Here is a 115343-nt window from a genome sequence, read left to right on the forward strand (position 1 = left end):
AGAGGTGGTCCCACATGTTTGAACAACTAAAAGCTTATTTATAAGTGATACTCTGCTCTAGTTAAGCTACCTTATTTTGTTGTGGTAGCTGGTCATAGTAAAACTCATCTGGAGTCATTTTGTCCAGACTCGAATGAGGTCGTTTCAAATTATAAAATTCAAAATATGCGTTTAATTGCTTCTTCGCATCCAAAACATTGCTGTAGGCTTTGAGATACACCTCTTCATATTTAACGCTCCGCCATAATCGTTCAACCATCACATTATCAACCCATCGACCTTTACCATCCATGCTGATTTGGATGTCATTTGATTTCAATACATCAATAAATGCATCACTGGTAAACTGACTGCCTTGGTCTGTATTAAATATTTCAGGTCGACCATATTTTTCAATAGCTTCATTTAATGTTTCTATGCAAAATGTAACCTCCATACTAATCGATACTCTATGCGCAAGTACCTTGCGGCTATGCCAATCAATCACAGCACATAAATAAACAAAGCCTTTTGCCATAGGGATATACGTTATATCCGTAGACCACACTTGATTACTGCGCTGAATAGCCAATCCTTTGAGCAGATATGGATATTTGCGGTGAGCTTGATTAGCCTGGCTTAAATTTGGTTTGCAATATAACGCATTAATGCCCATTTTCTTCATTAAAGTACGTGTATGACGTCGTCCTATATGATGTCCTTGACGATTCAACAAATCACGCATCATACGGCTACCTGCAAAAGGGTATTGCATATGTAACTCATCCATACACCGCATCAGCTTCAGATCTGATGCACTCACAGGTTTTGGGCGATAGTAATAACAACCACGGGAGACTTTCAGCAGCTGAGCTTGCTTAGATACTGAAATCTGAAGTGAGTCATCGATTAACTTTTGTGGTTGAAGCGGCCCAGTTTCTTCAACACACCTTCTAAAAAATCAATTTCTAATGCCTGCTCACCGATTTTTGCATGTAGTTTTTTTAGATCGATGGGTGGTTCTGTTGGAGCTTTTGATTGATCGAAAGCTTGCGAGGAAGCTGAAATCAGTTGATTTTTCCAGTCGATAATTTGGTTTTGATGAACATCAAATTCAGCACTCAATTCAGCAAGTGTTTTTTCTGCTTTAATCGCAGCAAGTGCTACCTTAGCTTTAAAATCATTTGAATGATTTCTTCTTGGTCTACGTGCCATAAAATACTCCATATATTGATGTTTATAACATCATTTGGGGAGCAAAATATCACTTATAAGTGTTGTTCAAATTTCCTGATCCACCTCTAATACATAATAGATAGGTTGATAACAATCTATCTATTATTATATGCAGTCCGTTAGTCTCATTATTCAAATTTTTCTTGTATTAGCATTTGGTTATTTTCTAGGTCCTAAACTCTCACTAAATATTCGGCATTTTATTTTTAAAATCCTGCCTTATTTTTCTTATATTTTACTAACCAGTGTAGCTTTAGAACTAACACTCGCCCTTGACCAAATTGATAATCCTTCTACTATACTTCCACCTGCTCTATTAATTGCATTAACCACTTCTCTTGGTTCTTTTTTTACTTGCTTATTCGCCTATACAATTTTTGATAAAGAAAGTGTTAAAGGGAAAATTTCACTTCAACTGTTTATGAATGCATTAAAAAATATTGCCAAGGCATTTCTAGCTTTAACAATAGGCGTGATTTTAGGAATTCTTCTTACCCAATTACATACACATATTCCCTTTAATAGTTGGTATTTACTATTACTTTTTATTTTTTTAATCGGAATCGAACTTGCTTTTACTCATTTTAATCGCACATGGTTAAGCTGGAAAATTCTTATTGTACCTTTGGCCGCCTTTATAGGCTCGTGCTTAGCTGGGTTTCTCAACTATTCCTTACTTGGTCATGAGTTTACACTTAATGAAATATTAGCTTTGGGCCAAGGCTATGGTTGGTATTCAATGTCAGGTATTTTATTTACACAGCTACATTCAGCTGAGTTAGGTGGGATTGCCTTGCTCACAGATCTATTTAGAGAGATAGTTGCAATTTTACTCATGTATACCATGGGTTGGCGGTTTCCACGTCCAGCAATTTCAAGTGCTGGCGCTACCTCAATGGATGTAACATTAGCAATGGTAAAACAGTCATGTGGTACACATTATGTACCACATGCCATGATGAGCGGCTTACTCTTAAGTCTACTCGCTCCACTTTTAATTACTGTGTTTTTAAACTTTTAAGCAATTGAAGCAAGAATTGACTTCAACATTTCAGTTGGATTTTCTGCTTTAGTAATCGGACGACCAATAACTAAATGTGTAGACCCATCAAGCATTGCCTGTTTCGGAGTTACAATACGTTTTTGGTCATCTGCATTACTACCCTCAGGACGTATTCCCGGAGTAACTAAAGAGAAATCTTGTCCGATTAACTCACGAAGAATTTTAGCTTCTTGAGCAGAACAAACTACACCATCTAAACCACTTTCTTTAGTAAGTTTCGCCAATCTTTTAACTTGTTCTACAGGTTCAATATCTAACCCGATATCTTTTAAATCTTCACGGCCCATTGAAGTTAAAACTGTTACCGCAATTAATTGTGTTTGATAATTACCTGCTTTTAAACGCTCCACACAGGTTTCCATCATTTTACGGCCACCTGATGCATGTACGTTAACCATCCATACACCTAAGTCTGCGGCAGCACATACAGCTTGAGCCGTCGTATTTGGAATATCATGGAATTTTAAATCTAGGAAAACTTCGAAACTTTCTTCTTGAAGTTTTTTTACAACAGATGGGCCTTCATGAGTAAAAAGCTCTTTACCTACTTTTACGCGACATAAAGTAGGATCAAGTTGTTCAACAATTTTTAAAGCGTCATATTGGCTTTTAGCGTCCAACGCAACAATGATACTCAAGAGACTTTCTTCCATCACATAAAATCAGCGCTATTATAATAGACAAGTCAGCCAGTAATAAAGAAATCTATTGAACCAAGTTCTTAATGAGGAAATAGTGATTTTAAACTAGAAGGATAATGAGGAATATAGAAGGGAAAATACTACTCTTTATGACGAGATAAAGAGTAGTAGCAAAAATTATAAAGGAGTAGAGTTTTTATCTTGTGGATAAATATCTACAACAGTTTTTTCATGTCTTACATTTGCAGCTGCTTCTGCTGCCGCCAATTGAGCACTTTGAATTTGTTCTTTTCTCAAATGATCAATATCTTTGCGGAGACGTTTGATTTCCCAGCTTTTTTGGAAAACTCGGAAAACTTGTACACCTAATAAAAGCCCAACCACAATTCCAAGCGCTAAGGTAAGCAACAATAATAAACCTAAACGCATTGCAGGAACTTGAGTAAATAATAAATCAACAGGAAGTTCTGTTGGGTTCTGCAAAACAAGTGCTAAAGAATAGCCAAATACAATAATGAGTAATGCAATTAGAATATAACGCATAGGCACCCCACTTATGAGTTTTATTTATTTTCCAGATTCATTCACTGCATCACGGAGTGCTTTACCTGGTTTAAAATGTGGAACAGCCTTCGCTGCAACATCTACTGACTTACCTGTTTTAGGGTTACGACCAACTCTAGGTTCACGGTGGTGTAATGCAAAGCTACCAAAACCACGGATTTCAATACGATTGTCAGACGAAAGAGCTTCGATCATTTGGTCAATCATAATCTTAACCGCTTCTTCCACCAATGGTTCAGCCAAGTGTGGATTTTTTAGCGCAATGCGTTCAATCAAATCAGACTTATTAAGAGCTTCAGTAGTCATCTACGACCTCGTTATTTATTACTACTCTAAGTCGTTTGATAATAACCTGTTTAAATACAAAACGGTAGCGCAGTATGTTGAATACTACGCTACCGTTTACAGTAATTTGTATAAAAAGTACAATTTCGTTACATGAAACTGTACTTTGTTAACTTATTACTTCATTTGTGCTTTGATCAAGTCACCAATAGTCTTAGGACCATTGTCTTGAGAAGCTGATGCTGTACGCAAGTTAGCAACTGCTTCTTTCTCTTCAGCTTCGTCTTTCGCTTTGATAGACAAGTTGATAGAGCGAGATTTACGGTCAACGTTGATGATTTTCGCTTCAACTTCTTGACCAACTTCTAAGAATTTAGTTGCGTCTTCAACGCGGTCACGGTTGATTTCAGAAGCTTTAAGAGTAGCTTCTACTTCGTCAGCTAACTTAACAGTTGCGCCACGAGCATCAACTGCAGTTACAGTACCTTTAACTAAAGCACCACGTTCGTTAGCAGCTAAGAAATCATTGAACGGATCGCTGTTCAATTGCTTGATACCAAGGCTGATACGGTTACCTTCAGCGTCTACAGACAAGATAACTGCTTCAACAGTGTCACCTTTCTTGTAACGACGGATAGCTTCTTCGCCTTGTTCGTTCCAAGAAATATCAGACAAGTGAACTAGACCGTCGATACCGCCATTTAAACCAATGAAGATACCAAAGTCAGTGATAGACTTGATTGTACCTGAAACTTTTTCGCCTTTCTCATGAGACTTAGCAAACTCTTCCCATGGGTTAGCACGAGTTTGTTTGATACCAAGGCTGATACGACGACGTTCTTCGTCAACTTCAAGAACCATAACATCAACTTCGTCACCGATCTGAACAACTTTAGATGGGTGGATGTTTTTGTTAGTGTGGTCCATTTCAGAAACGTGTACTAAACCTTCAACGCCTTCAGCGATTTCAGCGAAACAACCGTAGTCAGTTAAGTTAGTAACACGTGCTTTAACGATAGAACCTTTAGGGTAACGGCTCATGATCGCTAACCATGGATCTTCGCCTAATTGTTTAAGGCCTAAAGATACGCGGTTACGTTCACGGTCAAACTTAAGTACTTTAACAGTAACTTCTTGACCAACTTCAACAACTTCTGAAGGGTGCTTGATACGCTTCCAAGCCATATCTGTGATATGAAGAAGACCATCAATACCGCCAAGATCAACGAATGCACCGTAATCAGTAAGGTTTTTGATAGTACCTGTAACTGTTTGACCTTCTTCAAGTTGAGCAAGTAATGCTTCACGGTCAGCAGAAGATTCAGCTTCCATAACAGCACGACGAGATACAACAACGTTGTTACGTTTAGCATCAAGCTTGATTACTTTAAACTCTAACTCTTTACCTTCAAGGTGAGTTGTGTCACGGATAGGACGAGTGTCAACTAATGAGCCTGGTAAGAACGCACGAACAGGACCGATGTCAACAGTGAAACCGCCTTTAACTTTACCAGAGATAACACCAGTAACGATTTCGCCATCTTCAAAGATTTTTTCAAGTTTAGTCCAAGTTTCAGCACGTTTAGCTTTTTCACGTGATAAAACTGTTTGACCCATACCGTTGTCAAGAGCTTCAACAACTACGTCAACAGTATCGCCAACCTGAACTTCAAGTTCACGTTGTTCATTTAAAAATTCAGCACGGTCAACAATGCCTTCAGATTTAAGGCCAGTGTCAACAGTAACCCAGTCACTATCGATGTTTACAACAACACCTTGGATGACTGCACCCTTTTCAACGTTGAGGTTTAATTCACTTTCTTCAAAGAGGGCTGCAAAAGATTCGGTCATGATATACCTGATAAAGTCAGCGGTCTTGGATCAGACAAGGCCGGTTTAGTTAAGTATCAACATAGTCTTTATAGACTGATCAAGCTATGCGTCAACTGATAATCTTAGTTGCTAACAGTACGGCTATTGACGTAATCAACCATCAACTTAAATACTTGATCGATCGTTAATTCCGAACTATCAATAATATAAGCGTCTGCGGCTGGCTTGAGAGGAGCTACTTCTCGCTCCATGTCTCTTTTGTCACGCGCTTGTATATTAGCTAAAATGTCGTTTATTTTAGCATCTAGCCCCATACCCTGCAACTGTTTTACTCTTCGCTCAGCACGCGACTCAGCTGAAGCAGTCAAATAAATTTTAGCATTAGCTTCCGGAAAAATTGATGTTGCCATATCTCGGCCATCTGCAACTAATCCCGGAGTTTGTGCAAATGCTCTTTGGCGCTCAAAGAGTGCTTGTCTGAGCTCTGGTATTGCTGCAACTTTAGATGCATATTCTCCAACTCGCTCTGTACGGATAGTTTGGGTTACATCTTCCCCATCGAGGAAAACTAATGTTCCCTCTGCCGAGGTTTCAAACTTAATATTAAGCTGACGAGCATAGTTAACACACTCATCTAAATGGCTATCTAATTTTTCCAATAAATCATGTTTATGTAATGACAACCCTAACAAACGATATAAGGCACCCGAATCAAGTAAATGAAATTGATAATACGCAGCAAGTTTCGCCGCTAATGTTCCTTTACCCGAACCACTCGGACCATCAATAGTAATAATTTGAACTGTCATTGAACTCTCACGAAGAAGCAAATGCTTTAGCTAATCTCGAAAAGCCTAGTGTAATCGCTAGTTTTAGCTGTGCAAGAATTAATTTACTTACAACAGGAGCTTTTGCGGTTAATTCGATACGATACGTAACTAAAGTAATATAAGGAGTAATTTCTGAGAACTCGATTCGACCTAAATGGTGTTTCACTAGAGGATTATCAATCAGTTTATATTCAATACGTTTGTTTTCTTCGAGATGCGTGATTTCTTCTTTAAGTGGTTTAATCACGCCAAACCCCATACGACGAACAGAACCCATTCCATCAGGTCTTTCAGGATCTGCCGAATCTTTAACACGCACAACTTGTAGTGGAGCAAATGCAGTGTTGTAAGCTGCATGTTTAGAAAGCAGGTTAAAGACATCACTAAGAGGAGCATTAAATTCTTTTTGTATAGTAATTACATTACGCATGAAAGTTCCTTATTTAAATAAATCATGTCAATGAAACGGCGTTAGTGTGCCATAACCTCATGACATTTTTTAATCATTTAAGGACGTTTTTGTTGTTTCTCTTGTTTCTTTTGTTCACGTCTTTGCTTAAAAAAAAGACTTAACTGTTGAGCACATTTTTCATGTAAACATCCATGCTCAAAAGTAAATTTATGGTTGTAATAACCATGTTCTAATAATTGACGTGCACTCACGAGTGAGCCAGCTTTAGGTTCTGTTGTTCCAAATACGACATGTTTAATTCTTGCATGTACTAATGCTCCCACACACATTGTGCACGGCTCAAGCGTAACGTACAAAGTCGCATCTTCAGGTAAACGATAATTTTTCAATGACTCACAAGCCGCACGAATAGCTTGAATTTCTGCATGAGCCGTAGGATCAGATAAACCAATTGGAGCATTAAAACCAGCTCCAATTAACTTGTTTTGACTCACGATTACAGCTCCTACAGGAATTTCCCCCTGCTTGGCTGCTAATTCAGCTTGCTCGTAAGCAAGCTGCATCCAATACTCATCACTAAATTTAGACATTATTGATTATGACACTACGCCATATTGTCTAAGTAATGCATTCCAGCTATCAATCGTCGTGATCGGTGGATCATCGGCCAAAATACCTCGTAATGTAAGGTCTTCACATGCTTTCCATTCTGGCGATAAATCTTTATCGACTAAACGAGCACGTACGCCTTCCACAAAGTCAGGATGGCGAATTTTCCATTCAGAGATTTGCGCTTCTAAATCAAAAACTTCATCCCAAGAATGAACTTGTTTACCCCATTGCCATAACAACCAAGTAATTGCTGCCGTACTAGGCGAGCCCTTTTGTAAGTTTTCACTCGCTTGACGCAACCAGTCACTGCTTGCATCTCGCAAGCTGACGATCGCTTGATAGTCTTGTTCAAAGCTTGAACCACGGCAAACACTATGTATAACGTCTAACGAATTTTGTAATGGCCCTGCTGCAACCGGTCGATGTAAACTATTTAAAGTATCATCGATTGCACGGAAATCACCTGCCGGATAGTGAGCCCAATTAATATTGAGTACTTTCTGTAGAACATTATCACGTTGTGCTTCACAAATATGCGTCGCCCAACCAATGCTATATGCCCCAGCAGCCGTCATAATAGAACCTGTCAAACCAGTAAATAAACCAATTTGCCCACGGTCAGCAAGGAAACGGCTTGCTCCAACATCAGGGTATAAACCAATATTAATTTCAGGCATAGCCAAACGTGAATATGGTGTAACCAAACGGAAAGGTGCAGCCATAAACAAGCCTAAACCACCACCCATTACATAGCCTTCACCCCAAACAACAACCGGTTTAGCATAGTTATGTAACAATAAATCCAAAGCATATTCTTGCTGGAAAAATTTATTTGCGGTTTCTACTTCCTGATTAATTACCAGCTGACGTAATTTGCGTACATCTCCACCCGCACAAAATGCTTTTGGTGTAGTCGAGTCCAACCAAATTGCTTTTACTTGCTCATCATCACGGAAGTCTTCAAATACTCGTAATAGAGCCGTTACGATTGATTCATCTAAAGCGTGTAATGATTTAGGTCGATTCAAACGTACAATACGCCAACCATTTTTCGCTTCTTCAACTACCAAATCCGGATGATAGCTATTTACATTGGGAGAGTTCATCATGCGTCCAATTGCCAGTCTATGGGCTCAATGCCATGTTGTTTCAAATATTGATTTGTTTTGGAAAACACTTTACAACCAAAGAAACCACCACGATTAGCCGCAAGTGGCGATGGATGTGCAGCAGTTAAAACCAAGTGTTTTTCTCTATTTATACGTTGTCCTTTACGTTGTGCATAAGCACCCCATAAAATAAAAACAATGTGTTCACGTTGTTCATTTAAAACATCAATTACTGCGTCAGTAAACTCTTCCCAACCTTGTTTTTGATGTGATGTGGGTTGCCCTGCTTCTACAGTAAGTACACTGTTTAATAAAAGTACGCCTTGCTCAGCCCATTTGGTTAAATCACCATGACGAGAAACTGGCACACCCAAATCTGTATGTAGTTCATGAAAAATATTACGTAAAGATGGTGGTAATGCAACCCCTCTTTGAACCGAGAAACTTAAGCCATTTGCCTGATTTGGTCCATGATATGGATCTTGTCCTAATATAACGACTTTCACATGGTCTAACGGCGTAATATTTAAAGCATTAAATATTTGTTTACTTGGTGGATATATTGTTTTTTGAGCCTGTTTTTGTTGAAACAAAAAGTCTCTTAAACTATCCATATAAGGACTCAGTAAAAATGGAGTTAATGATCTTTTCCAGCTTTCTTCTAATTGAACTTTACTGAGTTTGTCTTGCTGTTGCTCAGTTAATTGCATTAATGTCATCCTAGATCAATTTTCATTTCTACAAACAAAAGGAAGTTAACTTACACTTCTACTTGTAAGTTAACATGCGGATTATGAAACTTAATCCCTTGTTTTAAATTTTCATACATATTTGGATCAGCCCATTCAGATTGGACTTGTTCTGAAAAAATAATTCCCTCAAGGTTTAACAGCCCCATTTGTTCATTTTGAATATCTTCAAGAAAACTTTGGGCATAACCTGTATCGGTTTCATGAACAATCACTGAATAGACTTCAACATCACCTTCCCCATTTTGGGTAACAGTAGATTGTAATACTTGCTGAGCTAAATAGAAAAAGATTCGAGAAAATTGCTCAGCAGATGGCGAAACTGGTAAAGAGATCCAACGCGCGCTAAAAGTCTTACAAGCATCAATATATTGCGGATCATCTTTTTCCCAGAAACAAATCGCATGATCAAAGCTATCAAAAAGGTCTTTAATTACGCCTTTTAACAGCCCAAAATCATATACCATTTGTCCATGATCTAATTTCGAAGCTTTAAGTAATAACTCGACTTTATAACTATGCCCATGAATGGATCGCTTACAACGATCCGATGTACAGTTACGTACAACGTGTGCATTTTCAAACTTAAATAACTTACGAATTAACATGTGCCAAATCGATCATTCCTTCTAAGAACATTATTATAAAGCAAAAGATAAAAACTTCGCACCACTTTTCAAATAGAAACAATTAGCAAAAAGTATGATAAGAGATGTGAAGAAATTTTGAAGATATTGATTTTTACTTTAAATACTGCCTATACAGAAGTATGAACTCATCCCTTTTATTAATAAGTTTCAAGTATTACAGACTCAGAAAAAATATCAATAAATTTATTTAGTTAAATGGAGCCATGCTTCTTGAATAAACATATGCTTGCTTATCTTTTCTCATTAAAGCACTAGTAAACTGTCGCTTCCTATTATTTAGAACAACTTCAATCTGAGCTTGAAAGAAGCTGGATTTAACATCAATAAGACTATTTACTTGATTTTTCCTTTGACTATCAACCGCTGAAAAAGCATTCAATTGCCACAATTCATCTACATTTTGGAAGAACTTTAAATTTTGTTGGCGTGTTTGCAATTCTTTTTCAATAGCTCCTATATCTAATTTTTCATCCATACTTGCTAAAACCAATGGCGAAGCAGTATTAATATTTAACTTCGAATTTTCTGGTAAAGCAGAAATATATGGAGCAATTAGATCAAATTTTTTTCCATCAAAGCCTCTCACTAGCTTTAACTCTTCAATACGGTGGAATTTAGTATTCGCAGCCATGTAACCTGGATCCAAACCTTCATAATAACTACTTTCTGCCCCCATTGGCCCAGTTGGCTCATCATTTGGATCTTGCCAATCAATCACAGCTTGGCTTAATTCGGCTGGTAATCCCACACGTACCAATAAACGTTCAAACCAACTTTTAGCATCTTCATTTACAATGCCTTCCCCGTTAGTTAGATTATTTAAATTAAATTTACCAGACTCATCAAGCAAACGACCAGATACTGAACCCTCTTCAATAGGAAACGGAGGCATAGGTTGTGCCCATGTCTCTTTTAAATGATCTACTCCACCTGCATTATTTGTATCTTGAATTAATAATTCTGAAAAAAAGGCTTCTGCACTTTTTGCATAAAGCAAAGATTGATTTTGGCGCATTAAGTAGGCTGTATTTTCCATAGTATTATTTTGATGCTTGGCAATAGAAGCTGCTAAAATTGTAGCCAAGGCAACCATAATAAGTATTGTCAGTAAAGCGACACCCTGTTGGTGTTTGTAACTAACGGCCATTATGAATTACCTTCCTGTGAAAGCAATAAGTCACCCTGATTTAAGCTATAAATCCATTCATAATTTACACCAGCGACTGTAAGTTGGATTTTTATCCCTTTCGGTAATTTTTTTAACTCATTAGGTTTCGTTGGATCAATATTAACCTCGGGCCATTTTGTGACTTCTTGCGGAGTCAAAACCATAATCTGATATTGGTCGACTTGACTTAACAAAGTACTCGATAAAGGTTGCTCTCTGTTCGAAGTATTTAAATTTGTATATTTAAGACGATATAGTTTTTTTTGATCTGCATCATAACGATATTCAATTCGTTCAAATGGTGATAAGCCTTGTTTTAAAGGATCTGTTACCCCAGCTTTACTAAAACGTAGAATTTGATTATCGATTTCTAAAGCTGGATGAAGTTGCCCACCTTGGTTTGCGGATAAAGGGATAATCTGCAAAGTATCACGAAGAATTTGTTGATAAGCATCTTGTAATTCAAATAAATGCACTTCATGTTCGGCATTACGATCACGAACTTTGAGCAAGTAATCGAAAATTTTCCACCCCAATAAAGATAAAACCGCAAAGATAGCGATCGCGACTAACAATTCAACCAAAGTAAATCCTGAGGCGCGAGTTAATCGAGCACTGCTCGATCGTGCTGCAAGGCGAGAAGAAAAGCTTCGGATGTGAATATATTTATTTTTTATCATTATTTTGCTTTCACTGGATAATTAAAAAAGACCATATGAGTAATGCCATTTTGTACTTTTCCCTTATCCGGATCATACAAACTCACTTGTAAATCAATTTTTTGAACATTCGGGCTAATAGTAGATTGAGCTGACTTATCAATTTGCCAAGTTTCACCTTGGGAAGTTACTTGCTTACTTTGAGTTCCTTGCAACCATTCTTGATTAATCTCCATCATAGCAACTTCATTCATTGCTACAAACTGAGCTTTAGTTCGCAAAATTGCATTTGAAGTGGACTGAGTGTACTGCATTGCCACTTTAGTTAAAGCAACAGCTGCGACAGCAAAGATTGCCAAAGCAACCATAACTTCTAAGAGGGTAAAGCCTTTAGATTTCATTTATTTTACCCAAGTGATCTATTTGTATTTCCGAACCAATCGGTTTTTGTTCTAAATAAAATTGTATTTTAACGGTTTTAGCTTCTCCATTGCCAAACCAGATGAGTTGAGGCGTTTGTCCTCCAATCAAATCTGTATTTTTAGCTTTAGAATAATTCTGGTCATCCAAGGGTTGTACTGAAAAAGAAACATGGGCAGGAAGTTGCCGTGTTTTAAACTCAGTATATTTCTGCCAACGGTTTTTTATATCTTGTACTTGTAAAGTGCTTTGATCGTGATATTCATAAAGTTCATAAGAAAATGGTGAGACATCTGTCTCACCATGAGTTTCTAAAGCCAATACACGTGATTGATCGAGCGATTCTTTATTAATTTTCTGCAAATCGAGTAAAAATAACTCTCTCGCCTGCATTGCTTTTTTTTGGTCGACACCACCTATATTTAATACAACCAGAGAAGTCATAATTGTCATAATCACAATGACTACCATCACTTCTATGAGGGTAAAGCCTTTTTGTGATTGAAATGGTAGATTCGATTTCATATCGACCTATTAAGCGTACTGCTCAACTGCTTGTTTGGGTAAGGCTAATGCCTGATCAATATAGGCTACTCGTAAAGTATCTCTTGAACCCAAATAACGTTGATAAAAGCTTGAATTCAGAATTGCAGCAGCTCCATGAGTGAGTGACCAAATTGAAGCTAAGTAATCTCGTGTTGTCATATGACTCTGGATTGACTCTAAATAATGATCAGTCATACGAATAATAATACGTAAGCGCTGCTTTCTCACTTGGTAAAGTTCATTAAAAAGATGGTGCACACCTTGGGCAGTAATTGAAAGCTTTTCTTCAATTTGGTGAAACAGCACTGTTCTTTCTGGATGGTGCAAATGATGCAACATAAAGAAAGCTAAATGTTCTGGAAAAGCCTTTTCAGTATCTTGAACCATTTCCAGTAACATGCGCTCATTACGAATAATTAACAGCATGTACAATTCATCTTTACTTTGAAAGTGCTTGTACAAAGTACCTTTTGCCAAATCAAGCTCAGCAGCCAGCACATCAAGTGTCATTCCGGCTTCGCCATTTTCTAACAACAACTGTTCCGCAACTTGAAATATTAATGCTTCTCTTGCTCGGAACTGAGCTTGACGGTCCATCTTCACGCAATTACTCTCTTTATATAGTTTCTATAAGTTAAATCGCTTTAAGTAAATTTTCAAAATTCTGCGAGGTGATTCTTGCAATTTCCTCAACTGGCTTATCATATACCTCACTTAGTGCTTTCGCTACATAAGGTACATATTTTGGTTCATTCGTTTTACCACGATATGGTACGGGAGCCAAATAAGGGCTATCTGTCTCAATTAAAAGCCGATCTAAAGGAACTTGCTTGGCTACATCTCGTAGATCTTGAGCATTTTTAAATGAAACAATTCCTGAAAAGGAAATATAGTAACCACAGTCCAATACAGCTTTTGCTGTTTCCCAGTCCTCAGTAAAACAGTGCAAAATACCATGTGTAGATTGTTCAGCTCGAATAATATCCACCGTATCATGTTTTGCTGAACGTGTATGAACAACTACTGGTTTTTTAACATTTTTAGAGGCTTGAATATGACGAGCAAAACAATCTTTTTGCTCGTTAATAAAGTCAGTGCTGTGGTAATAGTCTAAACCTGTTTCACCTAAAGCCCACACCTTTTCTGATTGAGCCAATTCAGTCAAATACTCAGTCGTTGCTCGAGCCATAGTATCAACATCCTCACACGGATGTACGCCTACCGTATACCCCACATCTTCATGACGCTTTGCGATTTCAGCTAAAGCAATATGATCATCAAGGTCAACTGAAATTGCCATAAACTTAGAAACACCTTCTGCTCGCGCAGCAGCAAGTGCTAGATCTAAATCACCGTTATAAGGCGTTAAATCTAACATTGTTAAATGGCAATGGGTATCAACAAACACTGTTCTTTCCTATCTGCTTACATGGTATAACTTGGGCGATCTAAAGACATACTACCAGCTAAAATCCGCTCAGCTTCAGCTTTATAGTAAATTCCTTTATCACCACTCAATTGAATTGCGAAACCTTGCGGTTTAAATCCACTTTGCTTATGTGAAATCCAAACTACTTTACCAGTTAAAGGAATTTTTTGTGATTGTTCTGGTAACGTAGCTAAAATAAAAATTTCCTGGCCCATCTTCACTTTTTGCTTTGATGGTACAAACAAGCCCCCACCTTGTACATATCCCATATAACTTGCTTGCAATGTTGCTCTATCTGGAATATTGACCTGAATAATTCCACCCATTTGTGGTTGCATTAGTGTTCCCCTTAAACGTTCATTAATTTTATAAAAAGTTGATCTATGATGAGTTGTGTTTGTACATTCTGTTCAACTAATCTTTTAGATTGCTGTAATTCCTCATAAAGACTGAATAAGCTTTCTAAATTATAGTTTTGCGCTAATTGATCGAACTGTAAATCAATATTTTTCTGTGGTTGATTGAGCTTGACACAAATTAAATCCCCTAACAAGTATTCAAGAAGCATCATAAAATCACTAAAGTTGAGTTCTTTTTGCCATTTAGCCGAATAAAATAAAGGCATATTTTTTTGATTTACAACTTTAGTCCAATCTTCTAAAAAAGACTGTCTTTTAGCAAACCAATCACTAGTCGCAATTTCAACTGCTTGCAAAGGCATATCATTAGAAAGGCCTAGCAATAATTCAGGTGGTACAGATGCTGTTTCCGCTAAATGTTCATTTAGATAAGATGTGGCTTCTGTATATGAAATACGGTCTAAAGCAAAATGCTGTAAGCGACTTCGAATGGTTGCCGGTAATTTCAAATAATGATCGGCCAACAAGATTAAAACGACGCGTTCACCTGGCTCTTCTAAGGTTTTTAGCAGCGCATTTGATGACGCAAGATTTAAAGCTTCAGCTGGCTCAATAACAACAACACGCCATCCCTCACCAGTTTGTTGTACAAATGGCAATAAATCTCGAATTTTTTCTATTTTAATTTTTGCATTCTGTTTTTTATTTTCTTCATCTGTCGTGATATGAACATAGTTTGGATGCGTATCTGATTTTAACCATTGACAGCTACTACATTCACCACAAGCACCTTGAGGTTGTTTATTTAAACAAAGTACCCACGCTAAGAAATGCTTAGCAAAAGCATGTTTACCACAACCTTGTTTACCATAAAATAATAAGCCATGCCCAATATTAGGAAAACGTGTTGTTAACGTTTCCCACATTGTCTGTTGCCACGGATAAACCTTAGAAGTCACATTCTGATTCATTAAATTAACGCTTACTCAAAAGACTCAACAGGCATATTATTTAAACGATCAAGATCTGCTTGAGTGTCAACACCTGGTGGTAAATTCACTTCTGCTACAGCAATAGCAATACGGTGTCCATTTTCTAAAACACGCAATTGCTCAAGACTCTCGAGCTTTTCAAGTTTACCCATTTCCCATGTAACATATTCTTGTAATAAGCTCACACGATAAGCATATAAACCTAAATGACGAAATGCTTGAGTATGTAAAGTTGGTTCGTCTCGCTTAGCGCCATCTCGATCATAAGGGATCGTTGCACGGCTAAAATATAATGCTTCATTTTGTTTAGACATGACTACTTTTACGATACTATCACGCTGAAATTCATCCAACGAATGAATAGGCTCACATAATGTAGACATTGAACAGTTTGGCTTATCAACCAAAAGCTTTGCAACTTGCTGAACAAGCTGGGCTGGCAGTAATGGCTCATCGCCTTGTACGTTTACAATAATGTCATCAGCATCCCATCCTTTAATACGAGCAACTTCACTTAAACGATCTGTTCCCGATGGATGGTCTGCACTTGTTAAAACAACATCAACGCCCTCTGCACGACATATTTCAGCGATACGTTCATCGTCCGTTGCTACACATAGGTCATCGAAACCTTCAACTTTTTTTGCTTGATCTACTACTCGTAAAATCATAGGACGATCATGAATAAGTAACAATGGCTTACCTGGCAAACGCGAACTTGAGAAGCGTGCTGGAATGACGATATGTTTCATTTTTTCTTCCTAAGATATTTGAATATCAAGCTTTTGCAATTGTTGATTTAAAATCTGATAGCACTCTGTAGACAAAACAGCTTTAACAGGTACGATCCAGATAGAACGTTTAAAGTCTAGATGTTTTTCAAGTAATGGTAAAAATTTAACAGCATCTTTTTCTGTTGTAATGATCGGCAAATCATCATTAAAAATGAGATCATCAATACTGTAATCATGATGATCACGAAAAGCATGCTCTTGAAATTGTTTCACCCCTAAACCTTTAAGTGTTTGGTAAAAGCGCTGAGGAAAACCAATGCCGACTACTGCATGGTAATTATTTTGAATATTGAATGATAATTCAGTTGCCGAAGAAGGATTCAACAAGTAAGGCTGGCCTGCATCAAGATGCATATGCAATGTAGTTGTTGGTGTGAAAGTATGCTCGATTACCGTACTAGTTTTTAAACGTTCCGCAGGTTCACGTAAATATCCCTCTGGTAATAACTTTCTATTTCCAAGGCCACGATTTTGATCAAGTACGATCCATTCTATTTGGCGACCTAATGCCCAATGTTGCAACCCATCATCACTAATAATTAAATCTAGTTTAGTCGATGCTAATAATAACTCGATTGCAGCTTGTCTATTGGGTCCTACTGCCATAGGTACGCCAGTTGACTGTACAATCAAAGCAGGTTCATCTCCTGCTTCAGCTGCTTGACTGGCCGATGTTACCAACATAGGAAAAGGGCCAGATCCACCATAGCCTCTACTAATTACCCCTACCTTTACATTATGCTGCTTTAGATAATTGACCAGCTCTATTAATAATGGCGTTTTTCCACTTCCCCCCACCGTAATATTGCCAATTACCAGGACTGGCACAGGTGCGGTATAAACTTTTTTAAAGCCTGAACTATAAAGATAACGATTTAGTAAAAACCCAGCACGATACAAGCAAGACAAAGGACGTAAAACAATCAACCAACTTGATTGCTTATTCCATGCATTTTGGATCAGCTGGGCTAAAGACATACTTAATGGTCCTCAAAATTACGCTGATGTAATTGATAATAAGCACCGTGCTTAGCAAGTAATTCTTGATGAGTACCTTGTTCAACAATTTGTCCGCGGTCCATCACAACAATACGATCCGCATTTTCAATGGTTGATAGACGGTGAGCAATCACAATCGTTGTACGATCTTGCATAGCCTCATCAAATGCTTGTTGAATAAAGTGTTCAGATTCATTATCAAGCGCACTTGTAGCTTCATCTAAAACGAGAATAGGCGCATTTTTCAAAATTGCACGAGCAATTGCGATACGTTGACGTTGACCACCGGATAAGTTTAGACCTTGGGCACCTAAAACAGTATCGTAGCCATCTGGTAAGTTCATAATAAAGTCATGGGCATAAGCAGCCTTTGCCGCTGCGATAACTTCTTCATCGCTCGCATCATGTAGCTGACCATAAGCGATATTTTCACGTACAGTTCGGTTAAACAAAACAACTTGCTGATTTACCATCGCAATTTGTGTACGCAAACTTGAAAGCTCAATATCACGTATTGGTAAATCATCTAAATAAATTTGACCACTTGAGACTTCTTGGAAACGTACCAACATGTTCACTAAAGAAGTTTTACCAGCACCAGAGCGCCCTACCAATGCAACAGTTTCACCTGGGCGAATATCTAAAGAAAAGTCTTTAATTGCCTGAGTGCCATCAGCATATTTAAGTACAACATGGTCAAAACGAATTGCACCTTGCAACTGAGGTTTAAGCTGACCACTATTTTCTTCTTCAGGTAAATCTAATAATTCAAAAACTGAATGTGCTGCAGCCAAACCACGTTGTAACTTTTCATTCACATCTGTCAAGTTTTTAACAGGCTTTGAAAGTAATCCTGCTGCCGTAATATATGCAACAAACTCACCAGCAGTTGTATTCCCTAAAATTTGTGGTCTTAATGCTAACCATACGATTAGAGCCATTGCGCAAGCCATCACCACTTGAACAACAGGACTATTTAGGTTTTGCACAATCACCATTTTTAAACCACGTTTTAAGTTTTCTTCCGATGACTTATAAAAACGCTCTTGTTCTGACTCTTCACCAGCGAAACTTTTAACAACTGCATTACCATTAATACTTTCTTGCACTACATGGTTAACATCACCCATAGTGTCCTGAACTTGCATCGAAAGCTTGCGCATTCTTTTTGAAGCTTTACGCACCAAAATCCCAATCACAGGTAAGAACACCATAATACAAATTGTTAAACGCCAATTGGTATAGAACAAATAACCTAATAACCCCAAAGTAATCATGCCATCCCGAACAATGGTCTTTAATGATTCAGATGAAGCAGCTGTAAGTTGCTCGACGTTATACATAATTTTAGCAGTAATATGTCCCGAAGAGTTATCGAGATAATATTGAGCCGGTAGTCTTAGAAGTTTTGCATAAACTTCTTGGCGAATACTAAAAACCAAACTACGCGAGATCACAGCCGTATAGTACCCCCCCATAAATAGGCCAAGGCCACGGAAGAATACCAATAAAATGATTAATAAAGGGAACCAATCCAGATCCGCTCTACTCGCATTTTGAATTGCATCAATAATAAATTTAATGAGCTTAGCAACAGAAACCTCCGTCGCTGAGTTCATACCGAACCCGATAAGAACTAATAAGGCCACGCCCCAATAAGGTTTTAAATAGGATATGAGACGTAAATAAACCTTAAAATCTTGATTCACTCAGAAAAACCTCTAGAAGGAACTTTGGTACTAATATTGATGTTAACAAAACCGAGTTGTCCTGCTACATCCATAACACGAATAACATCCTGATGGGATGCTTTTGCATCAGCAGCAATGATAAACATAAAGTCACGTCGCTCTTGAGCAATTTGCTTAATTGCAGTGCTCAAATCAGCCACATCTTTGGTAGATAGCGCCTGACCATTCACGGCGTAATGTCCGCTAGAGTCTACCACGACTTCAATTCTATGATCGTACTGTTTTGGTGGAACACCTTGTGCATCTGGTAAAGTTAAATTGATGCGACTTGGCTGATTAAAAGTGGTAGATAACAATAAAAACACTAGAATGAACAATAAACAATCAATCATAGGTGTTAGATTGATATGAATGTCTTCAACCTGAGAACGTTTAAACTTCATATTGCGATCTACCCATCAACCAACGCGGCGATGTTCTTGCATGACTGAAGAACGTTTGTAAAACAATGAGGCATGAAATAGCGTCGATTGTTGCTCTAACTCAGCAATATAATCTTGCACTACTCTTTGAAAATATCGATAGGAAATAAGTGCAGGAATTGCAATGAGCATACCAACTGCTGTTGTGATCAAAGCCTTGGAAATACCGGGAATCATTAAACTAGGACTACCTGCCGAACCAAAATCAATAACCAAAAAAGACTCAATAATTCCCACAACTGTTCCAAGCAGCCCTAGTAGCGGCGCTATAGCACTTAAGGTCCCTAAGAAGTTAATATTTTTTTCTAAATAAGAAATTTCTTGAGAAGCCATAGCTTCCATTTGTGCTCGAGCAAATTGTTCGCCATGTTCCTGATGCTCAAAACCAGCTTTTAGAATATTGCCCAATGCCGTGCTTTGCGCATTAGTATCCTGTTCCAAATTTGTTATGACAACAGAAATATCTGCACTGCCATCATTCATTAGTACTTTAGGTAAAACTTGTGAACGTCTTAAACGTACAAAACGCTCAATACTAATTGCGACGGTTAAAATTGAACACAAAATTAAAGGCAGCATTAACCAGCCGCCCGCTTTCACAAGTTCCCACATATTTTCTTCCCCAAGAATATAAATTAGAAATATATGACCTAACTTAGAATTAATCTGGTAAACAAATATTCAAAATACCATCTAACTCATCGAGTGAATGATAGTGAATAACAAGCTTACCTTTACCTTTCTGGTTATGATCAATTTTAACATTGGCACCAAAACGTTCTGATAATTTCTGAGTTAGTTGCTCAATGTCTGGTGCAACAGGAGCTTTTTCCTTTTCCTGTTTAGGCTCGTTCCAATCGCGTACTAACTGCTCAGTCTGACGAACAGATAATCCTTTTTCAATTACAATTTTTGCAACTTCAAGTTGTTCTTTGCCCTTTAAAGTTAAGATGGCACGAGCATGCCCCATATCAAGCTGGCCTTGCTGCATAAACTCCTTAATATCATCAGCCAAGCTCAACAGACGTAATAAATTACTTACCGTTGTTCTTGCTTTACCGACTGTATCAGCAATTTCTTGATGGCTTAAACCGAATTCATCATGGAATCGTTGTAGCGCCAACGCTTGATCAATCGGGTTTAAATCTTGACGTTGAATATTTTCAATAAGTGCTAAAGCAATAGCAACCTGATCATTTAAATCACGAACAATTGCAGGGATTTCCGTTAAACCAGCAATTTGAGCTGCGCGCCAACGACGCTCACCTGCAATAATTTCGTAAGGATGAGCTTCATCATCTACAGGACGAATAACAATTGGCTGCATTACCCCATGTTTTTCAATAGAGGATGCCAACTCTTGCAAATCATGCTCATGGATAAAACGACGTGGTTGATATTCACCTCGTTTCAACAACTTCACATCAATTTGCTTTAACTGACCATGATCAAGCGCTTGAGCTTCTAGTTGTAATTTTTCTTTTTGAATTGAACCAAGTAATGCATCTAAACCACGACCTTTCGCCAATCCGCGTTTTTTGATGCTCATACTTTACTTCCTTTCTTCACTTTACTTTTCTTTAACATCTCAGCCGCAAGATTTAAGTATGCAACTGCACCTTTCGAACTTTTTTCAAAATAAATTACTGGCAAACCATGTGCAGGCGCTTCAGCCAAACGAACATTACGTGGAATCACAGTGTCGTAGAGTTTCTTACCAAAATATTGTTCCAACTCAGCAGATACATCGCGAGTTAAGGCATTACGCGCATCATACATGGTACGTAAAACACCAATAATTTCCAAATCTGGATTTAACGCTTTTTGAATACGATCGATTGTTTGAGTTAAATCTGCCAAACCTTCTAATGCATAGTATTCGCATTGCATTGGAATAATTACACCATCTACTGCAGCTAAAGCATTCACGGTAATTAAACTTAAGCTAGGCGCACAATCAACAATAATGTAATCGAATGAGTCCCGGATTTCATTCAAAGCATTCTTTAAAATGAACTCACGACCTTCTTGCTCGGCTATGGCAAGCTCGACACCAGAAAGTTCACGGTTTGAACCCAAAACTTTATATCCAACCTCAGCTTTTTGAATTGCCGTTTCGATTGGCACTTCACCCAATAACACATCCGTAATTGAGTAAAGTAGATCATTCTTTTGAATACCAGACCCCATCGTAGCATTACCTTGCGAATCTATATCGACAAGTAGCACACGTTTTTTCAATACAGCTAGTGACGCTGCAAGATTTACTGCAGTCGTTGTTTTACCAACACCACCCTTTTGGTTTGCAATCGCAATAATTTGAGCCATGGTAACCCTAATACTTTTTATTTAAATTCGTTGAAGTAAAAGTAAATGACGTTGTTCATCAAGTCTCGGTACATGCAGTTCAATCACTTTACATGAAAATTCCTGCTTAAGCTCTTCCATTTCTTCAACTGGAATCAGTCCTTTCATCGCGGCAATTATACTCTGCTCATGTAAATATGGACGTGCAGCCTCAACAAAATCTGTTAATGATGCAAATGCACGACTTGTTATTACATCAAATTGGCCAAGTTCATCAATTGTATCTTGATTTTCAACACGCGTTTGCACAGCTATTACGTTTTTAAGCTTAAGGTCAGCAATAAACTGTTTCAAAAAACGAATTTTCTTACCATTTGAATCAAGCAATACACAAGAGCGTTCTGGCTGACATAAAGCAATGATCATGCCCGGCATGCCACCACCTGTACCTACATCGAGCAAACGACCTGCTGGCAAATCTTTCAAAATACTTAGGCTATCCAACAAATGCTTTACTAACATTTCTTTAGGATCACGAATCGCTGTTAGATTATAAGCTTTGTTCCAAAGTACCAAAGCATCTTGATACTTCAACAATAATGTCAAAGCTTCATCGCTAAGCGATAAACCTAATTTTTGACTACCCTGTTGTAACTCTTGAAAAAACGGATGCATAAACAGATAACATCTAAGTAAAATTTAAAACAAAGTATACCCATTTATGCATCGTGGAACACTAGTTAACGATTAGCGATTACGCAGTTAATCGTAGAAGCCTTCACGAATTTGCAAATCTAGCTCCATTAAACGCTCAGGCGTTCCCACATCTACCCATGCACCTTTAAGCTTTTCACCAGATATTTTTTGTTTGTGAATCGCTTGCTTCAACAATGGGGCTAACGGACGTTTACCAGCTTCCAATCCATCAAAAAGCTTAGGATGGATAACAGATACACCACTAAAAGTGAGGTTCTCGCCCTTCACATCTTGATCAAATGTAAAAGCGCGTCCATTTAATAATGTAAAGTCGCCATCAGGATGCTGTTTAGGATTATCAACTAATACAAGATGTGCCAAATCATCATTTAACTTAATATGGCGTAGAGCTTCAAAATCCATTGTAGTCCATACATCTCCATTCACCAGAATGAAAGGATCGGTTCCAAGCAGTGGCAAAGCATTAATAATTCCACCAGCGGTTTCCAGCCCTTCTTCTTCTCGTGTCCAACGGATATCCACACCAAATTGAGAGCCATCTCCCAAGCTACTGATGAGTTTGTCGGCTAACCACGCAGAATTGATGACTATGTCGGTCACACCAATTTTCTTAAGTTTTTCAATATGCCACACAATAAGTGGCTTACCACCTACCTCAAGCAGAGGCTTTGGTGTATATAGCGTGAGTGGACGCATACGATTGCCCAAGCCAGCAGCTAAAATCATTGCTTTCATTATGCTGCAACCTCATAAGGGCCATATTTTTCAATAAATTTAGGCATTACTGAACTGTGAATAAACGCCATGAAGTCATCAAGCTCATGATAGCCATGGCTCTCTTCAAGTAAATACCACATGACTCGTGGTAAATCCTTCAAATAACCAGACTTACCATCTCGCTCAAACAAACGGACAAAAATACCTAAAATTTTGATATGGCGTTGAATTGCCATTAAATCAGCATCACGTTTAAATTGGTCAAAGCTTCGGTTTTGTTTAGCAGATGCTGGTAAAAGCTCATAGAACACTTTAAACCATTGATAAACACGCTCAGCATTCCACTGCACGTATGCATCACGTGTAATCGAGATTAAATCATATGTATCAGCACCAATAACTGCATCTTGGAAGTCAATTACTCCCAATTCTTCTTCATTAGCAATTTTCATTAAATTACGGCTATGAAAATCACGATGTACAATAACTTGCGGTTGAGCTAATGCTGCCTGAGCCAAGAAATCAAATGCATCATCAATAGTTTTCTTTTGCTCAGCTGTTGGATGGATATCGAGTGACGGTAACATCCAATCTGTTAACAACTGCATTTCCGATAAAAGCTTTTCATAAGAATAAGCCGGGAAATGTTCAGCGCCATTAATCGATTGCAAATGAATAAGCTGTTTAAAGCTCTGTTCATAATATTGATCAACTGTTTCATCGTTTAACAATGTAGACAGCAGCACGTCACCAAAGTCTTCTAACAATAAAAAACCTTGATTTAAATCTTTTGCAACAATCTGAGGTACCCGAACCCCATGCCCTGCAAAAAACTCGTCAATGGTCACAAACGGAACACAGTCTTCTTTTTCAGGAGGCGCATCCATAAGCATATACGTTTTATTTTGTAACTGGATGCGAGCATAACGTCGAAAGCTTGCATCCCCTGCTAAATAAGCGATCTGAAATTGATCATTTTCAAGAACAGATGTAAGCCATGTATGTATCAATTGTTCACGTTGTGTATTCATTTGCAATAAAATCTAAAACAAGCTGAGATTTTTGAAGGGTTAAGTGTAGCCACTTATAAACTTTTTCTCTATGATGCGACAATAATTAATTGTGAATTAGCATACTTGGTTAATGAGACAATGAAGCATCAGTTTAAATTTAATCCTTTAGCGACCGCTATTTTTACGCTCTTATGTAGTGGCTCCATACAATCAAGTTATGCTGAGTCAGCTGGTGTTGTCTCCAACATAGACAATAATCAACTTAAGGCGAGTATTAAGGAAGCCTATCCAGGGCAGGAATTCTTTCAACAATATTATGTTGATAAATCTGCTCCTGAGGCGCAATTGCGCAATAATAAATATTTGAGTTCAGCATTCTGCCAAGGAACTTGGATTACGCCAATTAATCCTGAAACTAAAGCGTTAGATGCAGATAAGGCTACTTCAGTTGTAACGGCTGATTATGGGCACTACAACCCTGCCGGCGACTCTGTGTTGGAAGGAAACGTGGTGATAGATCAGGAAGGCCGTACAGTTCGTGCCGATAAAGTCACCATCGATAAAACTCAAACATTTGCACATGCACAAGGCAGAGTACAGTTAGCTCAAGGCGGCTTACTTTCTCAAAGTGATGAAATTAATTACAATTTAAAGACTCAAACCGGTGATTTAAATAATAGTTTTTATATTTCTGAACAACAACATGCCCATGGTCATGCTGGGAAGATCGAGAGAACCTCTCCGAATGTAATGGTTCTCAATGATGCGACTTACACAACCTGTCCGCCAGGCCAGAAACCAGGTTGGAAAATTCAAGCCAACAAAATTGAGTTGAACCAAGAAACTGGGCGCGGTGTTACGCGCGGAACAAAACTATATGTAAAAGATGTTCCAGTTCTAGCAGTTCCCTACTTTAACTTCCCGATTGATGACCGCCGTACTACAGGTATCCTCAACCCACAATTTGGTTTCTCAAACGATGGTGGTATTGAACTTTCGGTTCCTGTTTATTTAAACCTTGCGCCTAATTACGATGCAACAATTACGCCACGTTACTTAGCAGATCGTGGGGCAATGTTACAAGGTGAATTCCGATATTTGACGGATGGGTTTGGTGCCGGACAGATTTGGGGCGGCATTTTGCCATCTGATAAAGAATATGATGATAAAGACCGTAAAGATTTCCATTTTTTACATAATTGGGATATCAACGACCAATGGTCTACCAACCTTGAATATAACTACGCATCAGATAAAGACTATTTCTCTGATTTAGATAGTAGCCCTAACTCTAAAACAGATCTTAACTTGCGTAGAGCTTGGGAACTTAACTATCAGCATGGTATTCCGGGTTTAAAAGCACAGCTTAAAGTCGAAGATTTCCAGACCCTTGATCCTCAAGTTAAAGATGCAGACAAGCCATATGCACGTTTGCCGCAATTCTTGTTGAATTATGTCACAGGTAACCCATTAGGCTTACAATACGAATTCAATAACGATACTGCATACTTTAAGAAATCAATTAACGATAATTCTGCACAAGAAAGTAGCGGTACGCGTATTTATAACCAGTTTGCAACACGTTATAACTATCGAACACCAGCAGCCTTTGTAATTCCTGAGGTTTCTGTACGTTCTATTCAAACCTTCTATGATAAAGATACTCAGTTAAATAACCCTGGCGGCTCTGAAAACAAATCAGTCGTTGTGCCACAATTTACATTGGACACTGGTTTGAATTTTGAACGTGAAGGTAAATATTTACAAACACTTACACCACGTGCTTTCTATGCCTATGCGCCATACAAAAATCAAGATGGCTACCCTAACTTTGACTCAACCACTGCGTCAATTAGTTACGATCAGTTATTTAACCCTTACCGCTTCTATGGTCATGACCGCCTTGAAGACAATAACTTTTTATCGTTAGGTGTAAGTTATAGTCTTTTTGACACAGTAGGTTTAGAGCGTTTACGTGCAAGTGTGGGACAAAGCTATTATTTTGAAGATCGCCGCGTCACTTTAAAACAAGGCCAAGATGAATTTGACACCGAGCGTAAAACTGGCCCTGTTATAAGCTTATCAAGCCAACTTAATCAAAACTTTACCATTGCTGCCAACTCGGCCTGGATGTCAAATGGCGATAATGCTCAACGTGACTTCCAAGTTTACTATACAGGTGATAAAGGAAATCTATATAACTTAGGCTATTTCTATCGTAAAGATATTCCTGGTCGCCAAGATACATACGACCAAGTTGTTGCATCGTTTATACAACCAATCAAAGACAATTGGCGTATTATGGGCCACGTACAATATGACATGGACAATGATGTTGCCCGTGAACTCTTGCTAGGAGTTAATTATGAGTCATGTTGCTGGGGTATTTCTGTCTATGGCCGTTCATACTATAACGATCTAGATGATCCGAAAACTTCAGATGTTAGTGAAAAGCGCGCGATCATGGCCGAAATTACACTTAAAGGTTTAGGTGGTTTAAACAATAAACTCGCGTCTTTACTTGAAAATCGCGTTTTAGGTTTTAACAAAATTAATCAATCTTGGACACAACGTTAATGAAGACAAAACATCTTAAACAGTTTTTTAAAGCGACGACCCTTGCTGTATTAATATCTTCATCAATGCATAGTTTTGCCCAACCTACTGATGAAGTTGTGGCAATTGTGGACAATAGCGTAATTTTAAAAAGTGACCTTGAACAAGGAATGGCTGAAGCAGCTCACGAATTGCAAGCACAAAAAAAAGAAGTTCCACCTCAACAATACTTACAATTTCAAGTATTAGACCAGCTCATCTTACGTCAAGCACAACTTGAACAAGTTAAAAAATATGGCATCAAACCTGATGAGAAAAGTCTAAATGAGGCTGTACTTAAAGTTGCAAGTCAATCGGGTAGCAAAAGCCTAGAAGCCTTTCAACAAAAATTAGATGCGATTGCACCTGGAACTTATGAAAACTTACGTAGCCGTATTGCTGAAGATTTAGCAATTAATCGTCTGCGTCAACAGCAAGTTATGTCTCGCATTAAAATCAGTGATCAAGATGTAGACAACTTCTTAAAGTCACCACAAGGGCAAGCTGCTTTAGGTAATCAAGCTCATGTGATTCATATGCGAATTTCCGGAGACAACCCTCAAGAAGTTCAAAATGTAGCAAAAGAAGTTCGTTCACAACTTGCTCAAAGCAATGATTTAAACGCTCTTAAAAAGCTTTCAACCGCGACTGTAAAAGTTGAAGGTGCAGATATGGGATTCCGCCCTCTTTCTGATATACCGGCTGAACTTGCTGCTCGTATTACTCCACTGCAAGATGGTCAAACAACTGACTTAATCTCTGTACGCGATGGCGTACATGTTCTAAAACTTTTAGAACGTAAGCAAAATGAACAGAAAGCATTAGTACCGCAATATCAAACACGCCATATTCTTATTCAACCTTCCGAAGTGGTAAGCCCTGAAAATGCGAAACAAATTATTGATAGCATTTACAAGCGATTAAAAGCGGGTGAAGATTTCGCTACTCTTGCTGCAACTTATTCAAATGATACAGGTTCAGCACGTGATGGCGGCAGCCTAGGTTGGGTTACGCCTGGCATGATGGTTCCTGAGTTTGATAAAAAAATGCAGGAAATTCCTGTAGGTGAAATTAGTGAACCTTTCCAAACTCAATTCGGCTGGCACATCTTACAAGTGACAGACAAACGCGAAAAAGATATGACGCATGAATATCAAGAGCGTATGGCACGTCAAATTTTAGGTGAGCGTCAATTTAACACTGAAATTGATAGCTGGTTACGTGAAGTCCGTGCAAATGCTTATGTAGAAATTAAAGATCCAAGCCTCGACAAAAAGAACTTACAAAAATAAGTTAATCTTTTGTCGTTAAAACCTGTGTTGATCACAGGTTTTTTTGTAAACAAAACCCAGCCATTAAAAAACCGGTTATATGAATAACCGGTTTCTATAAATCAGACCCTAACGGGAATTATTTATAACGATCAACCATTTTCTCTAAAGAAATTGGACGAATCTTGTCAGCATTGCCAGCTGTACCGAAAGCTTCATAACGATCGATACAAATTTGTTTCATTGAATCGACAGTTTTAGCGAAATACTTACGTGGGTCAAATTCAGCTGGGTTTTCCGCCATGAAACGACGAATTGCACCTGTTGAAGCTAAACGCAAGTCAGTATCGATATTGATTTTACGTACACCATGTTTAATCGCTTCTACAAGCTGCTCAACTGGTACACCATAAGTCTCACCAATATTACCACCAAACTCGTTAATTACTTTTAACCATTCTTGTGGTACAGAGCTTGAACCGTGCATTACAAGGTGAGTATTTGGCAATGCCGCATGAATTTCTTTAATACGGTCAATTGCTAAAATATCCCCTGTAGGTGGACGTGTAAATTTATAAGCACCGTGTGAAGTACCTACAGCAATTGCTAAAGCATCAACATTTGTATCAGCAACGAATTGTTTTGCTTCTTCAACAGAGGTTAAAAGCTGAGAATGGTCAAGTACACCTTCTGCACCCACACCGTCTTCTTCTCCAGCCATACCTGTTTCAAGGCTACCTAAGCAACCGATCTCACCTTCAACAGATACACCACAAGCATGAGCCATTGCTACCACTTGACGAGTTACATCTACGTTGTAATCGTAAGTTGTAGGAGTTTTACCATCAGCGCCTAATGAACCGTCCATCATCACTGAGCTAAAACCAAGTTGAATAGAACGTTGGCATACATCAGGGCTTGTACCATGGTCTTGGTGCATTACCACTGGAATGTGTGGCCATTCTTCAATTGCAGCCAAAATAAGATGGCGTAAGAATGGAGCGCCTGCATATTTGCGAGCTCCAGCAGATGCCTGAACAATTACAGGTGAATTGGTAGCATCTGCGGCAAGCATAATTGCACGCATTTGTTCTAAGTTATTTACGTTAAATGCTGGTACGCCGTAGTTATGTTCCGCAGCGTGATCCAAGAGCTGGCGCATTGAAATGAGTGCCATAATATCCTCCCAGGTAGTGCGGCTTATTCTACCTTGTCATTTATTTCAATTCAGCAACAAATCACAGTATTTCAAAAAAAATCCCTGCATTTGCAGGGAATTTTTAACAAAAAACAACAAATTAATGCGTTTCTGAAGCAGCCGACTCGCTAGCCGTACTACCTTCAACCACATCTGTATTCTTTTCATCTAAAACTGGCTTATCAAGCGCATCGATTGCAGCTTGTTGTTCAGGAGTTACTTTGTCAGCAACAGCTGTAGATGCCGCATCTTGGCCTGCTTGAGTCGCCTCTTCTTTTTTCGCACAAGCAGTCAACATCATTGGGACAATTAACAAAGCAGCAAAGGTAAGTTTTAAATTCATCACTATTTTCCACAATTGGTGATTTAGTACTCATTATATTATTTCAGGAATATGACAATTTAATGACTTATCAATGAAAAAGGGATTGATAACTCAATCCCTTCTTATTTCAATATAACAGTTTTTAAGCACGTTCAAGTAAAACGGCAACTGCTGGCAATGTTTTTCCTTCAACAAATTCAAGGAATGCACCACCACCTGTTGAAATATAACCAATTTGATCAGCTACATTATATTTATCGATCGCAGCTAAAGTATCACCACCACCAGCAATTGAGAATGCATCAGATTGTGCAACTGCAAGAGAAAGTGCTTTAGTACCCTCACCAAATTGATCAACTTCAAATACACCAACAGGACCATTCCAAAGAATCGTTTTTGAAGTTGTTAAAATATTTGCAAATGCTTTAGCTGTTTCAGGACCAACATCCAAAATCATATCATTTGCTGTTACATCTTCAACTTTCTTAATTACTGCTTGCGCTGCTGCCAAAGAACCTAAGAAATCTTCGAAGTTAATTTGTGAAGCATCAGCTACAACTACATCTGTAGGAAGTGGAACACTTACTTTAGCAGCAATTTGTTTTGCAGTTTCAACCAAGTCAGCTTCATATAAAGATTTACCAACATTATAACCAGCAGCCGCCAAGAAAGTATTTGCAATACCACCGCCCACAATCAGTTGGTCACAAATACCAGATAATGAATTTAATACATCAAGTTTTGTTGAAACTTTAGAACCAGCGACAATTGCCACCATTGGTTTTTCAGGTGTTTGCATTGCACGGCCAAGTGCATCTAATTCAGCAGCCAATAATGGGCCTGCCGCTGCAACAGGTGCAAAACGTGCTACACCTTCTGTAGAAGCTTCTGCACGGTGAGCAGTACCAAAAGCATCCATTACAAACACATCACATAGAGCTGCATATTTTTGTGCAAGTTCAGGATTATTTTTCTTTTCACCCGGATTAAAACGAACATTTTCAAGCAAAACAACTTGTCCTGCTTCAACTTCAACACCATCTAAATAATCAGTAAATAATTTAACTTCTTGACCTAGTGCTTCAGTTAAATATGCAGCTACTGGTGCAAGTGATTGTTCAGGCTTTGGCTCACCTTCCACAGGACGACCTAAATGTGAAAATACCATTACAGCAGCGCCTTTTTCTAAAGCAGCTTTTATTGTTGGAAGTGCGGCACGTAAACGAGCATCGCTGGTAATCACACCATTTTTAACAGGAACGTTTAAATCTTCACGAATAAGGACACGTTTACCTGCTAAATTAAGGTCAGTCATGCGCTGAAAATTCATGTAAAGCTCTCTTTATGATTTTAAAAACGCGCCAATTTTAAATGATTACATCAAAAAAGGTTAGTTTTTTTGCATAAAAGCTGTAGAAAGCCAAAGTTTTGATTATGATAGAGGTAGTAATCTAATATTTCATCCATTATGTCTATTCATCCAGATCCACAAATCAATCGTTTAAATGTTTTAGGTGAACCCTTAGCAAGCTGTTGTTTTGACCCTATTACTGGCTACTTCCGAAATGGTTTTTGCCATACAGCCGTAACAGATCTTGGTCAACATACGGTGTGCGCCCAAATGACTTCTGAGTTTTTAAATTTTTCACAAAAAGTCGGAAACGATCTGATCACTCCTCTACCTGAAGCAGGCTTCCCTGGCCTACAACCGGGAGACTTCTGGTGCATTTGTGTAACTCGTTGGGTAGAAGCTTATCAAGCTGGTCAAGCACCTCCTGTTAAACTTCATGCTTGTCATCAAGCTGTATTGAGCTATGTTCCATTAGATGTATTAATGGAATTTGCAGTGTAATGAAACAACCCAAAATTATTTTGGCATCAAGCAGTCAGACACGTAAAGATTTAATGAATCGTTTAGGAATCGAATATATCTGCATTAGTCCAGATATTGACGAGAGTCCTTGTGGTGAAATGCATGCCGATGATTTAGCAAAAAGACTGGCATTTACTAAAGCACAAGTAATTGCACAAAAAAATCGTGAAGCAATTGTAATTGGATCAGATCAGGTTGCATGGCGAGAGCATGCTCCTCATGATTTTATTGGCAAACCCTTAACAATTGAAAATGCCAAAGCTCAATTAGCAGCAAACTCTGGCCGAACAGTCTTTTTTAGTACTGCTTTAAGTGTGCAGTGCCTTGAAAAAAGTTTTGAACATACGCTTGTTGAGCATTATCAAGTTAAATTTCGCAATTTAAGCGCGCCTGAAATCGAAAGATACGTCGACTTAGATCTGCCCTTACAATGCGCAGGAAGTTTTAAGTGTGAAAGTCTCGGTATTAGTTTATTTGAAAAAATGATAGGCCAAGACCAAACCACGCTGATGGGTTTACCCATGATTCAGCTTTGTCAGATTTTAAGACAACTCAATCTCCAAATTCCTTAATATTTATTAGCTTATTTATAGGTTATTTCCATGACAGAAGCTTTAACCGTTTTAGGCGGTATTACTGCTGAACAGTTTTTAACAGAGTATTGGCAGAAAAAACCATTACTTGTACATAATGCTATGCCTGAAATTGTGGGTATGTTAGAGCCGAATGATGTAAAAGAACTCGCTTTAGAAGACCATGTAACTGCTCGTCTTATCCGTCAAAAAGATAAAAATCCAAATGAATGGCATGTAAAATCGTCTCCCTTAACTAAAGGTGATTTTCAAAAACTACCAAAGTTATGGACACTTTTGGTTCAAGCAGTAGACCATTATTCATTTGATATAGCTGAATTGTGGAAGAAATTTCCTTTTATTCCGCAATGGCGCCGTGATGACATTATGGTCTCTTATGCCCCAAAAGGTGGTTCAGTAGGAAAACATTTTGACTTTTATGATGTTTTTCTTGTTCAAGGATATGGTCATCGACGCTGGCAACTCGGCCAAATGTGTGATGCAAGCACTGAATTTGTACCTAATCAACCTTTAAAGTTGCTACCAGAAATAGATGTTCATTTTGATGAAGTATTAGCTCCTGGCGACTTATTATATGTTCCACCTGGATTATCACATTATGGCGTTGCCGAAGATGATTGTTTAACTTTCTCCTTTGGTTTCCGTATGCCTAATATTTCAGGCATGATCGATAGAATTAGCGATCAATTTGCTACTGATGAATTACTTCAAAATCCTGTTGTCGATATTACCCGTAAGAATCCTCCTCAAATTGGGGAAATAAACACGGAAGAGTTGGCTTATTTAAGAGATTTAGTGCTAGCTCAATTGAAAAATTCAACAGTACTTGATGCTGCCCTCATGTCGTACATGAGCGAGCCTAAATATCCAGACAATATTCCAGAACCAGATGAAATAGAGGTTGAAGACCTAAATGCTATTTTGTCAGATGGCTATGAGCTGCTACTCGAACCTGCTTCGCGTCTACTTTATACAGAACAAAATGGCGTTTTAAAGTTTTGGGGTAATGGAGAAGAATTACCGATTGTGGAATCTTTTGCCACCCAACTCAAATCGATTGCCGATGGGAAAAGCATTCCTTTCAATAGTGAGCTTAACAATACAGATATTTTAGAAAACATTGTTCAATTATTGAATAATTCAATTCTTATGTTGTTACCTCCTGCAGAGTAATACTAACTAAATATATAAAAAGGAGAAATTATAAAATTTCTCCTTTTTTCTTTTATAAATACATGTTTAAATATACCAATCTTTAAATCAAAGTTATAAAGGCCCACTTATAGTAAAAACCACCTTACCAAATCAAAGAATTAACTACTAAACATAGCTATTAAATTATAAAAAAATTAATGCTTAGCATTGAGTTTTGTTCTTTTATTATTTTTAAAAAACCTATTTTTTTCTATCAATAACAGTCAATACAATGTAAAATTTCGCGTTCGTGCTTTTTATTTGTACACTCGACCTTTAGGCTAATAGCAAAATATTTGTGTGAGGCTACTAAAATATGTCAAAAAAAGATGACATTATTACCACTGCTTTAAGACTTTTTAATTCATATAGTTATAATTCTATAGGGGTAGATCGTATCATCAGTGAATCTGGTGTAGCGAAAATGACATTTTATAAATACTTTCCTTCAAAAGAGAAACTTATTGAAGAGTGTTTATTATTAAGAAACTCACTTTTACAAAATTCTCTTACTGCGGCAATCTCTAAAGAAGACGAAACCAACCCACTAGCTCGTATTAAAGCCATCTTTTTATGGTATTCAGATTGGTTTAATAGTGAAGACTTTAATGGGTGCATGTTCCAAAAAGCCTTAGAAGAAGTATTAAAACAATACCCGTCAACACATCAACCAGCAACTTTATACAAAATCTGGTTAACACAATTAATGCAAGATCTTCTTATTCAATATGAAATTGAAGAGTCTCGACCTTTGGCATTGCTTTTAGTCAATATTTTAGAGGGTATGACCATTCAAGCTCAAGTTGAGCATGGTTCAGTAAAAATTGATGACTATTGGAAGCGTGTAGAGAAACTCATTGAATTTGAAAAAATTGCACATTAAAAAATAAAGCGTGATATTATTCTTCTTATCTTGTTGAATCTTCTTCTTATTCATCACGCTGCGTCTGAAAGTCATTCTAGCTTAGAGTTTGACATTTTTTAAATTATCATCCCAAACTAGAATATACAGACCTGTCTGTACATGGTCGATTATAACTTTAGAAAATAAAAACACAATCTTTTTTTCTTGCCCTTTTATATATAAATCAGATTTAACTATTGATAGACAGAAAAATAGAATTTATTTTCTTTGACTTTGTTTCATTTATACTTAACAATTACGCTTCTCACACAAAGCAACACTTTTGACACAAAACAAATACAAATTCTTGTTTTACCTTAATAATGTTATATATTTATCAATTACACTTATAAACCTTTTCAACAAAAACAATTGGATTGATTAGTTTTGCTACATTCATTTTCTTAAGATCAATCTATACTATGCCGGCCATATTGATATAGGTATAAAGTATGAAAGATGGACTCCAAATTGAAGAAATGAAAAATGCGGCGGATTCAGTCGTAGGAACATTAAAATCTTTAGCTAACACTGACCGTTTATTAATTTTATGTCACTTAGCCCATGAGGAGTTAAATGTCTCTCAAATTGAAGAGAAAACACAAATCACCCAACCCACCCTTTCACAACAATTGATGATGCTACGTAAAAGTGATGTCGTTTCAACACGTCGTGATGGCAAGCAAATCTTCTATTCGATCAAGGATGATAAGATGCATTCAATTTTAAATATGCTTTATCAGTTATACTGCATAGAATAACTGCTCTAAACTTATAAAATTATAATAATATTAATGTATTCCTGAAATATGCGATTTTTCAACTTGGTAGCTGGTAATTATCCGAGCAAAGAGGATTGAAAATTCGCGTAGTTTTTCTAGCATTCCAATCTATTAAAAAACAAAAATAACCTCTCCTATTTCTTTTATATCTTTTCTCCCTCTTCACTAATTTTTATGGCAAATAATAAGAACTTAAGCGTTACTGGCTGTAATATAAGCAAAACATTAGATACCCCACTTTAAAAAATCAATTTTATTTATTTAAAAACAAAAACTTAATATTACCAAACCTTATAAAACTGATGACTTGATATAAAAAAGCTTAAGATTCACATCACTTACGTATAAAATACTCAGCTTGTTCAACCTTTAGCCATGAATAGGTTAATAAGGCCTTTATATGCTTGAATTCTTTTCTCGATTAAGCTTAGTCACTAAAATTATTATCGCCATTATTTTAGGGATAGGCGTCGCACTATTATTTCCAACCGTTACGCCGTACTTAAGCTTGTTTGGTGAACTATTTATTAAAGCATTAAAATCGGTTGCTCCTATTTTAGTCTTTGTACTGGTTCTCTCATCTATTGCCAACTTCCAAGTCGGTCATAGTGCAAATTTACGCCCAGTATTACTACTCTATGTAGTAGGTATGTTATTAGCTGCTTTTAGTGCTGTGATCGCTAGCTTATCTTTTCCTAGTACGCTTTATCTCAACACTGTTTCTCATAATAATTTGCAAGCGCCTGGTAGTCTCGCTGATATATTAAAAAATCTGCTTTTAAGTTTTATTGCAAACCCTGTTCAAGCAATCAGTGAAGCGAACTTTATTGGTATTCTTGCGTGGGCAATTGGTCTCGGCTTAGCAATGCGTCATAGCTCGGATACAACCAAACAAGTAATGCAGGATGTTTCACATGCTGTAAGCGCTATTATTCATAAAGTCATTGCGTTTGCACCTGTTGGTATTTTCGGTCTAGTTGCAGTAACTTTTGCAGATGCTGGACTAGCAACACTTGAAAGTTATGCACAATTACTTGCTGTTCTATTAGGAACAATGCTGTTTGTTGCTCTAGTGATTAACCCAATTCTGGTAGGTTTAACAATTCGCGGTAATCCCTACCCATTAGTATTTAAATGCTTAAAAGAAAGTGGTATCACAGCGTTCTTTACACGCAGCTCAGCAGCTAATATTCCTGTAAACCTTGATTTAGCTGAACGTTTAGGCGTAAATCCTTCAACTGCGAGCGTTTCAATTCCTTTAGGTGCTACTGTTAACATGGCTGGTGCAGCAGTTACGATTACTGTACTTACTTTAGCAACTGTGCATACGTTAGGAATTCATGTTGATTTGGCAACAATGATTATTTTATCTGTTGTAGCTACAATATCAGCATGTGGTGCATCTGGTGTTGCAGGTGGTTCCCTACTTCTAATTCCAGTCGCATGTAGCTTATTTGGTATTTCATCAGAAATTGCAATGCAAGTTGTTGCAGTGGGTATGATTATTAGTGTATTACAAGATTCAACAGAAACGGCGCTTAACTCATCTACCGATGTTTTATTTACAGCCGCAGTTGATATTCGCTCAAGACAAAACTCATAGAGAACATGCCATTTCAAAGTTTACCAAACTGGTTCCAACTTGGCGCCTTCTTACTGGCAATAAATGCCGGAATGATTAATGTATTAGGGCTTATCACCCTTTTACATCAATCGGTGTCGCATATGACTGGTAATGTCAGTATGCTAGCCATGAGTTTGGTAAACTGGCAGTTTGAACACATCATATATTTAGTACTAGTTATATTATGTTATGTATGTGGATCATTTTACAGTGGTTTTATTCTAGGCAATAGCCATTTTAAATTAGGCCGCCGGTATGGCCTTCCTTTAAGTCTAGTTTCACTATTTATTTTTCTCTGTTGGTTACTGCTGCCTTATTTTCCAAAATATGGACTATTATGGGCTTGTGTCGCCATGGGGCTACAAAATGCAATGGTAAGTCACTATAAAGGAACCATTATTAGGACTACTCACTTATCGGGTGTCTTAACAGATCTTGGGCTTGCACTTGGTTATATAGCACGAGGTTTAAAAGTAGAGAATCGCCGCATTATTTTGCATCTACTTATTTTTATAGGTTTTCTATCTGGCGGTATAATTTCTGCTTTAGTTCACCCTTATTTAAAATTGCAATCATTTTTGCTTCCAGCAATTTTAAGCTTAACTCTCAGTATTTCGTATTGGGCAGTTTACTTTCATAGTTCTTCCTCTTCAAATTCGGATTAAGTCATGGTTAAAAATGCCTTACAAGCTCAGTTACTCAAAGCTGGTTTAGTTGACAATAAAAAAGCGAAAAAACTTACCAAACAAGCTCAGCATGAGCAGCGTACTGGTCAAAGCAATGAAGCAGAAATTAAAGCTAATATTGAAAAAGCTCAAAAAGAGAAACAAGCAAAAGATCAAGCTTTGAATCTAGAAAAGCAGCAGCAACTCGAAGAAAAAGCATTAAAGGCTTCAATCATTCAAATGATCAAGCAACACAAAATTGTAGATTTTGCCGGAGATGTGGCTTATCAATTTATTGACGAGAATAAGATTAAAAAGGTTTACCTATCTCAGCAAGTTTATAATGCACTTGTTACAGGCAGTTTAGTGATTGCCAAAGATCAAGATCAATATGCTTACCTTCCTAAAGCTTTAGCTGAAAAAATTGATCAAAAAATGAAAGGATTTATTTTAATCAATAATGCTGAGAAAAATGAACAAACTACTGATGAAGAAGATCCATATGCAGCATACGTGATTCCGGATGACTTAATGTGGTAACGGTTATGAGCCTTTATCAATACTCGGATAAAGGCTCATACTGCTTAAAATAAATATTAATATTTTATCATTTATTAAAAAAATTTATAAAAATTACATTCAAGCCAAATTCATTCACCACTTCATCTATTATTATCGATATAATGAATAAAACATTTTTTGTCTTTACGATGCCTTTTAGGCTTCTTCCCGATTCCAAATTTATGTCTTGACTAAATCATGTCAGTTTTAGCCAAAGATATACAACATAAACTTTGACGTGTATCCACACACTCAACAGATCAATACCTTAATTAAGTTTGATCTAACTGACTTTATTGCAAATTAAATTGCGAAATTTTACTAAAGTAGCTGATGTATAAAGGTAGTCATTCATGCTGAAGTGGTTTGAAAAACTTGTAGATCCTTATCCAACCAAAGGTTTGGATGAGCCCTTACCAACACGCTTTTTCCCATTTGTTTGGCAAGCTACTGAAGGTGTACGTCCATATTTATTGCTACTTATTATATGTACAGCTGGTGCAGCTAGCTTTGAAGCCCTGCTCTTTTCAAAAATTGGGCAACTTGTAGATTGGCTTAGTAATAGTCAGCCTGAAAGTTTCTTAAGCCAACATGCGTCAAACATTCTTATTCTCATTAGCGTGTTATTTGCCAATATTTTATTTGTTAATATTCAATCTATTATAAAACATCAAATTTTATATAGTACTTTTCCAATGCGCTTGCGTTGGCGCTTCCATAACCTTTTATTGAAACAAAGCCTAGACTTTTTCCATAATGATTTTGCTGGTCGACTTTCTGCAAAGGTCATGCAAACAGCTTTAGCAGTCCGTGAATTCTGGATTATTTTAGGCGACATGTTGGCTTACGTCAGCATTTACTTTATTACTGTAAGTATTGTTCTTGGTGCAATCTCACCCACATTACTTATTCCACTTATGGTTTGGTTAGGGTTATTTTTATTAAGCGCATGGTTCTTTATTCCACGTTTAAGCAAAGTATCACAACAACAAGCCGATGCACGCGCTGTAATGACTGGTCGTGTAACTGACGCCTACACTAATATTCAAACTGTAAAACTCTTTGCGCATGCTGGGCGTGAAAGCCAATATGCAAAAGCGTCAATGAAAGAGTTTATGACCACAGTCTATGCGCAAATGCGTCTAGGTACTCTTTTTGAAGTTAGCATTAATTTACTGTCTGCTGTTTTATTTGTTGGGGTAATTGGTACCGCAGTTTGGTTATGGACTCAAGGTTTAGCAGCGTTAGGCGTAATTGCAGCCACTACTGCCATGATTTTAAAACTTAATAGCATGGCTGAGTTTATGATGTGGCATATGTCAGCATTATTTGAAAATGTTGGTACCATTCAAGATGGCATGCAAACACTTGGTAAGAAAATCAATATTCAAGACAAGCCAGATGCAAAACCACTTGCAGTCACACAAGGTGAGATTGTATTTAAAGATGTGACCTTTGCTTATAACAATAAAAATGTCATCGATCACTTTAATCTACACATTAAAGCAGGTGAAAAGATTGGTATCGTTGGCCGTTCAGGTGCAGGTAAATCTACCCTCATCCAATTACTTTTACACTTTTACCATCTTAAAGAAGGTGCAATTTTAATTGATGGGCAAAATATTGAAGATGTTACGCAAGATAGTTTGAGAGCAAATATTGCTTTAGTTACTCAAGACACTTCTCTACTACATCGTTCAGTTGCCGAAAATATTAAATATGGCCGTCCGGATGCAACAGATCAAGATATGCAAAGTGCCGTGCATAAGGCAAAAGCAGCTGAATTTATTCCTCAACTTGTCGACTTAAAAGGACGTTCAGGTTATGAGGCACAAGTGGGTGAACGTGGTGTCAAACTGTCAGGTGGTCAAAGACAACGTATCGCTATTGCGCGTGTTTTCTTAAAAGATGCACCAATTTTAATCTTAGATGAAGCAACTAGCGCTTTAGACTCAGAAGTTGAAGCAGCTATTCAGTCGAGTTTAAATGACCTGATGGTAGATAAAACAGTTATTGCAATTGCTCACCGTTTGTCTACCATTGCTCAAATGGACCGTTTAATTGTTCTTGATGAAGGTAAAATTGCAGAGCAAGGTACTCATGAAGAATTAATTGCTAAAAATGGTATATATGCACAATTATGGAAACGTCAAACGGGCGGTTTTCTTATTGAGCAAAAAGTAGTACAGGGTCAAGATTAATGCTTTATTTAGAAGATTTAAAAATTGGTGATCGTTTTGTCAGTCGTGAGTATGAAATTACACTTGATGAAATTAAACAATTTGCAAGCCACTATGACCCTCAACCTTTCCATACAGATGAAGAGTTAGCCAAAGAAGATCCAATCTTTAAAGGTATTGCCGCTAGCGGGTGGCATACCTCGGCAATTACTATGCGCTTATGGACTGAATGCATGCCGATTCATGGTGGACTAGTAGGCTCAGAATCTAGTCTACGTTGGCCACGCCCTACTCGGCCTGGTGACCGTATTCATGTTGAAGCTGAAATTTCCGCCATTACGCCATCCAAAACAAAATTGGATCGTGGTATTGTAAGCTACGTTACGCAAGCCTTAAATCAGCATGGGGATGTTTTACTTATTTCAACGACAAAAATCGTTGTCTTTAAAAAGAATGTTTAATGAATCGTTGATATGATTGTCTAACAGTTTTTATAAACTCAAATTATATTTCATGACAAGATGTGTAAGAAATGCACGTAGAAAATTGATGAGAGCAACGGAACGCATATGAAAATTACCTCAGCTCGTCAAGATCAAGGTATTCCAGGAGTCTATGGCTTATTGCTATTAGATGTAGTTTCACGTTGGGGATATAACGATGAAACATTATTTGCTCCTTTTCATCTTACGAGTGAGCAATTGGCCGATCCTGAATATCGTATTTCAACACCCGTAGCAAATGAGCTGGTTAAACATGCCTTAAATCTTACCGGTGAAAGTACACTGGGTTACCACATTGGCACTCAAATGCGTATTTCCATTCACGGATTTATTGGCTACGCGATAATGACAGCAAAAGATATTACAGAAGCGATAGCTCTCGCTGCCCGTTTTATCCAATTACGCTTACCTTTTTTACAATTATATTTTTCTACTTTCGGACCAAAAGCCACATTACAATTGCAATGTGATATTGAGTTAGAACCTCTTCGTACTGAGATCGTTTTAGGTTTAACTATTGGTATTATGACCATGGCTAAAGCGATTACGGGTATTGAAGATTTAGCGGGCGATGTTGATTTAGACTTTCCAGAACCGGAAGGTTTTGATAAATATAGAAGCAAGCTAAGCAGCACCATCCGCTTTAACCAGCCTCATCTAATCTCTAGTTTTGATAAAAAATATTTAGGTTTTAAGTTAGTTAATGCTGATCCAATCGCAAGTCAAATTGCTATTAACCAATGTGAAGCGGAACTATCTGCTTTAGGCGAACGCCGCCGTCTAGCCATGCGTGTACGTGATATTTTAAGTAACTCTGAACAACATTACTTAAGCATAGAAAATGTAGCAGAATATTTACATATGTCAGATCGTACCTTAAAGCGACAATTGGCAGCCGAAGGTACTTCATTTTCTACTTTAGTAGATGAAGTTCGATATCGTCATGCGACCTCTCTGCTTTCGCGTACAGATTATAGTCTTGAACAAATTGCAGATGAACTTGGTTACTCGGATGTCGCAAATTTCAGTCGCGCTTTTAAACGCTGGAGCGGTCGCAGTCCGAGCAACTGGCGCAAAGACCCCTATTTATAATGTTATTAAAATATTGGACACAAGCTTAAGGAGTTGTCATGAACCATCCTTCAGAATTGAAGTATGCACGTACACATGAGTGGGTAAAAATTGAAGGAGACCTTGTTATTACAGGGATTACCGACCATGCACAAGATGAGCTTGGAGATTTGGTCTATGTTGAAACTCCTGAAGTGGGTAGCCAAGTAACAGCTGGCGAACAAGCCGGAGTTGTTGAATCAGTTAAAACTGCTTCTGATATTCATGCCCCTGTCTCTGGTACAGTAGTAGAAGTTAATACTGATCTTGAAGATGATCCGGATTTTGTAAATGAAGATCCATATGGCAAAGGCTGGATCTATAAAATCAAACCAGACAATATTGCAGATGTTGAAAAACTTTTAACAAATGCAGAGTATGAAGCTGGTCTATAATATAGATATAGTTTTTAATAAAAAACCAGTTTAGATTTAACTGGTTTTTTTATATATGTATAGATCAGATTTAAAAACCAAATTCATGAATGGATCATTCATATGACAAAACTTGTGGTATTTTCCGGCGCCGGTATGAGTGCAGAAAGTGGAATTAGTACTTTCCGCGATAGTAATGGTCTCTGGGAAAATTATGATATACAACAAGTTGCCACTCCCGAAGCGTGGGAAAGAAATCCAGCTTTAGTTCAACGCTTTTACAACGAACGTCGTAAAAATATTTTAGAAGCCCAGCCGAACGAAGCTCATCAATATATTGCTAAACTACAAGACTATTATGATGTACAAGTCATTACACAAAATATTGATGATTTACATGAGCGTGCTGGAAGCCAAAATGTCTTACATCTACATGGCAATATTCGACTAGCGAAAAGTTCTGGGCCAGATGCACAATATACAACTCAATTTTATGAAGTTAATGGTTGGAAGCTCGATTTAGAACAGGACTTTTGTCCAGATGGTTACCCGCTTCGCCCTCATGTCGTTTGGTTTGGTGAAGCTGTACCTGCTTATGAAGAAGCAATTCGTTTAGTACAAAGTGCTGATATTTTTATTGTAATCGGTTCGACATTAAGCGTATATCCAGTTGCCGCCTTGGTCCATGAGATTCCTCATTATACCAAAGCATATTATATAGATCCCCAAGCAGATCATTCTCGTGTTCCACCTCAATATAAATTATTAAATATGACGGCTACAGAAGGTATGCACGAGTTATTTAATCAATTGACGAGTTAATATTCCTCTTTTGATATTCTTTTTTTCTTATTAAAACCATTTTTTCGCGTAAAATTGATGAGAAATTATTCATCTAAATAATAACTTTTCTTAAAAGGCCCCCTGTCATTACTATTTTTGTAACTAAAAAACTGAATTTAGCTCTTAGTTTTTTTATATTATTAGTTTTTTAATAAGTTTTGATATTATTTTAAATTTATAATTAATTGATTTCATTAAAATAAATATAATATGTAATCAAATTTACACTTGTTTACACAAAGATACATAAAATACATCACAAAGATAACAGAGCAAAAAAATTCTTTTATGGTTGAATCTCAACCTCTTGAAATGCCGTACAAGAAAACAGCGACCTGGATTAGGTTACAATCACGGATTATGGATATAAGGACACACATCCATTATGAGTTATTTTGATCCCACCCTCATCATGTTTATGGTGTACATCGTAGCAATGGTACTTATCGGCTTATTTGCCTACCGTGCTACAAGCGACTTCTCTGATTATATTCTTGGTGGTCGTAGTTTAGGCAGTTTCGTTACTGCATTATCCGCAGGCGCATCGGACATGAGTGGTTGGTTACTCATGGGCTTACCAGGAGCGATTTATCTTTCTGGTTTATCTGAAGCGTGGATTGCAATTGGTCTAATTATCGGTGCTTGGCTTAACTGGTTACTGGTTGCTGGTCGATTACGCGTTCATACTGAAATCCAAAATAATGCACTCACTCTGCCAGACTATTTTACAAGTCGATTTGATGACCAGAAAAAGATACTTCGTATTTTCTCTGCCGTTATTATCTTGGTTTTCTTCGCTATTTACTGTGCTTCAGGTATGGTAGCTGGTGCCCGTTTATTTGAAAATTTATTCGGTATGTCATATACCACCGCCATCTGGTTAAGTGCTATTGCAACAATCAGTTATGTTTGTATTGGTGGTTTCTTAGCAATTAGCTGGACTGATACTTTCCAAGCGGGCTTAATGATTTTTGCCCTTTTGCTCACTCCAATCGTGACTTACCTCGCAATTGGTGACACAACTCAGTTTGTGACGCTTATTGAAACTGCTCGCCCACATGCATTTAACATCATTTCTGATTTAAGTGTGGTGGCCGTTTTATCATCCATGGCTTGGGGTTTAGGCTATTTTGGCCAACCGCATATCCTTGTACGTTTCATGGCTGCTGACTCTGTAAAATCAATTCCTGCTGCTCGCCGTATCGGTATGACCTGGATGATTTTATGTTTAGTCGGTGCTGTCGGTGCTGGTTTCTTTGGTATTGCTTACTTCCAGCAACACCCTGAACTTGCAGGTGTGGTAAGCAAAAACCCTGAAACTGTATTTATGGAATTGACTAAAATTTTATTCAATCCATGGATTGTCGGTATCATTCTAGCTGCTATTTTAGCTGCGGTTATGAGTACATTAAGCTGTCAGCTTTTAGTATGTTCAAGTGCACTAACTGAAGATTTGTACAAAGGCTTCATTCGTAAAAATGCATCTCAAAAAGAGCTTGTATGGGTTGGGCGTATCATGGTTCTTGCAATTGCCGTTCTAGCAATTGTGCTTGCGGGTAACCCTGACAGTAAAGTTCTTGGCCTTGTTGCTTATGCTTGGGCTGGTTTTGGTGCTGCATTTGGACCACTCATCATCTTGTCATTGTTCTGGAAACGTATGACTTTAGAAGGTGCTTTAGCAGGTATGATCGTAGGTGCTGTTGTTGTGATCGGTTGGAAAAACCTTTTCGCAAGCACTGGTGTTTACGAAATTATTCCAGGCTTTATCTGTGCATTTATCAGCATCATCGTAGTAAGCTTGATCAGCAAAGCGCCAAACTCTGATGTGACTGGTCGCTTTGAGCAAGCAGATAAACTCTATAAAGAAAGTACATAACTCATTGAAATAAATAAAGGGGCTTCGGCCCCTTATTTATTTTTAGTTTTGATTTTAATTTTTGAACTATCTTTCACAACTTGCATCACGGGATAACTACGAGTCTCTTTTACACCGGGTAATTGCCATAGCACTTGCCCTGCGATACGTCGAAACTCCTCCATACTTCCACTGCGTAATTTAATTAAAAAATCAAATCCCCCACTGACCATATGGCATTCAACGATTTCTGGATAATGCACGACTGCGTCAATAAACTCATCTAAAACATTAGGTGTGGTTTTATCGAGTAAGACTTCAACAAAAACCAAAAAATTTGCATTTAACTTAACCGGATTTAATTTAGCTTCATAACCTAAGATGAATTCATCTTTGGTGAGCTTCTGCACTCGTGCCATAACTGCTGTTGGAGACAAATTGACGAGTTCAGCTAATCTGCTGTTGGAAATACGCCCATCTGTTTGAAGAATATCCAAAATTTTTAAATCGGTACGATCAAGGCTTAATAATGGGCCATTCATCTGAATTTTCCTCTAAAAAATGGGCAAAATATAGTGAGTTATTCGGTGTTTCTTCTGTAATGATAAATTATCTAAACCTCTCTACTCAAGATGAGTTTACGAGAGCTGGTTGGCGGAAATAGATATGAACACAATGGATACTTTTCATCAAATGGATAAATCTCACCAAGGCTATATCACCGAATTCAACGATAAAAGTGAGTTTGAACAACGCATTAATACAGCTTGGCGACGTGCCGAACCTGAAGCTGTAGAAGAGCTATTACAAGCTGCTGCGGTATCTGATGATTTAGATCATAAAATTTATGACCTTGCATTTAACCTTGCCCATAATTTACGTGAACGTAAGACCTCTTCAGGTAAAGCAGGTATTGTTCAAGGGTTATTACAAGAATTCTCTCTTTCTTCACAAGAAGGCGTGGCTTTAATGTGTCTTGCTGAAGCTTTGCTTCGTATTCCAGACACAGCAACACGTGATTTGCTCATTCGCGATAAAATCAATCAAGGTAACTGGAAAGAACATGTTGGCCAAAGCAGCTTAATGTTTGTGAATGCTGCTGCATGGGGTCTCATGTTAACTGGTAAGCTTATGGAAACACCAAAGCAAACCAGTCTTTCAAGTGTACTTACTGGCCTTTTAGCACGTAGTGGCCGTGGCATTATTCGTAAAGCAGTTGACGTTGCAATGCGTATGATGGGTGAACAGTTTGTGACTGGTGAAACCATCGAAGAAGCTGTCGACCACGCAAAAGTACTTGAGGATAAAGGTTTCCGCTATTCTTATGACATGTTAGGTGAAGCTGCCTTAACCGACCATGATGCTGAACGTTACTTTAATGATTACACACAAGCCATTCATGCAATTGGTAAAGCGTCTAATGGTAAAGGCGTATATGATGGCCCAGGTATCTCAATTAAGCTTTCAGCTTTACATCCACGTTACCAACGTGCGCAAATTGAACGTGTTCACAAAGAACTCTACGGCAAAGTATTTGAACTCGCTCGTTTAGCTAAACAGTACAATATTGGTTTAAATATCGATGCAGAAGAATCAGAACGTTTAGAAATTTCTCTTGAGTTACTTGAACGTCTTTGTTTTGAGCCAGAACTTGCGAACTGGAAAGGCATTGGTTTCGTAATTCAAGCTTACCAAAAACGCTGCTTCTTTGTGGTTGATTATATTATTGACCTTGCTAAGCGTAGCCAAAAGCGTCTGATGATCCGTCTTGTAAAAGGCGCATATTGGGATAGCGAAATTAAGAAAGCACAAATTGAAGGTATGGATGACTACCCTGTCTTCACGCGTAAAGTTCATACTGACTTGTCTTATATTGCTTGTGCTAAAAAATTACTTGCAGCACCAGAGTTTATTTATCCGCAATTTGCGACGCATAATGCTCAAACTTTAGCAACGATCTATCATTTAGCAGATCCAAGCAAATATTACGCTGGTCAATATGAGTTCCAATGCTTACATGGTATGGGCGAGCCGCTTTATGAACAAGTTGTTGGTCCACGTGAGCAAAATAAATTAGGCGTGCCATGCCGTATTTATGCTCCGGTTGGTAACCACGAAACATTGTTAGCTTATTTAGTCCGTCGTTTACTTGAAAATGGCGCGAATACTTCATTCGTTAACCGTATTGCCGATAAAACACTTAAAGTTGAAGATCTTATCCAGTCTCCAATTTATGATATTCGTAATGCAGCTAAGCTTGAAGGTTCAGTTGGTTTAAAACATCCATCAATTCCACTACCTTTAGATATGTACGGAACGCTTCGTAAAAACTCTAAAGGTTATGACTTAGCAAATGACACTCCACTTGCAGCTTTAGATAGCACAGCTCAAGAATTACGTAATCGTATTTGGCAAAGCCATCCGTTGTTGGCTAATACTGATTCTTTAGAACAAGGTCATTCTGTTGCAATTACAAACCCAGCACAAAATGATGAAATTGTTGGTTATGTACAAGAAGCTGATCTTAAGCATGTCGAAATCGCTCTTACTGCAGCTGAACAAACTCAATCAGAATGGTCAAATACGCCTAAGGATCAACGCGCTCAATACTTAAAACGCGCAGCTGACCTCATGGAAAGCCGTATTCAAGAGTTGATGGTATTACTTTGCCGTGAAAGTGGTAAAACGTATGCCAATGCGATTGCAGAAGTTCGTGAGGCTGTAGATTTCCTACGTTACTATGCAACCCAAGTTGAAAATCTTCCTGCAAATACAGTTATTCAGCCTTTAGGTACTGTACTTTGTATTAGCCCATGGAACTTCCCTCTTGCAATTTTCTCAGGTCAAATTGCTGCGGCATTAGTCAGTGGTAACTGTGTTATTGCTAAACCAGCTGAACAAACTCCATTGATCGCAGCCCAAGCAGTTCAGATTTTATGGGAAGCTGGTATTCCACATGGTGCTGTACAGCTACTTCCTGGCCGCGGTGAAACAGTAGGTGCTCAGCTCAGCCAAGATAGCCGTATCGATGGCATCATGTTTACTGGCTCGACTGAAGTTGCAAAAATTTTACAGAAGACCGTTGCAAAACGTTTATCTGAAAATGGTCAATCTATTCCGCTCATTGCAGAGACTGGCGGTCAAAATGCAATGATTGTTGACTCATCTGCTTTAACTGAACAAGTTGTATTAGATGTTGTAAGTTCTGCTTTTGATAGCGCAGGTCAACGCTGCTCTGCTTTACGTATTTTATGTGTACAAGAAGACAGTGCTGCAACCGTTATTAAAATGCTTAAAGGTGCAATGCAACAGTTGATCGTAGGTAACCCTGCAATTTTAAAAACTGACATTGGTCCTGTTATTGATGATGAAGCAAAACAGACGATTGACCAGCACATCCAGAAAATGAAATCGAAGGGTTATCCGGTACATCAATTGATGTTTGGTGCAACAAGCCAAACAGAATTAGATAAAGGAACTTTTGTTGTGCCAACAGCAATTGAACTTCCTAATCTTGATGACTTACAACGTGAAGTTTTTGGTCCGGTTTTACACATCATTACCTATAAGTATGGTGAACTTGAGCAACTCATCTCAAGAATTAATGCGAAAGGTTATGGTTTAACCATGGGTCTGCATACCCGTATTGATGAAACCATCCAAACCGTAATTCAACATGCTGAAGTGGGTAACCTTTATATCAACCGTAATATTGTTGGTGCTGTTGTTGGCGTACAACCATTCGGTGGTGAAGGTTTATCTGGTACAGGCCCTAAAGCGGGTGGCCCTCTTTATATGTATCGCTTAATGCAGCATTGTTCTAACAAAGTATTAGCAACTCCATTTGCGGTAAAAAATGAGCAAACCGTTTTTGAAGGCTTTACCCGTGAGGTTTATCAAAGCTTACAAAACTGGGCGAAACAACATTTACCACAAGCAAACCGTGAAATTGAACCTTTTGGTGTTGGTAAATTTTATGAGTTACAAGGCCCTACTGGGGAAAGTAACCAATATATTATTTTGCCGCGTCATCGTGTTCTTTCAATTGCTGATACAGAACAAGATCAATTGCATCAGTTACTTGCAATCTTTGCAGTTGGCAGCCAAGCTGCTGTAATGCCAAATAGTCCATTATTGGCAAAACATAAACAAACGTTGCCAAAAGATGTACTTGATGCGATTACTACCATTAAAAACATCACTACAGATGATTTTGATGCAGTTTTACATCATGGCAACCGCGAAGAGATCTTCTCATTACAGCAAGAAATTGCTAGCCGTTCTGGCGCAATTGTTGGTATTACTCATGTTGAACCAAATGAGTCGATTCCACTTGAACGTTTGGTAATTGAACGTGCAATTAGCGTAAATACAGCTGCGGCTGGCGGTAATGCAAGCTTAATGACAATGTCTGAATAATTAAGTAATTTTCTAAAAAGCCCAAATTACGATATTTGGGCTTTTTTGTTTAATAAAATAATCTATTCTTAAATATATAAATTTTATCAATTTGAGTTTTTAATAATGATTCTTTTTGAACCAGAACAATACCAACAAAGATGCACTCAGCTTTTTAGCTTATACCGAAAACAAATTTCCGCTCTGCTACCATCTGCCCAAATTGAGCATATAGGTTCATCTGCAATACCTAATGCATTCTCAAAAGGTGATTTAGACATTTATATTGAGGTTCTACCCGATCAATTTGAGTTTGCAATAGAACAGTTAAAAACGCTTAATTTTATAGAAAAGCAAAATACATTAAGAACAAATGAGCTTTGCATGCTCGAGTCACTCAACAGCGATGATGTTGCCTTTCAAGTTGTAGTAACCGGTTCAATATTCACATTTTTCTTAACCTTTAGAGATAAGCTTATAGCTTCTCCAACATTAGTTAATGAATATAATCAATTAAAGTTAGAATCCACCCACTTAGATCATGACCAATATAGAGCAGTAAAATCTGATTTTATTGAACGCGTTTTAAGTCACCCCTAGTGTAAGTATTTTTTCTTTATGAATAACTAACTAAAATTGGCTCCTTTAAGCACAATTTTTTTGGTACCATTCACCATTTGATTCTGTCTAAATTTTCTTTGTCTATGACTTCTTCTTATCGTCAACAACTTCAAGCTAAAATTGATCGCATTACTACTCAATTTTCTGAATTTACACCGCCTACATTAGAAGTGTTTGAATCCCCTGAACAACATTTCCGTATGCGTGCTGAATTTCGTATCTGGCATACAGAAAATGATATGTTTTATGCCATGTTTGAATGTAATGACGATGGAAAGCAAAAAACCGTTGTACGCATAGATGAGTTTCCTATTGCAGATAAAAGCATTAATGACTTAATGCCACTTCTTTTAGCAGAACTTAAAGCCAACTCTTTACTTTCTCAGCGTTTATTTGAAGTTGACTTTCTCGCAACTCTAAGCGGAGAAATGTTAGTTACCTTGATTTATCACCGTAAGCTTAATCAGGAATGGGAACAAGCAGCTAAAGCACTTGCTGAAAAATTAAATATTAAAATTATGGGCCGTAGCCGAGGCCAGAAAATTGTTATTGGCGATGACTTTGTTGTAGAAGAATTTGAACTTTTAAACCGTTCATTTAAATACAAACAAATCGAAAGTAGCTTTACGCAGCCTAATGCACAAGTTTGCAAAAAAATGCTGCAATGGGCATGTGATGCAGCTGAAGGATCAAAAAAACACCTATTAGAACTTTATTGTGGTAATGGTAATTTCACGCTTCCACTCTCTTTAAAATTTGAAAGAGTGCTTGCGACTGAACTTGCAAAATCATCAGTTTATGCGGCGCAGTGGAATATCGAACAGAACCAGATTGATAATATTCAAGTAGCTCGCCTATCGGCTGAAGAGTTCACTCAAGCCTATCAAGGTGAACGTGAATTCCGCCGTCTACAAGAAGCAGATATTGATATTCAAAGCTACGACTTCGATACGGTATTCGTTGATCCCCCACGCGCAGGAATTGACGATGAAACTTTAAAACTATTGCAGGGCTTTGAACGTATTATCTACATTTCATGCAACCCCGACACTTTATATGAAAATTTAAAAACGCTCACTCAAACTCATCGCGTTACTAAGTTTGCTTTATTTGATCAGTTCCCTTATACGCATCATGTAGAGTCTGGTGTCTTACTTGAGAAGATTTAAACAAAATTTTTCAATGTAACCCTATTTTATAAGGAGATTAAATATCTCCTTATTTTTCAAAGTCTTTTAATTAAGTATTTAAATTTTAAAAAAATATCAAGTCATCTATTCGTCATAATTTCGTTTAACTCGACCATTACTATCGAAAATTCTCTAGTTCAACTGGTGGATTTATCACATATAGAGTCTTGTATTTTAATTTATATTGGCTATATTTCGAGCTATGTTAGGTTGTATATGAAGGCTCTATGAGTTTTTGGCAAAAGCTGTTCTTGGCAGATCAACAGCATAACGAGCATAAAAACCAAACTGCTTGTGTTGAAAATGACTGCTCATGTAAAACTAATGAACAACTTCTAAGTGCGCTTGCGCAAGCGACTGATGAAGATGTCATTAAGGGAATCAAGAAAGTTCTTATTTCCCGTGGTTATAGCCGAAAAGAGTTAAATGAACTCACTCAAAAACCATCTATTCATTAATTAAAAAGCCAGTCTTGTACTGGCTTTTTTATATTTTACTTGGGTCTACAATCTGCTTGATCCACCCATCCAATAATAGGCCCCATATTAAATCTTTTATCATTTCGATTATTCTTGTGCAAATATAAACTAGAGATAGAACCGTCAAGGTACAGAGCTTGCTCGACTTCAAGATTTTTTTGGAAGAACTGAGCAAAACTATAGAAGTTCACTCTATTTTTAGATATCACAAAATACAATTTATTATTTTTTATACCTACCCCATTACGTATTTTCTTTGAATCACTATTTGCTAGGAATAAGGGATTTATTTTGCCATTAATCACTAACATAGGGCCGGACTGCGTAGCATAATCGGGTTGAAAAACTTTTGCTTTATATTGTTCAGTTGTCAATATAACGGCTTGTTTGTCATTCCATGCTAAAACTCCATTAGGCTGCAAAAAGAAGTTTCCCCAGCCTTTATCTTCATTTAAAGGTTGGTTCTCTCGTCCGTTTTCAATATATAGTCCTACTGGAGAAAAACCGGAATGGAACATGCCTCCATTCATCGCAAAAGTAAGCTGTTCACATGCTTTAAGTTGATATTGAATATTGTCGAAACTTTTATAATATTGATCAGTTTGCGGATTTTTCAAAAATAAGCGTAATTGTTCTAAATGAGAAATTTCAATTACTTCAAACTGATCATCAGTAGTATTTCTAATCTGTCGATACTCTAGTGCTAAAGCGGATTGTGTAAAGATTATGAAGTTCACGATACACAGTACTAGTATTTTCATTAATGCCAAACCTTAGATGTCATTTTATTTTCATAAAGACACTTTATTAAATAAAAATGTTTGAAGTGATATATACCCGAAAGTCGCTTATTCCACCTAATCAATACACTAGAACACAACTATATTCGTTATAATAGTCACAGCTTTGTATAAAAGTGATTATACTTTATTGGATCAGCGTGAATATGCAACAAACAAATAAACGCTACCCTTTAGGGGCTCATCTTATTGTAAAACATCTCGGCTATAGCCATCATGGTATCTATGCTGGGAGAGGTCGAGTTATTCATTATTCAGGCCTCGCACATTTCATCAAAAAACGGCCCATTGAAATCACTTCCCTAGATGCCTTTTCTCATGGCAAAAAAATTCATGTACGTTCTTACGATGCACCACGCTACAGAGGAAAAGTTGTTGTACGACGTATGCGTTCACGTATGCATGAAAACCATTATCATTTGATTATTAATAATTGTGAGCATTTATGCAGTTGGGCGATTACTGGTATCGAAAGTAGTACTCAAGTTGAGCGTATGATGCATCGTTTAACCACCATTGGTTACGTGAGTTCAATCATGAGCTATATGAATGGCATGATGCTAACCGTAGCAACCACCTGCTTTGCTCTTGTTCTTTATATTAAAAAGAAATTACGTGATCAGGCAAAAATGAATATTCCGACTTATCAATTTCTAAGAGAAAAAGCCGAAAAAAGAAATATAGACCCAACCTCACCTTTAGTCTTTATAGAACCAGATAAAAAAGAAACTATCTAATTAAAAAAGTCCTCAAGTTGAGGACTTTTTTAGAAAACTTACAACTTATTTTTTAGCTGCACTAGCCGCAGTTGCTTCAGTTGTAATGTTTACAGTGATCTTATCACCCACGTTTGGTACATAGTTACCTAAACCAAAGTCAGAGCGATTGAACGAAGTTGTCGCGTTAAAACCAATCGCTGGAACTTTTGCCATTGGGTGCTCGCCTTGCTTATTTAAGACAGCATCAAGTACAACTGGCTTAGTGATACCTTTAACAGTCAAATCACCAGTAATTTTAAAATGTTTTTTATCTTTAGTTTCTACTTTCGTACTTTTGAAAGTAATGTTTGGGTATTTAGCTGCATTAAACCAAGCTTCTTCTTGGAACTCTTTATCTAAAGCAGGTACGTTTGTATTCACACTGCTTAAAGGAATGGTCACATTTACAGATGAGTTTGCTGGTTTAGCATTGTCAACTTTAATTACACCTTGGATGTCCGAGAAGTTAGCACTTGGGGTTGAAAAACCGAAGTGATTCCACGAGAAAACAGTAGCTGTGTGTGTTGGATCAATTTTATAGTCCACTGGTGCAGCTAATGTAACTGTACTTGCCAATGCTACTGCTAAACCGAAGCTTAATGTTTTAAGATGCATTTTTCGTATCCTTTATTGATATAGTCGTTAGTGTATACATCAAGTAATTTAATTCACTATTCTTTATAAAACGATATGTTTCATCCATGCAACAATAAAAGCGTTACAGTTGTTATTCAAAAACCATATTATAAAGTATAGGTATTCTTCTATTCGAAGCTTTCAGATTTATTAATTTTTACTACGATTTTATTGATAAATAACAAGGTAAAACATGGTTAACACTGCCCAAGCACAAAGTACTTCAACTCCTTATCGAGTAACACTTACCGATCCTTCGGGTCATCAATGGTTTGCAGATGAACCCACCGATAAAGGTGGACGAGATACAGCTCCAAATCCGGTTCAGCTTCTATTATCGGCTTTAGGAGCTTGCACTACAATTACACTAGAAATGTATGCAAATCACAAAGGCATCAAAATTGAGCATGTACAAGTTGATTTAGCATTAAATCCAAATGGTGATCCAGAAGCAGGTCAAAATAATATTGAGCGTAAAATTACTCTAAAAGGTGAATTTACTGAGGATCAGCATAAAAGATTATTAAAAGTTGCTGAAAACTGCCCTATTCATAAGCTTTTAACTTCTAATATTACGATCCAAACTGAACTTAACATTTAAATAGCCCATAAAAAAGCGCCCCAATCGGGACGCTTTTTATTCTGCTCAAAAGATTAAGCAGTTAACTCTTTTACCGCAGCAACTACAGCCTCAGTTGTAATACCGAAGAATTGGAACAAGTCTTTTGCTGGTGCTGACTCACCATAAGTTGTCATACCAATTACTTTGCCATCCAGACCAACAAACTTCCACCAGTAGTCAACGTGAGCAGCTTCTACAGCAACACGTGCACGAATGTGAGCTGGTAATACTGCTTCACGATATGCAGCATCTTGTTTCATGAACTCTTCTGCACATGGCATAGAAACAACACGAACACCTTCAAGTTGAGCATAAGCTTCCATTGCTAAAGAAACTTCTGAACCAGTAGCAATAATAATTGCTTTCAACTCACCTTTCTCTTGAGCAAGAACATAACCACCTTTTGCCGCATTCTGGATTTGCTCTTCAGTACGCGTTTGGAATGGTAAGTTTTGACGAGAGAAAATAAGTGCTGTAGGTCCATCTTTACGCTCTAAAGCAGATTTCCACGCAATCGCTGTTTCTACAGTATCAGCAGGACGCCAAGTATTTAAGTTTGGTGTACCACGTAAAGAAGCAATTTGTTCAATTGGTTGGTGTGTTGGACCATCTTCACCTAAACCGATTGAGTCATGTGTATACACATGAATCACGCGCTGTTTCATTAATGCAGACATACGTACCGCATTACGTGCATATTCCATAAACATTAAGAACGTTGCAACGTAAGGAATGAAGCCGCCATGCAATGCAACACCGTTAGCGATTGCAGTCATACCGAACTCACGTACACCATAATACACGTAGTTACCAGCCGGGTTTTCTTGAACGCCTTGGCAACCTTTCCAAAGTGTTAAGTTAGAACCTGCCAAGTCCGCAGAACCACCTAATAATTCAGGTAATAAAGGACCAAATGCTTGTAATGTGTTTTGGCTCGCTTTACGAGTTGCTACAGTTTCAGCTTTAGCATTTGTTTCACGAATAAATGCATCTGCTTGAGCTGAAAATTCTGCTGGTAAGTCACCGCTAATACGACGAAGTAACTCAGCCGCTTCCGTTGGATATTTTGCTTGGTATTGAGCAAATACTTCATTCCACGCTGCTTCAGCTTCATTACCTTTTGCTTTAGCATCCCATGCAGCATATACATCAGCAGGAATAACAAATGCTTCTTCAGTCCAACCTAAAGCTTCACGAGTTAAGGTAATTTCATCTTTACCCAGTGGTGCACCGTGACAGTCTTCTTTACCTTGCTTGTTTGGAGAACCTAAGCCAATAATTGTTTTACAAATAATAATCGTTGGTTTTTGAGTTTCTGCTTTAGCTTCAACTGTTGCTTGACGAATCGCATCAGCATCGTGGCCATCTACACGAAGAACTTGCCAACCATAAGACTTGAAACGCTCTTCAGTGTCATCACTGAACCAGCCTTCTACTTCACCATCAATCGAAATGCCGTTGTCATCATAATAAGCAATCAATTTACCAAGCTGTAAAGTACCTGCTAAAGAACATACTTCATGAGAAATACCTTCCATTAAACAGCCATCACCTAAGAAACAATAGGTGAAGTGATCAACTACTTTTAAGTCATCTTTATTGAACTGAGCAGCTAAAGTTTTTTCTGCTAATGCAAAACCAACAGCGTTCGCAATACCTTGACCCAAAGGACCTGTCGTTGTTTCAATCCCTGGAGCGTAACCATATTCAGGATGACCAGGAGTTTTTGAGTGCAATTGACGGAATTGTTTTAAATCTTCAATTGAAAGATCATAACCTGTTAAATGAAGCAAAGCATATTGCAACATTGAACCATGGCCATTTGATAAAACAAAACGGTCACGGTTTGCCCATTGTGGATTATTTGGGTTGTGATTTAAAAACTCGCGCCAGACGACATCAGCAATATCTGCCATCCCCATTGGAGCACCCGGATGCCCTGAGTTTGCCTGTTGCACAGCATCCATTGCCAATACACGAATTGCGTTTGCAATACGACGTTCGTTTAAAGGGGTCGTCATAGATCAGAATCCAATTTTAATAGATTGATGAAAAGAAGAAGATGAATAACCATTCAATGCCGCTATATTGTCTTAAAAAAACGCCTAGGGGTAAACCCCAACACTGTATATTTCTTTATTTTTAACTATTTCTTGGTTACTCAAAAAACATTTAGATTTTTAAGCTGTGTAAAACAATAGTATTTATGCTTATTTCTATGCTCAACGATTGTAAGCTTCTTCCTCTTAATCAGCATATAGAGTTGGATTTATTTTCTTTATTTATAGCTTTTCACTTCATAGTCTAAATCTTCTTGATTAATATTTAACAAAATCAAATGTTTAAAATTTAAACATTTGATTAAAACTCTAATATAAAAATGATTAATTTTCATCTATCTATATCAATTTCCCTGATACACATATCAATTAAAACATAGTAGAAATGAAAGAAATTCATGCTTTTTAGTCAGTATGAACTGGTCCTCAAGCTCAAGTCGATGTAACATATTATGTCTTTTTGAAATAACCAAGATAGGACTTTCATGCGCGAGTACGCTGTTTTTACCTCGGAATCTGTAAGCGAAGGTCATCCCGATAAAATGGCCGACCAAATTAGCGACGCTATTTTGGATGCAATCTTAAAAGAAGACCCATACGCACGTGTTGCTTGTGAAACACTGGTAAAAACAGGCGCTGTTGTACTTGCAGGTGAAATCACAACAACTGCGAATATTGATGTAGAAGCTGTTGTTCGCCAAACTGTTAACGGTATCGGCTATCACCATTCAGATTTAGGCTTTGATGGTTCAACTTGTGCTGTAATCAACATGATTGGTAAACAATCACCAGAGATTGCACAAGGTGTAGACCGACAAAAACCTGAAGATCAAGGTGCTGGAGACCAAGGTTTAATGTTTGGTTATGCAAGCCGTGAAACCGACGTGCTTATGCCAGCCCCTATTTCTTATGCTCACCGTTTAATGGAACGCCAAGCTGAACTTCGTCGTTCAGGCGCATTACCATGGTTACGTCCAGATGCAAAAAGTCAGGTAACTTTTGCTTATGAAAATGGCAAACCTGTACGTTTAGACGCAGTAGTACTTTCTACACAGCATGATCCTGAAATTACTCAAACTCAGCTTAAAGAAGCTGTAATTGAAGAAATCATTAAACCGATCATTCCTGCTGAAATGTTCCATGCAGCAACTAAATTCCACATTAACCCGACTGGTATGTTTGTTATTGGTGGACCTGTGGGTGACTGTGGTTTAACTGGCCGTAAAATCATCGTTGATACTTATGGCGGTATGGCTCGTCACGGCGGTGGTGCATTCTCTGGTAAAGATCCATCTAAAGTAGACCGCTCAGCTGCGTATGCTGGTCGTTATGTAGCTAAAAATATTGTTGCTGCTGGTCTTGCGGACAAATGTGAAATTCAGGTGAGTTATGCAATTGGTGTTGCAGAGCCAACTTCTATTTCAATCAATACTTTTGGTACTGCAAAAGTTTCTGATGAGTTAATTATCCAGTTAGTACGTGAACATTTCGATTTACGTCCGTTTGGTATTACTCGCATGCTTAACTTAATTCAACCTATGTATAAACAAACAGCTGCGTACGGCCACTTTGGTCGTGAAGGTTCAGATACTGCATTTACATGGGAAAAAACCGATAAAGTTGAAGCACTTAAAGATGCCGCAGGCCTTTAAGCTGATTATATTAAAAGCCCGCTCTTCAGCGGGCTTTTTTATTATTTTTGTATTTGATTAAAATTAAACAACAGCCCCTTCAACATACATTATTTAAAGGCATGTAGTGAGTATTAAGCAATATTATTGTTTTGTGCTCTTATCACCTTCATTTAATACATCTAACAGAGTCGATTGCACAGGTGTATCTTGATGATTCTGGATATAAAGATGAACAACTTTGAATACGACAACAACTGCTAGACAAGCCATCACGCAAAACATCCATAGGCCATATGGACTACGAATATGGTGTGAACCGCAATATGGACATGATTTATCAGTTGATGCCACAACTTTGTCGCAACAAGCACAATGATATTGATATAGCATAGGTAACCCTCCTTCCCTCACTTCAACCGTTGTTGTTTTAATAGGTTTGCTACATTTTTAAATTTATACATCCTTTATATTTATCCTATGTGAAATGAAAAGATAATTCAATCTGAATGAACAATCCGTTCAAATTTCAAATATTTAATTTATACAAAGAGATAGACTAAATATTATTTTTTTAGCACTATTTTTCTTATTTTGATATTTTGTTGAATTTGTTAAAATAGAAATATATTTTATTTTCTAAGCGAATTTATGACACAGCTCATTAATAAAGGTGGCTTTCGTGAAAGAGCCAATAGAAGCCGAAAATATCAACAATCTGAAAACAAGCAAGTAGCTCTGCCTTCAAACAAGTATCAACCTCAAACTAAGCTCCAAGATAATCAAAACGAGATGATTCAAGCAAAAGCAGGTACTTCTGAAACTTCAGATGATTAACTGTTATAAATTAAAAAGGGCCTAAATCTTTTAGATTTAGGCCCTTTTTGTATAATAGATTAATTAATCTTTATTTTTATGCTCAATTTTCTTGTGGTCTGGAGTAACTTCTCTCGCTTCGCCATCAATAATACTAGAATCATGATATTGGCTACCACCACCTTGTTGATTATGCATATCCTGCATTTGACGCATTAAATCTGCAAATGGGTTTTGACCAGCACCTGCACCACCCATGCCGCCCATCATTTTGTTCATCATGGCTTGCTGACGTTTTGCCAGTGTTCTCATTGCAATATTACGAAACGCAGTTTGTACGCCCGGAATAAGAATTAAGAGCGCTAATACATCCGATACCAAACCTGGCAACATTAATAAAAAACCAGCAAAAGCATAAGCTAATTTTTTAGTCACAGTCGGATCATTACCCAATTGTCCAGTCATCTGCATTTGTTGTAATTGCGGCATAATACCAGCCGTACTATTACGAATAAGCGTTAGACCAATAAAGAAAGCAATAATGAACCAGAAAAACACATACCATCCACTGATGAACTGTGCTACGCCAATCCATACGGCAATTTCAACAATCGCGCCCAGAACCACAATAAGAAGTAAATTCATGTAAAACTTTATCTATCTCAAAAAGAAAATTCATTGCAGTTGTTACTACTTAACTAAACTCATCCATTTTTCATTTGAAATCATGGATTAAATTTAGTTGCGAAGCTTAGACAATGTTTTTGTTGTAACCTAAAATCATAGCTAAACTAAGGTTCTGCAATACTATAAATAAGACTGATTCTAACTTAATAAAACAGTCATACTCTATTATTAATGAGTGCTATATCAACTTTATCAAGTGTTTTTTCTACAAGATTGCAATTTTTTCATGAATTGGCCGATGCTTTTATCTATTAGCAGCTTTTCTATAAAATTTAACTTACATTTTTGATATCTAATAATTGATCTACTCAAGTTACATTAATTAGCTAAACTTCAAATTCAATCTTATAAGTCTTATGAACATTAAAGCACTCTTACTTATAACAAGCGCTATTTTTATTTCAGCCTGCTCACCTTATATAGTGACTGCTAATCCAAATCACAGCGCTTCAAAATCTGATGAAAAAGCAGAGAAAATTAAAAATTTATTTAACGAAGCACACACTACGGGTGTTTTAGTTATCCAACAAGGCCAAACTCAACAAAGCTATGGTAATGATCTTGCTCGTGCTTCGACCGAGTATGTACCTGCTTCGACCTTCAAAATGCTTAATGCTTTGATCGGCCTTGAGCACCATAAGGCAACCACCACAGAAGTATTTAAGTGGGATGGTAAAAAAAGGTTATTCCCAGAATGGGAAAAGGACATGACCCTAGGCGATGCCATGAAAGCTTCCGCTATTCCGGTTTATCAAGATTTAGCTCGTCGTATTGGACTTGAGCTCATGTCTAAGGAAGTGAAGCGTGTTGGTTATGGCAATGCAGATATCGGTACCCAAGTCGATAATTTTTGGCTGGTGGGTCCTTTAAAAATTACTCCTCAGCAAGAGGCACAGTTTGCTTACAAGCTAGCTAATAAAACGCTTCCATTTAGCCAAAAAGTCCAAGATGAAGTGCAATCCATGCTATTCATAGAAGAAAAGAATGGAAATAAAATATACGCAAAAAGTGGTTGGGGATGGGATGTAAACCCACAAGTAGGCTGGTTAACTGGATGGGTTGTTCAGCCTCAAGGGAATATTGTAGCGTTCTCCCTTAACTTAGAAATGAAAAAAGGAATACCTAGCTCTGTTCGAAAAGAGATTACTTATAAAAGCTTAGAACAATTAGGTATTTTATAGAGTTAGTTTATAGCCCAGTTCACTTTTACCATTTTGATCTGGGCCATTGCTATTTTAAAACTGATAATCTATCCATCCACTGGTTCAAATGGAGTATTCAAAATTAGTTGGTAAAAAGCAGCGTCAAGCCATTGCCCAAATTTAAAGCCCACTTGTTTAAAAGTACCAGCGTGGGTAAAGCCCATTTTCTCATGAAGGCCTATACTGGCTTGATTTGTCGCATCAATACAACCAATGAGCACATGAAGTTGAGCCTGTTGAGCACGTTGAATTAACGCTTGCATTAAAACTTTACTTAGACCACAGCCACGATGTTCATGATGAATATAGATACTATGCTCAACCGTATATTTATAAGCTGGAAACGCTCTAAATGTTCCCCAACTAGCAAATCCTAATAACTTACCTAACTCATCTACTACCCCAATGACAGGGAAACCATTTTCTCTTTTTACCGAAAACCATGTTTTCATTGAATCAAGTGAACGGGGAACATAGTCATACAATGCGGTAGAGTTAACAATCGCATCATTTAGAATTTCTAATATTGCTACCGCATGCTCTGCTTCATTACAATCAATTAAACGGAAATTAGAATCGAGGGAATAGTTCATAAAGATTCCTTAAGAGCGGGCACCAGTTGATTAGAAACGACTAAAATATAACGAGCAACTTGAGCTGAATGATTACTGTATATGACAGGTTGATCTAATTGCATTGCCAAGCAATCCCCTTGACCTAATGCATAAGAAGTTTCACCTAATTGAATTTCAATTTTCCCTTCAACGACCCAAAGCTGCTGCTGTACCACTCTAGAGCTTTCATTAGTTTCATAAGTAATTCGAGAATGAGGCGGAAATTCAATTTCAACAATCTGGAAGGGTAATTTTAAGTTCGGAGGTGAAACTGTACGGCGTATATAGCCAGTTTCCGGATCTCGCCACTCAGCTTGTTCATTCCGACGAATAAGCGGTTGAGATGATGAATTCCCTGCTTCATTCGTAAAAATTTGAGTTAAAGGTACTTCAAGACCATTTGCTAGTTTTTCAAGAACAACTGCCGTAGGACTCGTTTCTCCTCTTTCAATTAAAGAAATAGCTGAACGGCTAACTTGGCAACGGGCAGCTAATACATCTAAAGTATATCCACGTGCTAAACGCAGCTCTCGTATTCGATGTGCAATCCTTATATTGATATCATCCATTAAAGAAGCTCAATTCCATCATTATAGATAAGTATTCCATTAAAATAGAATTACATCAAATGATTTCAAACTCTTCATTATGAATATATGGAAAATTGGGTGGACAATATAAATCTTTAGGATTAAAAACCGAAAAATAACCATTCATAGCAGCATTCTTTAAATTACTCATGCAGAACCGATTTGGCTATGTAACAATACCCTCTAAACTATTTAAGTAAGTCTTCACATGCCATTGATTATTGGAATTGATCCAGGTTCACGCTTAACAGGTTACGGAATCATTGAAAAAGATGGTAGTAAACTACGTTTTGTTGATGCCGGTACAATCCGAACGGAAACTCAAGAGATGCCAGAGCGTTTGAAGCGTATTTTTGCTGGTGTTGAACGAATTGTGAAATTTCATGGTCCTACTGAAGCTGCGGTCGAGCAAGTCTTTATGGCACAGAACCCCGACTCTGCCTTAAAACTTGGTCAAGCCCGTGGAGCTGCTATAGCCGCTTTAGTGAATTTAGATTTACAAGTTGCAGAATATACTGCACGCCAGATTAAACAGTCTGTAGTGGGATATGGTGCTGCCGATAAAGAACAAGTACAAATGATGGTGATGCGTTTACTTAACCTGACCATTAAACCTCAAGCCGATGCAGCCGATGCTCTTGCTGCTGCAATTTGTCATGCCCACGCTTCAGGAAGTATGAGCAAACTAACCGTCTTGAATGCCTTAGGTGGTATGGCTCGTGGACGAAGTCGCTCTAGTAGCCGTAGACGCTAAAGTTTTATTGTTTATTGATTTACTACTTGAGTAATTGCTTGATTCATCTCATAAGCTTGTAAACCGCGCATGCCTTGTTTGGCAAGTTGGTCACCTGCCTGAGCATGGAGAGTTACGATCTCATGTAGGGTAACTGCTTTGTGGAACTGGGCTTTTAAGCTTGCAATCATGCCCGCCAACACATCTCCCATTCCACCAGTTCCCATACCTGCATTACCTTGCGTACAAATATACAAGTTATCTTCTAAAATTAAGCTGCCTGCTCCTTTAAGCACCCACTGGCCTGCATATTTTTGCTGCAACGCATAAATCGCAGCAATTCTGTCATTTTCAATTTGCCAAGTAGAACAACCAAGTAATGTAGCGGCCTCCCCCGGATGAGGTGTTGCATAAATATGTAAACTCAATTTTTCAGGCTGCTTTGCGAGAAACCATAGGGCATCTGCATCTAATACAACTTCTAAATGTGAAGTCTGATTTAAATAATTAAACCACTGTTGATAGATTTGCTGTGCCCATTCATCACGCCCTAAGCCCATGCCAAAACATACTGCATCAACCTGAGATAAAATCTCTTTAATACTGTTTTCATCGAAATTATTAATGTCACGTAGCATAATATTAGGAGCTCTCGACAAAATAGCCTGATGATGGTTTCGGTGACAAACTACCGTAACTTTGCCTGCTCCTGCATGAAAGGCAGCTTCAGCAGCCATAATGACAGCCCCGCCCATTTGCTCATGACCACCTATCACCAAAACATGTCCATAACTTCCCTTATGACCAAAAGCCAAACGTTTAGGAAGTCTGATATGTGTTGGTGTCAAGTAAGCAAGAGGTTTCAGGTCTTGGTCTACTGGAATTAAATTAATTAAATGAATTTGCCCCGCATACTCTTTACCTTGGCCTGTAAATAATCCAGCTTTAAGCCCTAAAACAGTAAATGTATAATCAACCCTTACAGCACAAGGTAAGACTCGTCCAGTATTTGCATGTAAGCCACTTGGTATATCAATTGAAATTTTTAACCCAGCTTGCTCGTTAAACTGTTGAATAGAATGTTGCCAATAATCATTTAACTCTCGATTTAAACCAATCCCAAATAACGCATCAATATGACAATCAAATGTTTTGTGTACCTCAAAACCTTGATGTATTTGAATGTGATTTACCTTAGCAAAATGGGCAGCGTGGTGTAAATCGGCTGACTCGCCCAATTCGGCTGCAAATATTTCAACATATAACCCTGCTTCCTTGAGATAACTTGCTATAAAGTAGCCATCACCAGCGTTATTACCTTGTCCACACCAAACAGCAATATTCTTAATATCTTGGTTTTGAAAAAGTACAATGAGTTGTTGAGTGATTGACCAAGCTGCTTGTTGCATTAAGCCTAATGATGAGTTTTGTGCAGCAAACCAACGTTGCTCCCATGCCTGGATATCTTGGCTATGGTAAACTACTGCCTGCATATTCTTATCCTCTTGCATTTTTCGGTTTTATGACATCTTCCAACACATCACGCATTGCAGTGCAACAAATTGATCCACATGAATTAAAAGCATGGATCAAAGCTCAAGCATTAGACTTGGGTTTTGCTGATTGTGTCATTGCCAAACCAGATGCTCAAGAGCAAATGCCACGTTTTTTAGAGTACCTTGAACGTGGTTATCATGCAGATATGACATACCTAGAAGAAAATTTGGAAAAGCGGGCTGATCCGACTCTATTAGTTCCCGGCACAAAAAGTATTATTTGCGTGCGTATGAATTATTTGGTGGAATCACCAAAGCCAAGATATGTACCTTTTGAACCCAACTCTGCGATTATCGCCCGTTATGCTCGTGGTCGTGATTACCATAAGGTGATGCGAGGCAGATTAAAAACATTAGCTACACGTATCCGTGAAAAAGTGGGAGATTTTGAATCTCGCCCTTTTGCAGACTCCGCACCGATATTTGAAAAATCATTAGCTGAAAGTGCTGGAATGGGCTGGACAGGTAAACATACTTTGCTCATTCATAAAAAGTCAGGTTCTTTCTTTGTCTTAGGTGAACTATTTACATCACTCGACTTACCTTTTGATGAACCTGCAACATCTCACTGTGGTTCTTGTAGTGCTTGTATTGATATTTGCCCAACTCAAGCGATTGTCGAACCTTATATGTTAGATGCTAGACGCTGTATTGCTTATTTAACAATCGAATATAAGGGAATTATTGATGAAGAATTACGTGCAGGTATTGGTAACCGAATATTTGGTTGTGATGACTGTCAATTAATTTGCCCGTGGAATAGCTTTGCTAAGACAGCTTCTATTACTGACTTTAACCCTAGACATGGTTTAGATAATATTAGTCTGCTTGATATCTGGCAGTGGGATGAAGCTACTTTTTTAGCCAATACAGAAGGTAGTCCAATACGACGCACAGGTTACCAGTCATTTAAGCGCAATATTGCTATCGGTTTAGGCAACGCACCATACTCAAAAGAAATTGTAGATCAGCTACACAAAGGCAAAAATTTACATGACGAAATCGTCAATGTGCATATTGATTGGGCAATTGAACAGCAACTTAATCAACTTCAGCGATCAAATTAAAAAAATGATGTTTTTTGCCCTATAGCTTTAATACGAATTCTGTATGATTATGTACAGTGAATTAATGCCATCATCATGGATATGACAATGACTCTACGTAATGATTGGACTCGTGAAGAAATCCAAGCTCTATATGAACAACCTTTTTTGGATTTAGTTTTTAAGGCTCAGCAAGTACACCGTGAGCACTTCACTGCCAATACAATTCAGGTCAGCACCCTTTTATCGATTAAAACGGGTAAATGTCCTGAAGATTGCAAATATTGCTCTCAATCTGCACATTACGATTCAAAATTAGAAGCAGAAAAACGTATTGCTGTTGAAAAAGTAATTAGCGAAGCAAAAGCTGCAAAAGATTCAGGTTCATCTCGTTTTTGTATGGGTGCTGCTTGGCGTAACCCACATGAACGCGATATGCCATATGTTTTAGAAATGGTACGTGAAGTTAAAGCATTAGGTATGGAAACCTGTATGACATTAGGTATGCTTAACCAATCACAAGCAGAACGTCTAAAAGATGCTGGTTTAGATTATTACAACCATAACCTAGATACTTCTCGTGAGTACTATTCTCACATTATTAGCACACGTACTTTTGATGACCGTTTGAATACTTTGGATTATGTACGCCAAGCAGGCATGAAAGTATGTAGTGGTGGTATTGTTGGTTTGGGTGAAAGCCGTGAAGATCGAATCGGTTTATTACACGAGTTAGCAACCTTACCTATTCACCCAGAATCTGTGCCAATTAACATGCTTGTACCAATTGAAGGTACACCTCTAGCTGATGTTGAAAAACTAGATGTTATTGAATGGATCCGCACTATTGCGGTAGCACGTATTGTTATGCCGCATAGTTATATTCGTTTATCTGCTGGTCGTGAATCTTTAAGTGATTCAGATCAAGCTTTAGCATTTATGGCAGGTGCAAACTCACTGTTTTCGGGTGATAAATTGCTTACTACTCCAAATGCAGGTGAAGGTAAAGACCAAGCATTATTTAACAAACTTGGTTTAACTGCTGAAAAGCCAAAACCAACTATTTCTGAATTATCAGTAGATGCGATGAGTGCTTAACCTCATCAAAATTGAAAAGCCCTGATCATTCAGGGCTTTTTTTCATTTATACAGAAGTGACTAATATGCCATAAGTAGCATTCAGAAAGGTTCCAACTCGAATAATATCCCTACCTGCCGCATGGGTAACCGATAATTCTTGGCTCAATACATCAAAGTGAAAAGTTTCAAAAACATCTTGATGGTGTAAGAGCCAAGTCACTGTATCTGCTATATTATCATCCGCAATATAAGTTAAGGCTTTAAAGTCTTTACTCATAAATAACTCTTAAAAATAAATTTTATGAATTTTATATGAGTTCATTCTACCTTAAAAGAAAATCTAAGCAGCCTTCGGATTCACTAATGAACGCCCCGACAATAAGCTTGTTAACGCTTTAGGTGAAAACTCTAAAGAAAGTACATGATTCTTTAAATTGATTGAGTGGCTACTAATCAATGGTAAAAGGCCCTCTTCTGTTTCTAAAACATACTCATCCGCAATGTTTAGAATACCTTCTAGATTTGTTGTGCTAGAGGCTAGATCGTGGCTAAAGACATCATAAATTGTTTGTAAATTAAACGTCGTGTTCTGTTCAGTAGGATGTTTGAGTAAATAGTCTTTTAAAAACAAGACTAATTTATGAGCAAAGAAAAAATAATTCGGTTTATACGTGTATTTCATGTTGTTCATGGAACCAAACTCCAGATGATCTTTTATTGAATTACAACTAAAACACTAGGAATTAAACCTTAAAATTTTCTTAAAAAAATAAATATATTTACACGATATATAAAAATTAATTTTAATAATGAAAATCAACTAGTTAATTTATCCAAAAATATATAATTTATATAAAATTACAATAAAAAAATCAATTCTTAAAAATTAAAAAACTTAAATGAAAATTATTATCAAATTAATTTAAATAAAATAATTTCATGATATTTTACCATATGGTATAAATTAAAATAAAAACCGCATTTATCAATAAAAAATAACCAATCAAAATACATAAAAATATAATGTTATTCTTGTTTTTTACTTGAAAGGTGCTATATTTCCACCGCATTACTTGATCAGAATAAAAGCACTGAAGAGTAATAAAGCGATATTTATTGAATATTCTGGGGATTTTATGAAAAAATTTATTTTTATTGCGGCTAGTTCTCTTTTTAATATTGCAGCAGCACAAGCAGCTGATGGTACGATCACTATTAATGGTTTAGTAACTGATAATACGTGTACGATTGATACTGGTGATAAAAATCTCACTGTAAATTTACCAACAGTATCATCTCAATCTTTGAAAAATGCGGGCGATGTTGCTGGTCGTACACCTTTTCAAATCAATTTAACGAATTGTGCTTCAGTTGGTAAAGTCGCGACTTATTTTGAACCAGGCGCAACAGTTGATTTTAATACTGGTCGACTATTGAACCAAGCTACCTCTGGTGCAGCTGCCAATGTCAACATCCAATTATTGGGTAGCAACAATGCAGTAATTCCTGTAATTGCGAAAGGCGCTTCTGGTGCACAAGATAACTCACAATGGGTAAATGTTTCTGCTGGGGGGAATGCCGATCTTAATTATTATGCTGAATATTATGCAACTGGAGCATCTACAGCGGGTACTGTAACGTCACAAGTGAAATACACTATTATTTATCAATAAATTAAAACCAGCTTCTATTTTTAAATAGAAGCTATATCTCATCTATTATTTATTATTGAGAATATGACTCATGCTTTTTCGTGGTCGTAAATTTTTTTGGGGAATGGCTTGTCTTCAAGCATTAATTGCTACTACAGGGCATGCCGAAATAGTACTTCATGGTACACGTGTAATCTATCCATCAGATGCTCGAGAAGTAAACTTACAACTCAGCAATAACGGTACAGCACCTTCCTTGGTTCAAGCTTGGATTGATGATGGAAACGCTAAATCAACTCCCGATGAAGCGAATGTCCCTTTTATCATTACACCACCTATTTCAAGAGTAGAACCCTCTAAAGGGCAAACTTTACGAATTACTGCACTACCTAATGCTTCTCAATTAAACCAAAATAAAGAAAGTGTATTTTGGCTTAATGTATTAGATATACCACCAAGGCCGGAAGGTAAAAAACAAGAAAATAATGAAGTATTAACCAATAATTTTCTTCAATTAGCGATACGTTCACGAATTAAGTTCTTTTATCGACCAGTAAGTCTAGAAGAAAATATTAATACATTAAGTGAAAAAATTCAGTGGGTAAAAAATGGTGAAAACTTGCTTATTAAAAACCCTACTCCCTTTTACATTACAATAAGCTCAGTTTTTCAAGAAATAAATCATCAAAAAACAGATTTATTAAAACAGGGTTTAATGCTTTCTCCTTTTTCAGAAGATCAAATAAAACTTAAAAATAGCAATATAACAAATATGAGCTTTGTTTATATAAATGATTATGGTGGAAGAATTGAACAAGTAATAAGGTTCTAAGCTTACCTACTTTTTAATTTAAACACCTACTCATGAACAGGCATAAAGACGATGTCAGAATGGTTCATATCCAGTATATGCTTTAAAAAGCGCACTACATATTATTTGGTATTGAGTCTCGCAATTAATATCCCCTTAACTGTATATGCATCAGACAATATAAATAGGGAAAATATTTTAAAAGTTGACTTTGATACTAATTTTTTAGTGGGAAATGCACAGAAAATTGATATTGGTCGATTTAAGTACGGCAATCCTATTTTACCGGGTGAATATAGTCTTGACGTCTATATTAATGGGCAGTGGTTAGGAAAACGAAAGTTTGTTTTTAAAAGTACTCATTCGAATGAGAATGCAAAGACCTGTTTTACCACAGATATGCTTTTAGAATATGGAGTTAAACCAGAAATTCTTCATCATGAAGTAAGTAGTACCCTTACCTGTAATGACTTGGACAAGTGGGTTAACGATGCCTTTTATCAATTTGATACTTCTCGTCTGAGACTTGATATTTCAATACCGCAAGTAGCTTTACAAAAGAATGCTCAAGGGTATGTCGACCCACGTTTATGGGACCGTGGTATAAATGCAGCTTTTTTTGCATACAATGCTTCTGCCTATCGTATTGTAAATAATAACCATGAAACAAATCATGCGTTTATGGGTACAAATGTTGGTCTAAATCTCTATGATTGGCAATTACGCCATACTGGGCAGTGGAAATGGCAAGATCATAATGAAATACAAGAAAAGGTTTCTTCCTACACATCAAATAATACATATGCCCAAAAGGCTTTTCCCAAGCTCAATAGTGTTGTTACTTTAGGTGATTATTTTACCAATAATAATTTTTTTGATGCCCTACCTTATCGTGGGATTAACATATCAAGTGATGACCGCATGCTTCCTAACAGTATGCTCGGATATGCTCCCCAAATTCGAGGTTATGCCAAAACCAATGCAAAAGTAGAGGTACGTCAGCAAGGAAATTTAATTTATCAAACGACTGTTACACCCGGAAGTTTTGAAATTAATGATCTTTATCCCACAGGCTTCGGTGGCGAATTACAAGTCTCTATATATGAAACAAATGGAGAAATTCAAAAGTTTTCTATTCCTTATGCTTCTGTCATTGAGATGCTAAGACCTAAAATGAGCCGATATTCTTTTACTTTGGGACATTTTAGAGATGCCAATATCAATCTAAAACCATGGCTAGTGCAAGGTAAATATCAAAGAGGTATCAATAACTATTTAACAAGCTATACAGGCTTTCAGGCAACTGAAAACTACCAGTCTTTTTTAATAGGTAGCGCATTTGCAACCCCAATCGGTGCAATTTCATTTGATGCAACTCAGTCGTCAGCTGAGTTCGAACAAAAGCCCACCCTTAAAGGACGAAGTTATCGTTTAAGTTATAACCGACTATTTACTCCAACCAACACCAATTTAACTTTAGCTACGTATAAATATTCCACAGAAAATTATTTGAAATTACGCGATTCAATTTTAATTCGAGACTTGCAACAACAAGATATTGATAGCTTTTCCGTGGGGAAACAAAAAAGTGAATTTCAGATCACATTAAACCAAGGCCTCCCAAATCAATGGGGTAATTTTTATTTAGTAGGCTCGTGGATTAATTATTGGAACCAGTCTAATCGTAATCAACAATTCCAATTTGGATATAGCAATCAATTTAAAGATCTGACTTACAGTATTTCTGCAATTACTCATGAGCTTGACCAAGAAAATCAAAATTCTGGTCATGAAACGCAATATTTGTTGTCTTTATCTTTTCCACTTCAATTTAAAAAAAATACCGTTAATTTTAATAGTTCTATTTCAGAAGATAGCCGAACTTTAGGAATGAGTGGTTATATCGGAAACCGCTTTGATTATGGCTCATCAATTTCATATCAAGATCAAGGACAAACAAGCCTAAATATCAATGGCACCTACCGTACTAACTATACAACTATAGGCGCTTCTTTTGGTCAGTCCGATACATACCAACAAGAAATGATCAATTTAAATGGAAGCTTGGTCGCTCACTCACAAGGTATTTTATTTGGCCCAGACCAAGTACAGACCATGGTATTGGTATATGCGCCTCAAGCGACTGGTGCTCGAGTCGGCAATACCTCTGGTCTAAGCATTAATAAACAAGGTTATGCTGTCATTCCTTATGTAACCCCCTATCGCTTAAATGACATTAGCCTTGACCCTCAAGGGATGCCATCAACTGTTGAACTTACGGAAACAAGTCATCGTATTGCCCCATATGCAGGATCGATCACTAAAGTTAACTTTTCAACAAAAACGGGATATGCAGTTTTTATTAGCACCCAAACACCTAATGGCGGCCATTTGCCATTTGCAGCACAAGTTTTTAATCAAAACAATGAAATAGTCGGAATGGTAGCCCAAGGTAGCCGGATTTATTTACGTACTCCCCTAACTCAAGATCATCTTTATGTGAAATGGGGACAAAGTAATAGTGAAGAATGTCAACTTGATTATGACATCCAATCAAAAATCTTACAGGAAAAACAATCAATTATTATGACAGAGGCAGTCTGCAAATGAAAAAAATGCTTATAAAGAGCGGTTTACTCATCACTAGTTTTTTTATTTATAACCAAACCTATGCCAACTGTACTTTAAGCAAGGGCTTTACCACAGTCGATATTCCAATGACGATTGGAACTATTGTAGTACGCCCGACAGATCCAATCGGAACAGTTCTCCAAAAGAATACTTTTACTATTTCACCTAATAATTCGACTGCAACTTGCAACCGTGTCAGTGACCAAATTACAGCGGCACTTCCATTAAACTATCCTGTTAGCTCGATTGGAAATAATGTGTATGCAACCAATATTCCGGGTATAGGTATTCGACTTTATAGAGAGGCATTCGACTCTACAGATTTTTCTGGATATTACCCTTATAAACGCAGCTTGACTCCTAATACAACATATACGCTTTCACCAGGATATTTTGTTATGGAAGTGATTAAAACTGCTGCAACTACAGGTTCAGGTGCATTAGTTGCTGGTCGTTACAGTACCTATTATGTAACAGGACAACAAAATCGCCCTTTCTTAACAACTACAGTATTGAGCAGCTCCCCTATTCTTATTGCATCATCTTCTTGTGAAATTCAAAACGGCATAGATACGGTTGTTCAGCTTCCCACTGTGATGAAATCAGGTTTTAGAGCTATTGGATCAACTCAAGGTGAGAAAAACTTTAATTTATCGATTCTTTGTAATGGTGGGGAAAATAACTCAGGTGTACCAACGAGTAATACTCTGAGTTTAAGCTTTGACTACATTTCTGACACTTCAAATAGTCAGGTTATTAATAACAGTGCTGCTGAGTCAACTAAAGCGAACGGAGTTGGTGTGGAATTGTTATGGAATATGAATGGCGCGAACAATCCTATTCGAAAAGGAAACAAACTAGATATTGGTACAGTAAGTTCTAACCAGACAGTACAGTACGATATTCCTTTAACAGCGCGTTATTATCAAACTGCTTCGAATGTAACAGCCGGTAAAGTCAAAGCTAATGCAACAGTAACGATCCAATATGATTAGTATTTCTTCTGAGCGCTAGAGCTTAGTAGTAATTAGTCGGCTTTATAGAATGAATAATTTTTAATTAATACTAAAAAAGTCAAATGATCACACACATTATTTTTTAAATTTTACTAATAAATAAATTAAAAAAATGCTCATAAGCGAAAAAAGCTAATGAGCATTAGTGATAACCACTTAACCTGAAATACAAATTGTGGGAAATAGATCACAATTTGCATGACTATAATTTCAAAATTTAGCTTAAATATCAAGTCTTTTTTTTAACAAAAGTTTGATAAATTTATTTAACCCCTTAATTTTAAATAAAAATAAATTAAAAATAAAGTTTGCAATTTCTATTTTACAGGCTTTCTAAAGAATTATCATTCTATTAATTCAAAAAACATAAATTTTATATATACGAATGTATAGTAAAATTAAAAAGTGCTTAATTAGGAGGGTTTAGTTAGAAGTAAATATTATGTAATTCGATAAATTATAAAGCTTTACACAACCTATAAGAAAAAAAACAAACACATATCTGGAAATATTTTTCAATTACAGCCTAACTTCAAGTTTTTATTACAAAACCACATGCTCATTATTTGGAAAATATTTTGTATTTTATTATTAAGTTTAGGGGCTTTCGGAGTTGGTTTAGGTATTAGTTATTTAGATTTTTTCTTATTTTTTATTGGTTTACTTTTTTTGCTGTGTTTTTTTCTAGCCTTGAAGCAAGCAAGAGAAGATGCAGGAAGTTTTCCTGATGAATAAAAATTAATTAAGCTAATTGAAGTCAAGGCTTAAGCAATATTAAACACGAAAAGATTCAAAACAATCTAAAAGAAAATCCATCACTACCCTTACTGCAGGACTACTCCGCAGATCTTCATGAATTACTAACCAAATTTCAGCACTCATTGGGTCATCATCAGGTAATTTTACTAAATGACCTTGCTGGCCTAAAAAATCAGGTAGTACAGCTAAACCAACTGCTCCACAAGTAGCCCGCCATTGAAGCTCAGGATGATTCGTAACCATAACAGGCTCTTTATAATTTAACCGTTGTTTTAGCTTTTGCTGTTTTTGTCCTTGAACTCCACCAACTTCAACACTAATCCACCCATAGTTTTCTTCTTGTATAGCATCCAAATATTCTTGGGCTGCATATATGCCAAAAGGAACTTCACCAGCTTTACACGCAATTAGATAATCATCTTTAGGGCGTCCAAAGCGAACTGCGATATCTGCTTCGCGATGCTGTAAGGAGGCATAATGAACATCACCGAGTATTCTCAATTGTAGCTCAGGATATTGACGATAAAACTTACCAAGATGAGGCATTACCAAATGTGCAGCCGTAGCTGGCGGTAGACTTACCGAAACTACTCCACTAATTTCCTGTTGTCCTGCCTGAGCCAGACGTTCAATAGAAAATGTTTCTTCCATCATACGTGTCACGATTTTGGCCAGACGCTCCCCCTCTGAAGTTAAAATATAAGTACGAGGTCTACGGTCCACTAATTTTAGTTTTAAATTATCTTCTAACTGGGCAATTCTTCTTGCAAGAGTAGCATGGTCAACACCTAACTTTCTTGCAGCAGCTGAAAGTGTCTTCTCTTCAGAAAAAACTGAAAAGTAATGTAAATTTTCCCAATCAATCATTGTGCAAATTTTCACATCAGAGATGAATTAATATGGAATTGTACACCTTTATGTGATTACTCAGAATAAAGACATTCTTTTTCGGAGCCCAATCATGAATAAATCAATGGTGTATGCCTATACTGGTGTTGTAATCACAATGCTGTTTTGGGGCTCGGCATTTAATGCGATGTCTTATGTGATTCAATATATGCCACCTCTTTCAGCAGCAGCTGAACGTTTTACAATTGCAAGCCTTGGTCTATTTATTCTTTTTGCAGCTATAGGAAAGCTACGTTGGGCCGCATTACGGCAAAATTTAGCTATCTATCTTATTATTGGAATTATAGGTATTGCCGGTTTTAACCTAGGCTGTTTCTATGGTTTACAAACCACCTCAGCAGTCAATGGCGCTTTAATCATGGCCACAACACCTTTAATTACTTTACTGTTAACAATTTTACTTGATGGAGAAAAACTAACACTTAATAAGTCTATTGGTGTTGTATTTGGCTTAAGTGGTGTACTTTTTGTTATTAGTCATGGCCATATTTCAACGCTACTACACTTAAAAATAGCAATCGGTGACTTATTCATCTTACTAGGTGGTGTCAGTTTTTGTTTAGCGAATGTGCTATCACGCCGTTATGTAAAAAATGCTACACCTTTAGAGACCACAACCTTTTCCATGATGTTCGGTGCTTTGACTTTAATCATATTAAGTGTAATTTTTGAGCACCCTTCTCAAGCAATTGCTATGGCGCCTATCACTGCACACTTAGCTATGGGATACGTTATTATTTGTTCTACCATGATTGCTTATTTATTTTGGTTTAATGGTATTCAAAAACTAGGTGCAGGCCGAGCATCAATCTTTTTTAACTTTGTTCCGGTTTTTAGTATGTTAGTTGCCTTGTTAGCTGGTCAATCACTTAATATCTGGCAACTTATAGGCACAGCTTTAGTCATGCTTGGCGTGATGAGTAGTGGAGGATTTATTCAGATTAAACGTCCTGCACTTATAGCTAAGCCTTGCACAAAGTAATAATCACACAAATTCATCTTAATTATTGCGTTGTAACAAAGAATGTATGTTTCTTTAAAACTTAACAAATGGTTGCCATATATAGTTTTAAAGCACAACAAGGAGAATTAAGATGAATTTGGATTTTACAACTATCGAAAAACAGGCCAAATTGCTCAAAGAAGAGCAAGAGAAACTAGAACAGCAAGATCATGATTTTCAGTTAGCTTTAGACAAGCATAGAGAATCTTTAAAAAATTTATTTAAAGAACTATTTCATGATCGAGAAATTAAAACAGAAAATGGAGGACAGTTTTGTGTAGTATTTGGTGATTTTAAAATATCTCTACTCATTGAAACAGCCAAATTCGAGAATGGTGTTCCTGTTAAATTAAATTCCGTTAATCCAATTATTGTTAAATTTAAAAAGGATAAGCCCGTTGCAAAAGCCCAATTTTCTGATGCAACCCAATATCTTGATAGTGGTTTTGAAACACCCCACTATCAGTACTATTACAAACACGATGATAAAACACAGTTAGTTCAATTTTCGGAGTTACCTGTATTTTTTCAAACAATCCTTGATGCAGAAGTCTGATTATCTGCCCTCAATGGAGGGCTTTTTTATAAACTGAATTTACGGATCAAACAGACTCATCTTTATAAAAATAGTCGTAACATCAGTTTCGTTTTCTCAACTCGTTTTAATTTACAAACAAAAAAATTTTAAGGTATCGGCTCAAAAAACCATTTGCTTCTTTTTCAAATAGCTTGTATATACATGTTTGTATTTGTTTATACATAAATGGATCTAATAATAGAAAAAGCTCTTAAAGGATAAGGAGAGTGTTATGGACTCATCAGCTGGGAAATCGAAAAGCGGATTTGTTGAAAACCGAAGTATTGACTTTATTCCTGAAAATGAAAGGCATGGCAGTATATTTGCCCAATTTACGCTTTGGTTCGGGGCCAATTTACAGATTACAGCTATTGTTACAGGTGCATTAGCCGTCGTATTAGGTGGTGATGTATTTTGGTCAATCATTGGCCTCTTTATTGGACAATGCTTTGGTGCTGCCGTCATGGCTTTACACGCAGCTCAAGGTCCAAAACTCGGCCTTCCACAAATGATTTCGAGTCGAGTCCAATTTGGGGTATATGGTGCCTGTATCCCCATCATTCTTGTTTGTCTTATGTATATTGGCTTTACGGCCACTGGTGAGGTACTCGCAGGTAAAGCAATTGCTCATCTAGCACAGGTGAGTAATACAACAGGTATTTTAATCTATGCTTGTTTTATTATTATATTTGCGACAATTGGCTATCGTTTAATTCATTGGGTAGGCAAAGTTGCAAGTGTTATTGGTTTAATTGCTTTTGTTATTATTTTAACTCAAATTTTAGCTCTCTCTAATATTTCAGAATTGCTTGCTGTACGGCATTTTAGCTGGTCATCATTTTTATTAGCAGTTTCTCTTTCTGCTTCTTGGCAAATTTCATTTGGACCTTATGTAGCAGATTATTCTCGTTATCTTCCTACAAAAACCTCTTCAACACGTGTATTTTGGGCAGTTGGGCTTGGGTCTTTAATAGGTTCCCAAATTTCAATGATGCTCGGTGTATTCATTGCTCAAGTCTCGAATGGTGGTTTTGTTAGCAATGAAGTTCAGTACGTTGTAGGCATGAATCCAATCGCTCTTGTGATTACTTTTTTATATTTTAGTATTGCATTCGGAAAGGTCACGTTATCTACACTTAATGCTTATGGCAGTTTTATGTGTATTGCGACCATTTGGAACAGTTTTAAGCCAAGTGCTCAAATTTCAAAATTAACGCGACTTACAATTGTTCTTGCAATGGTAATTATCTCAACATTTATTGCAGTTGTAGGTGAACATACTTTTTTAAGCGCATTCAAATCTTTTATTTTGTTTCTTCTTACATTTTTCATTCCTTGGAGTGCAATTAATTTAGTTGATTACTATTTTATTTCTAAAGAAGAATGCGATGTAGATGCCTTATATGACCCAAATGGTAAATATGGCCGCTGGAACACGATTGGAATCGCTTGTTATTGTATTGGTATCTTACTTCAGTTGCCCTTTATTGATAGTAAATTCTATAAAGGACAAATTGCCGAAATGTTGGGTGGAGTCGATTTATCCTGGTTAGTGGGATTGTTATCCACTGCAGTTTTATATTATGTACTGGCCAAAAGAGCTCAAATGAAAATTTCAAAAGCTCTTCAACTTGAACGAGTAAAATAATGTTAAGACGAGATATCAAAGTCTAAAATAATACTTTGATATCTCATTAATATTTTTCTACTGTTGAGCAGTACTTGGTTGTGCAGAGGCAGGCAATCCAAATAACTTATCGAATGTCCAATTAAATATGAATGTATAAATTGGAATGATAATAATAAATGCAACATCTAACCAAAATGCGGCAACAAGAGAAATATTCATCCACCACGCAATAAGCGGAATTAAGAACATTACTAAAGTAATTTGAAATCCGATCGCATGCGCAATTCTTCGTTTAACCGTACGCGACTTACTTTCTTGGCGAGCCTCCCATTTTTCATAAAGAATGTTGTAGATAAAGTTCCACGTTACCGCAATAGTAGTAATCATCACTGAAAGTGGTCCAGTGTGCTCTACACTATCTCCGGCCAAAAGAGCCAAACCTACTGATGAAATCACCATTCCAATAATTTCATATGAAGAAACATAAACAATACGACGTTTTAAACCTTGCATAATCTTTCAACTTTTATCACTTCTTTTTATTTTAGTTTCAGTTAAAATCACATATAAAGTTAACAGCTTTCAGTTCTACTGATATCAAAATGAATTTTAATAGTGAAAATATCGAACTTTTCTTAACCGTATTAGATACTGGATCTTTCTCGGCCGCGGCACGAAAGTTAAATCGAGTGCCATCAGCAGTGAGTATGGCAATTGCCAATATTGAAGCAGAACTTGGTTACCACTTATTTGAACGTACACACCGCAAAGTTATTCCTACCGCAGCGGCTTTAGCATTGGAACCTCAAGCCCGTATTATTGCTGAACAGCTTAGGCTATTAGCTACGCATGCTTATGAACTTTCACTTGGTCTTGAAAGTAAATTAAAAATAGGTGTGGTTTCAGATGCGAATACTGAATTACTTTTTAAAGCCATAAAGCAACTAGCAGAGAAGTTTCCCCTTCTTAACCTAGAAATTATTACAGCTCCTCAAGATGATATTTTAAATTTACTTTATACAGAAAATATTAGCCTTTGCCTTGCAGGTTCAAATCTCAATATAAAAATGCGTGAAAGCTTACAATTAGTAATGACAGAAACAGTTGTTGCTACGATCTCTGCTCATCATCCGTTTTTAAAAGAACAGAATAAGTTAAACACGATTGAAGAGTTAATTAATATTCGGCAAATTGTGGTCGCAAGTAGTGAGCTGGATATGGAAGACTCACGTTCAATCATTGGAGCAATGTACTGGAAAACGAATAGCTTACAAACAGCAATTAATATGGTCGAAGCTGGCTTAGGATGGGGAAATTTTCCCTTATCTTTGGTAAAAGAAAAGATTGAACAAGGCCACTTAGTTCAATTAGATTTTAAAAATACGAAAAATCATTTGCCTTTATCTATTTATCTCATTTGGCTTCAAGATAAACCGTTATCGAAAGCAGCCAGAGAGCTTGTCCAGATTGTTCAAGCAAACTTATCTCAAACTTGTCATTAAAAAACCGCCATTTAGACGGTTCTTTAGGAGCTATTTAGATTTATTAGACTCTATAACTTTTTCATCATAATGCTTATAACAATAGCCAAACATCGCACCTGCACTGAAGAAAAACATTGCTTTAAACATGATGACACTCCTATGCCTTATTGATTGAAAGTTAAACTTAGCATTTAGCCATGTTTCACTTTGAGTACTATTTAAATCAGTTTTGTTCATAATGAAAAATTACGTGACAATCTTTTTCAATTTATTAAAAACACTTATTTTGTTGATTTTATTATATTAATTTTCATAAAAAAACGAGAACTCTATGATTAAATTAAAGAAAGCAAAAAGCCTATTCATAATGAATAGGCTTCTTACTGTATTTCAGGACTAAGCAATAATAATAATTATCAAAAATACTCTACTACTGTATAAATTCCAAGTGTTTTAGTCAAGTATAAAATTGATCAATTACAAAAGGTTGTAGAAAATGAGAAACAATCTTCATTCTAGGTTTTATCCATAAAACTTACTTTAAATTTATACTATTTTTGACCCAGTACGGCTTCTATTTCTAGCTTTGAAAGGACAAAATTTTATAGGTTAATATTGATAGATTTAATAAGTTCATCTCGATAGGGACCAAGAATAATTTGCTCAACCTTGTTCATTCTATTACGCATATCCTGAGCATGAGCAATATTCTTAACGTCTAGCTTTTCTTCATACTGATCTGTTCTTTTGCTAGCTAATGGTTTATTAGTTAAATGATTTAACACAAAATAAAATGTTCTACGTAGATCTTGAAAAGTAAAAGAAAGATTACATTGCTCATTAATTTTTTTTCTAAATTTCGAAATATTAATAATATGACCAGATTCAGATTTTACAGATGGAAAAACCCACTCTCCTTTATTTTGTATTCTTCGTTTTTTCATCAGATGCCAAAGAAAGTTTCCCATATAAATTTTATAGTACACATTATTATATGGATTTATAAAAGAAAGAGTTCCTTCCTCTAAATCTATATTTTTCCAATGTAAAGATTCACACTCATTCCTAAAAAGCCCTGTTAATATAAGTGTTAATAAAAAATCCTTATTTGTTTCATTTTCCTGTCCCCTACCTTTATATTCAATAATTGCTTGCACCCACTTGGTTAGATTATCCACATCGATATAGTTTCTTCGAGGTGGAATTTCTTCCCAGAGCTGTTTCTTCTTTAACAAATTAACCGGGTTTATCCTTGGTATAATTACTTCACAATTTTTATTTTGATAATACATAATTGAAAAACGATAGACCGCTCTAAGTACACGCATAGATAAATTAGCTTTTGCATAACTATACTGAGATAGCTGAATATACTTTTCTTCAATCCTCTGTTCAGTAATATCAATCAGTTTAAGTTCACTTAAGTCTATTAAATATTTTTCTATAACTTCTCTATAGTCGGCTAATGTCCTTTCTTTTAACTCGTGGTGATTTATATATACTTGGAAAGCTTCATTGAGATAAGGCTGATCAATTTTCTCATTTAAACTATTTTTTAATATTTTATTATTTTTAATGCTTAAAGGGTTTGAGTCAGTTAACTCTTTTAACTTCTGCTGTGCAAGTATACGGGCGTCTTCAACAGTAATTTTTTCATAATCCCCTAATTTACAACGAATTGATTTCCCTTTTACTTTCTTCTCCACAATGTAAGTTTTATAAGAGTTATTTACACGAATAGCAAAGCCAATAATCTCACTGTCACGATAAATAGCCGGTGTGAGTTCAAGTTGATCGATAAATGACTTAGTTAGCTTTACTCGTGAAGTGCTCATAAGCTAGAATCCCTATCGCTTGTGATAATTAACAATATAGCAAAATATTTTTCAGGTCTACTGCTGCTACTTTTGAAAAATACTTGTGTTTAATAAAAAAATTGATTAGTATTGCAGGCACTGAAAAGCCTTGAGATTAAAAGCTTTTCTGATTATAGGGCCTATAGCTCAGTCGGTTAGAGCAGCGGACTCATAATCCGTTGGTCCACAGTTCGAGTCTGTGTGGGCCCACCAAATACAAACCCCAAAAACTTTAAGTTTTTGGGGTTTTTTAACTTTAGATATTTTTAAAATATAGCCAAATATCACTTCATTATTCAAAAATTGTTCAATTAAACATTAAAAGTCTTTTCCAATTTCCGTATTATTGAGCATTCCTTTTCAACCTTTAGGACTGTTATAAATGTTTGAGTTGATTATTTGACCTGTTCTTAAGCTAAATTTTGTTTCAGGATTGATTTCGAGTTTTCCATTTGAACATCCCAAAACTTTTCCCATAAATCACAATATTCGAGGCATAAGTTTTCTAAATAAGTGTAATCTTCTTCTGTACAAGCTTGCATTAAAATAAACCATAGATCTTCTTCATGATCGTCATCTGCTGCCTCAGCAGTTTCATCTTCAGATACTCCATGCACATGGTAATAGCCACCACCCTCGACCGCTATACCTACAGCACTGGTTGCTTTTCGTAAAGGTGGACTGTACAAAATAACTTCTTCTTCAGCTACAGCTAATAAAGCAGAAACGGCTTTATAGTCTTTATAGGAATTTTCTAGAAACTCTCTCACCTGATGTGCAATTTCTGTTGGTTGATAACTCTGGCGCTCTTCCTCCGTTACTTCAAAATCATCAAGCACATCTTCAAATAAAGGATAATGTGCATATTCTGGGTTACCTTGATAATAACCGTCTTTGTCGGTCCCAGGCCGAAACCCAAACTCATCAAATATGTTAAGACTCAAAAGACAGCGCGGAAACATCTTTGCACCTGCATGCAACCTAGGTTCTAACTGCTTTGTCTGGTATTGAGCCATTAATAAAGCATCTGTAAAAGTTTGTACGATTGCATGGCGATACTCTAAATGAATACGCTTTAAGTTTTCTTTATTAATTTCACCGTTATTTAAAGTTTCTATTGCAAGATGATGAGATACTGGATGTTTCGCGATCTTGGCTCTTAATTGATTTAAAAAATTAAGATTTTTGTCCCAAAGTTCAGCTGAAATGCTTTGTTTCATCCCTGCAAGTGCTTTTTTCCTAGGATTATTAAAGTCCTCAAATTTTTTAGGCATAATCCACTCTCATTAAACTTATTAATTTTTTAAATTTCCATATTCTATTTTAAAAACAAATAGTTAAGATAAAAATAAGACTCCTTTTATCGAAAATTCATATTAGAATTAAAATTCTACTAAATCAAATAGAATATTTTAAAAATTTAAAAATAATCTTGAGTAGCATTTATAATATTCACTTGAATAAAATTATGTTTTTGATTATGATTAATTTGATTAAAATTTTAAAATCTATATCAAGTAATAATTAGTTTCAATTATATGGAAATGTAATGTCAAAAAAAGAAGATATTATAAATACTGCTTTAGAACTTTTTAACCAAATTGGTTACAATGCTACAGGGGTAGACAAAATTATTGCTGAATCAAATGTAGCCAAGATGACTTTCTACAAATATTTTCCCTCTAAAGAAAGTTTAATCATGGAATGCCTACATCATCGAAATATTAATATACAAAATTCAATTTATGAAAAATTAAGCTTACATCCAGATGTGAGTCCAATTGAGAAAATACATCTAATTTTTAATTGGTATATTGACTGGATTAATAGTAAGAATTTTAATGGTTGCCTATTCAAAAAGGCTTTTATTGAAGTGTCTAAACAATACACCTCAATTCGTGAACCATTTCAAGAATATACAAACTGGCTTATAAATTTATTAAATAGTTTATTAGTAGAGCTAGATATTAAAGACCCTACTCCACTTACTCATATCATCATTTCAATTATTGATGGTATTATTATTGATGGGACAATTGATAAAGATCTGATTGATCCTTCTAAGAAATGGCAATATATTGAGTATTTGATTAAAACTGAAAATCCTTAATACTTCTAATATATACAATAATATTTTAAAAATTCAATTATATATTTTTCTATTATAAAATTAGAATATAATATTTAAAAATATTTTTAAATTAAAATAAATAAAATTTGTTTGGAAGATAATTTTCTACCTTTTTAGACAAACTCATATTAGAATTCTGCAACCTTATTGTCTCCCACATCTCTATGAAAAAGTTTTTAGGCAATTCTATCTTCAAAGCAGTTGGTTGGACCTATGATGCAGATCCTACAATTCTTGAGAAAAAACAAGTTATTATCGGTTTTGAACATACTTCTAACCTTGATGCGATCTTATCAATCGCTTTGTTTCAAATATTAGATTTAAAAATTCATACACTAATAAAAAAAGAACTTTTCAAAGGTCCAATGAAGCCTATCCTTGAAAAGCTAGGTGGCATTCCCGTTGACCGAAAAGCAAGCAAAGATATCGTCTCTCAAATGGTCGAAAAATTCCAAAGTAGCGATACATTTAACCTAGTGATTGCACCTGAAGCAACGCGTGCCAAAGATGGGTCGGAACGCAAACCTATTCGTACTGGTTTTTGGCATATTGCTAAGGCAGCAAATGTTCCAATTGTACTGATGTATGCAAATGCACGAACCAAAAAAGGCGGTATTTTAGGTAAGATTTATCCTACCGACTTACAAAAAGATCTTGAAACGATTAAAGAACTTTATGCGCAATATGATATTGATGTAAAAATTAACTAGCTAACTCTCTCATGAAGTTTGAGCCTATTTTTTATGTAAATTTAGGCTCTCTAAGCTTATTTAATTGGCTAACAAAACGTAAGGCAACAGTTTTCAAGAAAACTATGCCTATGCTAATATTCTGTCACTTTTGCATTTTTTAATTTTTGGAGTTCACTTCCATGGCGGGTCATTCTAAATGGGCCAATATTAAGCATCGTAAAGCGAAACAAGATGCCAGTCGCGGTAAAGTTTTTACTAAATATATTCGTGAAATTGTCACTGCTGCAAAACTTGGTGGTGCAGATCCTGCCAGTAACCCTCGCCTTCGTGCTGTTGTCGAAAAAGCGCTTTCTGTCAACATGACACGAGATACCATTAACCGTGCAATTCAACGCGGTGTGGGTGGTGAAGATAATGATGATTTAAAAGAAGTAACCTACGAAGGTTATGGTGTAGGTGGTGTTGCTGTTCTTGTTGAAACAATGACAGACAACCTGAACCGTACAGTTCCAGATGTTCGCCATTGTTTCAGCAAAACTAATGGTAACTTAGGTACCGCAGGTTCTGTTGCTTACCTATTTACCAAACGTGGTGAGATTACTTTTGACGATGTTTCTTTAGAAGATAAGATCATGGACGTTGCTTTAGAAGCTGGTGCAGAAGATATTGAAGTTTCAGAAGATGAAATTTTAGTAATCACTTCTCCAGAGACTTTTGGTGAGGTTCAAGATGCTCTTGCAGCTGCTGGTTTAAAATCAGACAATGCTGAAGTAGTGATGAGCCCTTCTACTAAAGCAGAAATCACTGATATTGATCAAGCTAAACAAGTGATGAAACTCATTGATATGCTTGAAGATTTAGACGATGTACAAAACGTTTATACAAACGTTGAGTTTAGTGATGAAGTTTTAGCGCAACTTGATGCCTAAGACGAGAAAACGCACCAACTGGTGCGTTTTTTTATACTTTATTTAATAAGTTATAGCAGTTAAATACATTGTATTCTTTAATGACAAAGCTCGAATGCAGAGCAACGACATTATCAATTTTACCAATCCGTCTTAATAAAATTTCGCTGTAGTCGTCCATATTACGTGCAACTAATTCAAGAATAAAATCGGCGCTTTGACCAGTCACCAAAAAAGCATTTGTTACTTCAGGAATGGCTTCAATTTCAGAAAGAAATTTATCAAATGTCTCACTATCATGCTTGCTTAAAGAGACTTGTAGCAAAATATGCAAAGTAAAACCCAATTTGCTAAAGTTAATTTCTCTTTTGAGTTGCCCCATGATATTAGCTTCAATCAAGTGTTTAATTCGGCGATGAACAGAACTAACTGAAAGATTAATCCGTTCTGAAAGCTCATTCAAATTCAGGTCTTCATGAGACAAAATTTCCAGAATTTGTTTATCAAAACGGTCTAACTCCATTCTTTGCTCCAATTAACACGCTTTATAAATTACAGTATATCCTAAAGCTAAGCCTACTTTGGAAATCAAATATCATTAAAAGAGAGAATTAAGCTTTACCACCCTCTTAACTTAACTTTTGCTTGTTAACTGTGCAGTAGTATAACGTTCATAGCGCATTTTCAATTACTTATAGCCTATAACTCTTCAATGATTTAATTAGTATATGAATAAAAGCATATTTAATTTTTAAAAATTTTATAATTTCTTAATTAAAATCAATGAGTTTAAACAATTTTAAAAAGTTGGCACTCTTTTTGTTATGCACATATTGGAAATCTTTTATATCCAATGTGGGGAATGCCTGTGAAAAATATCAAAACATTAATTCTTGCAATGAGCACTATCAGCTTAACTGGTGTAGTTATGCCAGCTCATGCTGCTACTGATGCGGAAGTAGATGCTTTACGCAAAGAAGTTAGTGAGTTAAAGCAACTGGTCCAGCAATTATCAAATCAGCAAAAAGCGGTAACTGTAGTAAATACTCCAACAATGCCGCCAACTACAATTGCAGCAAGCTCACCCGTTCCTCAGAGCAAACCGGGTTGGATGCAAATGCCTGATGGCCAAACGCAAGTCAAGCTTTATGGGAATGTCCGTGTAGATGCAACCTATGACTTTAAGGGGTCAAATGACAGCATTTCAAATGGTGCTAACTATCCTTTGAATAAAGATGAACCAAGACAGGACTCCTTAAATGTATCTGCAGCAACTACACGCATTGGGTTAGATCTTACTCGACCTACACAATACGGCGATTTAACAGGCAAAATTGAAGCCGATTTTATGGGAGGCAATGGCGATAATGGCAGTGGAACTTTCCGTGTACGCCATGCCTATATGTCTTTAGGCAAATGGTTAGCTGGTCAAACCACTTCACCTTTCGTCAATACAGATACTTCTCCGGAAACACTAGACTTTACCGGTGCAGTAGGTACAGGAACCACACGTACTGTACAGGTTCGCTATACTCAACCAATTAATGCTCAACAAAAAATATTAGTTGCCTTAGAAGGTGGTGATGTTGAAAAAGTGAGTAATGCTGCTGGAGGGAGCCGTTTCCCTGCTTTAACTACACGCTACGACTTCAAAACAGCCGATAATAAAGGTCTATTACAGTTACATGGTCTTGCCCATGAAAATCGAGTAGCGCCTAAAGATAGTTCATCTGAAGAAAAATTTGGCTGGGGTGTAGGCATCGGTGGCAAGTACGATATCACGCCTCAGGATAGTGTCCTTGCCAACTATTATCATGTTAAAGGTGATGGCCGCTATTTATCTTATAGCAACTCTGCGTATGCATACGATACGACTACTCAAGATATCAACTTAGGTGAATTCGATAGTGCGGTGATCGGCTACCAACGGAAATGGAGCCCTATTTTCCGCTCTACTTTCGCAATAGGCGGTATTCAATATAAAGATGATAACGTCTATGCAAATAACAATTTAACCAATACTAGCTATAACAAAGAAATTTATAACGCTTTGGTCAACTTAATCTGGAATCCGGTTAAAAATATTGATTTAGGTGCAGAATATACTTACGGCCAGCGTGAAACTTTTGCAGGTGATAAAGGTGATTACTCACGCATAAATTTATTAGCAAAATATAATTTCTAAAATTTAGATGTAAAAAAAGAGCCACTCATGGCTCTTTTTTATTGTCACAATTAGTGCATTGCCTGAATTTTTTCCAAGAAAATTTTAGCGCGCTCATGACGTGCTTCTAAATTATCAAAGAATTCATGGGTTGGGCAATCTTCAAGAATTTTACCTTCATCCATAAAAATTAAACGGTTAGATACGCGTTTTGCAAAGCCCATTTCATGTGTTACACACATCATAGTCATACCTTCATGAGCAAGTTGCACCATCACTTCAAGAACCTCACCTACCATTTCAGGGTCGAGTGCCGAAGTAGGTTCATCAAACAACATACAGATTGGGTCCATTGATAAGCCACGGGCAATAGCAACACGCTGTTGCTGACCACCAGAAAGTTGCCCTGGAAATTTATCCTTATGGGCAAGCAGACCTACACGTTCTAAATATTTAAGACCTTTTTCACGTGCTTCAGCAACTGAACGTTTTAAAACTTTTACTTGGGCAATGGTTAAATTTTCCAAAACAGTCATGTGAGGAAAAAGTTCAAAATGCTGGAACACCATTCCTACCCGAGAACGGAACTTTGCAAGATCAGTTTTCGGATCTTTTAGTGAAACCCCATCAACAATAATGTCGCCTTGCTGAAACGGCTCTAAAGCATTTACAGTTTTAATGAGCGTTGATTTGCCTGAACCGGATGGCCCACAAACAACAACGACATCACCTTTTTCAATACTCGTCGTGCAATCTGTTAAAACCTGAAAATCACCATACCATTTAGAGATATGTTGGATGTCTATCATTGGCATTTAAAATCTCCAATTAGCGAATGATGGCAATTTTTTTCTGCAAACGTTTGACTAATTGCGATAGCACAAACGAGCTACAGAAATACACCACAGCGACGATTAAATAGAATGTTGCTTTCGTTTCAGGACCATAGGTATTAGCCAAAGTATCTGCACGACCTAAGAAGTCTGGTGCACTAATGACATAAACTAATGACACATCCTGAAATAAAATGATGGTTTGAGTAAGTAATACCGGAAGCATATTGCGAAAGGCCTGCGGTAACACCACATAACGCATGGATTGTCCATAGGTAAAACCTAAAGCGTAGCCTGCATTGACTTGCCCTTTTGAAATAGACTGAATACCCGAACGTACAATTTCCGAGAAAAACGCAGCTTCAAAAATGGCAAAAGTCACAACGCTGGAAAATAATGGCCCCCAATACGTATCTGATTGAAACTCAAATATCTTTGGCAACAAGAAATAAAAAATAAAAATAACCTGAATTAATGGGATACCACGGAATAAATCTACATAGAACTTGGCAAAGTTACTTGCAAGGGCGTTGTTGGATAAACGCATCATTGCCAAAGGAGTTCCAATGAGGATGCCCCCCATCATTGCAAGCACGGTTACGGTAAGTGTAAAAATAAATCCTTCTTTTAATGCCGCAATAACATCAGGATTATGCAATAGAGAAAAATCCATAATTATTTTCCTCCCGAGCCTAAACCTGGTACAGCCATGCGTTTTTCAATCCATGCCATTATAAATTTAATGGTGTATGTAATGATTAAATAGACAGGTGTAGACAGAATAAGAATGATAATGTCCTGTGAAGTCTCTTCACGCATGGTTTTGGTATAAGCAAAGAAATTTAAAACACTTAAGGCATATAAAACTGCCGAGTTTTTAAAGACGTTCATTGCTTCTGACGTAATCGTTGGCCATACCGTACGGTATGCAACTGGCAAAATCACATAACGATAACTTTGAGCGGTGGTAAATCCCATAGCCGATGCCGCAAACTTTTGACCACGAGAAACCGTGTTAATTCCGGCTCTGACATGCTCCGAAACACGCGCCGCAGTATAAAGACCCAAAGCAAAAACACCGATAACAGCGGGTTGTTGATTTAAAATGTTTTTCCACCATCCCCCTGCTACAACATCTCCACTTCCTGCACTTAAACTGTCCGGTAAGAACTCCGGAAAAACAAAAGCCCAGAAGAATAACTGTACAATTAATGGAATATTACGGAATATTTCGACATAGCAGTTGCCGATAAAAGCAAGTGGTTTATTGGGTAAAGTACGAATTACCCCGAGGAGAGAACCTAATAAAAATGCGATAAGAAAGGCTACAATGGCAGTCCAAACCATAGTAAAGACACCAGAACCTAACATTTGTAACCATGTGGGCGCCTCAGCATAGGCATTGTAGCTAGAACTACCAATAACCTTACAAACTGATTCTGCCCATGCGGCTTTATCGACACCATATTCATTAGACTCCGCACAGAATATAGTCCAGTTTAGTGAGCCGACTGACATGTTTGCCCCTTAAATTAATATCTTTAGAAAATAGACCACTTGTGCAAATGAATTTTTACACCTGCACAAGTAAATTTAGGACAAAAAGATCCAGTTAGATTCCTGCATCTGTTGGGTGAGCTTTGAGTTTTTTATAAGATGAACTTTGTTGCATGTTCAAATTAGTATTTTTCGGTGGAATTGGCGATAAGAACCATTTTTTATATAAAGCGTCCATTTGACCAGTTTTCCATAAGTTATTTACAGTACGGTCAGCAATTGCTTTAAATTTTGGATCATCTTTTGCAATCATAATGCCATAAGGTTCTGATGAAAGTACTGGACCAACAATTGCAAATGCTTTAGGTGTAGAAGACTTAGCAATTAAGCCTGCTAAAATATTATCATCCATTACAAATGCAGCAGCGCGTCCAGATGCCATCATGGCAAAAGAGTCAGCATGGTCTTTACCATAAATATTTTGTACATTAATTGCTTGGCCTTTTTCATTCATCTTAATGTACTTGTCAGATGTAGTACCTTGAGTAGTAACAACTGCTTTACCATTTAAGTCTGCCAAACTTTTAATACCAGAGTTTGCTTTAACAGCCATGCGTACTTCTGTTGCATAGTAGTTAGTTGAGAAACCTACTTGTTGCTGACGCTGTTTAGAATTTGTGGTGGTACCACATTCCATATCAATATTGCCCGCTAAAAGCTCAGGAATACGTGTTGATGAGGTTACTGCCTTGTATTCAACTTTTAAACCAGGCATTTTCAATTCTTTTTTAATATCATTTGCAAACTGGTTACAAATGTCGACTGCATAACCTACTGGTTTACCTGCAACAACATATGAAATCGGGTCAGACGATTCTCGGTGGCCAATAACGATTTTCCCAGTACTTTTAATTTTAGCTAATGTATCTGCTGCCTGAATTTGAGAAGTAGCACCAACCGTACAAAGCATAACTGTTGAAACAATGAGAGAGGTTGCAGAACGTTTCATAAGAACTCCTTGATGATCATTCCCTCTATTTGTCTACAGAATCATTCATATAGAGAAATAGAGTGATTTATTATTAAATTGCAATTATCGAGCCAACTTTTCCAAGTAGGACACGTCCATTTGCTTCACTTATTATTTATCTGTTTCGCAGAATTAATACCTTTAAAACTGCTCACATGTTTCTACTTTAATCTATGTTTTAATCTTCTGTCTATTATTAAGCTCATCTATTTACACTTAAATGTGGCAATTATTGATTACAATGTAAACACATGCACAATAAAGTGGCTTAAATTTTTCTAAAAACTGTTTTTAGCAAAAGTAACTTTTATCCCCAAAATAAAAGATCAAATTTATTAGTAGCTTATACTTAAGTTGAATAAACAGTAATAAATATTAAATTAAGCATCAAAATAATGTACATAAATGTTTTATTAAAAATCATTTATAAAATTGATAGTAATATTTTTTAAGTATCTTTAAAGTTAAAAAATAAAAAAGCCCCGATTTTATCGGAGCTTTTTAAAAACTAAAATTTAAATTCCTCGCCAATCAACGCGTGCATTACGTTCAGTTTGATATATTCTTAAAACGTACTGTCCAAGCGGCAAATCAAGTAAATATTTCTGACAATTACTCCAATCGGGCGATACTTCCCCATCTTCTTCCCTTTCCCATGGTGTACCTTTTATTTCTAATAAAGGTGCAAGCATAGAACATACTGAAATATCAGCGAGGCTTAAGCGGTCACCAACCATATAACGTGCTTGGTTTTCAATTAAATAGTGGTTTAACTCATTAATGAGTTCATCCATGCGTCCTTTTGACTGACTTACGAGCTCTTCTTCAAGCTTATAGTTCTTCTTGACTAGAGTCTTGAGAAACGGTTTTGATATTTTCTCAAACTGTCGTAAGTAGCCTTGTTCGCCCATCATAATCTCTAGAGCATGATCACCTTGAGCTAAAGTATGAGCAAGTGCCCAACGACGTACATGCACCCCAAGTTCATCTGCCAAACTATCAATTTTAAGAGTTTGCTGTCTAAGTTGTTCATCACGGCGTAAAAGTGCATGTTCCGGATAAGTATCATCCAGATAAAGCGCAATTTTAGTCGACTCAGCAATCCAGCGATGGTCATCTTTTAAAATCGGCAACAAATTTTGACCTGTTTTAAGTTGTGCAAAAGCACGGTGAAATCCAGGAATCAAATTATGTGCAACGTAATCAAGTTCTTTATGGTCTAACAACCAGCGAGCTTTTTCACAATAATGAGACAAAGGAAACTGATACAAAACCCGCATAAAATCTCCACGTTTATTTTTATTTGACTATTCGTACAAAAATCGTCTTCGGTAAGTAGATACTTTAGAAGCTATTTTTAATGAAAACAATGGATATTGTGCTCATTTTTCACTGACAGTTAGGTCTATATTTTTTATATCTTTTTTTACCGTACTTATAGCTCTTTTTCATATTAAAAACTTTTTAGTTATTCATTTTACAAATAAAAATTATAATTTATTGATTTTTAATATATTTCTATATCTATATTTATCTATTAAAAATCAAAAAAAGTGCTTTGCATTTTTATTCATAAGCTGAGCATAAGTCCTCGTTTAGTGGAAAAATATTTCTTTTGTAAGGTAATGACAGCAATACAAGGTGTCATTATGTCTAATTCTCTATTTAAAACGACGGCATACGTCCAAGTCATTCAAAATGATCAACAAGCAATTAATGCTGCTTATCAAGTGGCTGATTTTGCTTTAGAGGGTCGTAATACACGTGATCAACAACGCTTATTACCGCATGAGCAAATCGAAAGCTTTAGCCAAAAGGGTTTAGGCGGAATTCGCATTGCAAAAAAATATGGCGGCGCTTTTGTTTCCAATAAAACTTTGGCACAAGTTTTCCGTATTTTAAGTAAAGGTGATGCAAATGTTGGTCAGATTCCACAAAATCAGATTAGCCTGTTAAACCTGATTGAAATCATGGGTACAGAACAACAAAAACAATTTATCTTTTCAGAAATATTAGCCGGTAAACGTCTTGCCAACGGTGGTCCCGAACGAAATACCCATGACTCAAAAACCTTAAAAACTACTCTTACTATTGAAAACGGCAAATATATTTTAAACGGCGAAAAGTTTTATTCGACGGGAACAAGTTTTGCGCATTGGCTCGCAATTAAAGCGGTTCATCCTGAAGGCCATGTCGTTTTAGTGATTGTTAACCGAGATGCTCAAGGCATTGAAGTTATTAATGACTGGAATGGGTTTGGTCAACGTACTACAGCGAGTGGTACAGTTAAATTAAATCAAGTTGAAGTTAATCCTGAACTTATTTTTGATGAGCGATTATTAACACAAGTTCCAACCTATCGCGGTGCGTATTCGCAGTTATTACAAGTGGCAATTGATGTCGGTATTGCGGAAGCTGCTTTTGAAGATACTTTATCGACCATACACAAAGCGCGCCCAATTATTGATGCAAATGTTGAAAAAGCCAGCTTTGAACATTACACCCTACAAGAGGTGGGTAAGTTAAATATTTTACTCGACGCAGCAATTTTACTGCTTGATGAAGCTGCTGAATATTTAGATGAACTTGATCAACTTCAAACGGTGACTGACGAACAAGTAGCAAAAGCTTCAATTTTGGTCGCAGAAGCAAAAGTCTATGCCAATGATGCTGCCCTACAAATCTCTGAAAAACTACTAGAGCTAGGCGGTAGCCGCTCAAGCTTAAGCCAACATAATTTAGATCAACATTGGCGAAATGCCCGTGTACATACCTTACACGACCCTGTTCGCTGGAAATTACATGCCATTGGCAATTATTACCTTAATGGTCATTTCCCTGCCCGCCATGCCTGGATTTAAGGAGCAATTGTCATGACTTCATATCAATCGGTTCAAACCAAACAAACATCGGCATCTGGTCAAGCACATATTATTCAAAATGATGCGGAAGCTTTAGAAATTGCCAAACAATTTGCCGAACAATTTAAAAAAACCGCAGTTGAGCGAGACGCTAAGCGAATTTTACCGTATACCGAAATTGATGCATTGAGCCAGTCTGGGCTTTGGGCAATTACAGTGCCAAAGCAATATGGTGGTGCCGAAGTTTCAAGCCATACAGTTGCCAAAGTAATTGCGCTTTTAAGTGGTGCAGACGGTTCAATCGGACAAATTCCACAAAACCACTTCTATGCATTAGAAGTGTTACGCAATACAGGTACAGAAACTCAGAAACAACGTTTATACGGCGAAGTGTTAAATGGCACCCGCTTTGGTAATGCTCTGGCTGAGTTTAAAACTAAAACTTCAACCCATAAACAAACTAACATTCGTCCGCATGAAAATGGCTATCTTATTCAGGGTGAAAAGTTTTACTGCACAGGAAGTCTATTTGCTCACCGTATTCCTACCTTAGTTTTAGACGATGCAGGGCGTGAGTATCTGGCATTTGTAAAAAGTGGTTCACAAGGTTTAAAACTTGTAGATGACTGGTCTGGCTTTGGGCAAAAAACCACAGGCAGCGGTACAGTTAAATTTGATCAAGTTTTTGTCGATGCAGATGATGTTATTCCTTTTGATACTGCATTTTTACAGCCAACCTTAGTTGGTCCTTTTGCCCAAATCATGCATGCATCTATTGAGGTAGGCATTGCACGTGCAGCCTTTGAAGAAAGCTTGCAAAGAGTGCATCAAGCTCGCCCATGGATTGATTCAAATGTAGAAACAGCCAACCAAGATCCTTTAACGATTTATGAATTAGGACGCATTGCGGTAGATGTACGAGCTAGTGAAGTCCTATTAAAACAGGCAGCTCAATCAATTGATGCCGCAAAAATTGAAACCACACCTGAAAGCATTGCTAAAGCATCCATCGATGTTGCAAAAGTGCGTGCTCATAGTAGCGATATCGCACTCAAAGCATCGTCTAAGCTGATTGAACTTGCTGGTAGCCGCGGTAGTCAGTCTCAAGATGGCCTAGACCGTTTCTGGCGTAATGCGCGAGTACATACCTTACATGATGCCGCACGATGGAAATATTACTTTATTGGGAACTACGTTCTTAACGGTGTTCTACCACCTCGTCGGGGGACATTGTAATGGCAGATTTCAAAGCGAAAGAGATTTTATTAAACGCCTTTGATATGAACTGCGTTGGTCATATTAATCATGGCTTATGGACACATCCACGTGATGAATCACATCGTTTTAACGAATTGAGCTATTGGACAGAACAGGCCAAAACTTTAGAAAATGGTTTATTTGATGGTTTGTTTATCGCTGATATTACAGGTGTGTACGACGTCTATCAAAACGGTATAGATCTGACTTTAAAAGAGTCCATTCAGCTTCCGAGCCATGACCCGTCTACACTCATTTCAGCAATGGCGGCAGTCACTCAAAACTTAAGTTTTGGGGTCACTGTGAACTTAAGCTATGAGCATCCATATCAATTTGCTCGCCGCTTTGCGAGTCTCGACCATTTAACTCAAGGTCGTATTGGCTGGAATATTGTTACAGGTTATCTAGATAGTGCCGAACGCTTAATTGGTCAAAAGGGTTTAAAAGACCACGATGCCCGCTATGAGCAAGCAGAAGAGTTTTTAGAACTTTGCTACAAATATTGGGAAGGTTCTTGGGAAAACGACGCAGTTAAAAAAGATAAAGCACGGCGTGTTTTTACAGATCCATCTAAGGTGCATACCATTCACCACCATGGAAAGTATTACCAGAGTGAAGGCGTGTTTCAGGTATCTCCTTCTGTACAACGCACTCCAACCCTATTTCAAGCAGGTGCTTCACCTAAAGGTATGCAGTTTGCAACACGTCATGCTGAATGTGTATTTATTGGCGGTGACAAACCCGAAAAGATACGCGAACAAGTGAAAAAGATTCGTACTCTTGCCGAACAGCAAGGACGCTCAGCGAACGATATTAAAGTGTTTGTCGGCATAACTGTTGTTGTGGCCGAAACACATGATCTGGCTGTACAAAAACTTAATGAATATCGTCAGTATGCGAGCCCTGAAGCAGGCTTAGCGCATTATGCGAGTTCAACAGGCATTGACTTAAGTAAGTTTGCTGACGATGAAGCGATTCCTTACCAAAAAAGTAACAGCATTGTTTCGATTACCGAAAAGTTTAAAGAACAGCAAATCACAAAAAATGACTTAAAAGCTCAGCATGTTTTAGGTGGTCGTTACCCTCTCATCGTAGGTAGTGGCGAAGAGGTTGCTGAATACTTAATTCATCTTTTAGATGAGACTGATATTGATGGCTTTAATTTGACACGTACTGTTGCACCTGAGTCTCACCATGACTTTATTCGCTTGGTCATTCCAGAGCTACAACAACGTGGTCGCTATAAAACTGCATATAAAACGGGTTCACTACGGAACAAAATTTTTAATCGGGGTGATCACTTACCAGAACAGCACCCTGTTCAAGCGTTCCGATGTAGTCCCTATAACAACAGCAAAAACTTAACAAAAATTGAAGAAATAACCGCTTAAATTTGGAGATAGACATGGCTCAAACAGCCTCTAAAAAATGGCTAGGCATAGGCTTGGTTGTTGTAGTCCTTTTTGTTGCTTTGTTCTTATGGAATAAACATCGTCAAAGTGGCTCAAATGAACTTGTGATTGGCATTAGTCCACCATTTGCAAAACCTTTACAAGCTGCTGCCGATGAAGCAAAGAAACAAGGTTTAAATGTAAAACTGGTCGAATTTTCTGACTGGAATACCCCAAACATTACCTTAAATCATGGGGATATTGATGCGAACTTTTTCCAGCATCAACCCTTCTTAGATAATGCAATTAAAGAAACTGGCTTTAAGTTAAAGGCATTTGCAGTAGGTGCAGCCTCACATGTGGGACTGTATTCAAAGAAATATAAAAGTCTTGATGAATTGCCACAAAACGCACGCGTAGTCATTCCAAATGATCCGGTGAACCAAGGCCGTGCCCTACTTCTTTTACAACAAGCTAAGTTAATTACGCTTAAAGATTCAAATAATCACTTATCTGCACTCAAAGATGTTGTTTCAAACCCTAAAAATTTGCAATTTATTGAGGTTGAAGGACCACAGACTGCTCGTGCAATTGATGATGTTGACTTGGCTTTTGGCTATCCACATTACTTGCGCTTAGCAAAAACAGCTGACCCTAATAGTGCGCTTTTACTGGATGACAATACCAATAAACGTTATGCCATTTTGTTTGTAGTGCGTGATGACTATCAGGACAAGGGCGACAAATTAAAGAAATTTGTTGAGATCTATCAAAACTCGCCAAAAGTTAAAGCTGTGTTAGACGCTGAAATTGGGCCAAAACTTTGGTTCCCTGGCTGGAAGTAATAACGGAAAGATTATGGCGATTCAGTTCAAACAGCATAAGCCTTGGTTACTCGGAATTACGATTTTAATCGTAGTTCTGGGCCTTGTCGGTTACCGTTATATTAAAAATAAACAAGCCGATGATGTTTTAACGATTGGCATTAGCCCGCCTTATGCTGAGCTATTACAAAGCGTTGCCAATGAAGTAGAAAAGCAAGGCGTTCATGTCAAACTCGTTGAATTTTCTGATTGGCGAGCACCCAATGTTGCCGTACAAAACGGCGATATTGATGCAAACTTTTTCCAGCAAAGCGTATTTCTACGTAATGCTGTTAAAGAAACGGGTTATGACTTACATGCATTTGGTGTGGGTTCAGGAAGTCATGTGGGTTTATATTCAAAAAAATATAAATCACTTGAAGATTTACCTTTAAATGCACGTGTTGCTATTCCAAATGATCCGGTTAATTTAGCCCGTGCTTTAATTTTATTGCACCGTGCAGGTTTAATTCAGCTTAAAGATATAAATAATGAACTTTCAACCACTCAAGACATTATAGCTAATCCTAAACAGCTGAGCTTTGTTGAAGTTGAAGGCCCACAGACAGCACATGCCTATAACGATGTCGATTTAATTTTCGGCTTCCCCCACTACTTAAAAATGGCAAAGGTAACTGACCCACATAGCGCATTATTTTTAGATCCAATCGATAAAAAATATGCAATTTTGTTTGTGACTCGTCGCGATTACGAAGACAAAAACCAAAAACTTGCAACCTTTGTTAAAGCATTCCAGAACTCAAAACAAGCACAAGATATTCTGGATAAAGACTTTGGTAAAGGTATGTGGTTTCAAGGCTGGAAATAAGGAGAATGACGATGGTGAGTTTTGGATCACAAGTTGATTTTTCTCTACCCCATATCAAAATTCGTGGTTTAAATAAGTTTTACCAATCTCAAGGTCAAAAACTGCATGCATTAAAAGAGATTAACCTTGATATCCCACAAGGTAAGATTTTAGGCATTATTGGTAAAAGTGGTGCAGGAAAATCTTCCTTACTTCGTACATTAAACGGTTTAGAACAAGTAAATACTGGCAGCATTCATATTCATCAACAAAACATTGCTGAATTGAGCCATTCCGAGCTTATTCAAACCCGTCAACGAATTGGAATGATTTTTCAACATTTCAATTTAATGTCGGCAAAAACAGTTTGGGAAAACGTGGCATTGCCCTTAAAAGTTTCCAATTACAACAAAGCAGATATTGACCAACGCGTAAATGAGGTTCTAGCTCTCGTAGGTCTTGCAGATAAATCTAACTATTATCCATCACAACTTTCTGGCGGACAAAAGCAACGTGTTGGTATTGCACGCGCACTTGTTCACCACCCAGAAATTTTACTGTGTGACGAGGCAACCTCGGCACTTGATCCTGAAAGTACTGCCACTATTTTGGCTTTACTTAAAAAGATTAATCAGGAACTTGGTCTCACCATTGTATTAATTACTCATGAAATGCAAGTGATTCGAGAAATTTGTGATCAAGTCGTGGTGATTGACCAAGGTGAGATTGTAGAGGCTGGGCAAGTTTGGTCGGTATTTTCACGACCAGAGCAACAAATTACTCAAGAACTATTAAACCTTGAGCAGATCACTCTGCCTTTTAAAATCAGCCGTCTACCCGATGAAGATTCGACTCATATTATTGTAAAACTGAAATATGAGGCTGAAGCACATCAGGTTTCAGATATTCAAGAACTACTTGCCAGATTCAAAGCACCAGTCAATTTATATCAAAGTCAGGTCGATACCATTCAAGGGCACATTATTGGCTCACTTTTAGTTGGTATTCCTAACGTAGAAATTGATCTTTCATCTATACAACAAGATGCATTAACAGCAATCGCACAATTTGAGGTACTTGGCTATGCAAGACCAGCTCATTGATTTATTAATTACTGGAACTGTAGATACCTTGCTCATGGTAGGCGCATCTGCGTTCATTGCCTTTTTAATTGGCTTACCTATCGCTGTTATTTTAGTCAGCACTTCTGAACATGGCATTCACCCATCACAAAAGATTAATCAGGCTTTGGGGTGGGTCATCAATATCACTCGCTCAGTACCTTTTCTTATTTTAATGGTAGCACTTATTCCACTGACTCGCTGGATTGTCGGCACGAGTTACGGCGTATGGGCGGCTGTTGTTCCCTTAACGATTGCGGCCATTCCGTTTTTTGCCCGTATTGCAGAAGTCAGCTTACGTGAAGTCGATCAAGGCTTAATTGAAGCTGCACAAGCCATGGGTTGTAACCGCAAACAAATTATCTGGCACGTACTTTTACCAGAGGCTTTGCCAGGTATTGTGGCAGGCTTTACAGTGACTATAGTGACAATGATTAATTCATCTGCGATTGCTGGTGCTATTGGTGCAGGTGGCTTAGGAGACATTGCTTATCGATATGGTTATCAACGTTTTGATATGCAAATTATGTTGGCCGTTATTTTAGTATTGATTGTTTTAGTCATGTTAGTACAAGCGACTGGTGATGCATTAGCCCAGCAACTCGATAAACGTAAAGTTTAAACACAACAGAACCCTGCTCTAGCCATGACTTTGTCATGGCTTTCATGTAAAATCAGCCACAATTTTTAATTTACACATTTGTGAGTGGTTTTCATGGGTTTTAATTGCGGTATTGTTGGTCTGCCAAATGTAGGGAAATCTACCCTTTTCAATGCATTAACTAAAGCAGCGATTGCAGCGGAAAACTTCCCGTTCTGTACCATTGAGCCAAACACAGGTATTGTTCCTGTTCCAGATCCACGTTTAGATAAACTTGCTGCGATTGTTAACCCTCAGCGTGTTTTACCGACCACTATGGAATTTGTGGACATTGCAGGTCTTGTTGCTGGTGCATCAAAAGGTGAAGGTTTGGGTAACCAGTTCCTTGCTAACATTCGTGAAACTGATGCAATCGCTCATGTGGTACGTTGTTTCGAAGACGAAAACGTGATTCACGTTAATGGTAAAATTGATCCATTAGACGACATTGCAACAATTAATACTGAACTTGCACTTGCAGACCTTGAGACTGTTGCTAAAGCAATTTTACGTTTAACTAAAGTTGCTAAAGGCGGTGACAAAGAAGCTGTAGCAACTAAAGCAGTTTTAGAGAAAATCCAACCATTACTTGACGAAGGTAAACCAGCTCGCGCGGCTGATTTGTCTGATGACGAACGCAAATTAATTCGTGGTTTTGGTTTAATGACTTTGAAACCAACCATGTACATTGCAAACGTTGCAGAAGACGGTTTTGAAAACAATCCACATTTAGAAGCTGTTAAAAAACTTGCTGCTGAAGAAAATGCGATTGTTGTGCCGCTTTGCAACCAAATCGAAGCTGAAATTTCATTATTAGAAGATGAAGATCGTGCTGAGTTCCTAGAAGCAATGGGCATGGAAGAACCGGGCTTAAACGTAGTTATTCGTGCAGGCTATAAACTTTTAGGTTTACAAACTTATTTCACTGCTGGTGTACAAGAAGTTCGTGCATGGACAGTAAAAGTTGGTGCAACGGCTCCTCAAGCAGCTGGTGTTATTCATACTGATTTCGAAAAAGGCTTTATCCGTGCTGAAGTTGTTGCATATGATGACTTCGTACAATACAACGGTGAAAACGGCGCTAAAGAAGCAGGTAAATGGCGTTTAGAAGGTAAAACTTACGTTGTTCAAGACGGCGATGTAATGCATTTCCGTTTTAACGTTTAAGTTAAAGCTTAAAAAAAAGCCCCACTAGATTGGGGCTTTTTTATATTTAATGGCTTAAATCCATTGTCTCTCGTTTACTACGCGCCTCGTGTAAAATTCGCTCATGCAAAGGCTTTCTAAAGCCTAACATAAATATAAATTCAGCCAATACAAATAGTGGTCCAATTGCAAGACCTATTACATCATCAACAAAAGCAGGTTTTTTCTTTTCAAAATAATGCCCCACAAACTGAAAAGCCCATCCCACCACAAAGAAACCAATACTTGCAGCCAACCATTGTCCTAAAGAAAGTTCGGCAATTTGGCTCGCCAATGGATACACAGCCACCAATATCATGAGCATGATTAAGCCAAAAACTTTATCTAGAAATAAATAATAGATTGTACTGAATGCAATCAGTACCATAGCTAAAGTAACTTTAAAATTACCAATATCGATTCCTGCCCTCGCTGTTAAACATAAAATTGAAAACACGATGAGTGGAATGCCTATAAAATGCGTCAAAATATTTTGATGATTTAAATGATAAGCCGCATATTGGCTCAGTTTCTGCTCCAGATTTGACATGAGTTATTCCCTATTCACCTAACTATAGTCATACTGTACAAATAAGGAAAATTTAAAGTTGTCAGCTATTTGACAAAGTAATGAATTTTTTCATGGATGACCGAATATTGGACCTAATTTATATTAACCGATTAAAAGAAAACACATGGTTTAGTGTGCTTCCGGAAGCATTCCAAAAGTTTATTTTAGAACATGGCAAGCAAATTACTTTTGAGAAAAATAGCTACGTTTTCCATGCTCAAGATGAGTTTGATGGTATTTATACCGTCCTTGAAGGCTCAATTAGCTTGGGTTATGTCGATGTAAATGGTAATGAAGCACTTTCTGCAATTGCTGAGCCGATTATGTGGTTCGGTGAAATATCTTTAATTGATCATGAGCCACGGTCACACGACGCGATTGCTTTGAAAAAAAGTATAGTTCTGCATATTCCCGCAAAACCATTAAATGAGCTACTGAAAGAACATCCATATTATTGGTATTATTTTGCACGTTTAACCAGCCAAAAACTCAGGTACGTTTTCTTAGAACAAATTGCGATACAAACACGCAGTATTTCTCAAAGGCTTGCACAACGTCTTCTGTTCATTTTAGAAGGATACGGTAACCATATTCTTATTCAAGATCATCAAATACAGATTTCTCAAGAGCAATTAGCCAACATGCTAACTACATCTAGGCAGACGATCAACCATGAATTGAGCCTACTTGAAAAACAAAATATTATTAAAATTGCTTTTAGAAAAATTGAGATTTTAGATATTGAGAAATTAAAAGTAATTGCTCAAGTTCATTCATAATTGTACCAAGTGCCGCTATATAATAAAAACTTAAAATTAAATTAAAAAATTAGATAACACTGCAAATCAAAACATTGTTCAAACTCTATTTCCACAAAATAAATGTTTTAAAGCAGAATTTTTCATCTTACACTCAAGCTGAGCAATAATACTCAACAAGGCGCTGATTAACATGAAAAAATTATCAACAATTCTTACAGCAGGCGTATTGGCTATGTTAAGTGTTTCGGCATTTGCATGTCCAAAAGGAACTCAACTACAAGGCGGTACTGGACCAAATCACAAAGGTGGAAAATGTGTAGCGGTACATGGAAAAGCTACAGCTCAAAAAGCAAAGAAAGAGGCAACAAAAACTAAACAGGAAGTTAAAAAAGACTTAACCATGCAAAAGCATGATGCAATGACCAGTGCGACTCATGCACAACATGAATCACATCAAATGACTCACCAAATGAAGCAAGATGCTGTAAAAACTGCCAACACAGCTAAAGCTGCAACAAAACCGTAATTATCATTCACCCATTATCGTTTAAAGCAAAAAAGCGAGATTGATCGTCTCGCTTTTTTATATGTGTAGGCTTTATTTAGGAGATGTGTTTCCTAAATTCGGATTTTCAATCGCTTCCTTACACTGTTGTTTATCGCGCTCATAATCTGCCTGTTTTTGAGCAACCGAACTATTATTTTCAAGCGTTTCGCGCGCCCATACATCTAGACTCGTTAAAGCTTTACGGCAAAGCGCATATTTTCCTTCAGTGACCGAATCTGTCATTTTTACATTAATACGCCAGTCTGTACTGAGCTGACGTAGTGGTTTACGAACATTATCATTAATTTGACTGAGCTGTTTTTCATAGACTAAATGATCAACAGTATTGATTAATGTCCATGCCTTTTTTGCATAAACTGTCGCATCATTCGTTAGTTTCGGCGCTGGTTTAATTTCTACTTTTTTATCTGAGCTCTGATTGCCATTATCACAACCTTGCAATATAAATACGCTCGCACTCAAGATGGCGATATAAACTAAACGAGTCTTTGATTTGAACATATCAAACTGCCGAATTAAACATTTCGGCACTATGCTATTAAATTCGGCTACAATACTCAATCTTTCAAGTTTTTATAATTGGTTTACTGCCAAGGTGTATTGTGTCAAATCAACAACAGATGGCTGCTCAAACAGCAACTTTTTGGCAAGGTGCCAAAGATAGTCAAGCCATCGTTCTCACCTACTTACCAGTTTCTTTTGCCTTTGGCGTTTCTGCATCTCAATTTGGTTTTAGCCCATGGGAAGCATTTTTTCTTTCTTGTTCCATGTATGCAGGTGCAAGCCAATTTTTAGTGGTCGCACTTTTAGCAAGCGATTCTTCTATATGGTTAACCGCCTTAACAGTCATTGCACTTGATATACGACATGTACTTTATGGGCCTGCTCTTTATAATTTAATTCCCACTAAATTAAATTTAAAGAAGACAGCCGTTTGGGCTTGGGGTTTAACGGACGAAGTTTTTGCCAGTGGTATGATCCAACTTTCACAGCGCAGACAACAATGGTCCGAGTCTTGGATGTTGGGCTTAAGTCTATTTAGCTGGATGTCTTGGGCAAGTGGTTCATTATTAGGCGGGTTATTTGCAGATCAAGTCGCACACCTTCCAAAGTTTTTACAAGCAGCTTTAGATTTCTTATTACCTGCTTTATTTTTAAGTTTTTTATTAGCGGCATTTGAACGAAAGCATAGCCTTGTAGTTGCTGTATCGTTAGTGGTTTCAGCTTTGGCATGTTATTGGATTAACTTATCAGCGGCTATCTTTATTGGCATTCTTTCAGGCATTTTAGCAGGTCTATTTAAATATTATGTGCTGAAACAATTTGATGAGGTTGAAGCTTAATATGAACCTAGAAATTATTTTGGTCGGCATCATTGTGGGTATTGCTAATTTTGCTTCACGCTTCGGACCATTTTTCGTAATACAAAAACTACAGGGCAACCAACAAAGACGCGGCTCAATCTGGTTAAAAATCGCTTTAGGAAGTATTGGTATATCTGCAATTAGCGCCATGCTTGTGGTTGCAACTCTTCCACCTTTACTTGAAACCCCAAATAAGAGTTTAGCAATGCTTATCGGTTTTATGGTTCTAGCTGGTCTTTATTTTAAATTTAAGAAAATTGTTCCTGCCACCTTAACAGCCGCAATCGTTTATGGCCTTATCTATACTTATTTACCTTTATAAATAGATAAACTGATCAACCTTATATAATATATAAATGCTAGAAGTGATTAAGAATAATAACTTCTAGCATAAAAACTTATTTTTGAAATTTATTAGAAGATAAATCCATCTAGCGATTAGAGATAAAAATGTCACAAGTTAAAATTTATGCAAATGAACGAACCATTATTCAGTATCGCGAACTGCTCTCTCATGCGATCCATCAAGCACTTATTGAAGAATTGAAGTATCCCGTCGAGAAAAGATTTCAACGCTTCATTAGTCTTAAACCTGAGAATTTTATTTATCCATCTGACAGAAGCCAGCATTACATTATCATCGAACTTTCAATGTTTGCAGGCCGCAGTCCAGCCACTAAAAAGCAACTTATTCAAACCTTATTTCGCAATATTGAAGAGCAATGCAAAATTGCACCTCATGACATTGAAATTACCATTTTTGAAACACCTAAGGAAAATTGGGGCATCCGTGGTAAAAATGCAGATGAATTGCTTTTAAACTATCAGGTTAATATCTAAAAACTACATTTTTAATTGTCCGACAAAATTACTTTTTTTATGCATGATAAGGCTTAACTCCACCCTAAGTTCTGCTATGCTTAAAAAAATAATTTTGTCAGGATGATTCGCATGAGCGTGACACTCGGTACCCCACTTCAATCTTCTGCATTTAAAGTTTTATTGTTAGGTTCAGGAGAGCTTGGCAAAGAAGTTGTAATTTCCTTACAACGCCTTGGTGTAGAAGTACATGCAGCCGACCGTTATGATCATGCTCCAGCTATGCAAGTAGCACATTTTTCTTATGTGTTAAACATGGCAGATCCAGCCCAATTAAAACAACTCATTGAAAAAGTTAAACCAAATTTAATTGTTCCAGAAATTGAAGCGATTGCGACAGAAGTTTTACTGGAAATTGAAGCAAATAAAACTGCAACAGTCATCCCATCTGCTAAAGCTGTAAACCTGACCATGAACCGTGAAGGTATTCGCCGTCTTGCGGCTGAAGAACTTGGCCTACCTACTTCTGCTTATCGTTTTGCTGATACGCTCGAAAGCTTCCGCGCTGCTTGTGATGACATTGGTTATCCAAACTTTGTAAAACCGGTCATGTCTTCTTCTGGTAAAGGACAGTCTCGTGTAAAAAGTTTCGATGAAGTCGATGCTGCATGGGAATATGCAATGCAAGGTGGCCGTGTTAACCAAGGCACTGTTATTATCGAGTCTCAAATTGATTTTGACTTTGAAATTACACTCCTTACCGTTCGCGCTAAAAACCCTGAAACAGGTGAAATTGAAACTCATTACTGTGACCCAATTGGTCACCGCCAAGATGCCGGTGATTATGTAGAAAGCTGGCAACCTCAACCAATGACTCCTGCAGCACTCGAGGAAGCCAAACGCATTGCAAATAAAGTGACTACAGCACTTGGTGGCTGTGGTATTTTTGGTGTAGAACTGTTTATTAAAGGCGACAAGGTTTGGTTTAGTGAGGTTTCACCTCGTCCACATGATACAGGCCTCGTCACTTTAGCATCTCAATTTCAAAGTGAATTTGAATTACATGCACGTGCAATTTTAGGCTTACCTGTAAATACAGCACGTCACAGTGTTGCCGCAAGTGCGGTAATTTATGCTGGAGTTGATGCTAACAATTTAAGTTATAGCAATCTGAATGTGGCTTTAGCTCATCCAGATACCGACTTACGTTTGTTTGGTAAACCGGAAGGTTTCAAACGTCGTCGTATGGGTGTGGCAACTGCTCGCGCTGAAAATACTGATCTTGCCCGTACTTTAGCGAAAGAAACCGCTGATCAAGTAAGCGTTCAAACTAACTCTTAATTTTTACTTATTGGTAGACCCATTTTCATGATCAATACATCGCCATTGCTGAACTATGTCTCAAGTCATCATGATATTAAAGCCATTAATCAGTGGCGAACGGATGTAGAAAAGCAATTGCAAGATTCATATGAAAATGGGCAATCTATTCGAGAAATCATTAAAGCCCGTTCAGACTTAGTAGATGAAGCGCTCGTCTTTTTATGGAAACATGCAGAACTTGACCAGTCAAAACTAGGTCTTTTTGCAGTAGGTGGTTACGGGCGCCGTGAAATGCTGCCCTATTCTGATGTAGATATCATGATTTTGTCTGAAGATGAAATCAGTGAAGAAAATGAAAAGCGCATCTCCACATTTATTTCCTCTTTATGGGATGTAGGAAATTTCAAACCAGGTATTAGTGTTCGCACCATTCAAAGCTGTGTTGAACAAGCCGCTACCGATTTAACTGTTGCCACCACCTTAATTGAAGCGCGTTTAATCACGGGCAATACACAACTTGCGAAATGGCCTCGCCGTATTGTTTCACAGACATGGACAGACAAAACATTTTATGACGCAAAAATGGCCGAACAAGCCAAGCGTTACCACCAACACAACAATACTGAAAGTAATTTAGAACCTGACATTAAAAATGCACCGGGCGGTATTCGTGACATTAATCAAATTGGTTGGATTGCCAAACGCCACTTCCGAGTGAACCGTATCTATGACTTAGTGCATTTAGGTTTCATTTCAGAGTTTGAATTGGCTGTTTTAGAAGAAGCTGAAAGCTTTCTTTGGGAAATTCGACATCATTTACACCGTTTAGCCAAACGTGATGAAAACCGTTTACTCTTTGACCATCAAAGAGAAATTGCTGCTAAATTTGGTTATGTTCGTCAAGAAGGCCAACCTGTAAATTACGGCGTTGAGCAATTCATGAAACGCTACTACCGTACGGCGCAGCAGGTTTCAACACTCAATGAAATGTTACTGGCGTATTTTAGTGAGTCAGTCATTACTCCTCGACTCCCCAACTATGAACGCAAAATTGAAGTTGTTAACGATCACTTTAAGATTGTCGACAATAAACTTGCAGTACAACATCATAAAATTTTTGCAGAGCATCCGAGCGCGATCTTAGAGTTATTCTATATTTTAGCGAATCGACCAGATATTGAAGGTATTCGCGCTCGGACTCTACGCTTACTTATTCTTGCTGCGAAACGAATCAACCAAAGTTATCGCGATAACCCAGAGCATCAAGCACTGTTTATGTCGATTATTCGCTCACCATATCGTTTATACGATACCTTGGTTGCGATGAAACGTTATGGTGTTTTAGGAAACTATATTCCTGCTTTTGGCCAAATTATGGGCCTTATGCAATATGACCTATTTCATATCTATACGGTTGATGCTCACACCTTATTATTGCTGCGTAATTTAAATCGTTTTAGAGAACCTGAATTTGCCAAAGAATTCCCTGTGGTAAGTTCGGTTTTCCAACGTCTTGCTCGTCAAGATATTGTCTTTATTGCTGCTTTATTCCACGACATTGCAAAAGGCCGTGGTGGTGACCATAGTGAACTTGGCGCAGAAGACGCGATTGAGTTTGGACGTGCACATGGCTTTACTGAGCGTGAATGCAAATTAATTGCATGGCTTATTCAAAACCATTTGCTCATGTCACTTACAGCTCAGAAAAAAGATATTTCTGATCCTGACGTCGTGAAAGATTTTGCAGAAAAACTTGGCGACATGGAGCATCTTGATTATCTCTATACTTTAACAGTTGCAGATATTAACGCCACAAATCCAAAACTTTGGAACACATGGCGCGCATCGCTTATGCGTCAACTTTATACGCATGCCCGTGATGTAATCCGTACAGGTTTAGGTCGTCCTGTTGACTACCAAATGTTAATTGAAGACACCAAATTTGCAGCAAGTGAATTACTGGTAAATAACTTTGCATTGGCTGATGTCGAAAAAGTATGGCAAGAACTTGGTGATGAATACTTCATTAAAGAGTCGGCAGATGAAATTGCATGGCATACACAAGCAATTTTAAAACATGGTGATAATCCAGAGCCATTAGTCCTCTTGCGTGCTCACCGTAAAGCAGCTCAAGATGCGGTGCAAATCTTTATTTATACACGTGACCAACCTAACCTGTTTGCTACTACTGTTGCTGTTTTAGACCGAATGAACCTAGACGTTCAGGATGCAAAAATTATCACGGCCAGTACAGCATTTAGCTTAGACACTTATGTTGTACTCGATCGTTTCGGCACATTGCTTACCGACCCAGAACGTGAAGAAACCGTTAAAAATGCATTAGTGAAGGCGCTTAGCCAACCAGACCAATACCCGGGACTCATGCAACGTCGTATTCCACGTCAATTACGTCACTTCGATATTGAAAATACAGTCGACGTAACATTAAATGAAGCCTTACAGCAAAATATGGTCGAAATTTCAACACTCGATCACCCTGGCCTACTTGCACGCGTGGGTGGTTTATTTATGATGCAAGGTTTAGACATCCATTCAGCCCGAATTGCAACTTTAGGTGAACGTGCCGAAGATATTTTCTTTGTCACCAAAAAAGATGGTAAACCGCTGAATAACGAAGAGGTCAAACTCTTCTCGGAAAAACTGAAAGCTGCATTAGATGAAGCATCTAATCAAATTTGTCAGCACTGAAACTCAACTACTTGGTAACTGTTTAATGAACTCTAGCTTGTCGTTATTACACCCGTATCCATTTGAAAAGTTAAACCAACTTTTTAAGGATATTACCCCAGCCAACCTCCCCTTGATTCCTTTATCAATTGGCGAACCGAAGCACCCAGCACCAGAGTTTGTTAAACAGGCTATTATTGATAACTTTAACCATCTATCCACTTATCCAAACAGCAAAGGCTTACCTGAGCTTCGCCAAAGCATTGCAGATTGGTTAACTAAGCGCTTTAAACTCAACAGTATTAGTGCTGAAAACCACATTTTACCTGTGTCTGGTACACGTGAAGGTATTTTCTCTTTTGTACAGGCATTAATTAATCGTGAAGATGCACCTTATGTGGTGATGCCAAACCCGTTTTATCAAATTTATGAAGGTGCTGCTTTACTTGCAGGTGCAAAGCCATACTTTATTAATTGCACAGAAGAAAATGGTTATTTAGGTGACTTTGACGCGGTACCAGCAGAAGTTTGGGAAAAGACAGCCCTTCTTTTTGTATGTACACCGGGTAACCCAACAGGTACTGTGCTTTCTAAAGAACAATTTAAAAAGCTGATTGCCTTATCTGATCAATATAATTTTGTTATTGCGTCTGATGAATGCTATTCAGAACTTTGGTTTGACCAAGCTCCTACGGGTTTATTAGAAGTATGTGCGGAACTTGGCCGTGATGACTACAAAAACTGTATCGTTTTTCATTCACTTTCAAAACGCTCAAATTTACCAGGTATGCGTTCAGGTTTTGTAGCGGGCGATGCTGCTTTATTAAAGCCATATTTGCAATACCGTACCTATCACGGCGCAGCAATGCCAGTACAACATCAGCTTGCCTCAATTGCAGCATGGAATGATGAAAGCCATGTTGAAGAAAACCGTAAGCAATATCGTGCAAAATTTGACTTATTTCAATCTGAGCTAGGTCATTTGCTTCCATTACAAAAACCAGATGCTGGTTTTTACTATTGGTTAAAAGTGGATAATGATGAAACTTTTGCCAAAATGCTGATGGAAAAAGCACATATTAAAGTCTTACCGGGCCGTTATTTATCTCGTGATACCGAACAAGGTAACCCTGGAGCTAACCATGTACGTATGGCGTTAGTGGCAGATTTAGCTCAATGTGAAGAAGTAGTTAAGCGTTTAAAAGCGATTTTGTAAGCCTCTTCTTAGCAGTTGTACAGCCTATTACTCAGGTTGTACAACTGGGCTATAACACTATTTATATGTAATCAAAAGCACAGCAAAAAGAATAAAAGCTACCGCAGAACAATAATATAAACCTGTTGCAGAGCGCTTAATTTTGACTAAGATTCGTTCATGGGCCAGCAGTTTAACCAATATGATATTCCAGATTAAAACCACACCGACCATCCATACACTCATAAGCAGTTTTTGAAATAAACTAAATTTATGTTGTATAAGCAGCATTAAGCTACTATAAAACATAATATTTTTTGGATTTAAAAGACTCGATTGCAAACCTAATACCAAGCTTTTAATTTTGTTGTGCTTATCTTCTGCTTGGTCACTTAAATTATTTACATCGGTTGAGAAATTTAGAGCTGTAGATCGGGCTGCATTAAAACAAAGAAAACTCAAATAAGCCAAATACAAAGCGCCAAGCCATTTAAATATTAAAAGTAAGATACTACTTAGATTTCCAAGCAACATAAAACTAAACAGGCATCCAGCCAGAATTAAAGCATTTCCCAAAGTGATTCCTAGAACAATACCATATGTATAACGGCGTCCTTTTTGTAGAAGACTAGTGAGAATAAGAAAGAAATCTGGACCCGGTGATAAGAGTGCTAAAAAATGAGTAAATGCAATAACTAAGAAAACTTCCATAACAGCTTCATCTGTAAAACAGTCTGGAAAATCTTAGAAATAGAGCTAAACAATTTCTTGTAAATTATTGCGCGGCTGCGAGCTGGAACTGCCGAGGAGTTACCCCTGTATGTGCTTTAAAAGCTTTATGGAAATGACTTTGATCACTAAAACCTAAATTTACAGCCAATTCGGCAAGTGGCACGCCTTGTTTGAGCTGCTCTCGAGCCTGATTAATCTTTAAGTTAATTTGAAATGCATGTGGTGTTAAACCTACATTTGCTTTGAATAAACGTATGATTGCATATCTGCTTAAACCTACTCGTTGAGCAAGTTCTTCTAAAGAAATAAAACCCTCTGAGGATGAAATCACATCGATCAGGTTTAAAAAGTCTTTATATAAATATTGAGGCTTTTGTATTTCTTCTAAAATAAAATGAGGTAATAACAAATGAATCAGGCAATGGAGAAGAGACTGCTCTTTTTCAAAAATTAATTTTTGCGCATCAAATAATGTCTCATTCATTTCAGTAAAAGCTTCATATAAAGATTCGTCTTTTATAATGAGCGGCTTATGCTGAGGTATATGTAAATCAAGACCTTGCTCTTGAAATTCTGAATACAGTTGATTTAACCATGCTAGATCTAAATGAAGCATCTGGTAACTCCATGCCTGATTTGGCATAGGATTACATGAATGCTCAACATGTGCGGGCACAATGACCAATGTACCCGCCGAGATCTTTTGTGCAGTGCCAAAAGAACTTTGAAAAACACTATTCCCCTCATCTATAGCACCAATTGAAAATGTTGGATGGCTATGAGACTTATAACATGTTCTGCCAAAACATGACCTTCGGGTTTCCACATAAGGCATTCGCCGATCTTGCCAAAACTCGAAAGTTTGAGGAATAGCGTTCATTGAACCCATTAACTCGCTAATGCTTTTTCAATATCAGCTTCCAATGCTTCAGGCTTGGTTGTTGGCGCATAACGATTTAAAACCGAACCATCTTTACCCACTAAAAACTTGGTAAAGTTCCATTTAATAGTACTGCTTCCTAAAATTCCTTTTGCTTCACGGGTTAAATATCTAAAGATCACATGAGCTTCAGGACCTTTTACATCTACTTTGGCAAACATAGGGAATTTCACTCCATAGTTACGCTGGCAGAATGTACCTATCTCTTTATTGCTTCCGGGATCTTGCCCACCAAACTGATTGCAGGGAAAACCTAAAACTTCTAAACCTTGGTCTTTATATTTTTCATAAAGTTTTTCGAGGCCCGCAAACTGTGGAGTAAAACCACATTTACTTGCAGTATTTACAATTAATAAAACTTTACCTTTGTAATCAGCGAATTGTTTAATATCTCCCTCTAACAATTCAGCTTCAAACTGATAAATGTTACTCATGGATAGGTTTCCTCATCATTTTTTTCTTGTGTTTTCAGTTGTAATGATGCCGAGTTCACACAGTAGCGCAAACCTGTCGGCTGTGGTCCATCTTCAAAAACATGCCCAAGATGAGCTTCGCAATCATGACAAACAATTTCCGTTCTGACCATACCATGCGTTAAATCTTCATGTTCATCAATAACGCTTCCATTCAGAGGGCGAAAGAAACTTGGCCAACCACAACCACTATCATATTTTGCATCTGACGAAAACAATTCCGCGCCACAACAACGACAAACATATGTGCCATGTTGCTTAGTATTCCAGTATTGCCCCGTAAATGCTGGTTCAGTGCCCTTTTGTCGCGTTATCCGATATTCTTCAGGTGATAACTCTCTTTGCCATTCTCGGTCTGTTTTATTAACTTTTCCCATGACCTGCACCTTTTATTCTGATGTAAACATAAATTGATAATCGTATTTTATATTTACGCCATTCATCAAAAAAACACTAGTCTCTGAACGTAAAATTTGTTGGATTTTAAACATCTAAGTAACAGAAAGCAAAAAGTAAGCAAAATACAAAAACAAAAGAAAGCAATTTTTTATTTTATTTCCTTTTAAGGAAGCAAAGATGGTGCTATTCTTGTGTGGCACGGTTGTATAGGACAAAACATGTCTCAGAAAAAAAGTGTGCTTTTCCAGCAACTATTACCAGTTATCAAACAGTATCAGCAATCGGGCTTTACCCATGAAAAAATTGTTGAATTACTTAAAGATCAACATGATCTGAATTTGGTAACAGTCAAAACATTTAAAAGTTATTTATACCGATATGCAAAAGTGAATCCAGCTATGTCTAAAAATACTGCTACTCTCCAATCCATGCCAACTTCCCGAGAAATTAAAAAATCATCGAAGCTTGAGCATGTTTGTTATGACATTCGCGGACCAGTATTACGAGCCGCCAATGAAATGGAAGAGCAAGGACATAAAATCATTAAGCTGAATATCGGCAACCCTGCCCCATTTGGTTTTGAAGCACCACAAGAAATTATTAATGACGTTGCTTTAAACCTACCAAATGCAATTGGTTATGTAGATTCAAAAGGTATTTTTCCGGCACGTAAAGCAATCTGCCAGTACTACCAGCAAAAAGGCATCTTAAATATGCACGTTAATGACGTGTATATCGGTAATGGTGTATCTGAACTCATTGTCATGGCTATGCAAGGCCTACTCGATGATGGTGATGAAATGCTCATTCCGATGCCGGACTATCCGCTTTGGACAGCTGCCGTTAACCTGTCGGGTGGTACAGCCATTCACTATAAGTGTGATGAAGAAAACAGTTGGTATCCTGATATTGCTGATATTGAAAGTAAAATTACTTCAAACACACGTGGTATTGTCATTATCAATCCGAACAACCCAACTGGTTCGGTATATCCACGTCATGTGCTTGAGCAAATTGTGGCACTTGCAAAGAAACATGACCTGATTTTATTTGCTGACGAAATTTACGACAAAATCGTTTACGATGGCATTGAGCATGTTGCTGTTGCTTCTTTAGCAGGCGACCAATTATGTATTTCTTTCAATGGGCTATCAAAAGCATATCGTATTGCTGGTTTCCGTTCAGGCTGGATGGCAATCACAGGCGATAAGAGCCGTGCAGCAGACTATATCGAAGGTCTGGATATGTTAGCTTCAATGCGTTTATGTGCAAACGTACAAGCTCAGTATGCAATTCAAACGGCGCTTGGTGGCTATCAGTCTATTAATGACTTGATCCGACCAGGTGGACGTTTATATGAACAGCGTAATATCGCATGGGAAATGTTAAATGAAATTCCTGGGGTAAGCTGTGTTAAACCAGAAGGCGCAATGTATTGTTTCCCGCGTCTTGATCCTAACATTTACCCAATCGAAGATGATGAAAAGTTAATGTTAGATTTACTTCGTGCTGAAAAAGTACTATTAGTTCAAGGAACAGGTTTTAACTGGCCAACACCAGACCATTTCCGTGTTGTTTTCTTACCGGCAGAAAACGAATTACGTGAAGCAATTGGTCGTTTAGGTCGTTTCTTGGCCAATCGCCGTTAAAAAAATGCATAATAAAAAAGGCATCTTAAATTAGGTGCTTTTTTTATTTTTACATCATTTAAATAATTATTTAAAAACTAATATCACCTATTTTAATCAGATCAATAAACCAAATTAATATACTGAATAATATAAACTTTTAAAAATAATATATAAGACTTATTTTCTCAAAAAATCTCATCCATATTTTTTTACCAAACGTTTAAATTACTATATTTATCCCCTATTCCTCCTTTTGTTATTATGCAAAAAATGCATAAGTTGATATTTTTTTGCATTTCACACTGCTTCAAAATCGAGCAACAATCCCTTCCCATAACAACATCACCATATTCGATTCGGTTAATACTGATGCAAATTTAGGAAGATGAAATCAGTTACAGGACCGAACTGAACTACAAGGAAAGCTTTCAATCATCGTTATCCCATCTAAAAGATGATTGAACCCAAAGGATAGAGGTTCCTATGAAGCAAAAGAAATTGCTCAAGTATATCGTGGTTGCTATTTTACTAGGAGTATTGACGGGTTGGATCTGTCATCACTTCTTTAATGAAGGCGAGCAACTGAAGCAAATCGCTTCTTATTTCAACATCGTCACAGATATCTTTTTACGTCTCATCAAAATGATTATTGCCCCATTGGTATTTGCTACAATTGTGTGCGGCATTGTTTCAATGGGCAAATCAACTTCAATTGGTAGCATCACACTCAAGTCAATGACTTGGTTTATTACCGCTTCGTTTGTCTCACTTGCCATCGGTATGGGTTTAGCAAACTTTTTCCAACCTGGCGCGGCGCTAGACCTATCATTACCAACAGCTCAACAACTTAGTAGTTCTTCTCTCCCGACAACTACTGGTTTTACCCTGCAATCATTCTTGAGTCACGTGTTCCCACGCAGCATTGCAGAAGCAATGGCGAACAATGATATTTTACAAGTACTTGTTTTCTCTATTTTCTTTGGTTCAGCTCTTGCTTTTGTAAATCAGGGCAAAGAAAAAGACTCAGTTATCATTCGCTTAACTGATGAACTCAGTAAAATCATGTTCCGCATTACTGACTACGTAATGATGTTCGCACCTTTTGCAGTATTTGCTGCAATCGCTTCAGCAATTACAGTACAAGGCTTAGGCTTAATTGTTGATTATGGCATTTTAATCGCAGAATTCTACTTCGGTCTGCTATTACTTTGGGTCATTTTGTTCTCTGTTGGCGCAATCGTACTTAAAAAAGATATCTTCCGTTTAGGTAAATTGATCCGTGAACCTGTAACACTTGCTTTTGCTACAGCTTCAAGTGAATCAGCCTATCCTAAAGTTATGGATGCTTTAAATAAGTTCGGCGTGCCTAAAAAAGTGACTAGCTTCGTTTTACCATTAGGTTATTCATTTAACCTTGATGGTTCAATGATGTACACCACATTTGCAGTACTCTTTATCGCTCAAGCTTACAATATTGATCTGAGCTTCACTCAACAAATCTTGATTTTGTTAACGCTTATGGTGACAAGTAAAGGTATTGCGGGTGTTTCAAGAGCTTCTATTGTAGTTATCTCGGCAACACTCACAATGTTCCATTTGCCTGAAGCCGGCATTCTATTATTGCTTGGTATTGATCAGTTCCTTGATATGGGCCGTACTGCAACAAACGTAGTAGGTAATAGTATTGCGACTGCAGTTGTTGCCAAACTTGAAGGCGATAAAGTAGCTGATACTGAAGAATTACCAGAGCCTGTATTAATTAAATCAACTCAAGAACAAACAATCGCTTAAGTTTCCTTTTTCTCCCACTCTCCCAACTTAAGAGCAATTTTATACGACCTTATAAAATTGCTCTTTTTTTCTTTCGAACTAAACAATAAAAAGTTATCAGTATTTCTATATTAAATAATAGGCCAAATTATGGATTTTAATTCCTATTAACTTT

The 115343-nt window shown here is 37.1% G+C and carries 118 protein-coding genes, 1 tRNA gene and 1 pseudogene; 61 read left to right on the forward strand and 59 right to left on the reverse strand.

Annotated elements, in window-relative coordinates:
• Nucleotides 1-61: 61 nt before the first annotated feature.
• Nucleotides 62-1206 (reverse strand): IS3 family transposase gene (locus MKL36_RS14995; protein ID WP_085944219.1). Its coding sequence is split into 2 segments (ribosomal slippage): nt 62-942 and nt 942-1206, totalling 1146 coding nucleotides; the frame shifts between segments, so codons are not numbered across the junction.
• Between the two features lie 118 nt (nt 1207-1324).
• Between MKL36_RS14995 and MKL36_RS15000 the strand changes: the two genes are divergently transcribed.
• Nucleotides 1325-2236 carry a lysine exporter LysO family protein gene (locus MKL36_RS15000; protein WP_001192280.1) on the forward strand — a complete coding sequence of 304 codons (912 nt, stop codon included), beginning with the start codon at nt 1325-1327 and terminating at the stop codon, nt 2234-2236.
• Here the strand turns inward: MKL36_RS15000 and pyrF are convergent.
• From pyrF to MKL36_RS15140, 28 genes and pseudogenes are all read right to left on the reverse strand, one after another.
• Nucleotides 2233-2931, reverse strand: a complete 699-nt coding sequence (gene pyrF / locus MKL36_RS15005; protein ID WP_000392933.1) for an orotidine-5'-phosphate decarboxylase — start codon at nt 2929-2931, stop codon at nt 2233-2235. The two genes, MKL36_RS15000 and pyrF, sit on opposite strands and share 4 nt — an antisense overlap.
• A gap of 165 nt (nt 2932-3096) precedes the next feature.
• On the reverse strand, nt 3097-3462 hold the full coding sequence (locus MKL36_RS15010) for a lipopolysaccharide assembly protein LapA domain-containing protein (protein ID WP_001269278.1): 366 nt from the start codon (nt 3460-3462) through the stop codon (nt 3097-3099).
• A gap of 24 nt (nt 3463-3486) precedes the next feature.
• Nucleotides 3487-3789, reverse strand: a complete 303-nt coding sequence (locus tag MKL36_RS15015; RefSeq protein WP_000205997.1) for an integration host factor subunit beta — start codon at nt 3787-3789, stop codon at nt 3487-3489.
• Nucleotides 3790-3945: 156 nt separating this feature from the next.
• Nucleotides 3946-5619, reverse strand: coding sequence for a 30S ribosomal protein S1 (gene rpsA / locus MKL36_RS15020; RefSeq protein WP_000140309.1), 1674 nt, complete (start codon nt 5617-5619; stop codon nt 3946-3948).
• Nucleotides 5620-5723: 104 nt separating this feature from the next.
• A complete protein-coding gene (gene cmk, locus MKL36_RS15025) occupies nt 5724-6410 on the reverse strand; it encodes a (d)CMP kinase (RefSeq protein ID WP_000218018.1) in 687 nt (228 codons plus the stop codon).
• 7 nt (nt 6411-6417) lie between these two features.
• Complete coding sequence (locus MKL36_RS15030) at nt 6418-6861, reverse strand: SRPBCC family protein (RefSeq protein ID WP_021510827.1); 444 nt, start codon at nt 6859-6861, stop codon at nt 6418-6420.
• Nucleotides 6862-6930: 69 nt separating this feature from the next.
• Nucleotides 6931-7433 (reverse strand): annotated as a pseudogene (tadA, locus tag MKL36_RS15035) (tRNA adenosine(34) deaminase TadA).
• A gap of 6 nt (nt 7434-7439) precedes the next feature.
• Entirely contained in the window at nt 7440-8564 is a 1125-nt protein-coding gene (locus MKL36_RS15040; protein WP_001983908.1) for an enoyl-CoA hydratase/isomerase family protein, read from the reverse strand.
• Complete coding sequence (ung, locus tag MKL36_RS15045; protein WP_001177528.1) at nt 8561-9274, reverse strand: uracil-DNA glycosylase; 714 nt, start codon at nt 9272-9274, stop codon at nt 8561-8563. Before ung ends, MKL36_RS15040 begins: the two co-directional genes overlap by 4 nt.
• 50 nt (nt 9275-9324) lie before the next feature.
• On the reverse strand, nt 9325-9921 hold the full coding sequence (locus MKL36_RS15050) for a 6-pyruvoyl trahydropterin synthase family protein (RefSeq protein WP_000908453.1): 597 nt from the start codon (nt 9919-9921) through the stop codon (nt 9325-9327).
• A 229-nt stretch (nt 9922-10150) separates the two neighbouring features.
• On the reverse strand, nt 10151-11110 hold the full coding sequence (gene gspK, locus MKL36_RS15055) for a type II secretion system minor pseudopilin GspK (protein WP_021510828.1): 960 nt from the start codon (nt 11108-11110) through the stop codon (nt 10151-10153).
• Nucleotides 11110-11811, reverse strand: a complete 702-nt coding sequence (gene gspJ / locus MKL36_RS15060) for a type II secretion system minor pseudopilin GspJ (RefSeq protein WP_021510829.1) — start codon at nt 11809-11811, stop codon at nt 11110-11112. The genes gspK and gspJ overlap by 1 nt, the downstream gene beginning before the upstream one ends.
• Nucleotides 11811-12191, reverse strand: a complete 381-nt coding sequence (gene gspI, locus MKL36_RS15065; RefSeq protein WP_000836911.1) for a type II secretion system minor pseudopilin GspI — start codon at nt 12189-12191, stop codon at nt 11811-11813. The genes gspJ and gspI overlap by 1 nt, the downstream gene beginning before the upstream one ends.
• Nucleotides 12181-12735 carry a type II secretion system protein gene (locus MKL36_RS15070; RefSeq protein ID WP_000841373.1) on the reverse strand — a complete coding sequence of 185 codons (555 nt, stop codon included), beginning with the start codon at nt 12733-12735 and terminating at the stop codon, nt 12181-12183. Before MKL36_RS15070 ends, gspI begins: the two co-directional genes overlap by 11 nt.
• 9 nt (nt 12736-12744) lie before the next feature.
• Nucleotides 12745-13353 carry a TetR/AcrR family transcriptional regulator gene (locus MKL36_RS15075; RefSeq protein WP_000375838.1) on the reverse strand — a complete coding sequence of 203 codons (609 nt, stop codon included), beginning with the start codon at nt 13351-13353 and terminating at the stop codon, nt 12745-12747.
• Between the two features lie 37 nt (nt 13354-13390).
• Nucleotides 13391-14164 (reverse strand): TatD family hydrolase, encoded by a 774-nt coding sequence (locus MKL36_RS15080; protein ID WP_000497298.1) that lies wholly within the window; start codon nt 14162-14164, stop codon nt 13391-13393.
• A gap of 17 nt (nt 14165-14181) precedes the next feature.
• Nucleotides 14182-14523 carry a PilZ domain-containing protein gene (locus MKL36_RS15085; protein ID WP_001183024.1) on the reverse strand — a complete coding sequence of 114 codons (342 nt, stop codon included), beginning with the start codon at nt 14521-14523 and terminating at the stop codon, nt 14182-14184.
• An 11-nt stretch (nt 14524-14534) separates the two neighbouring features.
• Nucleotides 14535-15515 carry a DNA polymerase III subunit delta' gene (locus MKL36_RS15090; protein WP_001075416.1) on the reverse strand — a complete coding sequence of 327 codons (981 nt, stop codon included), beginning with the start codon at nt 15513-15515 and terminating at the stop codon, nt 14535-14537.
• Nucleotides 15516-15526: 11 nt separating this feature from the next.
• Nucleotides 15527-16288 carry a 3-deoxy-manno-octulosonate cytidylyltransferase gene (kdsB, locus tag MKL36_RS15095; protein WP_004835301.1) on the reverse strand — a complete coding sequence of 254 codons (762 nt, stop codon included), beginning with the start codon at nt 16286-16288 and terminating at the stop codon, nt 15527-15529.
• Between the two features lie 9 nt (nt 16289-16297).
• The gene (lpxK, locus tag MKL36_RS15100; RefSeq protein WP_021510830.1) at nt 16298-17308 is read right to left on the reverse strand and encodes a tetraacyldisaccharide 4'-kinase; all 1011 of its coding nucleotides are present in this window, start codon (nt 17306-17308) and stop codon (nt 16298-16300) included.
• 2 nt (nt 17309-17310) lie between these two features.
• Complete coding sequence (gene msbA, locus MKL36_RS15105; protein ID WP_004835304.1) at nt 17311-19038, reverse strand: lipid A export permease/ATP-binding protein MsbA; 1728 nt, start codon at nt 19036-19038, stop codon at nt 17311-17313.
• Nucleotides 19035-19463 (reverse strand): ExbD/TolR family protein, encoded by a 429-nt coding sequence (locus MKL36_RS15110; protein ID WP_000669686.1) that lies wholly within the window; start codon nt 19461-19463, stop codon nt 19035-19037. The genes msbA and MKL36_RS15110 overlap by 4 nt, the downstream gene beginning before the upstream one ends.
• A 15-nt stretch (nt 19464-19478) precedes the next feature.
• A complete protein-coding gene (locus MKL36_RS15115) occupies nt 19479-20114 on the reverse strand; it encodes a MotA/TolQ/ExbB proton channel family protein (protein WP_000264037.1) in 636 nt (211 codons plus the stop codon).
• Between the two features lie 49 nt (nt 20115-20163).
• Nucleotides 20164-21051: a ParB/RepB/Spo0J family partition protein gene (locus tag MKL36_RS15120; protein WP_000023429.1), complete on the reverse strand. Its 888-nt coding sequence runs from the start codon at nt 21049-21051 to the stop codon at nt 20164-20166.
• Nucleotides 21048-21830, reverse strand: a complete 783-nt coding sequence (locus tag MKL36_RS15125) for a ParA family protein (RefSeq protein WP_000057212.1) — start codon at nt 21828-21830, stop codon at nt 21048-21050. The genes MKL36_RS15120 and MKL36_RS15125 overlap by 4 nt, the downstream gene beginning before the upstream one ends.
• 21 nt (nt 21831-21851) lie before the next feature.
• Complete coding sequence (gene rsmG, locus MKL36_RS15130; protein WP_000553193.1) at nt 21852-22484, reverse strand: 16S rRNA (guanine(527)-N(7))-methyltransferase RsmG; 633 nt, start codon at nt 22482-22484, stop codon at nt 21852-21854.
• Nucleotides 22485-22571: 87 nt separating this feature from the next.
• Nucleotides 22572-23261: an N-acetylmuramate alpha-1-phosphate uridylyltransferase MurU gene (gene murU / locus MKL36_RS15135; RefSeq protein WP_021510831.1), complete on the reverse strand. Its 690-nt coding sequence runs from the start codon at nt 23259-23261 to the stop codon at nt 22572-22574.
• Complete coding sequence (locus tag MKL36_RS15140; RefSeq protein WP_001096105.1) at nt 23261-24274, reverse strand: aminoglycoside phosphotransferase family protein; 1014 nt, start codon at nt 24272-24274, stop codon at nt 23261-23263. The genes murU and MKL36_RS15140 overlap by 1 nt, the downstream gene beginning before the upstream one ends.
• 120 nt (nt 24275-24394) lie before the next feature.
• Here MKL36_RS15140 and MKL36_RS15145 point away from each other — a divergent pair, with 120 nt between their 5' ends.
• Nucleotides 24395-26833, forward strand: coding sequence for an LPS-assembly protein LptD (locus tag MKL36_RS15145; protein ID WP_086374155.1), 2439 nt, complete (start codon nt 24395-24397; stop codon nt 26831-26833).
• A complete protein-coding gene (locus MKL36_RS15150) occupies nt 26833-28143 on the forward strand; it encodes a peptidylprolyl isomerase (RefSeq protein ID WP_000850091.1) in 1311 nt (436 codons plus the stop codon). Before MKL36_RS15145 ends, MKL36_RS15150 begins: the two co-directional genes overlap by 1 nt.
• Before the next feature lie 118 nt (nt 28144-28261).
• Here MKL36_RS15150 and fba read toward each other — a convergent pair whose 3' ends face one another.
• The 3 genes from fba to MKL36_RS15165 all read right to left on the reverse strand — a co-directional run bounded on the left by fba (nt 28262) and on the right by MKL36_RS15165 (nt 30975).
• Nucleotides 28262-29299: a class II fructose-bisphosphate aldolase gene (gene fba, locus MKL36_RS15155; protein ID WP_001174011.1), complete on the reverse strand. Its 1038-nt coding sequence runs from the start codon at nt 29297-29299 to the stop codon at nt 28262-28264.
• A gap of 121 nt (nt 29300-29420) precedes the next feature.
• Complete coding sequence (locus MKL36_RS15160; RefSeq protein WP_001049825.1) at nt 29421-29663, reverse strand: hypothetical protein; 243 nt, start codon at nt 29661-29663, stop codon at nt 29421-29423.
• A gap of 124 nt (nt 29664-29787) precedes the next feature.
• Entirely contained in the window at nt 29788-30975 is a 1188-nt protein-coding gene (locus tag MKL36_RS15165; protein WP_001011093.1) for a phosphoglycerate kinase, read from the reverse strand.
• A gap of 138 nt (nt 30976-31113) precedes the next feature.
• Between MKL36_RS15165 and MKL36_RS15170 the strand changes: the two genes are divergently transcribed.
• From MKL36_RS15170 to putP, 14 genes are all read left to right on the forward strand, one after another.
• Entirely contained in the window at nt 31114-31497 is a 384-nt protein-coding gene (locus tag MKL36_RS15170; RefSeq protein ID WP_000022187.1) for a DUF2237 family protein, read from the forward strand.
• Nucleotides 31497-32090, forward strand: coding sequence for a Maf family protein (locus MKL36_RS15175; protein ID WP_000812866.1), 594 nt, complete (start codon nt 31497-31499; stop codon nt 32088-32090). Before MKL36_RS15170 ends, MKL36_RS15175 begins: the two co-directional genes overlap by 1 nt.
• 30 nt (nt 32091-32120) lie before the next feature.
• Nucleotides 32121-33284 carry a ribosomal protein uL16 3-hydroxylase gene (locus MKL36_RS15180; protein WP_021510833.1) on the forward strand — a complete coding sequence of 388 codons (1164 nt, stop codon included), beginning with the start codon at nt 32121-32123 and terminating at the stop codon, nt 33282-33284.
• Nucleotides 33285-33621: 337 nt separating this feature from the next.
• Nucleotides 33622-34188 (forward strand): TetR/AcrR family transcriptional regulator, encoded by a 567-nt coding sequence (locus MKL36_RS15185; protein ID WP_000037059.1) that lies wholly within the window; start codon nt 33622-33624, stop codon nt 34186-34188.
• Between the two features lie 473 nt (nt 34189-34661).
• Nucleotides 34662-34970, forward strand: coding sequence for an ArsR/SmtB family transcription factor (locus MKL36_RS15190; protein ID WP_000651464.1), 309 nt, complete (start codon nt 34662-34664; stop codon nt 34968-34970).
• Between the two features lie 421 nt (nt 34971-35391).
• Entirely contained in the window at nt 35392-36594 is a 1203-nt protein-coding gene (gene sstT / locus MKL36_RS15195) for a serine/threonine transporter SstT (RefSeq protein ID WP_000889007.1), read from the forward strand.
• A gap of 5 nt (nt 36595-36599) precedes the next feature.
• Entirely contained in the window at nt 36600-37280 is a 681-nt protein-coding gene (locus MKL36_RS15200) for a YoaK family protein (protein ID WP_021510834.1), read from the forward strand.
• 3 nt (nt 37281-37283) lie between these two features.
• The gene (locus MKL36_RS15205) at nt 37284-37820 is read left to right on the forward strand and encodes a DUF2058 domain-containing protein (RefSeq protein ID WP_000240310.1); all 537 of its coding nucleotides are present in this window, start codon (nt 37284-37286) and stop codon (nt 37818-37820) included.
• A 374-nt stretch (nt 37821-38194) separates the two neighbouring features.
• Nucleotides 38195-40042 (forward strand): ABC transporter ATP-binding protein, encoded by a 1848-nt coding sequence (locus MKL36_RS15210; RefSeq protein ID WP_000922240.1) that lies wholly within the window; start codon nt 38195-38197, stop codon nt 40040-40042.
• Nucleotides 40042-40482 carry a MaoC family dehydratase gene (locus MKL36_RS15215; protein ID WP_000966087.1) on the forward strand — a complete coding sequence of 147 codons (441 nt, stop codon included), beginning with the start codon at nt 40042-40044 and terminating at the stop codon, nt 40480-40482. Before MKL36_RS15210 ends, MKL36_RS15215 begins: the two co-directional genes overlap by 1 nt.
• Before the next feature lie 108 nt (nt 40483-40590).
• Entirely contained in the window at nt 40591-41616 is a 1026-nt protein-coding gene (locus tag MKL36_RS15220; RefSeq protein WP_000705524.1) for an AraC family transcriptional regulator, read from the forward strand.
• Between the two features lie 38 nt (nt 41617-41654).
• Complete coding sequence (gene gcvH / locus MKL36_RS15225) at nt 41655-42029, forward strand: glycine cleavage system protein GcvH (protein WP_001016343.1); 375 nt, start codon at nt 41655-41657, stop codon at nt 42027-42029.
• A 93-nt stretch (nt 42030-42122) separates the two neighbouring features.
• Nucleotides 42123-42830, forward strand: coding sequence for an SIR2 family NAD-dependent protein deacylase (locus tag MKL36_RS15230; RefSeq protein WP_086227627.1), 708 nt, complete (start codon nt 42123-42125; stop codon nt 42828-42830).
• A 406-nt stretch (nt 42831-43236) separates the two neighbouring features.
• Nucleotides 43237-44727, forward strand: a complete 1491-nt coding sequence (gene putP / locus MKL36_RS15235; RefSeq protein ID WP_000119795.1) for a sodium/proline symporter PutP — start codon at nt 43237-43239, stop codon at nt 44725-44727.
• 32 nt (nt 44728-44759) lie between these two features.
• Here putP and MKL36_RS15240 read toward each other — a convergent pair whose 3' ends face one another.
• Nucleotides 44760-45248, reverse strand: coding sequence for an Lrp/AsnC ligand binding domain-containing protein (locus tag MKL36_RS15240; protein ID WP_001014235.1), 489 nt, complete (start codon nt 45246-45248; stop codon nt 44760-44762).
• 124 nt (nt 45249-45372) lie between these two features.
• On the opposite strand from MKL36_RS15240, the gene putA reads away from it, so the two are divergent.
• The 4 genes from putA to MKL36_RS15260 all read left to right on the forward strand — a co-directional run bounded on the left by putA (nt 45373) and on the right by MKL36_RS15260 (nt 51373).
• Nucleotides 45373-49125, forward strand: a complete 3753-nt coding sequence (gene putA, locus MKL36_RS15245) for a trifunctional transcriptional regulator/proline dehydrogenase/L-glutamate gamma-semialdehyde dehydrogenase (RefSeq protein WP_001094964.1) — start codon at nt 45373-45375, stop codon at nt 49123-49125.
• 105 nt (nt 49126-49230) lie between these two features.
• On the forward strand, nt 49231-49704 hold the full coding sequence (locus MKL36_RS15250) for a GrpB family protein (protein WP_021510835.1): 474 nt from the start codon (nt 49231-49233) through the stop codon (nt 49702-49704).
• Nucleotides 49705-49808: 104 nt separating this feature from the next.
• Nucleotides 49809-50894, forward strand: coding sequence for a tRNA (uridine(54)-C5)-methyltransferase TrmA (gene trmA, locus MKL36_RS15255; protein WP_021510836.1), 1086 nt, complete (start codon nt 49809-49811; stop codon nt 50892-50894).
• 248 nt (nt 50895-51142) lie between these two features.
• Nucleotides 51143-51373, forward strand: a complete 231-nt coding sequence (locus MKL36_RS15260) for a hypothetical protein (RefSeq protein WP_000011679.1) — start codon at nt 51143-51145, stop codon at nt 51371-51373.
• A gap of 35 nt (nt 51374-51408) precedes the next feature.
• On the opposite strand, the gene MKL36_RS15265 is transcribed toward MKL36_RS15260, so the two are convergent.
• Nucleotides 51409-52155: a phosphodiester glycosidase family protein gene (locus MKL36_RS15265; RefSeq protein WP_000699303.1), complete on the reverse strand. Its 747-nt coding sequence runs from the start codon at nt 52153-52155 to the stop codon at nt 51409-51411.
• Nucleotides 52156-52340: 185 nt separating this feature from the next.
• On the opposite strand from MKL36_RS15265, the gene MKL36_RS15270 reads away from it, so the two are divergent.
• On the forward strand, nt 52341-52931 hold the full coding sequence (locus MKL36_RS15270) for a lecithin retinol acyltransferase family protein (protein WP_001187976.1): 591 nt from the start codon (nt 52341-52343) through the stop codon (nt 52929-52931).
• A gap of 45 nt (nt 52932-52976) precedes the next feature.
• Here the strand turns inward: MKL36_RS15270 and MKL36_RS15275 are convergent, their stop codons facing one another.
• Complete coding sequence (locus tag MKL36_RS15275; RefSeq protein ID WP_000550331.1) at nt 52977-53567, reverse strand: YceI family protein; 591 nt, start codon at nt 53565-53567, stop codon at nt 52977-52979.
• A gap of 214 nt (nt 53568-53781) precedes the next feature.
• Here MKL36_RS15275 and MKL36_RS15280 point away from each other — a divergent pair, with 214 nt between their 5' ends.
• Nucleotides 53782-54189 (forward strand): OsmC family protein, encoded by a 408-nt coding sequence (locus tag MKL36_RS15280; RefSeq protein WP_000248287.1) that lies wholly within the window; start codon nt 53782-53784, stop codon nt 54187-54189.
• Between the two features lie 53 nt (nt 54190-54242).
• Here the strand turns inward: MKL36_RS15280 and tkt are convergent, their stop codons facing one another.
• Nucleotides 54243-56231, reverse strand: coding sequence for a transketolase (gene tkt, locus MKL36_RS15285; RefSeq protein WP_000211068.1), 1989 nt, complete (start codon nt 56229-56231; stop codon nt 54243-54245).
• Nucleotides 56232-56755: 524 nt separating this feature from the next.
• On the opposite strand from tkt, the gene metK reads away from it, so the two are divergent.
• Entirely contained in the window at nt 56756-57922 is a 1167-nt protein-coding gene (gene metK, locus MKL36_RS15290) for a methionine adenosyltransferase (RefSeq protein WP_001209544.1), read from the forward strand.
• A gap of 123 nt (nt 57923-58045) precedes the next feature.
• Here the strand turns inward: metK and MKL36_RS15295 are convergent, their stop codons facing one another.
• The gene (locus MKL36_RS15295) at nt 58046-58294 is read right to left on the reverse strand and encodes a hypothetical protein (RefSeq protein WP_000966850.1); all 249 of its coding nucleotides are present in this window, start codon (nt 58292-58294) and stop codon (nt 58046-58048) included.
• A 258-nt stretch (nt 58295-58552) separates the two neighbouring features.
• On the opposite strand from MKL36_RS15295, the gene MKL36_RS15300 reads away from it, so the two are divergent.
• Nucleotides 58553-58738, forward strand: a complete 186-nt coding sequence (locus MKL36_RS15300; protein WP_000192620.1) for a hypothetical protein — start codon at nt 58553-58555, stop codon at nt 58736-58738.
• A 63-nt stretch (nt 58739-58801) separates the two neighbouring features.
• On the opposite strand, the gene MKL36_RS15305 is transcribed toward MKL36_RS15300, so the two are convergent.
• Nucleotides 58802-59362, reverse strand: a complete 561-nt coding sequence (locus MKL36_RS15305) for an FxsA family protein (protein WP_001050727.1) — start codon at nt 59360-59362, stop codon at nt 58802-58804.
• Nucleotides 59363-59760: 398 nt separating this feature from the next.
• Between MKL36_RS15305 and MKL36_RS15310 the strand changes: the two genes are divergently transcribed.
• Nucleotides 59761-60585, forward strand: a complete 825-nt coding sequence (locus MKL36_RS15310) for an OXA-51 family carbapenem-hydrolyzing class D beta-lactamase OXA-65 (protein WP_001021782.1) — start codon at nt 59761-59763, stop codon at nt 60583-60585.
• Nucleotides 60586-60653: 68 nt separating this feature from the next.
• Here MKL36_RS15310 and MKL36_RS15315 read toward each other — a convergent pair whose 3' ends face one another.
• Entirely contained in the window at nt 60654-61199 is a 546-nt protein-coding gene (locus tag MKL36_RS15315) for a GNAT family N-acetyltransferase (protein ID WP_001109743.1), read from the reverse strand.
• Nucleotides 61196-61789 carry a helix-turn-helix domain-containing protein gene (locus MKL36_RS15320; RefSeq protein WP_000340963.1) on the reverse strand — a complete coding sequence of 198 codons (594 nt, stop codon included), beginning with the start codon at nt 61787-61789 and terminating at the stop codon, nt 61196-61198. The genes MKL36_RS15315 and MKL36_RS15320 overlap by 4 nt, the downstream gene beginning before the upstream one ends.
• Before the next feature lie 229 nt (nt 61790-62018).
• Here MKL36_RS15320 and ruvC point away from each other — a divergent pair, with 229 nt between their 5' ends.
• On the forward strand, nt 62019-62564 hold the full coding sequence (gene ruvC, locus MKL36_RS15325; protein ID WP_001128330.1) for a crossover junction endodeoxyribonuclease RuvC: 546 nt from the start codon (nt 62019-62021) through the stop codon (nt 62562-62564).
• Nucleotides 62565-62575: 11 nt separating this feature from the next.
• On the opposite strand, the gene MKL36_RS15330 is transcribed toward ruvC, so the two are convergent.
• Complete coding sequence (locus MKL36_RS15330; protein WP_021510837.1) at nt 62576-64036, reverse strand: NAD(P)H-hydrate dehydratase; 1461 nt, start codon at nt 64034-64036, stop codon at nt 62576-62578.
• A gap of 29 nt (nt 64037-64065) precedes the next feature.
• Here MKL36_RS15330 and queG point away from each other — a divergent pair, with 29 nt between their 5' ends.
• Both queG and bioB read left to right on the forward strand, forming a co-directional pair.
• Nucleotides 64066-65166 carry a tRNA epoxyqueuosine(34) reductase QueG gene (gene queG, locus MKL36_RS15335; protein ID WP_021510838.1) on the forward strand — a complete coding sequence of 367 codons (1101 nt, stop codon included), beginning with the start codon at nt 64066-64068 and terminating at the stop codon, nt 65164-65166.
• Nucleotides 65167-65253: 87 nt separating this feature from the next.
• Nucleotides 65254-66243: a biotin synthase BioB gene (gene bioB / locus MKL36_RS15340; protein WP_021510839.1), complete on the forward strand. Its 990-nt coding sequence runs from the start codon at nt 65254-65256 to the stop codon at nt 66241-66243.
• A 46-nt stretch (nt 66244-66289) separates the two neighbouring features.
• Here the strand turns inward: bioB and MKL36_RS15345 are convergent, their stop codons facing one another.
• On the reverse strand, nt 66290-66502 hold the full coding sequence (locus MKL36_RS15345; RefSeq protein ID WP_000030993.1) for a hypothetical protein: 213 nt from the start codon (nt 66500-66502) through the stop codon (nt 66290-66292).
• Between the two features lie 63 nt (nt 66503-66565).
• Complete coding sequence (locus MKL36_RS15350) at nt 66566-66916, reverse strand: hypothetical protein (protein ID WP_001061891.1); 351 nt, start codon at nt 66914-66916, stop codon at nt 66566-66568.
• 445 nt (nt 66917-67361) lie between these two features.
• On the opposite strand from MKL36_RS15350, the gene MKL36_RS15355 reads away from it, so the two are divergent.
• The 5 genes from MKL36_RS15355 to MKL36_RS15375 all read left to right on the forward strand — a co-directional run bounded on the left by MKL36_RS15355 (nt 67362) and on the right by MKL36_RS15375 (nt 73070).
• The gene (locus tag MKL36_RS15355) at nt 67362-67898 is read left to right on the forward strand and encodes a fimbrial protein (protein WP_000713424.1); all 537 of its coding nucleotides are present in this window, start codon (nt 67362-67364) and stop codon (nt 67896-67898) included.
• Nucleotides 67899-67968: 70 nt separating this feature from the next.
• Entirely contained in the window at nt 67969-68709 is a 741-nt protein-coding gene (locus MKL36_RS15360) for a fimbrial biogenesis chaperone (protein ID WP_000898891.1), read from the forward strand.
• 51 nt (nt 68710-68760) lie between these two features.
• The gene (locus MKL36_RS15365; RefSeq protein ID WP_139845145.1) at nt 68761-71298 is read left to right on the forward strand and encodes a fimbria/pilus outer membrane usher protein; all 2538 of its coding nucleotides are present in this window, start codon (nt 68761-68763) and stop codon (nt 71296-71298) included.
• Nucleotides 71295-72314, forward strand: a complete 1020-nt coding sequence (locus tag MKL36_RS15370; protein ID WP_021510841.1) for a fimbrial protein — start codon at nt 71295-71297, stop codon at nt 72312-72314. Before MKL36_RS15365 ends, MKL36_RS15370 begins: the two co-directional genes overlap by 4 nt.
• A 576-nt stretch (nt 72315-72890) precedes the next feature.
• Complete coding sequence (locus MKL36_RS15375; RefSeq protein ID WP_000905609.1) at nt 72891-73070, forward strand: hypothetical protein; 180 nt, start codon at nt 72891-72893, stop codon at nt 73068-73070.
• 39 nt (nt 73071-73109) lie between these two features.
• On the opposite strand, the gene MKL36_RS15380 is transcribed toward MKL36_RS15375, so the two are convergent.
• A complete protein-coding gene (locus MKL36_RS15380) occupies nt 73110-73961 on the reverse strand; it encodes a LysR family transcriptional regulator (RefSeq protein ID WP_021510842.1) in 852 nt (283 codons plus the stop codon).
• 94 nt (nt 73962-74055) lie between these two features.
• Here MKL36_RS15380 and MKL36_RS15385 point away from each other — a divergent pair, with 94 nt between their 5' ends.
• The 3 genes from MKL36_RS15385 (at nt 74056) to MKL36_RS15395 (ending at nt 77231) form a co-directional block, all read left to right on the forward strand.
• Nucleotides 74056-74985 carry a DMT family transporter gene (locus MKL36_RS15385; RefSeq protein WP_001043467.1) on the forward strand — a complete coding sequence of 310 codons (930 nt, stop codon included), beginning with the start codon at nt 74056-74058 and terminating at the stop codon, nt 74983-74985.
• 112 nt (nt 74986-75097) lie between these two features.
• Nucleotides 75098-75562, forward strand: a complete 465-nt coding sequence (locus tag MKL36_RS15390) for a hypothetical protein (protein WP_001046933.1) — start codon at nt 75098-75100, stop codon at nt 75560-75562.
• A 253-nt stretch (nt 75563-75815) separates the two neighbouring features.
• On the forward strand, nt 75816-77231 hold the full coding sequence (locus MKL36_RS15395) for a purine-cytosine permease family protein (protein ID WP_021510843.1): 1416 nt from the start codon (nt 75816-75818) through the stop codon (nt 77229-77231).
• A gap of 57 nt (nt 77232-77288) precedes the next feature.
• On the opposite strand, the gene MKL36_RS15400 is transcribed toward MKL36_RS15395, so the two are convergent.
• Nucleotides 77289-77726 (reverse strand): PACE efflux transporter, encoded by a 438-nt coding sequence (locus tag MKL36_RS15400; protein WP_001161759.1) that lies wholly within the window; start codon nt 77724-77726, stop codon nt 77289-77291.
• A gap of 89 nt (nt 77727-77815) precedes the next feature.
• On the opposite strand from MKL36_RS15400, the gene MKL36_RS15405 reads away from it, so the two are divergent.
• Nucleotides 77816-78715 (forward strand): LysR family transcriptional regulator, encoded by a 900-nt coding sequence (locus MKL36_RS15405; RefSeq protein ID WP_001010560.1) that lies wholly within the window; start codon nt 77816-77818, stop codon nt 78713-78715.
• Nucleotides 78716-79299: 584 nt separating this feature from the next.
• On the opposite strand, the gene MKL36_RS15410 is transcribed toward MKL36_RS15405, so the two are convergent.
• Nucleotides 79300-80532 carry an integrase family protein gene (locus MKL36_RS15410; RefSeq protein WP_021510844.1) on the reverse strand — a complete coding sequence of 411 codons (1233 nt, stop codon included), beginning with the start codon at nt 80530-80532 and terminating at the stop codon, nt 79300-79302.
• A gap of 157 nt (nt 80533-80689) precedes the next feature.
• On the opposite strand from MKL36_RS15410, the gene MKL36_RS15415 reads away from it, so the two are divergent.
• Nucleotides 80690-80766: transfer RNA gene (locus tag MKL36_RS15415), tRNA-Ile, on the forward strand.
• Nucleotides 80767-80963: 197 nt separating this feature from the next.
• On the opposite strand, the gene MKL36_RS15420 is transcribed toward MKL36_RS15415, so the two are convergent.
• A complete protein-coding gene (locus MKL36_RS15420) occupies nt 80964-81827 on the reverse strand; it encodes a hypothetical protein (RefSeq protein ID WP_021510845.1) in 864 nt (287 codons plus the stop codon).
• Nucleotides 81828-82102: 275 nt separating this feature from the next.
• Between MKL36_RS15420 and MKL36_RS15425 the strand changes: the two genes are divergently transcribed.
• The 3 genes from MKL36_RS15425 (at nt 82103) to MKL36_RS15435 (ending at nt 84305) form a co-directional block, all read left to right on the forward strand.
• Complete coding sequence (locus MKL36_RS15425) at nt 82103-82663, forward strand: TetR/AcrR family transcriptional regulator (RefSeq protein WP_000037166.1); 561 nt, start codon at nt 82103-82105, stop codon at nt 82661-82663.
• Nucleotides 82664-82848: 185 nt separating this feature from the next.
• Nucleotides 82849-83394, forward strand: a complete 546-nt coding sequence (locus tag MKL36_RS15430) for a 1-acyl-sn-glycerol-3-phosphate acyltransferase (RefSeq protein ID WP_000713973.1) — start codon at nt 82849-82851, stop codon at nt 83392-83394.
• A gap of 161 nt (nt 83395-83555) precedes the next feature.
• Entirely contained in the window at nt 83556-84305 is a 750-nt protein-coding gene (locus MKL36_RS15435; protein ID WP_000907230.1) for a YebC/PmpR family DNA-binding transcriptional regulator, read from the forward strand.
• Nucleotides 84306-84336: 31 nt separating this feature from the next.
• On the opposite strand, the gene MKL36_RS15440 is transcribed toward MKL36_RS15435, so the two are convergent.
• Nucleotides 84337-84807: an Lrp/AsnC family transcriptional regulator gene (locus MKL36_RS15440; RefSeq protein ID WP_000418050.1), complete on the reverse strand. Its 471-nt coding sequence runs from the start codon at nt 84805-84807 to the stop codon at nt 84337-84339.
• Nucleotides 84808-85152: 345 nt separating this feature from the next.
• Here MKL36_RS15440 and MKL36_RS15445 point away from each other — a divergent pair, with 345 nt between their 5' ends.
• Entirely contained in the window at nt 85153-86469 is a 1317-nt protein-coding gene (locus MKL36_RS15445) for a DcaP family trimeric outer membrane transporter (RefSeq protein WP_199942039.1), read from the forward strand.
• 50 nt (nt 86470-86519) lie between these two features.
• Here the strand turns inward: MKL36_RS15445 and MKL36_RS15450 are convergent, their stop codons facing one another.
• From MKL36_RS15450 to MKL36_RS15470, 5 genes are all read right to left on the reverse strand, one after another.
• Complete coding sequence (locus MKL36_RS15450) at nt 86520-87263, reverse strand: amino acid ABC transporter ATP-binding protein (RefSeq protein WP_001132006.1); 744 nt, start codon at nt 87261-87263, stop codon at nt 86520-86522.
• A 13-nt stretch (nt 87264-87276) separates the two neighbouring features.
• Nucleotides 87277-87954 (reverse strand): amino acid ABC transporter permease, encoded by a 678-nt coding sequence (locus MKL36_RS15455; RefSeq protein ID WP_000347804.1) that lies wholly within the window; start codon nt 87952-87954, stop codon nt 87277-87279.
• A 2-nt stretch (nt 87955-87956) separates the two neighbouring features.
• Entirely contained in the window at nt 87957-88799 is an 843-nt protein-coding gene (locus MKL36_RS15460; protein WP_000110649.1) for an amino acid ABC transporter permease, read from the reverse strand.
• Between the two features lie 94 nt (nt 88800-88893).
• On the reverse strand, nt 88894-89787 hold the full coding sequence (locus tag MKL36_RS15465; RefSeq protein ID WP_000830363.1) for an amino acid ABC transporter substrate-binding protein: 894 nt from the start codon (nt 89785-89787) through the stop codon (nt 88894-88896).
• Nucleotides 89788-90323: 536 nt separating this feature from the next.
• Nucleotides 90324-91088: a glutathione S-transferase family protein gene (locus MKL36_RS15470; RefSeq protein WP_021510847.1), complete on the reverse strand. Its 765-nt coding sequence runs from the start codon at nt 91086-91088 to the stop codon at nt 90324-90326.
• A gap of 345 nt (nt 91089-91433) precedes the next feature.
• Here MKL36_RS15470 and MKL36_RS15475 point away from each other — a divergent pair, with 345 nt between their 5' ends.
• From MKL36_RS15475 to ychF, 8 genes are all read left to right on the forward strand, one after another.
• Nucleotides 91434-92669 carry an SfnB family sulfur acquisition oxidoreductase gene (locus tag MKL36_RS15475; RefSeq protein ID WP_086374133.1) on the forward strand — a complete coding sequence of 412 codons (1236 nt, stop codon included), beginning with the start codon at nt 91434-91436 and terminating at the stop codon, nt 92667-92669.
• A 12-nt stretch (nt 92670-92681) separates the two neighbouring features.
• Entirely contained in the window at nt 92682-93905 is a 1224-nt protein-coding gene (locus MKL36_RS15480; protein ID WP_000205199.1) for an SfnB family sulfur acquisition oxidoreductase, read from the forward strand.
• A complete protein-coding gene (locus MKL36_RS15485) occupies nt 93905-95317 on the forward strand; it encodes an LLM class flavin-dependent oxidoreductase (RefSeq protein ID WP_000753083.1) in 1413 nt (470 codons plus the stop codon). Before MKL36_RS15480 ends, MKL36_RS15485 begins: the two co-directional genes overlap by 1 nt.
• Nucleotides 95318-95331: 14 nt before the next feature.
• Nucleotides 95332-96162, forward strand: a complete 831-nt coding sequence (locus tag MKL36_RS15490; protein WP_000079415.1) for a MetQ/NlpA family ABC transporter substrate-binding protein — start codon at nt 95332-95334, stop codon at nt 96160-96162.
• Between the two features lie 13 nt (nt 96163-96175).
• Complete coding sequence (locus MKL36_RS15495; RefSeq protein WP_021510849.1) at nt 96176-97009, forward strand: MetQ/NlpA family ABC transporter substrate-binding protein; 834 nt, start codon at nt 96176-96178, stop codon at nt 97007-97009.
• A 5-nt stretch (nt 97010-97014) separates the two neighbouring features.
• Nucleotides 97015-98091, forward strand: coding sequence for a methionine ABC transporter ATP-binding protein (locus MKL36_RS15500; protein ID WP_086374134.1), 1077 nt, complete (start codon nt 97015-97017; stop codon nt 98089-98091).
• On the forward strand, nt 98072-98731 hold the full coding sequence (locus MKL36_RS15505; protein WP_001153960.1) for a methionine ABC transporter permease: 660 nt from the start codon (nt 98072-98074) through the stop codon (nt 98729-98731). Before MKL36_RS15500 ends, MKL36_RS15505 begins: the two co-directional genes overlap by 20 nt.
• A gap of 93 nt (nt 98732-98824) precedes the next feature.
• Complete coding sequence (gene ychF / locus MKL36_RS15510; RefSeq protein WP_000506572.1) at nt 98825-99916, forward strand: redox-regulated ATPase YchF; 1092 nt, start codon at nt 98825-98827, stop codon at nt 99914-99916.
• Between the two features lie 46 nt (nt 99917-99962).
• On the opposite strand, the gene MKL36_RS15515 is transcribed toward ychF, so the two are convergent.
• Complete coding sequence (locus tag MKL36_RS15515; protein WP_021510851.1) at nt 99963-100484, reverse strand: Mpo1 family 2-hydroxy fatty acid dioxygenase; 522 nt, start codon at nt 100482-100484, stop codon at nt 99963-99965.
• A 92-nt stretch (nt 100485-100576) separates the two neighbouring features.
• On the opposite strand from MKL36_RS15515, the gene MKL36_RS15520 reads away from it, so the two are divergent.
• Complete coding sequence (locus MKL36_RS15520; RefSeq protein ID WP_005124182.1) at nt 100577-101284, forward strand: Crp/Fnr family transcriptional regulator; 708 nt, start codon at nt 100577-100579, stop codon at nt 101282-101284.
• A 172-nt stretch (nt 101285-101456) separates the two neighbouring features.
• Nucleotides 101457-101792, forward strand: coding sequence for a hypothetical protein (locus tag MKL36_RS15525; RefSeq protein WP_000736695.1), 336 nt, complete (start codon nt 101457-101459; stop codon nt 101790-101792).
• Between the two features lie 72 nt (nt 101793-101864).
• Here MKL36_RS15525 and MKL36_RS15530 read toward each other — a convergent pair whose 3' ends face one another.
• The gene (locus MKL36_RS15530; RefSeq protein WP_000477056.1) at nt 101865-102335 is read right to left on the reverse strand and encodes a hypothetical protein; all 471 of its coding nucleotides are present in this window, start codon (nt 102333-102335) and stop codon (nt 101865-101867) included.
• Between the two features lie 119 nt (nt 102336-102454).
• On the opposite strand from MKL36_RS15530, the gene MKL36_RS15535 reads away from it, so the two are divergent.
• The 6 genes from MKL36_RS15535 to dapC all read left to right on the forward strand — a co-directional run bounded on the left by MKL36_RS15535 (nt 102455) and on the right by dapC (nt 109244).
• Nucleotides 102455-103177 (forward strand): AzlC family ABC transporter permease, encoded by a 723-nt coding sequence (locus MKL36_RS15535; protein ID WP_085943461.1) that lies wholly within the window; start codon nt 102455-102457, stop codon nt 103175-103177.
• A 1-nt stretch (nt 103178) separates the two neighbouring features.
• A complete protein-coding gene (gene ygaH / locus MKL36_RS15540) occupies nt 103179-103520 on the forward strand; it encodes an L-valine transporter subunit YgaH (protein WP_001047284.1) in 342 nt (113 codons plus the stop codon).
• A 128-nt stretch (nt 103521-103648) separates the two neighbouring features.
• On the forward strand, nt 103649-104038 hold the full coding sequence (locus tag MKL36_RS15545; RefSeq protein ID WP_000084508.1) for a tautomerase family protein: 390 nt from the start codon (nt 103649-103651) through the stop codon (nt 104036-104038).
• Between the two features lie 102 nt (nt 104039-104140).
• Nucleotides 104141-105358 (forward strand): formate-dependent phosphoribosylglycinamide formyltransferase, encoded by a 1218-nt coding sequence (gene purT, locus MKL36_RS15550; protein WP_085940543.1) that lies wholly within the window; start codon nt 104141-104143, stop codon nt 105356-105358.
• 27 nt (nt 105359-105385) lie between these two features.
• Nucleotides 105386-108049, forward strand: coding sequence for a [protein-PII] uridylyltransferase (glnD, locus tag MKL36_RS15555; RefSeq protein ID WP_000611178.1), 2664 nt, complete (start codon nt 105386-105388; stop codon nt 108047-108049).
• A 25-nt stretch (nt 108050-108074) separates the two neighbouring features.
• Nucleotides 108075-109244 carry a succinyldiaminopimelate transaminase gene (gene dapC / locus MKL36_RS15560; protein WP_001983957.1) on the forward strand — a complete coding sequence of 390 codons (1170 nt, stop codon included), beginning with the start codon at nt 108075-108077 and terminating at the stop codon, nt 109242-109244.
• A 57-nt stretch (nt 109245-109301) separates the two neighbouring features.
• Here the strand turns inward: dapC and MKL36_RS15565 are convergent, their stop codons facing one another.
• The 4 genes from MKL36_RS15565 to msrB all read right to left on the reverse strand — a co-directional run bounded on the left by MKL36_RS15565 (nt 109302) and on the right by msrB (nt 111745).
• Nucleotides 109302-109934, reverse strand: coding sequence for a LysE family translocator (locus MKL36_RS15565; protein WP_021510852.1), 633 nt, complete (start codon nt 109932-109934; stop codon nt 109302-109304).
• Between the two features lie 64 nt (nt 109935-109998).
• Nucleotides 109999-110844, reverse strand: a complete 846-nt coding sequence (locus MKL36_RS15570; RefSeq protein ID WP_000535310.1) for an AraC family transcriptional regulator — start codon at nt 110842-110844, stop codon at nt 109999-110001.
• Nucleotides 110844-111329, reverse strand: coding sequence for a glutathione peroxidase (locus MKL36_RS15575; RefSeq protein WP_000066032.1), 486 nt, complete (start codon nt 111327-111329; stop codon nt 110844-110846). The genes MKL36_RS15570 and MKL36_RS15575 overlap by 1 nt, the downstream gene beginning before the upstream one ends.
• Entirely contained in the window at nt 111326-111745 is a 420-nt protein-coding gene (msrB, locus tag MKL36_RS15580) for a peptide-methionine (R)-S-oxide reductase MsrB (protein WP_000521160.1), read from the reverse strand. The genes MKL36_RS15575 and msrB overlap by 4 nt, the downstream gene beginning before the upstream one ends.
• Nucleotides 111746-111985: 240 nt before the next feature.
• Here msrB and MKL36_RS15585 point away from each other — a divergent pair, with 240 nt between their 5' ends.
• Complete coding sequence (locus tag MKL36_RS15585) at nt 111986-113416, forward strand: pyridoxal phosphate-dependent aminotransferase (RefSeq protein ID WP_000078703.1); 1431 nt, start codon at nt 111986-111988, stop codon at nt 113414-113416.
• 465 nt (nt 113417-113881) lie between these two features.
• Nucleotides 113882-115189 carry a dicarboxylate/amino acid:cation symporter gene (locus MKL36_RS15590; protein WP_021510853.1) on the forward strand — a complete coding sequence of 436 codons (1308 nt, stop codon included), beginning with the start codon at nt 113882-113884 and terminating at the stop codon, nt 115187-115189.
• The last annotated feature ends 154 nt before the right edge of the window (nt 115190-115343 follow it).

Source organism: Acinetobacter sp. AOR12_HL (assembly GCF_027855275.1).
Lineage (GTDB): Bacteria > Pseudomonadota > Gammaproteobacteria > Pseudomonadales > Moraxellaceae > Acinetobacter > Acinetobacter baumannii.

Excerpts from the sequence above, each read along its gene's own strand:
- MKL36_RS15000 (WP_001192280.1), top strand. The coding sequence starts at position 1,325 with ATGCAGTCCGTTAGTCTCATTATTCAAATTTTTCTTGTATTAGCATTT.
- pyrF (WP_000392933.1), bottom strand. The coding sequence starts at position 2,931 with ATGGAAGAAAGTCTCTTGAGTATCATTGTTGCGTTGGACGCTAAAAGC.
- MKL36_RS15010 (WP_001269278.1), bottom strand. The coding sequence starts at position 3,462 with ATGCGTTATATTCTAATTGCATTACTCATTATTGTATTTGGCTATTCT.
- MKL36_RS15015 (WP_000205997.1), bottom strand. The coding sequence starts at position 3,789 with ATGACTACTGAAGCTCTTAATAAGTCTGATTTGATTGAACGCATTGCG.
- rpsA (WP_000140309.1), bottom strand. The coding sequence starts at position 5,619 with ATGACCGAATCTTTTGCAGCCCTCTTTGAAGAAAGTGAATTAAACCTC.
- cmk (WP_000218018.1), bottom strand. The coding sequence starts at position 6,410 with ATGACAGTTCAAATTATTACTATTGATGGTCCGAGTGGTTCGGGTAAA.
- MKL36_RS15030 (WP_021510827.1), bottom strand. The coding sequence starts at position 6,861 with ATGCGTAATGTAATTACTATACAAAAAGAATTTAATGCTCCTCTTAGT.
- MKL36_RS15040 (WP_001983908.1), bottom strand. The coding sequence starts at position 8,564 with ATGATGAACTCTCCCAATGTAAATAGCTATCATCCGGATTTGGTAGTT.
- ung (WP_001177528.1), bottom strand. The coding sequence starts at position 9,274 with ATGCAATTAACTGAGCAACAGCAAGACAAACTCAGTAAAGTTCAATTA.
- MKL36_RS15050 (WP_000908453.1), bottom strand. The coding sequence starts at position 9,921 with ATGTTAATTCGTAAGTTATTTAAGTTTGAAAATGCACACGTTGTACGT.
- gspK (WP_021510828.1), bottom strand. The coding sequence starts at position 11,110 with ATGGCCGTTAGTTACAAACACCAACAGGGTGTCGCTTTACTGACAATA.
- gspJ (WP_021510829.1), bottom strand. The coding sequence starts at position 11,811 with ATGATAAAAAATAAATATATTCACATCCGAAGCTTTTCTTCTCGCCTT.
- gspI (WP_000836911.1), bottom strand. The coding sequence starts at position 12,191 with ATGAAATCTAAAGGCTTTACCCTCTTAGAAGTTATGGTTGCTTTGGCA.
- MKL36_RS15070 (WP_000841373.1), bottom strand. The coding sequence starts at position 12,735 with ATGAAATCGAATCTACCATTTCAATCACAAAAAGGCTTTACCCTCATA.
- MKL36_RS15075 (WP_000375838.1), bottom strand. The coding sequence starts at position 13,353 with ATGGACCGTCAAGCTCAGTTCCGAGCAAGAGAAGCATTAATATTTCAA.
- MKL36_RS15085 (WP_001183024.1), bottom strand. The coding sequence starts at position 14,523 with ATGCAACCACAAATGGGTGGAATTATTCAGGTCAATATTCCAGATAGA.
- MKL36_RS15090 (WP_001075416.1), bottom strand. The coding sequence starts at position 15,515 with ATGAATCAGAATGTGACTTCTAAGGTTTATCCGTGGCAACAGACAATG.
- kdsB (WP_004835301.1), bottom strand. The coding sequence starts at position 16,288 with ATGAAACATATCGTCATTCCAGCACGCTTCTCAAGTTCGCGTTTGCCA.
- lpxK (WP_021510830.1), bottom strand. The coding sequence starts at position 17,308 with ATGTCTTTAGCCCAGCTGATCCAAAATGCATGGAATAAGCAATCAAGT.
- MKL36_RS15110 (WP_000669686.1), bottom strand. The coding sequence starts at position 19,463 with ATGAAGTTTAAACGTTCTCAGGTTGAAGACATTCATATCAATCTAACA.
- MKL36_RS15115 (WP_000264037.1), bottom strand. The coding sequence starts at position 20,114 with ATGTGGGAACTTGTGAAAGCGGGCGGCTGGTTAATGCTGCCTTTAATT.
- MKL36_RS15120 (WP_000023429.1), bottom strand. The coding sequence starts at position 21,051 with ATGAGCATCAAAAAACGCGGATTGGCGAAAGGTCGTGGTTTAGATGCA.
- MKL36_RS15125 (WP_000057212.1), bottom strand. The coding sequence starts at position 21,830 with ATGGCTCAAATTATTGCGATTGCAAACCAAAAGGGTGGTGTTGGTAAA.
- rsmG (WP_000553193.1), bottom strand. The coding sequence starts at position 22,484 with ATGCATCCGTTTTTTCAAGAGTTACAACAGGGTAGTCAAAAATTAGGT.
- murU (WP_021510831.1), bottom strand. The coding sequence starts at position 23,261 with ATGAAAGCAATGATTTTAGCTGCTGGCTTGGGCAATCGTATGCGTCCA.
- MKL36_RS15140 (WP_001096105.1), bottom strand. The coding sequence starts at position 24,274 with ATGAATACACAACGTGAACAATTGATACATACATGGCTTACATCTGTT.
- MKL36_RS15145 (WP_086374155.1), top strand. The coding sequence starts at position 24,395 with ATGAAGCATCAGTTTAAATTTAATCCTTTAGCGACCGCTATTTTTACG.
- MKL36_RS15150 (WP_000850091.1), top strand. The coding sequence starts at position 26,833 with ATGAAGACAAAACATCTTAAACAGTTTTTTAAAGCGACGACCCTTGCT.
- fba (WP_001174011.1), bottom strand. The coding sequence starts at position 29,299 with ATGGCACTCATTTCAATGCGCCAGCTCTTGGATCACGCTGCGGAACAT.
- MKL36_RS15160 (WP_001049825.1), bottom strand. The coding sequence starts at position 29,663 with ATGAATTTAAAACTTACCTTTGCTGCTTTGTTAATTGTCCCAATGATG.
- MKL36_RS15165 (WP_001011093.1), bottom strand. The coding sequence starts at position 30,975 with ATGAATTTTCAGCGCATGACTGACCTTAATTTAGCAGGTAAACGTGTC.
- MKL36_RS15170 (WP_000022187.1), top strand. The coding sequence starts at position 31,114 with ATGTCTATTCATCCAGATCCACAAATCAATCGTTTAAATGTTTTAGGT.
- MKL36_RS15175 (WP_000812866.1), top strand. The coding sequence starts at position 31,497 with ATGAAACAACCCAAAATTATTTTGGCATCAAGCAGTCAGACACGTAAA.
- MKL36_RS15180 (WP_021510833.1), top strand. The coding sequence starts at position 32,121 with ATGACAGAAGCTTTAACCGTTTTAGGCGGTATTACTGCTGAACAGTTT.
- MKL36_RS15185 (WP_000037059.1), top strand. The coding sequence starts at position 33,622 with ATGTCAAAAAAAGATGACATTATTACCACTGCTTTAAGACTTTTTAAT.
- MKL36_RS15190 (WP_000651464.1), top strand. The coding sequence starts at position 34,662 with ATGAAAGATGGACTCCAAATTGAAGAAATGAAAAATGCGGCGGATTCA.
- sstT (WP_000889007.1), top strand. The coding sequence starts at position 35,392 with ATGCTTGAATTCTTTTCTCGATTAAGCTTAGTCACTAAAATTATTATC.
- MKL36_RS15200 (WP_021510834.1), top strand. The coding sequence starts at position 36,600 with ATGCCATTTCAAAGTTTACCAAACTGGTTCCAACTTGGCGCCTTCTTA.
- MKL36_RS15205 (WP_000240310.1), top strand. The coding sequence starts at position 37,284 with ATGGTTAAAAATGCCTTACAAGCTCAGTTACTCAAAGCTGGTTTAGTT.
- MKL36_RS15210 (WP_000922240.1), top strand. The coding sequence starts at position 38,195 with ATGCTGAAGTGGTTTGAAAAACTTGTAGATCCTTATCCAACCAAAGGT.
- MKL36_RS15215 (WP_000966087.1), top strand. The coding sequence starts at position 40,042 with ATGCTTTATTTAGAAGATTTAAAAATTGGTGATCGTTTTGTCAGTCGT.
- MKL36_RS15220 (WP_000705524.1), top strand. The coding sequence starts at position 40,591 with ATGAAAATTACCTCAGCTCGTCAAGATCAAGGTATTCCAGGAGTCTAT.
- gcvH (WP_001016343.1), top strand. The coding sequence starts at position 41,655 with ATGAACCATCCTTCAGAATTGAAGTATGCACGTACACATGAGTGGGTA.
- putP (WP_000119795.1), top strand. The coding sequence starts at position 43,237 with ATGAGTTATTTTGATCCCACCCTCATCATGTTTATGGTGTACATCGTA.
- MKL36_RS15240 (WP_001014235.1), bottom strand. The coding sequence starts at position 45,248 with ATGAATGGCCCATTATTAAGCCTTGATCGTACCGATTTAAAAATTTTG.
- putA (WP_001094964.1), top strand. The coding sequence starts at position 45,373 with ATGAACACAATGGATACTTTTCATCAAATGGATAAATCTCACCAAGGC.
- MKL36_RS15250 (WP_021510835.1), top strand. The coding sequence starts at position 49,231 with ATGATTCTTTTTGAACCAGAACAATACCAACAAAGATGCACTCAGCTT.
- trmA (WP_021510836.1), top strand. The coding sequence starts at position 49,809 with ATGACTTCTTCTTATCGTCAACAACTTCAAGCTAAAATTGATCGCATT.
- MKL36_RS15260 (WP_000011679.1), top strand. The coding sequence starts at position 51,143 with ATGAGTTTTTGGCAAAAGCTGTTCTTGGCAGATCAACAGCATAACGAG.
- MKL36_RS15265 (WP_000699303.1), bottom strand. The coding sequence starts at position 52,155 with ATGAAAATACTAGTACTGTGTATCGTGAACTTCATAATCTTTACACAA.
- MKL36_RS15270 (WP_001187976.1), top strand. The coding sequence starts at position 52,341 with ATGCAACAAACAAATAAACGCTACCCTTTAGGGGCTCATCTTATTGTA.
- MKL36_RS15275 (WP_000550331.1), bottom strand. The coding sequence starts at position 53,567 with ATGCATCTTAAAACATTAAGCTTCGGTTTAGCAGTAGCATTGGCAAGT.
- MKL36_RS15280 (WP_000248287.1), top strand. The coding sequence starts at position 53,782 with ATGGTTAACACTGCCCAAGCACAAAGTACTTCAACTCCTTATCGAGTA.
- tkt (WP_000211068.1), bottom strand. The coding sequence starts at position 56,231 with ATGACGACCCCTTTAAACGAACGTCGTATTGCAAACGCAATTCGTGTA.
- metK (WP_001209544.1), top strand. The coding sequence starts at position 56,756 with ATGCGCGAGTACGCTGTTTTTACCTCGGAATCTGTAAGCGAAGGTCAT.
- MKL36_RS15295 (WP_000966850.1), bottom strand. The coding sequence starts at position 58,294 with ATGCTATATCAATATCATTGTGCTTGTTGCGACAAAGTTGTGGCATCA.
- MKL36_RS15300 (WP_000192620.1), top strand. The coding sequence starts at position 58,553 with ATGACACAGCTCATTAATAAAGGTGGCTTTCGTGAAAGAGCCAATAGA.
- MKL36_RS15305 (WP_001050727.1), bottom strand. The coding sequence starts at position 59,362 with ATGAATTTACTTCTTATTGTGGTTCTGGGCGCGATTGTTGAAATTGCC.
- MKL36_RS15310 (WP_001021782.1), top strand. The coding sequence starts at position 59,761 with ATGAACATTAAAGCACTCTTACTTATAACAAGCGCTATTTTTATTTCA.
- MKL36_RS15315 (WP_001109743.1), bottom strand. The coding sequence starts at position 61,199 with ATGAACTATTCCCTCGATTCTAATTTCCGTTTAATTGATTGTAATGAA.
- MKL36_RS15320 (WP_000340963.1), bottom strand. The coding sequence starts at position 61,789 with ATGGATGATATCAATATAAGGATTGCACATCGAATACGAGAGCTGCGT.
- ruvC (WP_001128330.1), top strand. The coding sequence starts at position 62,019 with ATGCCATTGATTATTGGAATTGATCCAGGTTCACGCTTAACAGGTTAC.
- MKL36_RS15330 (WP_021510837.1), bottom strand. The coding sequence starts at position 64,036 with ATGCAGGCAGTAGTTTACCATAGCCAAGATATCCAGGCATGGGAGCAA.
- queG (WP_021510838.1), top strand. The coding sequence starts at position 64,066 with ATGACATCTTCCAACACATCACGCATTGCAGTGCAACAAATTGATCCA.
- bioB (WP_021510839.1), top strand. The coding sequence starts at position 65,254 with ATGACTCTACGTAATGATTGGACTCGTGAAGAAATCCAAGCTCTATAT.
- MKL36_RS15345 (WP_000030993.1), bottom strand. The coding sequence starts at position 66,502 with ATGAGTAAAGACTTTAAAGCCTTAACTTATATTGCGGATGATAATATA.
- MKL36_RS15350 (WP_001061891.1), bottom strand. The coding sequence starts at position 66,916 with ATGAACAACATGAAATACACGTATAAACCGAATTATTTTTTCTTTGCT.
- MKL36_RS15355 (WP_000713424.1), top strand. The coding sequence starts at position 67,362 with ATGAAAAAATTTATTTTTATTGCGGCTAGTTCTCTTTTTAATATTGCA.
- MKL36_RS15360 (WP_000898891.1), top strand. The coding sequence starts at position 67,969 with ATGCTTTTTCGTGGTCGTAAATTTTTTTGGGGAATGGCTTGTCTTCAA.
- MKL36_RS15365 (WP_139845145.1), top strand. The coding sequence starts at position 68,761 with ATGTCAGAATGGTTCATATCCAGTATATGCTTTAAAAAGCGCACTACA.
- MKL36_RS15370 (WP_021510841.1), top strand. The coding sequence starts at position 71,295 with ATGAAAAAAATGCTTATAAAGAGCGGTTTACTCATCACTAGTTTTTTT.
- MKL36_RS15375 (WP_000905609.1), top strand. The coding sequence starts at position 72,891 with ATGCTCATTATTTGGAAAATATTTTGTATTTTATTATTAAGTTTAGGG.
- MKL36_RS15380 (WP_021510842.1), bottom strand. The coding sequence starts at position 73,961 with ATGATTGATTGGGAAAATTTACATTACTTTTCAGTTTTTTCTGAAGAG.
- MKL36_RS15385 (WP_001043467.1), top strand. The coding sequence starts at position 74,056 with ATGAATAAATCAATGGTGTATGCCTATACTGGTGTTGTAATCACAATG.
- MKL36_RS15390 (WP_001046933.1), top strand. The coding sequence starts at position 75,098 with ATGAATTTGGATTTTACAACTATCGAAAAACAGGCCAAATTGCTCAAA.
- MKL36_RS15395 (WP_021510843.1), top strand. The coding sequence starts at position 75,816 with ATGGACTCATCAGCTGGGAAATCGAAAAGCGGATTTGTTGAAAACCGA.
- MKL36_RS15400 (WP_001161759.1), bottom strand. The coding sequence starts at position 77,726 with ATGCAAGGTTTAAAACGTCGTATTGTTTATGTTTCTTCATATGAAATT.
- MKL36_RS15405 (WP_001010560.1), top strand. The coding sequence starts at position 77,816 with ATGAATTTTAATAGTGAAAATATCGAACTTTTCTTAACCGTATTAGAT.
- MKL36_RS15410 (WP_021510844.1), bottom strand. The coding sequence starts at position 80,532 with ATGAGCACTTCACGAGTAAAGCTAACTAAGTCATTTATCGATCAACTT.
- MKL36_RS15420 (WP_021510845.1), bottom strand. The coding sequence starts at position 81,827 with ATGCCTAAAAAATTTGAGGACTTTAATAATCCTAGGAAAAAAGCACTT.
- MKL36_RS15425 (WP_000037166.1), top strand. The coding sequence starts at position 82,103 with ATGTCAAAAAAAGAAGATATTATAAATACTGCTTTAGAACTTTTTAAC.
- MKL36_RS15430 (WP_000713973.1), top strand. The coding sequence starts at position 82,849 with ATGAAAAAGTTTTTAGGCAATTCTATCTTCAAAGCAGTTGGTTGGACC.
- MKL36_RS15435 (WP_000907230.1), top strand. The coding sequence starts at position 83,556 with ATGGCGGGTCATTCTAAATGGGCCAATATTAAGCATCGTAAAGCGAAA.
- MKL36_RS15440 (WP_000418050.1), bottom strand. The coding sequence starts at position 84,807 with ATGGAGTTAGACCGTTTTGATAAACAAATTCTGGAAATTTTGTCTCAT.
- MKL36_RS15450 (WP_001132006.1), bottom strand. The coding sequence starts at position 87,263 with ATGCCAATGATAGACATCCAACATATCTCTAAATGGTATGGTGATTTT.
- MKL36_RS15455 (WP_000347804.1), bottom strand. The coding sequence starts at position 87,954 with ATGGATTTTTCTCTATTGCATAATCCTGATGTTATTGCGGCATTAAAA.
- MKL36_RS15460 (WP_000110649.1), bottom strand. The coding sequence starts at position 88,799 with ATGTCAGTCGGCTCACTAAACTGGACTATATTCTGTGCGGAGTCTAAT.
- MKL36_RS15465 (WP_000830363.1), bottom strand. The coding sequence starts at position 89,787 with ATGAAACGTTCTGCAACCTCTCTCATTGTTTCAACAGTTATGCTTTGT.
- MKL36_RS15470 (WP_021510847.1), bottom strand. The coding sequence starts at position 91,088 with ATGCGGGTTTTGTATCAGTTTCCTTTGTCTCATTATTGTGAAAAAGCT.
- MKL36_RS15475 (WP_086374133.1), top strand. The coding sequence starts at position 91,434 with ATGACAGCAATACAAGGTGTCATTATGTCTAATTCTCTATTTAAAACG.
- MKL36_RS15480 (WP_000205199.1), top strand. The coding sequence starts at position 92,682 with ATGACTTCATATCAATCGGTTCAAACCAAACAAACATCGGCATCTGGT.
- MKL36_RS15485 (WP_000753083.1), top strand. The coding sequence starts at position 93,905 with ATGGCAGATTTCAAAGCGAAAGAGATTTTATTAAACGCCTTTGATATG.
- MKL36_RS15490 (WP_000079415.1), top strand. The coding sequence starts at position 95,332 with ATGGCTCAAACAGCCTCTAAAAAATGGCTAGGCATAGGCTTGGTTGTT.
- MKL36_RS15495 (WP_021510849.1), top strand. The coding sequence starts at position 96,176 with ATGGCGATTCAGTTCAAACAGCATAAGCCTTGGTTACTCGGAATTACG.
- MKL36_RS15500 (WP_086374134.1), top strand. The coding sequence starts at position 97,015 with ATGACGATGGTGAGTTTTGGATCACAAGTTGATTTTTCTCTACCCCAT.
- MKL36_RS15505 (WP_001153960.1), top strand. The coding sequence starts at position 98,072 with ATGCAAGACCAGCTCATTGATTTATTAATTACTGGAACTGTAGATACC.
- ychF (WP_000506572.1), top strand. The coding sequence starts at position 98,825 with ATGGGTTTTAATTGCGGTATTGTTGGTCTGCCAAATGTAGGGAAATCT.
- MKL36_RS15515 (WP_021510851.1), bottom strand. The coding sequence starts at position 100,484 with ATGTCAAATCTGGAGCAGAAACTGAGCCAATATGCGGCTTATCATTTA.
- MKL36_RS15520 (WP_005124182.1), top strand. The coding sequence starts at position 100,577 with ATGGATGACCGAATATTGGACCTAATTTATATTAACCGATTAAAAGAA.
- MKL36_RS15525 (WP_000736695.1), top strand. The coding sequence starts at position 101,457 with ATGAAAAAATTATCAACAATTCTTACAGCAGGCGTATTGGCTATGTTA.
- MKL36_RS15530 (WP_000477056.1), bottom strand. The coding sequence starts at position 102,335 with ATGTTCAAATCAAAGACTCGTTTAGTTTATATCGCCATCTTGAGTGCG.
- MKL36_RS15535 (WP_085943461.1), top strand. The coding sequence starts at position 102,455 with ATGGCTGCTCAAACAGCAACTTTTTGGCAAGGTGCCAAAGATAGTCAA.
- ygaH (WP_001047284.1), top strand. The coding sequence starts at position 103,179 with ATGAACCTAGAAATTATTTTGGTCGGCATCATTGTGGGTATTGCTAAT.
- MKL36_RS15545 (WP_000084508.1), top strand. The coding sequence starts at position 103,649 with ATGTCACAAGTTAAAATTTATGCAAATGAACGAACCATTATTCAGTAT.
- purT (WP_085940543.1), top strand. The coding sequence starts at position 104,141 with ATGATTCGCATGAGCGTGACACTCGGTACCCCACTTCAATCTTCTGCA.
- glnD (WP_000611178.1), top strand. The coding sequence starts at position 105,386 with ATGATCAATACATCGCCATTGCTGAACTATGTCTCAAGTCATCATGAT.
- dapC (WP_001983957.1), top strand. The coding sequence starts at position 108,075 with ATGAACTCTAGCTTGTCGTTATTACACCCGTATCCATTTGAAAAGTTA.
- MKL36_RS15565 (WP_021510852.1), bottom strand. The coding sequence starts at position 109,934 with ATGGAAGTTTTCTTAGTTATTGCATTTACTCATTTTTTAGCACTCTTA.
- MKL36_RS15570 (WP_000535310.1), bottom strand. The coding sequence starts at position 110,844 with ATGGGTTCAATGAACGCTATTCCTCAAACTTTCGAGTTTTGGCAAGAT.
- MKL36_RS15575 (WP_000066032.1), bottom strand. The coding sequence starts at position 111,329 with ATGAGTAACATTTATCAGTTTGAAGCTGAATTGTTAGAGGGAGATATT.
- msrB (WP_000521160.1), bottom strand. The coding sequence starts at position 111,745 with ATGGGAAAAGTTAATAAAACAGACCGAGAATGGCAAAGAGAGTTATCA.
- MKL36_RS15585 (WP_000078703.1), top strand. The coding sequence starts at position 111,986 with ATGTCTCAGAAAAAAAGTGTGCTTTTCCAGCAACTATTACCAGTTATC.
- MKL36_RS15590 (WP_021510853.1), top strand. The coding sequence starts at position 113,882 with ATGAAGCAAAAGAAATTGCTCAAGTATATCGTGGTTGCTATTTTACTA.